Genomic DNA, 84,366 nt, shown 5'->3' with positions numbered 1-84,366 from the left:
GGAAAGATAAAGAGATTCTTCGTTATAGCTGGATGTGATGCTCCAACTAAAGGAAGAGATTACTATAGAGAATTAGCAAGTTCATTACCAAAAGAAGCAGTAATACTTACAACTTCATGTGGTAAGTTCAGATTTAATGATATAGATTTTGGAACAGTTCCAGGAACAGATATACCAAGATATATAGATTTAGGTCAATGTAACAACTCAGGATCAGCAGCTAAAATAGCTATAGCTTTAGCTGAAGCATTTGAGTGTGATATCAACGAATTACCATTAACAATAGTATTATCATGGTTTGAACAAAAAGCTGTTGCAATATTATTAGGATTATTCAGCTTAGGTGTTAAGAATATGTACGTTGGACCATCAGCTCCAAAGTTCATATCACCAGGAGTTTTAAAAGTATTACAAGATGTATTTAACCTACAATTAATAAGTGGAGATGCTAAAGCAGATCTTCCAAAAATGTTAGGTGAAGTTAAAGCTAACGCATAATTGACCCCAATTATTCAATATAACTTTATTAAAAAGAGGCTACCGTTTTCGGTAGTCTTTTTTTGAGCAAGGTTCGATCTTTTCAAGGGCGTTGGCGATATGAGCATAGCGAATTTTTGGTCACAATATTTCAGCTCAAACATATAATACATTGATATTGAAAATAGGAGGTATTATATGTTTAATATTAAAAAAGAGATAGAGTTTTGGACTAGAATAATGAGAGATCATGGAGAATTCCAATATACCAGCTTAGCACCAAATGAGTATAAATATATTCAAAAAGCTAGATATTTTATGGATTTATTTAAAAACCTACATGAAGAAGCTAGAAATTTACCAGATGATATATCAAATAAAAATGCCTTTAGTTTAATTCCAAAGAACATAGTTGCACTTCAACAATTTGTTGACTTTAAAAGAGAGATGCTAACTATGTTGGTAAAATGTAATATAGGATTAGGATTAACACCTACATTTTTAAATCATATGATAAATGAGGCAATGGAGTATTATAGAGTTTTATGTATAATGCAAGGAACTATACCATATAATGGGGCATTAGAAAATATTAGACTACATAAGGTATGGCTTCCAGATGCATCAGGCCATGCTTCAGCAATAGCTTCTGACTTAGATGCAGTTGAGTCAGAATTTGTATATATAGGTGATAAATTCTCAAAGAGATTCCGTGAACTGTTTATAAAATCTTATGAAATGTATAAGATATTTGAAAGAACAGGTGTAGAAAATGGATCTTTATTATATCTAAATAAAGAAGTTGAAAAAGAAATAGATAAATTTATTACCTATCTTGAAAGTGTAGAGGTTTTAAGGGAAAGTTGCAATCTTCTTGGATCAGGAACATTAAAGTCACTAATTCCAAATCATATGATTCGTGAAGAACAATATTATATGTATAGAATAAAGATGTTATATGAATAAATTTTAGTTTAAATTAAATTCTTAAAATAAAAAGGCTTTGGATTAACCAAAGCCTTTAATATATTAAACGTATAGTTCGTTTATTTTAGATATAAGGTAATTACCTTGGCTTAGTTTATATTGATTAGATGATAAAACATTAGATATTTCTTTAATTGTACCTTCTAAAAGAATATCTTTTTTACAACATGAACAAGCTAATGTATATCTATTATCTAATCCAAGAAAAGTAGTAACAGTTGGACAAAGTGTAACGCTCTCATGCATGCACATAATAATCACCCCTTAGCAGTTGTTTATATTTATAAGATTATTATATACTATTTTCATGAATAGATGTACACTTTTTTGTATTTAGAACATACTAATAAACTCTTAAATTAATAATATAAAGTATATTATCAAATATATGAAATAAATAAAGTCTAAGTACTGTAATTCATTTAATATATTTTGAAGTGTATCATATATTTCTTAAAAGATTTTTTTATTTAATAGATTTTAATATTTCAATTAAATAATTCCATGTTCTTTGGGTAGATGAAATACTTAAATGTTCATTTGGAGTGTGGCAATCATACATATTAGGACCAAAAGATATTATATCTATATCACCTAATTTTTCTTTTAATAATCCGCATTCAAGACCTGCGTGTATAGCAGTAACTATAGGTTCTTGTTTATAAATGTCTTTATAAACATTTACACATATATCTCTTAATTTAGAATCTTTATTATAAGCCCATCCAGGATAATCTCCTTCAAGTGAAAGATTAGCATCTAATACATTAGCTAAAGACTTAATTCTGTTAGTTATTTCAATCTTAAGACTTTCTACTGAACTTCTTACAGCATTTCTAAATATTATATTATTTTGATTACTTTGTATAACTCCTAAGTTAGTTGAGCTTTCAACTAAGTCCATATCCATACTCATTGTTTGTACACCATTTGGAGTTAAGTCAATTAGCATAATAACCTTTTGCTTAGTGGTGTTATCAAACACATTTTCAAAATTATTTTCTATTTTATCAATTGATAATTCAAAGTTAGAATCAGAAGATTTTAGTTCATTAGATATATCTAAATGCATCTTTTTTACAAATTCTTGTAAATTGCAAGTGTCATTAGTCAAAACAATAGCTTCAGCTTCCCTTGGTATTGCATTATCCTTAGAACCGCCATTTATAGAAACTAAATCAAAATCTATATTATCATTTAGTATATGTAAAACTCTTCCTAGTAGCTTATTGGCATTTCCTCTTCCTTTATCTATATCGGAGCCAGAGTGTCCACCTTGTAATCCTTTAATATTTATAGAATATGAATTTAAAGATTTATTAGAAAGTTTATATGTTATTGGCAAGTTTAAAACTGCTCTAACCCCACCAGCACAACTTACTAGCAGTACTCCTTCTTCATCAGAATCTAAATTTAACATATATTTGCCAGATAATAAGTTTCCATCTAAGTCCTTAGCTCCATTCATACCTGCTTCTTCATCTACCGTTATTAATACCTCAAGTGGTGGATGTTCTATATCATTTGATTGTAGTATTGCCATAGCATAAGCTAAAGCTATGCCGTTGTCAGCTCCAAGGGTAGTTTCTGTTGCATAAATCATATCATCTTGTATTCTAAGTTTTAGAGTGTCTTTTTCAAAGTCATGTTTAGTTTCTCTGTTTTTTTCACATACCATATCCATATGCCCTTGGAGTATAACTGTAGGTGAATTTTCATATCCCTTAGTTGCTGGTTTTTTTATTATTATATTTAAAGATCCATCTTGTATTGTTTGTAGATTTAAGTTTTTACCAAAGCTGTATAAATAATCACTTATAGCTTTTTCATTTTTGGAACATCTTGGAATTCTAGAAATTTCCTCGAAATACGAAAAAACAGACTTAGGCTCTATATTTGAAATTACTTTATTCATAAAAATTCCTCCATATGTACATATTCAAACTATATTATAACACTATGTATAATATTTCCAATTAATTAAAATTCTATATATAAATAAAATATATAGAACGTGTATAATTGACTTATACTAAATAATTATAGCTAATATTGGAGGAAATATATGTTTAATGTAGGAAACTTAAGTTTAAATTGTGATTTTGAAACTAGAATAATAAGAGAAGATGAACTTGATGCTGATATATTTATAGATCTAAAAAATAAACCTTTAGATATAAACTTAGGCAATAATGATTTTGGAATTACATCTAGAATTCAATTTAATTTAGTAAGGGGTATTCTTCTTAGAATAAGTAAACAAGATTACAATATGACAGTTCATATACTTGCAAATATAGACCTTCATTCAGCATATTCAAATTTTGAGGCAAATTATAAAGATAGTATTTTGAATATAAAAGAAATTAATGGAACAGTATGTATAACCAAAAAATAAGCCTTTAATAGGCTTATTTTTCTGAGGGTATTAATAATTCTTCTCCAGATTGGATATCGTAGGTATCTGATACTTTATTTTTATTTTTTTCTTTTATAACTTTTCTAAAGTCATCTATATCACCTGTATTATTATTATATTTTTTTATAATTTCGTCTAGATTTTCTCCATCTTCTACTATATGGTTTATAAACTCTCTGTTTTTCATTACTTTATTATAAGTTCTTTCATAGGTAAAATTCTTCAACCCACCAATAACAGGCATAGAATCATCTATTATATCAAGTCCTGCATCTAAAGACGTTATATAATTGTATATACTTTCTCTTAAAAAATCACTAGACATCTTTATAGGTTCTTCTTTATCTACTTCATATGCAAAATGACTGTTGTGTTCGTCTTCTCTATATATTCCTACAAATATAGTAAATGCTATTAAAAAACCAAAAAAAATTTTCTTCATATAAAAACCTCCTACATTTTTATTATTACTACATCAATGGTTTTTAAACGATAATAGTAAAATTTTACATAGAAGAGTTAAATAAATAAAAAATTGTTAATAATAGGTAAATATAATAGCTTTTACGGAGGTGGTGCCTATGAATAGGTTATTAAACATAGGGTTAGATGTAGGGTCCACAACAGTCAAGATAGTTATATTAAATGAAAATAAAGATATAGTATATAAAGTGTATAAAAGGCACTTGTCTGACATAAAGAGTACTTTAATCAATATATTAGATGAAGCAAAAGATATAATTAAGGAAAAAGAAATAACTATTAGTATGACTGGATCAGGAGCAATAGATATAGCTGATGATATAGGGGTACCTTTCATTCAAGAAGTTATAGCTTGTACAACTTCAGTGCAAGAATATATACCACAAACTGAGGTGGCTATAGAATTAGGTGGGGAAGATGGAAAGATAACGTACTTCGGATCTACAATAGACCAAAGAATGAACGGAGCTTGCGCTGGAGGAACTGGTTCATATATAGATCAAATGGCGTCAATACTTAGAACTGATGGAGTTGGAATAGGTCAACTTGCAAAAAAACATAAAACTATACATCCTATAGCATCCCGTTGTGGAGTATTTGCAAAAACTGATGTTCAGTCACTTCTAAATGAGGGAATATCAAAAGAAGATGTATCTGCATCTATACTTCAAGGGGTAGTAAACCAAACTATAACTGCACTTGCACAGGGAAAACCTATAAAGGGTAATGTTGCATTTTTGGGAGGCCCTCTTTATTTTATAGAAGAGCTTAGAAACAGATTTGTAGAAACATTAAATCTTAAAGAAGATGAAATAATTGTACCAAATAACTCTCAATACTTTGTTGCATTAGGAGCAGCATTAAGTTCCAAAGATAATGAACCATTTAATAGCGACATACTTTATGAAAATATAAAAAATTTGTATCCTAAGTTGTCTATGGATGAAAATTCACAAGAACCATTGTTCTTAGATGAAAATGATTATATAAAATTTAAACAAAGACATAGCTTAAACAAAGTAAAAAGAATGGATATAAATTTATATAAAGGAGAAGCTTATTTAGGGATTGATGCAGGGTCTACCACTACAAAGCTTGCACTTATAAGTGAAAAAGGTGAACTAATTTACTCTTATTATTCTAACAATAATGGAACTCCTCTAGAATCTGTTTTAAATGGGTTGAAGGATATGTACTTAAATGTTAACAAAAACATAAAAATAGCTAATTCTTGTGTAACAGGATATGGAGAAGGGCTTATAAAAAATGCATTAGGTATTGATGTTGGAGAAGTAGAAACTGTAGCACATTATAAAGCAGCAAAATTCTTTTTACCTGATGTAGATTGTATTTTAGATATTGGTGGACAAGATATGAAATATTTAAAGATAGATAATGGAGTTATAAATTCTATTATGTTAAATGAAGCTTGTTCATCTGGATGTGGATCTTTTATAGAGACATTTGCTGATTCATTAAATATTGATTTATCAGAATTTGTAGCTTCTGCAGTTAGGTCAAAATCTCCTGTTAATTTAGGAAGCAGATGCACTGTATTTATGAACTCAAGTGTAAAGCAAGCTCAAAAACAGGGTTTTGAAATAGGAGATATAGCTGCAGGAATATGTTTATCAGTAGTAAAAAATGCATTGTATAAGGTAATAAAACTAAGAGATATAACGAGTTTGGGTGAAAAAATAGTAGTTCAAGGTGGAACTTTTTATAATGACGCTGTTTTAAGATCTTTGGAATTGGAGTTAGATAAAGAAGTTGTAAAACCTGATATATCAGGAATAATGGGTGCCTTTGGATGTGCAATTATAGCAAAGGAAAAATACAACTCAAAGTATGAAAATAGAAAAATAAATACTACAACACTATTAAATGAACATAATACCGACAATTTTAAGTATAGTACAATAAATAAACGATGTGGTATATGCACAAATAATTGTTTATTGACAGTAAGCAAATTTAAAAATGGCAAAAACTTTGTAAGTGGTAATAGATGTGAAAGAGCTACTAAGGTAGATAATAAAATAGAATTGCCAAATTTATATAAATACAAGTTAGAAAGATTGTTTTCATATAAATCTTTAGATGACAATGAAGCTACAAGAGGTGTTATAGGTATACCAAGAGTTCTTAATATTTACGATGATTATCCGTTTTGGCATACATTATTTACATCACTCAAGTATAAGGTAGTATTATCATCTAAATCTTCCAATGAAATATATGAAATGGGAATGGATACTATACCATCGGAATCTATTTGTTATCCTGCAAAATTAACCCATGGCCATGTAATAGACTTAATAGATAAAGGAATAGATAAGATATTTTATCCTGCTATATATTATAATGTTAAAGAAAATAAATCTAAAAATCATGTTTATAATTGCCCTATAGTTATATCTTATACTGAAAATATAAACTTAAATATTGATAAGATAAAAGAAAACAATATAAAGTTTTATAGTCCTTATTTATCATTAGAACACAAAAGTAAATTAGCATATAGACTACTAGAAGTCTTAAAAGATGAAAATATATCATTAAAGGAAATACAACAGGGAGTAAATAAAGCTTATGATGAATTATATAAATATAAATTAGACATAAGAAATGAAGGTCTAAAGACTATTAAAGAATTAGAAGAAAAAAATATAAGGGGCATAGTTTTAGCAGGAAAACCATATCACTTAGACCCTGAAATAAATCATGGAATACCAAATCTTATAAATTCGTTAGGATTTGCTGTTCTTACTGAAGATAGCATATCTCATTTATCGCAAAATCAAAATGAATGTATATCAAATCAATGGATTTATCATTCGAGACTTTATAATGCTGCAGATGTAGTTTGTCAAAATTCAAATTTAGATATGATACAACTAACATCTTTTGGGTGTACAACAGATGCAATATCAACTGATATAGTAGAAAATATGTTAAAATCAAAAAATAAAATACATTCACTAATAAAAATTGATCAAATAAATAACTTAGGTTCAGCTAAAATAAGGATACGTTCATTGGTTTCTTCAATAAAAGAAAGAGAAGAAATAAAGACTTATAGTAATATAGTAGACTATAGACCTAAAAATAAAAATAAATATAAAATAAATAATAATGTGGACATAAAAGATTCTTATACTTTATTAATACCTCAGATAAGTGATATACACTTAAATTTTATGGAATCTGCGTTTGAAAACTCTGGATACAAGGCAGAAGTTTTGAAACATAATGATGAGTATGTAATAAAAGAAGGATTAAAATATGCAAATAATGATTTGTGTTATCCATTTATTATAGTAGTAGGTCAAATAATGAAAGCTATAAAGTCAAATAAGTATGACCTTAATAAAATTGCAATTCTTATGATAAAAACCGATGGCCCGTGTATTGCTAGCAATATGACAAATATACTAAAGGATATATTTAATGAACAAGGGTTAGGAAATATACCTGTTATACCTTTATCAGCCACAAAAGATAAGTATAATCCAAAACTTAAGCTAAGTCCAAAACTTTTATACAAGATAGGTCAATCAATAGTATATGGAGATTTATTGACCAAAGTATTGCTAAAAACAAGGCCTTATGAAAAAGAAAAAAATTCAGCAAATGAACTTTATGAAAATTGGGTAGAGAAGTGTAAAAAATCTTTGAGAAGCGACAATATAGGCCAATATAAAAAAAATATACACAATATAGTAAATGACTTTGATAAGTTGCCTATATACGAAGATATAATAAAACCTAAGGTTGGACTTACAGGTGATATATACATAAAATTTAATGATTTTTCTAATAACAATATAATATCTCTTTTAGAAAAAGAAGGAGCAGAGGTTATAGCACCGGATTTAATGAGCTTTTTATTATATTGCGGTTATGGAGGAAAATTAAAACATGAAAATATAAGCCCTAGCCTTGTAGATCTAAGTACATCGAATATATCCATAGGAATTTTGGAGTTTTTAAGAAGAGATATGCAAAAGTCTTTAAGACAAAGTAAGAGATTTTCTACGGCTCCAATGGGATATGAGTTAACGAAATGTGCAGAAAATTATATTTCATTAGGAAATCAAGTTGGAGATGGTTGGGTAGTAACTGGAGAAATAGTCGACTATGTAAAAAACGATATAACAAATATATTAAGCATGCAACCTTTTGGATGTTTGCCAGGGCATATTGTATCAAAGGGAATAATTAAGAGGCTAAAAGAAGATTACCCATATATAAATATATCTTATATAGATTATGATCCAAGTGAAGCAAAAGTAAATCAACTTAATAGAATAAGGCTTATGATGAGTATTGCACATAAAAACTTAGGCTAATACAAGAAAAGTCTTGTATATATAAGAAGTTAACATAAAGTTTAGAAAATACATTGACTTGGTAATTTTATACTGTTATAATTTTAATTAAATAAGAAATAATAACATAATGATAATAAATCAAAAGCATAGAAAAGAAGAGTAGATATGGAATGTAGTTTCAGAGAGCTAGGGATGGTGAAATCCTAGTACGATGTCTATATTGAAGAACATCTTGGAGCTTCTAACCGAAACCCTTTATGGAGAGTAGACTTAGACGGCATTGTCCCGTTATAGACAAAAAGCATGTATGTGCTTAATGAGTTGGTCGTGTATACGGCAATTTGGGTGGTACCGCGAGAGAATATAGCCTTTCGTCCCTTTTATAGGGATGAAGGGCTTTTTTTAATGTATAAAAACATAATGAGGAGGAATTACAATGCAAAAACAATTTTTAACAATAAGAGAATTATACAGAAATTCTCAAGATCATGTAGGACAAACTGTAAAATTAGCTGGGTGGATAAGAACTTCTAGAAGTTCTAAAAACTTTGGTTTCATAGAATTAAATGATGGAAGCTTTTTCAAAAACATTCAAATAGTATTTGATGAAAAGTTAGAAAACTTTAAGGAAGTAGAAAAGTTCCCTATAAGTTCATCTTTAATTATTGAAGGTGAAGTTGTTGAAACTCCAGAAGCTAAATCTCCTGTAGAAATACATGCTAAAAGTATAGTGGTAGAAGGGTTATCTGATAGTACATACCCTCTTCAAAAGAAAAGACATAGCTTTGAATATTTAAGAACTATAGCTCACTTAAGACCAAGAAGTAATGCATTTTCAGCTGTATTTAGAGTAAGATCATTAGCTGCGTATGCTATACATAGATTCTTCCAAGATAGAGGATTTGTATATGCTCATTCTCCGATAATAACTGGAAGTGACTGTGAAGGTGCAGGAGAAATGTTTAGAGTAACTACTCTTGATTTACATGATGTGCCTAAAACTGAAGGTGGAGCTATAGATTATAAAGATGACTTCTTTGGTAAAGAAGCTAACTTAACGGTTAGTGGTCAATTAGAAGGCGAAATAATGGCATTGGCATTTAGAAATATATATACATTTGGGCCAACATTTAGAGCAGAAAACTCTAACACTGCAAGACATGCATCTGAGTTCTGGATGATAGAACCTGAAATTGCATTTGCAGACCTAGAAGACAACATGGAATTAGCAGAAGACATGATAAAATATATAATAAACTATGTTATAGAAAATGCTCCAGAAGAAATGGCGTTCTTCAATGAGTTTATAGATAAAGGATTATTAGAAAGACTAGACAATATAGTAAGCTCAGATTTCGGTAGAGTAACTTATACTGAAGCTATAGAGTTATTAAAGAATTCAGGTAAGGAATTTGATTATGCAGTTGAGTGGGGATGTGACCTACAAACTGAACATGAAAGATATTTAGCAGAAGAAATATACAAAAGACCAGTGTTTGTTACAGACTATCCAAAGGATATAAAGTCATTCTATATGAGACTTAATGAAGATGGGAAAACTGTTAGAGCTATGGACTTACTAGTTCCAGGAGTAGGAGAAATAGTAGGTGGTAGCCAAAGAGAAGAAAGATTAGAAAACTTAGAGGTAAGAATAGAAGAAATGGGCCTTAAGAGAGAAGATTACTGGTGGTATTTAGAATTAAGAAAATATGGTACTGCTACACATTCAGGATTTGGTTTAGGTTTTGAAAGAATATTAATGTATATAACAGGTATGTCTAATATAAGAGATGTTATACCATTCCCAAGAACTCCAAAAAATGCAGAATTTTAATATAAAAACTCGTTGAATTTTCAACGAGTTTTTATATTGAAGAAAATTAAAATTACTATATTTTATATGTATAAATATAGATACTTTTATGTTAGAATTGTTAGGTATTAAGAATTACTTATTAAGGTAGGGGATATATTTTGGGATTTAATATAAAAAACAATGTAATAGACTCTTTAGTAGATACATCTAAGAAATTATTGGCAAAGAGACTAGATGCATTATCAACTAAATTTGGAGATAAAGATGTAGTAAGGGCAGAAATGTCAAAATATATTGATAGCTTAGTTAATCATGCAGGAAAGTATGGAGAGGAAATTAAAAAACAAATAATAGTATGGTTAGAAGAATCATTGAAAAAAGCGGTTTTTCCAACTAAGGATTATAAAAAAGAATATGAAAGCATTATTGAAGAATATAAAGATATAGCAGGTTGTATAAATGGTATACACTTAAAAACTAATGAACTAAAGGAAAATGGATTTAGTGTTGAACTATCAAGGTTTATATATTTATACTCAAGTATACAAAAGGTTAATATAGATCTTCCCACTGTCCAAAGGGAAGATATAGTAATAAGAACAAAAGACCTTGGCAAAATGAAAAGTGTAATAAGTAAACCCTATTTAGAAGTAGCATTAACACATGAAGAAGAATATTTTAAAATTAACAATTATAAAGTGGATGATAATACTGATGAAAAAAGTTTAAAAGAAATGTGTTCTGAACTAAAATCAGAGATTAAAACTTCAAGAAATATAAAGGAAAAGTATGATAGATATTATGAAGATATAAAGATTATCCATGAAGAATTTGAAAAATCACTGCAAGACTTAGAAGAAGCATTAAATATAGCAAAAGAAGAAAGAAATAAATCTATAAATATAAAAATAAGGAATTATCTAAGAAATATAATAGGCAAAAATCCTATTCCACTTTATTATAAAGATTTAGATTATAAAAATAAACAAATATTACATGAGAATATGAAAATAGCTAAAAAGGTTGTAGGTATATTAGAAGAACCTGGAATCGGAAATATAAAAAAGCTTTCTAAATAGGAAAGCTTTTTTAATTACAAGGATATTATAATTTATCCGTTCTGTGGATAAGTTATAATATCTAACTGCTAAACTTGAGCAACATACCTGTTTTTAAAGGTCGTTGGCGACATGAGCATAGCGAATTTTTTTATATTAAAGAAGGATTTTGAATAAAAATGTAGAATTTTGTATTTGATGAACATGGTGGAGGTAGCAGAAATTGACATACTTAGCAGATAGATACAAAATATTAGAATTAATAAGTGAAGGAAGAAGATCTAAGGTATATAAAGCAAAAGATAATGAGAAATTAAATGTAGTTGCACTTAAAATTATTAAAACTGGAATAATAGATAATGAAAGCTTTATAGCAAACTTAATAGATGAAGCAACAGTATTAAATAATAGTGAATGTCCATATATAACAAAAATATATGATGTGGGAACTTGTAATTTTGAAGATCAGCAACGTTATTATATAGCTATGGAATATATAGAAGGCGAAAGCTTAGATAAAGTTCTTCAATTAAAAGAAGTAGATATAAACTTGACACTAAGTATAATAAAACAAATAACTCATGGTATAGACATAGCACATAGATATAATATAATACATGGAGATCTACAACCTCATAATATATTAATCGATGAAAAAGGCCTTGTAAAAATAAACAATTTTGGAATTGTAACTTCAAACAGCAATGTATTTAAAAACAATATACAAAAAACTGTTGGTCAGATAGATTACCTTTCACCTGAACAAGTAAGCATTGGTCATACGGAAAAATCAAGTGATATATATTCCCTAGGAATATTGTTTTATGAGCTTGTATTTAAAAAGCGTCCTTATTACAGTGAAGATAATATGGAAAGTTTATTGGCGTTTATGAATAAGGGAATAAAATGGAGTGAGTTAGAAATAAGTGATATACCAGATGAGGTTATAAATATAATAAAAAAACTTACAAAAAGATCTAGAAAAGAAAGATATAAAGATAATCAAAAGCTAATAGTGGATATAGCCAAATGTATATATGAAGAAAATAAAGATAAAGAAGAAGTTAACCTAGAAGAAGATGTTATTAAAATTAGTTTAAGTAGAATGAAAAAGAGAAGAAAAATAAAAAAGTTACAAAGGAAAAGGCTTTATAAAATTTCAAGTATAGGATTTTTAGTATTAATATCTATTGGTTATTATGCATTATATAAATTAAATATATTTTAAAAAACACTTGGATTTTTCCCAAGTGTTTTTTTGAGCAACGGACCATTTTCTCAAGGTCGTTGGCGACATGAGCGCAGCGAATTTTTTATTGTATATTAAAATGAATTTCAAATATATTAACTGATAATACTAGATATATGAAGTTATGTGTTTGGAGGTTTATAAATGAGTTGTAAATGGACTTCGTCAATAGACGATAATATAAAATGCAATAGAAAATCATATAGTAATTCAGAATACTGTTTATTTCATAAGCCAGATAAAAATGAAGATGAAAGTTTAATAATGAACAGAGAAATAGATGATTTTTTAGAAACTGATATGGAAATAACTAAATTAGAAAATGAAAAATACGTTTTTGATTTTAGAGGATTTATATTTGAAGAAGATTTTATAATGAGTTTAGATACAAGTGAAATTAATAATGAAGACATAGTATATGATTTTTCTGAAGTTGTATTCAATCAAAAAGCCTATTTTGACAACTATAAATTTATTGGAGATGTGTATTTTGATAATACTGTATTTAATGATATTGTTTCATTTAAAGAAACTTTATTTGATGGAAATTGCATATACTATCAAACAAAATTTAGCGATATAAATTTAAAAACTATGCCTTTTCAAAAAGCTATATTTAAAGGTCAAAACTTAGTAGTAAAAGACATAAAAAATATGCCTAAATTAGATGGTATAGGGTTTTCTACATTTACTAAGTTTATACTTCAGTATGTAAAATATGATAATACTGAATACTTAAATGGAAGAAATGCATATAGAATAGCTAGAATTCAAGCTGATATACTTGGAGATCACGATAGAATAGGAATATATTATTACAAAGAAAGATATTATGGTGGAAAAATAATAAAGCCTAGTGATTTTGAGGACAAAGGAGAATATATAAGAACAAAGATATTTGATTTATCATCTAGATATACAATAGGGTATGGAGAAAAGCCGTTGAATGTATTTGTAATATCTTTTTTTATAATTAGCATATTTGCATTTTTATATATGTTTGCTGGAGTAGAGTCCACACAAAATGAAACAATAAATTTAGATATTAAAAAATTAAATGCCTATAGCATAGGTGAAATAATATCAAATTATGTAAAGTTATGGTATTTTAGCATAGTTACATTTGCAACTGTAGGATATGGTGATATAGTTCCTATAAATATATTTGGAAGGTTGTTAGTTATAATGGAAATATTTTTAGGTGTTACGATGGGTGCTTCTTGGGCTTCTGTGTTAATTAAAAAAATGTCAAGATAATATTAAGTAAATAATTACTAGAGTATATTAGTCATTAATAGGAAAAAATTATTATATAAAAAATTTAATGACATAGAAGGTGAAAATCATGAAAAAGAAGCTTAAAAGTATAATAACCTTAGTTCTTATTTTGACTCTAGTAACACCATTTTCCTCATATGCAAAAAACGAGGAAACAATAGATAAGTATAGTAAAGCATCTATACTAATAGATCAACAAACAGGCAGAGTATTACACTCAAAAAACCCAGATGAAAAAAGACCATTAGCCAGTATAAGTAAAATGATGACTTTTTTAGTAGCTATAGAATCTATAAAATCTGGTAAGGTAAAACCTGAGGATATTGTAAAAATAAATCAAAAAGCAGCTTCTGTTGGAGGTTCAAGTTATAAGCTAAAAGTAAATGAAGAAGTAAAACTCATAGATCTTATGAGAGGCCTTATGATAGTATCAGGAAATGACGCTGCAGTTGCAATAGCACAACATATAGCAGGAGATGTAGATTCATTTGTAAAACTGATGAACAAAAAGGCAAAAGAGATAGGAATGAAAAATACTTACTTTATAAATCCTCATGGGCTTCCAATTTATGATTTAAGTCAACCTACAAAGCCACCAAAAGAAAACATATCTACAGTTAGAGATATAGCTACACTTGGGAAATACATGATGGACAAACATGAAAAAGAAGTTGTAGCAATAACAGATATGAATACTTATTCAAATGCTGAAAGAGGATTTGTAAGAAACAATACAAATGGATTGCTTAGAATTTATCCTGATGTAGATGGCATAAAAACTGGATATACTGGGAATGCAGGATATTGCCTATGTTTTTCTATGAATGTCTCTGATGATAATAAAGATGGAAAAAGTTTTAGATTAATAGGTGTTACTTTAGGAGCTACTAACAAAAATGCAAGAATGTCTGCAGCTACCACTATGTTAAAGTATGGTAGATCAAATTTTGAAACATACAAACTTGAAGACAGAAATGAATTAGTTGGAAAAAGATATATAAAAGGTTTAAATGAACTAGAAGTTACATTAAAAACTAGAGATGAATTATGGACAGTAAAGGGCAAAGATGAACAAATAACTTCTGAAGTTAAAATAAATGAAATAAATTATCCAGTTAAAAAAGGTGATGTACTAGGATATGTAAAATACTACGGCAAAGACAAAGAATTACTTGGAATAACTGATATAATAAGTGATAATGCTGTAGATAAAGTTCCTATAAAAGTACGTCTGAAAATGCTAGTAAACAAATCTGACAAATAAGATTCGCTTTTAAAACTCATGGACTATCTAGTCCATGAGTTTTTTGTTATATACAGATATAATAATGGTATATATAATCATAGTATAATTTAATAATATAAATTGTTATAAGGAGATGATCATAATGGATGTTACGGTAGCTTTGGCCCTTGGAGCTGGATTTTTATCTTTTTTCTCGCCTTGTATACTTCCTATAATACCTGCCTATATTACATACATGACTGGAGTTAGTTTAGAAGAAGAATTAAGAAATAAAAAAGTGTTAGCAATTACTAGAACATTGTTATTCGTATTGGGATTTACCATTGTATTTATGATGCTGGGATTATCATTTAGCGCTATAGGAAGTATTTTTGTAAAATATAGAAACATACTTTATAAACTATCAGGTATTATAATAATGATATTTGGACTTAATATGTTAGGAGTTATTAAGTTAAATATAAGAGGTATAAACTTTAAAATTAATAAAGATCCATCTAAAATGACAGGAGCTCTTTTTATGGGAATGGCATTTGGAGCAGGATGGACTCCATGTGCAGGGGCTATACTTGGATCAATACTTGTGTATGTATCAACAACTGCTACTTTATATAAAGGAATTTATTTATTGTTTATATACTCTGTAGGTATGGGTATACCTTTTATTATAACTGCTGCTTTAATAAGTAAATTTAGCGAATTTTTATTAAAACATGAAAAAACTGTAGTGTATATTAATAAAATAGGAGCAGTTATACTTATATTATTTGGGGTACTAGTGTTTTTTAATAAGTTATCTATAATAAGTAGACTATTTGTATAGGAGGATAAAATGATTAGAAAAATTATATCGATAGTATTAATAATAATAACAATTACATTAGGGTATATATATTTAGCTAAAGACAATAAAGAAGTTAGTAATACTGAAAATACTATAAACAAAGAGCAAAAGGAAAGTAATAATGAAAAAGCAATGGATAAAGTAGAAATAGGAAAACCTGCACCAGATTTTACACTTACAAATTTAAAAGGTGAAGATGTGACATTATCAGATTTTAAAGGGAAAAAAGTGTTGTTAAACTTTTGGGCTACATGGTGTCCTTATTGCGTTAAAGAAATGCCTGATTTAAATAAGGTGTATAATGAGAATAAAGAAGATTTAGTAGTTATAGGAATAGATGTAGGCGAAGATATTAAAACAGTAAATAAGTTTTTAAAAGAAAATAATGTAGATTATCCTATAGTATTTGATATTAACGGTAGAGTTGCATTAAAATATAATGCTCATATATCACTACCTATATCTTATATTATAGATGAAGAAGGGGTTGTTAAAGGTAGCCAACTTGGAATGATGAACTATGAACAAATGAAATCCTTTATAAAGCAATAATCTAATAAAAGCCTCTTATGAGGCTTTTATTAGATTACATTCATTTTCTTAGTAATTCTAAATATAGAGAGATAGAATGTAGTTGATACTAGTAATGCAATTGGAATTAAAGCAAAAGAATTATAAATTCCTATACTATCGTTAAATATGCCAACTATATAATTAAAGCTCATATTAACTGCAGATACATAGGTAAGTATTACCCCCATAGTATAAGATGTGTTTTTATCAAATACCTTGGTTATCATAGTTATAGTAGTAGGAAATACTATTGAGAAAAACAAACCAGATATAGACATAAGTACAGTAAATTCAGACTTTAATAAATATCCACTTGAAAATAATACAGTGGCGCATATTAAAGAAACAGTCATTGATTTTTTTATACCGAATTTATTTACTACAAACCCACCTATAAGCCTTCCAAATGTAAACATAAAGAAGAATAAAGATAAATATGAAGTAGCAGTAGATATACTGTAGTTATAAGAGTTTGTAGCAAAATTTGCAAACCAATTACTAAAACCTACTTCTGAAAATACATAAAATCCTTGAGCAAGTATAAAAAGTATTACGAGTTTATTCTTAAATGCATCAAAGGGATTTAAGTTTGGCTTTTCACAGTTCACATCAGGAAACTTTAATTTTAAAGATACTACATAAGAAAGTAAAAATAATAAAAAAGCTCCCATATAAACATATTTAAAATGTATATTATTTTCGGCCATTTTACCTGAAAACTGTTGACCTAATGTAACTCCAAAACCAAAGAAAAAATGTGTTAAAGTTATAAGGATGGTTTGATAAGTTACAAATAATATAGGAGAAATAGAGTTTACTGATATAGCTTGAAGGCCAGAACCTATATTAGTTATAAATATAGCTAAAGTAAAAAGTAAAAAATTAGGTGCAAATGCTGTTAATATATAAGATACAGACATTATTAACATAGAAGATAAAAAAACCTTTCTTTGTCCAAACCTAGAACAAAGAATACCACCTACATAAGTTGATATTATATATCCTAATGTAGCTATAGCAAACATAAATCCAATAGAAGAATCTGTAACGCTAAATAAAGACTTAAATTGTTCTACGAAAACACCTCTCATACATTCAATAAAACCTATAATAGCCATATTAAAAAATATAAAAAATATTGTACTCTTATAATTAAGTTTTTGAGACATTGTCATTTCCTTTCAAATTAATGTTATTGTATAAAATCAAATAAGATTATAGCACAATAGTAATAAAGAGTTTACTTATTTTATTATAAATCTATTATCAAAAATGAATACCATTTATATATTAAGGAAATAATTATTTAGGGAGTAAAAAATGTAAATGATTTCTATAAAACAGGTAAAAATATGTTGTATTTTCAAAATCTCTGTGATATACTAGCATAGGTTAAAAAATTAAAATACACACGGCCTTGAGATCTTTAAAAAGGTGCCCAGAAGTGGTTTTTTAGGGAAATGAACAAGCCGGAGGTAAAAACCAGGAGGTTAAGCAAATGGCAGTAATATCAATGAAACAATTACTAGAAGCTGGTGTTCACTTTGGACATCAAACAAGAAGATGGAATCCTAAAATGGCTCAGTACATATTCACTGAGAGAAATGGAATATACATCATAGACTTACAAAAAACTGTTAAAAAAGTAGAAGAAGCTTACAGATTCACTAAAGAAATAGCTGAAACTGGAAAGCCAATACTATTCGTTGGAACTAAAAAACAAGCTCAAGATGCTATAAGAGAAGAAGCTGAAAGATGCGGAATGTACTACGTAAATGAAAGATGGTTAGGTGGAATGTTAACTAACCATACAACTATAAAAACAAGAATAAAGAAACTTAGAGACTTACAAAAAATGGAAGATGATGGAGTATTCAACGTTCTTCCAAAGAAAGAAGTTATAAAGTTAAGAGCTGAAAAAGAAAAGCTAGAAAAATACTTAGACGGTATAAAGGACATGCCTGAATTACCAGGAGCTTTATTCGTTGTAGATCCAAGAAAAGAAAATATAGCTATTCAAGAAGCTCATAGATTAGGTATACCAGTAATAGGTATAGTTGATACTAACTGTGATCCAGATGAATTAGATTATGCGATACCAGGTAATGATGATGCTATAAGAGCTGTTAAGCTAATAACTGGCGCTATGGCTACTGCAATAATAGAAGGTAGACAAGCAATTGCAGAAATGGCAGAAGAGCAAGAATTAGTACAAGAGTAATAGCTAATAATTATGGTAAGGGATAATTTCCCTTACCATTAATAATATAAGGGAGGTAATTATTAATGGCTAATATAACTGCTGCAATGGTAAAAGATTTAAGAGAAAAAACAGGCGCAGGTATGATGGATTGTAAAAAATCTCTACAAGATGCTGAAGGCGATATGGAAAGAGCTATAGATATATTAAGAGAAAAAGGATTATCTAAAGCTGCTAAAAAATCTGATAGAATAGCTGCTGAAGGTTTAGTTGATATAGTTATGAATGAAGACAATACTATAGCTGCTATAGTAGAAGTAAATTCAGAAACTGACTTCGTTGCTAAAAATGAAGATTTCAAAAAACTTGTTAAAGATACTGCTAACTTAGCTTTAAACACTAAGCATGAAAATATAGAAGGATTATTAACTGAAATACATATAGATGACAATGCTCCATTAGCTGATGTATTACAAAATAGAATAGCTACTATAGGAGAAAAATTAGACATAAGAAGATTTAGAAAAATGGAAACTATAAAAGGCCAAGTAGCTGGATATATACATGGCGCAGGAAAAATAGGAGTATTAGTTGAGTTAGAAACTGAAGCTTTAGGAAATGCTGATGTACTAGCTTTAGGAAAAGATATAGCTATGCAAGTTGCTGCTATGAATCCAAAATATGTATCAAGAGATGAAGTTGATCCAGAATACATAGCTCATGAAGCTGAAATATTAAAGCAACAAGCTTTAAATGAAGGAAAACCAGCTGAAATAGTTGAAAAGATGATAAAAGGTAGATTAGAAAAACAATTAAAAGAAGTTTGCTTATTAGAACAAACTTTTGTTAAAAATCCTGATGTAACAGTTAAGCAATTAATTGAAGAAACTGCTAAAAAAGTTGGATCTTCAATAAAAGTTGTATCTGTTGAAAGATTTGAAGTTGGCGAAGGTATAGAAAAGAAACAAGAAAACTTTGCAGAAGAAGTTGCTAAGCAACTTAAGTAATAACCAAAAAGAGAACACTTTGTGTTCTCTTTTTTAAAAATGTCTGATTGGAGGATTTTTCATGGATAAACCTATGTATAAAAGAGTACTGTTAAAGTTGAGTGGAGAAGCTTTGGCAGGAAATAAAGGATTCGGTATAAATAACGAAATAGTCGACGAAATAGCAGAAGGTATAAAAAAAGTACAAGAAATAGGTGTAGAAGTTGCTGTTGTAGTTGGTGGAGGAAACTTCTGGAGAGGAAGAACATCAGAAGGAATGGACAGAACTACTGCAGATTATATGGGTATGTTAGCTACAGTTATGAATGCATTGGCATTACAAGATGCTCTAGAAAATATGGATGTTTTAACTAGAGTTCAAACAGCTATAGAGATGAGACAAATAGCAGAACCATATATAAGAAGAAGAGCAGTAAGACATCTAGAAAAGGCAAGAGTAGTAATATTTGCTGCTGGAACTGGGAATCCATATTTCTCAACTGATACAGCTGCTGCACTTAGAGCTGCAGAAATGGAAGCTGAAGTTATACTACTTGCTAAAAATGTTGACGCGGTATATGACAAAGATCCTAAGGTGCATCCAGATGCCAAAAAGTTTGACGAGCTAAGCTATATAGAAGTATTACAAAAAGAATTAAAAGTTATGGATTCAACTGCTACATCTTTATGTATGGACAATAGTATACCTATAAGAGTATTTGAGTTGAGTACAAAAAATATATTAGATGCAGTTATGGGTAAAAATATAGGGACAGTTGTAAGATAAATTTTAAAAGGAGGGTAAACCATGAAATTAGAGGTACATAAGCATTTGGAAGAAAAAATGGAAAAAACTATAGGAGTTTTAAAAAGTGAATTTTCTACTCTTAGAACAGGTAGAGCAAACCCTGCAATATTAGATAAAGTAAGAATAGATTACTATGGAACTCCTACTCCAATAAATCAAGTAGGGGCAGTATCATCTCCTGACCCAAGATCAATAATGATACAACCTTGGGATATGGGTATTCTTAAAGATATAGAAAGAGCTATAGGAGAATCAGACTTAGGATTAAATCCAACAAATGATGGTAAAGTTATAAGAATAGCTATACCTGCATTAACTGAAGAAAGAAGAAAAGGTTTAGTAAAGCAAGCTGGTAAAATGGCTGAGCAAGCTAAAGTTGCTTTAAGAAATGAAAGAAGAGATGCTAACGATAAATTAAAGAAAATGCAAAAAGATGGAGAAATAACTGAAGACGATTTAAAGAAAGCACAAGATGAAGTTGATAAAACTATAAAAAAGTTTGAAAAAACAATTGAAGAAATGTTAGTTAGTAAGGAAAAGGATATAATGACTGTATAATGGAAAGTTATTATGAATTACTAGGTCTTAATATAGATGAAGTTAAGTCAACACTTGACTTAAAAAATATAAGATATGAAGTTAAAGAAACAATAGGTTTTAAAGATAAAGATAAATTGATAGTGCCTAGAGTAATCAATATAAAAGAATGTGGGGATAAGTTAGAGATTATTGTCACATATTTTTCTGACTCCTTAAATTAGGAGTCAGAAAAATATTTTATCGGAGGACCAAAGTATGAATAACATCAGTAAATATAACATAGATTTTAATAATATCCCAACTCATATAGCTATAATAATGGACGGAAATGGGAGATGGGCAAAGCAAAGGTTTTTACCAAGAACAATAGGGCATAAGGCGGGAGTTGAAGCTATAAGAGATGTAGTTAAAGAATGTTCTACATTGGGGGTTAAACATTTAACGCTATATGCATTTTCAACTGAAAACTGGAAAAGACCAAAAGTTGAAGTTGAAGCACTTATGGGTTTGTTAGTTACATATTTATCTAAAGAAGTAAGAGAACTCCACCAAAATAATGTGAGAATAAATACTATAGGAGATATATCGCAACTTCCACAAAAAGCTGTAGATGCATTAAATGAATCTATAGAATTAACAAAGGATAATAAAGGATTAACTTTAAATTTAGCACTAAATTATGGAAGTAGAAATGATATAAAAAATGCTATAATAGATATAGCAAAAAATTATAAAAATGGTAAAATAAGTATAGAAGATATAGGGGAAGAATTAATTGCAAATTATTTAAGTACAAAGTCCATACCAGATCCAGACTTAATAATAAGAACTAGTGGAGAACAAAGAATAAGTAACTTCTTATTGTGGGAGATGGCTTATTCTGAATTTTATTTCACAGATGTATATTGGCCTGATTTTTCAAAAGAAGAGTTAAGAAAGGCAATATATACATATCAAAACAGAGATAGGCGATTTGGAGGACTTAAGTAAGGAGATTATTTATGCTTGTAAGAACACTTGCCGCATTAGCTTTAGTACCATTATTATTAATTTTGATATACGGTGGAATGCCTCTTTATGTAATGGAATTTATAATAGTTATCATAGGATTAAATGAATTTTATAAAGCTTTTAAACTGAAAAATATTAAATGTATTGAAAATATAGGGTATGTTTTTACTATATATATGTTTTTTAAAAATGTATTTAAATTTCCAATAGAATATACATTATTATTTTCATTTGCCTTATTTTTAATAGGGGCAATATTTATGATGTACAATAAATTCAATATAATTGAATTTGCTATAACTTATTTTGGTATTATATACATAGCTGTGTTTTTAGACCACATAATACTTACAGTGGATAATTTTGAATTAGGAAAGATATATGTTTGGGTTATATTTATTCTAGCTTTTATGACAGACACTTGTGCTTATTTTTCAGGGTATTTCTTTGGTAAGCATAAGTTAATACCTCAAGTAAGTCCAAAGAAGACTATAGAAGGTAGTATAGGCGGAATTCTAGGAAGTACTATATCTTGTGTTATATTTGGATACTTATTTAATTTAGATTTAGTACATATGATAATAATTGGGAGCATAGGAAGTATAGTTGCACAAGTAGGGGATCTATTTGCTTCCTCAATAAAAAGATATATAGGAATAAAAGACTATGGAAAATTAATACCTGGCCATGGAGGTATATTAGATAGATTTGATAGCGTTATATTTACAGCGCCTTTTGTTTATTATGCATTAAAATTATTTATACAATAGTAGCTTCAGTTTAACTGAAGCTTTAATTATATATAATACATTTAAATGTGACAGTCATAAGAAGGGATGAAGTTTATGAAAAAAATATCAGTATTAGGATCAACTGGTTCAATAGGAACTCAAACTCTAGATGTAGTAAGAGAAAATCCTGAGAAATTTAAAGTAGTGGCATTAGGTGCTAATAACAATATAAATTTACTATTAGAACAGATAAAAGAATTTAGACCTAGAGTTGTTGCAGTTTATAATGAACAAAGGGCAATAGAATTAAAAAATATGATACCAAATGATATAAATATAGAAGTTTTATCTGGAATGGATGGGCTAAAAGTTATATCATCACTTGATGATATAGATGTATTACTTACTGCAATAGTTGGTATGATAGGTCTTATTCCAACTATGGAGGCAATAAAAAAAGGTATAACTATAGCACTTGCAAACAAAGAAACTTTGGTTACAGCAGGGCAAATAATTATGAGTGAAGCTAAGAAAAATAATGTATCAATACTTCCTGTAGATAGCGAACACTCAGCTATATTTCAATGCTTGAACGGAGAGAATACAAAACAAGTAGAAAAACTTATACTTACTGCTTCAGGGGGACCTTTTAGGGGTAAGAGAAAAAATGAGCTTTTGGATATAACAAAAAATCAAGCTCTAAAACATCCTAATTGGACTATGGGTAGAAAAATAACTATAGATTCATCTACTTTAATGAATAAAGGCCTTGAGGTAATAGAAGCAAAGTGGCTATTTGACGTTAATGTAAATGATATAGATGTTGTTGTTCATCCTCAAAGTATAATACATTCAGCGGTTCAGTTTATAGATAGTTCAATAATAGCGCAACTAGGTAATCCAGATATGAAATTACCAATTCAATATGCATTGACTTATCCAGGTAGAATACATAGTAATTTTGAAAGATTAGATTTTTCTACTTTATCATCATTAACTTTTGAAAAACCAGATTTAGATACTTTCCCTTGTTTGAAATTAGCCTATGATTCATTAAATGCTGGAGGTACTTATACTACTGTTTTAAATGCAGCAAATGAAGTATTGGTAAATGAATTTTTAGAGGATAAAATAGGATTCTATGACATACCATATTATATAGAGAAGGCTTTAGAAAAACACCCGACAATATCTAATCCAAATTTAGATGAAATACTATATATAGATAACTGGAGTAGAGAGTTTATTAAAGATTGTCTTAAATAGGAAGGTGAAAATATGACTATTATAGTAGCGTTATTAGTATTTGGTTTTATAGTTTTGGTACATGAGTTTGGACACTTTATAGTTGCCAAACATCATGGAGTTAGAGTACATGAATTTGCTATAGGTATGGGCCCTAAGTTATTTAGCATCAAAAGAGAAACAGAATACTCTATAAGATTACTTCCATTTGGAGGATTTATAAGAATGGAAGGAGAAGATGAAGAATCTAATGACCCTAAAAGCTTTAACAAAAAAAGTATAGGGCAAAGGGCAAGTATAATATTTGCTGGTCCATTTATGAATTTAATATTAGCTATTTTAGTATTTATCCCTATATTTATATATATAGGAAGTCCAAGTACTACAATAGATAAAGTTGTTGGAGGAAGTCCTGCACAGCAAGCTGGTATATTATCAGGAGACACTATAACGGAGATAAATGGAAATGAAATAAAAGATTGGAATCAAATAACAAATACAATAGATTCATCAAAAGGAAATACTTTAGACATAAAAGTTCAAAGAGATAATAAGGTACAAAATATTAAAGTTACTCCTAAAAATGAAAAAGGTGATTATCAGTTAGGCATAAGCCCTAAACTTGAAAAAAATATAGGTGGAGCATTTGTTAATTCAATAAAAACAACAGTAAATATATTAGGTCAAATGATTACACTTTTAGTGCAGTTAGTTTCAGGAAATCTTCCAAGTGGAGCTGCAGAAAGTATATCAGGTCCTGTTGGAATAATAAGTGTTGTTGGAGATGCTACAAGATCAGGCTTTATGGATGTATTATCCCTAACAGCTTTAATAAGTTTAAACTTAGCTTTAATGAACTTACTTCCAATACCAGCTTTAGATGGAGGAAGATTGTTATTTTTAGCTATAGAAGCTATAAGAGGTGGCAAAAAACTAAATCAAGAAAGAGAAGGAATGATAAACTTCTTAGGATTCGCAGCTCTTATGGCATTAATGTTATTTGTTACTTATAGAGATGTAATAAAACTTTTTAATAAATAGAAGGTGAATTTAATGTACGAGAGAAAAAAGACTAGGGTTGTTACTGTTGGAGATATAAAAATAGGTGGAGACAATCCAATAACTGTTCAATCTATGACTACAAGTGATACAAGAGATGTAGTATCTACAGTATCACAAATAAAAGGATTAGAGGAAGTAGGATGCGACTTAGTAAGAGTCGCTGTTCCTGATATGGAAGCTGCACAAAAACTTGGAGATATAAAAAAGCAAATAAATATACCACTTATATGTGATATACATTTTGATTATAGATTAGCACTTGAATCTATAAAACAAGGTGTAGATGGGGTTAGAATAAATCCTGGAAATATAGGTGATATAGATAGAGTTAAAATGGTAGTTGAAAAGTGTAGAGAAAGAAACCTAAAAATAAGAATAGGTGTAAACGGTGGATCTTTAGAAAAGGAATTACTTGAGAAATACGGTAATACACCACAGGCTATAGTTGAAAGTGCACTAAATCATGTTAAAATACTTGAAGATTTAGATTTTGGAAATACTGTTATATCATTAAAATCTTCAGATGTATTCAAAACTGTAGAAGCTTATGAATTAATATCTAAAAAAGTTGATTATCCTCTTCATGTAGGCATAACTGAATCTGGAAGTGTAAAAAGAGGAACTATAAAGTCATCTATAGGTATAGGTAATTTACTTATGAAGGGAATAGGAGACACAATAAGAGTGTCTTTAACTGGAGATCCTAGGGAAGAGATATTTGTAGGTAAAGAAATACTTAGAAGTTTGGATTTATTAAATGATAGAATAAAAATAGTATCTTGTCCTACTTGTGGAAGATGTAATATAAACTTAATAAATATTGTAAATGAAGTAGAACAAAAAATAGGCAAAATGGATAAAAACTTAACTGTAGCTATAATGGGATGTGCGGTAAATGGTCCTGGAGAAGCTAGAGAAGCAGATATAGGCATTGCAGGTGGAACAGGAGAAGGTCTTTTATTTAAAAAAGGTGAAATAGTGAAAAAAATAAAGGGCGATAAATTAGTAGAGCAATTAATGGAAGAAATAGAAAAGTTCTAGGTTAAATACCTAGAACTTTTTTTTGAAAAAATTTATATTTGAAAAAATTGGTTATAATACATATATAAAATTTTAAGGAGGTGTATTATGAAGTTAAAAATTTTAGTATTAATATTAATTACACTAATGATAGGGGCAGTTGGATGTACAGACCAACAAAAAACTAATGATCAAGCAAATATGACTAAAGCAGAGCAAAGTGTTAATTCATTTTTATCACAAGTAAAAGCTGGAGAGTATAAAGATGCATTACAATATTATGTAAAAGGAGATACAACAAAAGTAATAGAAGAATATGAAAATAATATTCCAAATGGATTTAAGCCTATATTAAAAGCCCAGACATCCAAACTAGAATATGAGATAATATCTAGTAAAGTAGAAGATAAAATTGCTACTGTAACAACAAGAATAAAGTCGCCTAGTATGGAGTCAGTATTTAATAGATCCACATTCGAAATAGGAAGTATAATATTAAATGGAAAAACAATAGATGAAAATGCAAGTAAAATAGCAAATGTAGTAATACCAAAGATAAATGATTCTAGGATTAAGAAATATGAAAATGAAGTAAATATAATATTAACTTATGATGAACAAGATAAAAATTGGTATATAAATAATGATGAACAAATGTTAAGAGAAATTGCAAACAGCGTATTTGGAAATGTTGAAGCAGTAATAAAAAAGATTCAAAATCTTTCCAGGTAAAATAAGTTCTAGAAATTAATCTAGAACTTATTCATTTAAAGCTTCTATTAATTTGTTTACAAAATGAATATCACCTAAATAAATAGACTTTCTAATTTTAGGAAATAAATTACTAAATGTTATATTTAGTAATAGTGAGGTTACCCCTAAAGCAAAAAAATTTACAATAATTATTCCAGAAAGGATTAAAAGTAAAGTATTAAAAAATAACATGTCAATCTCCTCGTATTTATTATATATCTATATATTATTTAGATTTTAATTTTATGTCAAAGGGGAAAATATGTTAATTAAACTAAAGTATTTTACTTTAAACCTGTTTTAACTATGAGAATATAGGTATATATTTAATATAAAATATATGAATGAAGATAAAATAATACAAATTATAGGTGGTATAAACATGACTAAAGTAGAGATATATACAAGTAATACTTGTAAATACTGCAATATGGCAAAGGACTTCTTTACCCAAAATAATATAGATTATATCGAGTACAATATATCAGAAAATTCTCAAGCAATGAAGAAATTGATGACAATGGGGTATATGTCCATTCCGTTAATAATTGTAGGAGATGAAATAATAACAGGTTTTGATAAAGATAAAATAGAAAAATTAATAAATAATTGAAAGCCATACTGAAAAATCCAGTGTGGCTTTTGATTTCTATCATAAATTGTAAAACTAATGCATAAATAACAATATAGGATTAAATGTCGGGGGGAACTGTATTGAATCTTATTTTATTTATTACATTTGGAATTTTAATAATACAACTTGCAACTGCTTTTCATGAACTAGGCCATGCAATTCCTGCTGTTATATTTAGCGATGACAAAGTTAAAATGGTATTAGGTAACAAAAGGCTGAACAAAAAATTGAAAATAAATAAGCTATCAATAAGTATAAGAAGTTTTGAACCTTTCACAGGTTTTGTTTGTTACAATGCTAAAAACATAAAAAAGTCACAAATTATGATGATTTGTATAGGAGGCCCCTTAACATCTTTATTAATAGGAATTATATCTTTTATTTTAAGCAACTTAATAGTATACGAAATAATAAGTAAATTACTTGTTTTTTCAGCTATTTATAATATATTTTTGTTTTTATTAACTATTATTCCTATTATTTATCCAAGTTGGGTTGGAAAGTTAGGAGGCCGCTTAAGCGATGGTTATAAGGCTATAAGAATATTTAGGTAATTAAAAGAGGATTTAGCAAAAACTAAATCCTAAGACAAACCTCTATATTTAATTATAATCCTTGAAGTAATTTTTTGAATTTTATAGTAGTTTCTAGATTGTTGTCACGAACTATTGTAGCTAAGTCACCGTAGTTATAAGTGGCAAGGGCATACTCTTTCATTTTATAAAATAACTTTTCTTCATTGTTATTATTGAATTTTATTATTTGTTTACCAATATCCCAAGCTTTTGTTTCTCGTTCTATTAAATTTCTTTTTAGTTGAATAATTATATTATCTACTTCAATAGGAAGTTGAGTTTTAGACTCAGTTTCGTTTTGTATATCTATATTGTGATGTATTATTTTTTCTGTAAGGTTTACTATTAGACTGCTGTGGTCTTTCCTATTTTGAGGAAGACCTTCGTCGAGTATATGCCCTATTTCATGAGACAATACACACCTAGCTACAAAGATCATTGTATCTTTAACCAAAGGCAATATCGTTCCTCTCATATGCATAAAGGCATAAAAGTTGTAATAAAATGATATAAATCCCCTCTTAGAGCTAACTATCAAATTAAATCTTGGAAGGGTGGCCACTGGGATATATCTATTTTTTGAATAGTATAGCATTATCTTTTTGTTTATATTAAATTCTTTCATAATTTCCTTGAAAAATTTCTTTTCGCCTAATTCTTCTAAATCTTTGAGCATCTTTCTTATTACAACTTTGTCATAGCTCATATATACACCGCCTTACTTGTTAGCTAAAATACTGTCTATATATACTATGACTTACTATATAAATTAGAAAGTTGTACTAATATCCATAATGCACAATATAATAAATATATTAAATATGGGAACAATATATTAAAAAATATAAATTATTATGTTTTAATGAAGGTGAATATATATGGATAAAAAATCTGAGGAGTTAAGTTTATATAAATATATGTCATTTCCTCAATTTATTTCTATGATAGAATTTAAACAGTTATATTTAACAAAGATATCTTTGTGGGAAGATACATATGAAGGATATGATGGAGTAAAAAGATTAGAGGTGCTATTAGATTCTATAGTAAAAAGCACTATGCAAAATCCAATAAAGCAAATAGCAAACCTAGTATTAAATTCAACTTATGCACAATCCTGGACTTATCAATCTCAAGAATCAGATGCGCTATGGAAAGAATATAGCGAAGATGGCCTTGGAGTTAGAATAAAAATGAAAAAATCTTATATAAAAAAAAGAATTAAAGAAACTTTAAAAACTAACGGATATAAAGAAGATTTACTAAGTCATTATTATATTGAATATACAAATGAGTTTGCAGAGGAAGGTAATAAATCAATTTCTAATATAAAAGATAGACAAAAATATATAGGAAAGAAAAAAAGAAAGGCTTTTGAACATGAAAAAGAATATAGGTTTTCATTTTATATACCAGTAGAACTAAATAAACATATAGAAAAATATCAAAGAGAAAATAAAGAAATAGAAAATGATGAAGCTTTAGTGTATGAAATAAAAAAGTTATATAAGTTTTTAAAAGACATACAAGGAGAAAATGATATATTTACATATGATATAGAATTAAGCACAATAGAAGAAATTTTATTAGACCCTAGAGCACCTAAGTGGCATAAGGATACTTTTATGAAGTACTGTGAAAATAGAAACTTCCATAATTTAAAGATAAATTATGGACAATCTAAGTTGCTAGAAAAACCAGATTTATTAATATAGTAAAAGACACTTAAGTGTCTTTTTTTAATTACAAGAAAATATAAAACTTGTATCCAAAAATTACAGTGTCATATGAATATGTAAAATCTACAATTTATGATATAATACCTTATGCCTAGAAAGGTGGTGCGATTTTGGAAAATGTTAAAGATTACTTAGAAAAGTTAGAATTATTTAATACTACATTCCAAAAACAATTTAAGGATGTAAATATACAAAAAATAGTTTATTTCAAAGAAAATAAACTTCTTCATATGTACTTATCATCTAAAAATATAGTCCAGTATGAAAATTTAAATAAGCTAAGAGCAGGGCTTAAGGAAAAATTAAATTACTTTGAAGATATAAAAATAAAAATGAGATATACAAATTTAGATAAATATTCAGCTAAAGACATAATAAAACAATACTGGAGTAATATTTTATTCGTTTTAAAATACTTATCACCTTCTATATCTTGTGTATCAAAGGATATAGAATTTTTATGCATAGAAAACAATTTAAAAATAAAAATACCAGATGAAATGTTTTATAAAAGGCTTATGGCTCAAAATGCTATATACTCATTAAAAACTATAATAAACGAAGAATTAGGTCTTGATTTAAATATATCATTTGAAATTGCAGTTAATAAAAAAGCAGATATTAAAGCTTTAATGGACAAAAGTGATGCCATGACCCAAACTATATTAGAATCAAAGTTTGCCGATAATGAGCCTAGTATAAAAACTGATGAAGAATATGTAATTAAAGAGATTGTAGAAGACAATGACATTATATATGGAAAAGATTTAAACTTCCCTATTGAAAAAATAGAAAAATTAAATTCAGACTCAGGTACTGTTTGTATAGTAGGAGAAGTATTTGAGGTAGAAGCTAAAGAGCTAAAAAATGGTAAGGTGTTACTAATTGCATCACTTACAGATTATACAAGCTCTATAAACTGTAAGTTGTTTTTAAATGATAGAAATAGAGATAATGTACTATCTCAAGTTACAAAAGGCAGCTACCTTAAAATAAAAGGTGATGTCTTACACGATAACTACTCTAAAGAACTTACTATGACAATAAGTGGTATAAAAAAAGAAACAAGAGTAGAAAAGATGGACAACTATGAAGAAAAGAGAGTAGAACTTCATGCACATACACAAATGTCATCAATGGATGCTATATGTTCTGCAAAGAAGCTTGTAGAAAGAGCAGCAAAATGGGGTCATAAAGCTGTAGCTATAACAGACCATGGAATAGTACAAGCATTTCCAGAAGCAATGGATGCAGGTAAAAAGTTTGGAATAAAGGTATTGTATGGAGTTGAAGGATATTTTGCAGATAACGAAGCTTCCATAATTAAAAATGCAAATAGCTTACCATTATCTCAAACCTTTGTAGTATTTGATATAGAAACTACTGGGTTTTCTAATAAAAATGATAGAATAACTGAAATAGGTGCGGTAAAAATAGAAAACTTTAAAATTGTAGATAGATTTAGCGAACTTATAAATCCAGAAATAGATATACCGTATAAGATACAAGAATTAACTGGAATAACAAATGATTTAGTTAAAGACAAACCTAATATAGAAGAAGTATTGCCTAAGTTCATGGAATTTGTGGGAGATTCTACTTTAGTTGCTCATAATTCAGATTTTGATACAGGATTTATTAGAGAAAAATGTTCTCAAATGGACATTGAATATACAAATGAGGCAATAGATACATTGTCTCTTGCAAGAATACTGCTTCCAAAGCTAAAGAGGTACAAACTTAATAACATAGCTAAAGAACTTGGAATACCACTACTAAATCACCATAGAGCAGTAGATGACGCTGAAGCTACTGCGCAGATATTTATTAAGTTTTTGGAAATACTTCAAAAGCAAGGAGCAATTAACTTAGATGATATAAATAAAATATATGAAGAAATAGATTATACAAAACTAAATACTAAACATATGACTATTTTAGTTAAAAACTATGTAGGACTTAAAAATTTGTACAAGCTAATATCTAATTCACATATAAATCACTTTTATAGAAATCCAAGAATATTAAAAAGTGTTTTAAAAGAACATAGAGAAGGACTTATTATAGGTTCTGCCTGTGAAGCTGGAGAAATATTTGAGGCAGTTACAAGAAATGTATCAAAAGATGAATTAGAAGAAATAGTTAATTTTTATGATTATATTGAAATAATGCCAATAGATAACAATAGATTTATGATTGAAAAAGGAGAAGTAAAAGACGAAGAAGAGCTAAGAGATATAAACAGAAAACTTGTAGAAATTGCTAAAGAATATAATAAATTGGTTGTTGCAACTGGAGATGTACACTATTTAGACCCTCATGATGATATATATAGAAAAATATTAAAAAACGGCCAAGGGTTTAATGTTAAAGATGAAGAAGGAAGACTTTATTTTAGAACTACAGATGAAATGATAAAGGAATTTAGTTATTTAGGTGAAGAATTAGCAAAAGAAGTAGTTATAACTAATCCAAACAAAATAGCTGATATGGTAGAAAATATAAAGCCTATACCTGATGAAACTTATGCACCAATTATAGAGGGGTCTGATGAAGAGTTAAGAAGTATGTGTTATGAAAAGGCAAAGCGAATATATGGAGATCCAATGCCTGAGGTTGTTCAAAAGAGATTAGATAGAGAATTAAATTCTATTATAAGTAACGGATATGCAGTTATGTATATAATAGCTCAAAAACTTGTTACAAAATCTTTAAGAGATGGGTACTTAGTTGGATCTAGAGGATCTGTTGGCTCATCATTTGCAGCTACAATGAGTGACATAACGGAGGTTAATCCACTTCCTGCACACTATGTTTGCCCTAATGAGGATTGTAAATATTCTTATTTCTATGAAGTTGGAGAATGGGGATCAGGAGCGGATCTACCTGATAAGGATTGTCCAAATTGTAATACAAAACTTATAAAAGATGGACACGATATACCATTTGAAGTTTTCTTAGGATTTGAAGGAGATAAAGAACCGGATATAGATCTAAACTTCGCTGGAGAATATCAAGCTGTTGCACATAAATATACAGAAGAACTATTTGGAGAAGGATATGTTTTTAAAGCTGGTACTATAGGAACTATCGCTGAAAAAACTGCATATGGTTATGCCAAAAAGTATGTTGAAGAAAATAATATAGTAACTACTTCAGCTGAAGTTTTAAGATTAGCAGGGGGATGTACAGGTATAAAAAGAACTTCGGGACAACATCCAGGAGGGGTTATGGTTTGCCCTCATTACAAAGATATATATGATTTTACTCCGATACAATATCCTGCTAACGACTCATCATCTGGAGTTATAACTACTCACTTTGACTACCATTCTATAAGTGGTAGAATATTAAAACTTGATATACTAGGACACGACGTTCCAACTATTATAAGAATGTTAGACGATATGACTGGAATAGATGCTACAAAAATACCTTTAGATGATAAAGAAACAATGTCATTATTTACATCTACAGAAGCTTTGGGAATTACACCTGATGAGATAAATTCTCCTATAGGAAGCCTAGCTATACCTGAGTTTGGTACGAAGTTCGTTAGACAGATGCTTATAGATACAAAACCTACAACATTTGCAGAATTAGTTCGTATATCAGGACTTTCCCATGGGACAGACGTTTGGTTAAACAACGCTCAAGATTTAGTTAGAGAAGGAATAGTTGGACTTAAGGATGTTATATCTACACGTGATGATATAATGAACTACCTTATATTCAAAGGACTTCCACCAAAAATGTCCTTTAAAATAATGGAAAATGTAAGAAAAGGTAAAGGGTTAACATCTGAACATATAGAAGAGATGAAGAAAAATGATGTCCCAGACTGGTATATTAACTCATGTCAAACTATTAAATACATGTTCCCTAAGGCCCACGCAGTTGCCTACGTTATGATGTCTTTTAGAATAGCTTATTTTAAAGTTCATTATCCAGCTGAATTTTATGCAACATATTTTACTACAAAGTCTGAGGATTTTGATGCAGATTTAGTTGTAAAAGGAATAGATACTGTAAAGAAAAAGAAAAATGAACTAGAACAATTAGGTAGTGATGCTACTGCAAAGGAAAAAAATATGCTTACAGTATTAGAAGTTGTAGTTGAAATGTTTGCGAGGAAAATAGAGGTAATGCCTGTTGATTTATTTAAGTCTGATGCTAAAAAGTTTAAAGTTGTAGATGGTAAACTACTTCCGCCTCTTGTTGCTCTACAAGGGGTTGGAGAAAACGCAGCAATAAATATAGTTAGAGAAAGAGAAAGAGGAGAATTTTTATCAAAAGAAGATTTAAGAACTAGAACTAAGGTATCAAAAACTGTTATAGAAACATTGTCAAATCACGGTGCATTAGAAAATATGTCAGAGTCTAATCAGCTGTCTTTAATATAGGTAAAATCACTATATTTACTGTATGAAGTTGTATTTTTAAACAAAATATGGTATAGTGGTATAGAAAGCAGTAAAATTTGCAAAAAATAAGAGTGGGAATATGCATTCTCACTCTTTGTTTTTGTATTTTTTACTTCGGATTACAACTGAATAGGAGGCGTTTTTTATGAAAAAAGGAATAGAGCAAGTAGTTGAAGAATTAACTTTACCTATTATAGAAAAACACAACTTTGAGTTAGTTGATGTTGAGTATGTAAAAGAAGGTGGCGATTATTTTCTAAGGGTGTATATAGATAAAGAGGGCGGAATAACTTTAGATGATTGTCATTCTGTTAGTACGGAATTAAGCGCAATTTTAGATGAAAAAGATCCAATAAAAGATAATTATTATTTAGAAGTTTCATCACCTGGTCTTGATAGACCATTAAAAAAAGAAAAAGATTTTGAAAGATATAAAGGAAGAGATGTAGAAATTAAACTTTATAAACCTTTTGAAGGTCAAAAACAATTTGAAGGAGAATTACTTGGATTGTTTGACGGGGATGTTATAAAGATAATATATAATGACAGTGAAATGTCTTTTAATAAAAAAGAAGTAGCTATAATAAGACTTGCAATTAAATTCTAGCAATTTAAAAACTAAATAGGAGGGGCCAAGATGATAAATGAATTCATACAAGCATTAGACGAACTAGAAAAAGACAGAGGAATAGATAAAGATATCTTAATCGATACAATAGAACAAGCTTTACTTACAGCTTATAAAAAGAACTTTGGTTCTGCTCAAAATGTTAGAGTAGAAATAGATAGAGAAAAAGGAAATGTTAGAGTTTTCTCTCAAAGAGTAGTTATGGATGAAGCAGAAATGTATGATACTTTCTTAGAAATATCATTAGAGGAAGCTAGAGAAATAAGTCCTAATTATGAACTAGGAGATATTATAGAATCTGAAGTTACTCCAAAAGACTTTGGAAGAATAGCTGCACAAACAGCTAAACAGGTAGTTGTTCAAAGGATAAGAGAAGCTGAAAGAGAAATAGTTTATAATGAATTTATAGACAAAGAAAATGAAATAGTTACTGGAGAAGTTGCTAGAGTAAATAAAGGTATAGTATACGTTAACTTAGGAAGAATAGAAGCTATAATGACTCAAAATGAGCAAATTCCAGGAGAACACTATAAAGCCGGACAAATGATAAAAGTATATATATTAGAAGTTAAAAAGACTAATAAAGGACCTCAAATAGGAGTTTCTAGAAGTCATCCAGGATTAGTAAAAAGATTATTTGAACTTGAAGTTCCAGAAATATATGATGGAATAGTTCAAGTAAAGAGCATTGCAAGAGAAGCAGGATCTAGAACTAAGATGGCAGTTAAATCTGTTGACCCTAATGTAGATCCAATAGGAGCATGTGTAGGTCAAAAAGGTTCAAGAGTTAAAAACATAGTAGATGAACTTGGAGATGAAAAAATAGATATAATTAAATATAGTGATAATCCAACGGAATACATATCTGCATCTCTTAGCCCATCTAAGGTTATAACTGTGGATGTTGATGAAGATAATAAAAGTGCAAAAGTAGTTGTACCTGATTTCCAATTATCACTTGCAATAGGTAAAGAAGGTCAAAATGCTAGACTTGCAGCTAAGTTAACTAACTGGAAAATAGACATAAAAAGCGAAAGCCAAGTTACTAAATAATAAGGAGGGAGATGTCTTTGAAACAACCAAAGAAAACACCTCAACGTAAGTGCATAGCGTGTCAAGATAGAGATGCCAAAAAGCAACTTATAAGAATAGTTAAAGACAAAGAAGGTAAAATATTCTTAGATCCAACAGGAAAAGCCAACGGTAGAGGTGCATATATATGTAAAGATATAGAATGTCTACAAAAGGCTATAAAAAGCAAAGCTTTAAATAGAGCATTTAAAACTGATGTATCGCAAGAAGTTTATGAAAACTTACTTGAGGAGTTAAGAAAATATGAGCAACAATAATGATAAACTATATACTTTTTTGGGATTAGCACAACGTGCTGGGAAAATAGTTTCAGGTGATGACTCTACATTACTTGAATTAAAGAAAAACAAGGTATTACTTGTTATAATAGCAAGTGATGCATCTAACAATACCAAAAAAACATTTATGGATAAAACATCATATAGAAATGTAGAAAATATTATATTTTCTACTAAAGCGGAACTAGGGCACTCAATAGGAAAGTCACCACGTGCTGTAATAGGAATAAAAGATAAGAATTTTGCAAATAAAATCAAAGAAATGATAGAAAGTAACTAAAAAATTAATATAGGGGGTGATTCTTGTGTCAAAAACAAGAGTATACCAATTAGCGGAAGAAATAGGAATGACAAGTAAAGAATTAATAGAAAAGTTAAAAGAATTAGATATAGAAGTTGCAAATCATATGAGTACATTAGAAGAAGAAGAAGCAGAACTTTTAATAGAACTTTTAGCTGATGAGAAAAAAGCTAGTGAGATAAATGATGAAGCATCTGTAACAGAAGAAGATGATAATCTTCCAAAGATAGCAATAGAATCTAGAGTAACAGTTCAAAATTTAGCTGAAAAAATGGATAAAACTGCTTCAGAGCTTATAATGAATCTTATGAAAATGGGAAAAATGTTCACTATAAATCAAGAAGTTGATTTTGATACAGCAAAAATTATAGCTTCAGAGTTTGGATACGGTGTAAGACTTGAAGAAATAGAAGATGAAAGTGAAGCGGAAATAGAAGATTTAATGGATATCCAATCTGATAAAGAAGAAGATTTAGAGTTAAGAGCTCCTATAGTTACTGTTATGGGACACGTTGATCATGGTAAAACATCTTTACTTGATGCTATAAGAGAAAGTAATGTAACAGCTGGAGAAGCTGGTGGAATAACACAACATATAGGTGCATCTGAAATAGAAATAAACGGTAATAAAATAGTATTCTTAGATACTCCAGGCCATGAAGCCTTTACATCTATGCGTGCTAGAGGTGCACAAGTTACTGACATGGCTATACTTGTTGTTGCTGCAGATGACGGTATAATGCCTCAAACAATAGAAGCTATAAACCATGCAAAGGCAGCTAATGTTCCAATGATAGTTGCTATAAATAAGGTAGACAAACCAGATGCAAACCCAGACAGAGTAAAACAAGAACTTGCCGACCAAGGATTACTTGTTGAAGACTGGGGTGGAGATGTTATTTCAGTTGAAGTTTCAGCTAAACAAAGAATTAATATAGATACATTACTTGAAATGATATTAATAGTAGCTGAAATGGAAGAACTAAGAGCAAATCCAAACAAAAGAGCTGTAGGTACGGTTATAGAAGCACAGCTTGACAAAGGAAGAGGTCCTGTTGCTACTGTACTTGTTCAAAACGGTACACTTAGAATTGGAGATCCAATGGTAGCAGGTTTTGCTTCAGGTAAAGTTAGAGCTATGATAAACGATAAAGGTAGAAGAGTTAAAGAAGCTGGTCCATCTACTGCAGTTGAAATATTAGGATTATCAGAAGTTCCTTCAGCAGGAGATAAGTTCGTAGCTGTAGCATCAGAAAAAATTGCTAGAAGTATATCTGATAAGAGACAAACAAAGGTAAGAGAAGACATGTTAAGAACTGCAAATGTTTCTCTTGAAGATTTATTTAGTCAAATCGGTGAAGGACAACTAAAAGAACTTAATATAATAGTAAAAGCTGACGTTCAAGGTTCAGTACAAGCTGTAAAACAATCATTAGAAAAATTATCTGATGATGAAGTTGCTGTAAAAGTTATACATGGTGGAGTTGGAGCTATTACTGAGTCAGATGTAATGCTTGCAAATGCATCTAATGCAATAATAATAGGATTCAACGTAAGACCTGTTGGTGGATCTGAATCACTTGCTGAAAAAGATAAAGTTGATATAAGAACATATACAATAATATATAAGGTTATAGAAGATATAAAGGCTGCAATGAAAGGTATGTTAGATCCTGAATACTTTGATGAAGAGTTAGGAAAAGCAGAAGTTAGAGCGACATTTAAAGTATCTGGTGTTGGAACAATAGCAGGTTGTTATGTTTTAACTGGAAAAATGCAGAGAAATGCTAAAATTAGACTTGTTAGAGAAGGTGTAATAGTTCATGAAGGTGAATTATCATCTCTTAAGAGATTTAAAGACGATGCAAAGGAAGTTGCAAAAGGCTATGAATGTGGTTTAACTTTAGCTAACTACAATGATTTAAAAGAAGGCGATATACTAGAAGCATATATAGTAAAAGAAAAGCCAAGAGATTAATAATAATTTTATAAATCTAAACAAAAGAGGTCGATATTATGGCATCATACAATAGAACGAAGAGAATAGGCGAAGAAATAAGAAAAGTAGTAAGTAGTATACTTATAGCTGGAATAAAAGATTATAGAATAAATTCTATGGTAAGTGTTACTGATGTAGATGTAACAACTGATTTAAAGTATGCATATATATATGTTAGCGTTCTAGGTGGAGATAGAGAAGCTACTTTAGCAGGATTAAAAAGCGCTAGTGGATATGTTAGAAGAGAAGTAGGAAAAGCTGTAAATTTAAGATATACACCAGAGATAATCTTCAAAATAGATGATTCTATAGAGAAAGGTGTTTATATGTCTACTTTAATTAGAAAAGTAAATGAAAAGCACTCTGACTCAAGTGAAGTAGAAGAAGAAATAGATGTAGATGATTTTGAAGAATCAGAGGATGATAATAATGAATAATATAGATCAAATAATAGAGTCTATAAAGGGAAGTAATGACTTTGTCATTACTTCTCATTGTAGTCCTGATGGTGACAATATAGGATCATCTTTAGGCATGTATTATTCTTTAAAAAAACTAGGTAAAAGTGTTGTATATGTACTTGATGATACTATACCTTTGAATTTAAAATTTCTAACTAAAGATATAAAAATATATAATTCAGATGATATGTTTAACAAAGATTATGTTCTTATAGCTCTAGACTGTGGAGATAGGAGCAGGCTATGTTGCAAAGACCATATAGTTAAAAATAGCACGAATCTTATATGTATAGATCACCATGCAAGTAACGATGCTTATGGAGATTTAAATTATATAGATATTGATGCATCATCTACATGTGAATTAGTTTATAATTTGCTTAATGAAATTTGTACAGAATGTGATGCTGGTATTATAGATGAAAAAATAGCCACTTGCCTTTATACTGGACTTGTAACTGATACAGGTAATTTCTCTTATTCAAATACAAATCCAAGTAGTTTTTTAATGGCTTATAACTTATCTAAATTAGGTGCTAATAGAGATGAAGTAATACAAAATATATATCAAAATAATCCAGTAAGTTACTATAAACTTTTAGGTGAAGCATTAAATACTTTAGAAATAATAGATGAAAAAGTATCTTGTATAACTTTAAGTTTAGATATGTTAGATAGAAATAATATTGAATTCAACGATGTAGACGGAATAACTACCTATACTAGAGACATTGAAGGTGTAGAAGTAGGATTACTTTTTAAACAAAAAGATACTAATGAAGTAAAGGTAAGTTTCAGGTCGAAAAATTATGTTAATGTAAGTAAAATAGCTCAGAAATTTAATGGCGGAGGTCATATAAGAGCTGCTGGATGTACAATTAAAGATAATTTAGAAAATGCCAAAAATATGGTAATAAAAGAAGTGTTAAATCATATTTAAGGATGGAAACTATGAATAAGATAGTAAATATACTAAAACCTACGGGAATGACTTCTCATGATGTAGTAAGCAAAGTAAGAAAAATTTTAAGTATTAAAAAAGTAGGGCATACAGGTACACTTGATCCAGATGCAGCAGGGGTATTACCTATATGTATTGGTAAGGCAACTAAGGTTTCGGATTTTATTTTAAATAAAGACAAAGGTTATATAGGAGAACTTACTCTAGGTATAATTACAGACACTTATGATTCCTCTGGAGAAATAATTTCTACAAAAGATACTTCCCATATAACTGAAGATGATATATATAAGGCTTTTGAGTCACAACTAGGGGTTATAATGCAAAAACCACCTGTATATTCAGCACTTAAAGTAAATGGAAAGAAAATGTATGAACTTGCAAGGGAAGGTAAGTCTGATGAAATAGAAATAAAATCTAGAGAAATTAATATAAAAGAACTGAAAGTACTTAGTATAAACGATAAAAAAATAAGATTTTATGTGAAATGTTCTAAAGGAACTTATGTAAGAAGTATATGTTATGACATAGGTGAAATTTTAGGTTGTGGAGGCCATATGTCTTTCTTAATTAGAACTTCATCTGGAAAATTCAACTTAGAAAATTCTATAACACTAGAGGAACTAGACGAATACTATAATAAGGGAACTCTAGATAACTATTTATATGACATAGATTTTGTACTCCAAAATTTTGGGCATATAAATATAAAACCTTTAGCTGTAAAATCATATATAAATGGAGCTATAGTTTATCCAAAAGGCTTTTTAGACTCAAATATAAAAGATGAAGAACTAATAAGAGTTTATTCCGAAAATAAATTTTTAGGAGTAGGTAAAATTATTAATATAGATAACACAAAATGCTTAAAAAGTGATAAACTATTTATATAATTTCTAATTGACAATATGGGGATGTTTGCTATGACTGTGGTAAATTCATTAAACCAATTAAAAGATATAAAAGATAGTGTCGTAACTATAGGAAATTTTGATGGTGTTCACGTTGGCCATCAATATCTTATAAAAACTGCTGTGGAAGAAGCTAAAAAAATCAATACAAAAAGTGTAGCTTTTACATTTTCTAATCATCCTGTAAATTACTTTAAACCCAATAGTATAAAATATATAACAACAAATGAAACTAAAGTAGAGGTAATAAAAAGCTTTGGTATTGATATGGTTGTAAATATACCTTTTAATATGGATATACTGGGGGTATCTGCAGAAGAATACATTAAAAATATTCTTGTAGACAAATTAAGAGTTAAAAAGATTGTTATAGGACATGACTTTACTTTTGCAAAGAATAAAGAAGGAACTGTTGAAGTTTTAAAAAACTTAAGTAAAAAATACAACTTTGATGTAATTGTAGTCCCTCCGATAGAAGTAGATAATATAAGAGTTAGTAGCACTTATATAAGAAACTTACTTAAAAGTGGAGAAGTATACAATATAGAAAAGTTTTTAGGAAGAACTTATAGTATATGTGGAGAAGTTGTTCCATGTAGACAATTAGGAAGAACTATAGGATTTCCTACTGCAAATACAAATATATCAAAGGACCTTATGCTTCCAAAGGAAGGTATATACCATACTAAGGTTAAGGTTGGAAATAGATATTTTGATGGCGCTACAAATGTAGGATATAATCCAACTGTAGAAAATAAAGGCTTTTCAGTTGAAACATTCATATTAGATTTTAACGAAAATATATACAATCAAACTATATGTATATACTTCATTGAAAGAATAAGAGATGAGGTAAAATTTAGTTCACTCGATGAACTAAAAAATCAACTTAAAAAAGACGTAGATTACGTATATTCAAAAAGAGGTTTACAAGAAATAGCTATTATGATAGAATAAGTAATGTCTTGAGCCTTTACTCAGCATTCGAGTCTCCAACGATAGCTTAGTAAATGGCGATTTTAAAAAATTTATGGAGGTAGACAATAATGATAAACAAAACAGAAGTAATAACTCAATATGCAAGAACTGAAGGGGATACTGGTTCTCCAGAAGTACAAGTAGCTGTACTTACAGCTAGAATAAATGACTTAAATGCTCATTTAAAAACTCACAAAAAAGATCACCACTCAAGAAGAGGTCTTTTAAAGATGGTTGGTAGAAGAAGAAACTTATTAAACTACTTAAAAGAAAAAGATTTAGACAGATACAGAGATTTAATAGCAAAATTAGGATTAAGAAAATAATCTATAAAGATATATTTACAATAAAGCAGGGTTATACCTGCTTTTTTTATATAGTTATATTAATTATTAAAATATTTGCACTACATAATACTAATTTACGAATAATAAGGAAATAATAATTACAACATTTATTAAACGTATTTACTTTATTTCCATTTTATAGTATTTTTGTAATAATAGCTTGTTTTGCGAAAGAGGAGGTACATATATACATGTTTGAACATAAAATTTACGAAATGGACTTAGCAGGAAGAAAGTTTTCTGTTGAAATAGGGAAAATATGCGAGTTGTCTAACGGAAACTGTATAGTTAGATACGGTGATAGTGTAGTAATGGTTAATGCTGTAACATCTAGCAAGCCAAGAGCTGGAATAGACTTTTTCCCTTTAAGTGTTGATTATGAAGAAAAATTATATTCTGTAGGTAAAATACCAGGGGGATTCATAAAGAGAGAAGGAAGACCATCTGAAAAAGCAATACTAACATCAAGACTTATAGATAGACCTATAAGACCACTATTTCCAAAAGGATTTAGAAATGATGTTCAGGTAGTTGCTACAGTTTTATCTGTAGATCAAGACTCAACTACAGACGTAATGGCTATGATAGGTTCATCAGTAGCTTTATCTATATCTGATATACCTTTTGATGGACCTACAGGTTCAGTTATAGTTGGATTAGTAGATGGAGAGTTTGTAGTTAATCCAACAGCTGATCAAAGAGAAAAAAGTGAAATGCACTTAGTTGTATCTGGTACAAAAGATGCAATAATGATGGTTGAAGCTGGAGCAAATGAAATTTCAGAAGAACAAATGCTAGATGCTATAATGTTTGCACATGAAGAAATAAAGAAAATAGTTGCGTTTATAGAAAATATAGTATCTGAAGTTGGAAAAGAAAAACAAGATGTTGTTTTATATAAACCTGATGAAGAAATAGAAAAATTAGTTCGTGAATTTGCAACAGATAAAATGAGAGTAGCTATACAAACAGTTGAAAAGTTAGAGAGAATGGAAAACATGGACAAGGTTAAAGAAGAAACTCTAGCAAACTTTGAAGAGGAATACTCTGAATACCTATCTGATATAGAAGAGGTACTACACAGTATAATAAAGGAACAAGTTAGAAGTCTTATAGTAAACGATAGTATAAGACCTGACAACAGAAGACCTGAAGAAATAAGAAATATTTGGAGTGAAGTTTCAATTCTTCCAAGAACTCACGGTTCTGCAATATTTACAAGAGGACAAACTCAAGTTATGACTATAGCTACATTAGGAGCTCTTGGAGATGTTCAAATATTAGATGGTCTTGATACTGAAGAAGAAAAAAGATACATGCATCACTACAATTTCCCTGCATACAGTGTAGGTGAAGCTAGACCATCAAGAGGACCAGGAAGAAGAGAAATAGGTCATGGTGCCCTTGCTGAAAGAGCATTAATTCCAGTTTTACCAACAAAAGATAGCTTCCCATATGCTATAAGATTAGTATCTGAGGTTTTAAGTTCTAATGGATCTACATCTCAAGCTAGTGTTTGTGGATCTACGTTATCTTTACTTGATGCCGGTGTACCTATAAAAGATTTGGTTGCTGGTATAGCTATGGGTCTTATAAAAGAAGAAGATAAGATTGCTGTACTTTCAGATATACAAGGTATGGAAGATCATTTAGGAGATATGGACTTTAAAGTTGCAGGTACTCCAAATGGTATAACTGCTATACAAATGGATATAAAAATAGGTGGAATAGATAAAGGAATACTTCAAACAGCATTAGCACAAGCTAAAGAAGGTAGACTTCATATATTAAATGAAATGAAGAAAACTATAGATTCTCCAAAGAAAGAATTATCTAAGTATGCACCTAAGATAATAACAATGAAAATAAATGCTGATAAAATAAGAGACGTAATAGGACCTGGTGGAAAAATTATAACTAAGATAATTGACGAAACAGGAGTTAAAATAGATATAGAACAAAATGGAGATGTATTTATAGCTGGAACTGACCAAGCTATGACTGAAAGAGCTAGGGAAATAATATTAGGAATAGTTACAGAACCAGAAGTAGGCAAAACTTATATGGGTAAGGTAACTAGGGTAGCAAACTTTGGAGCCTTTGTTGAAATACTTCCTGGAAAAGATGGATTACTTCATATATCTCATATAGCACATGAAAGAGTTAACAAAGTTGAAGATGTGCTAAAAATTGGAGATGAATTAGAAGTTAAGGTTACAGAAATAGATGCTCAAGGAAGAGTAAACTTATCTAGAAAAGCGCTTTTACCAAAGCCAGAGAAAAAAGAAGTAACTACTGAAACTCCAAAACAAGAACAATAATTTATTTAAAAAAGAGCTTATGAGATAAGCTCTTTTTTTATTTTTGGAATAATATAGAGATTATTTTAATAGATATGAAAACAAGAGGATAAATTTATACATAAGGGGGAGTAGCATATGATAATGATGGTACTGAGTAAGAAAAAATTAAAAGGTATATTAACAACCGTAATAATTTTAGCACTGGCAATTGTCGGATTAGTATTTTTTATGACATCCTCTTCTAAACCAGCTTTAAACTTTTTTGGAAGTGAAGAGATGCCATATTATACAGGCAATAAAGCCAATAGTAAACACGTTGCAATTATTTGCAACGTGGACCTAGGTTGGGGTAATGAATATGTAGATAGCATACTTAATACATTAGAAAAAGAAAAAATAAAAATAACTTTTAATGTAACGGGAAAATGGGCTGAAAAAAACCCTGAAATGCTTCTAAAAATCAAACAAGCAGGTCATGAAATAGGAAATCATGGACATAAACATCTTGATTATGCAAACCTTGACTATAATGGGAATTATGAACAAATAAAGACATCTAAAAGTATAATAGAGGGTATAATAAAAGAAGATACTAAGTTTTTTCAACCTCCATCAGGATCATATGGGAAAGATACAGTAAAGGCAGCAGTTGATTTAGGATATATTCCTATAATGTGGGATATAGATACAATAGATTGGAAATATAGAGAACAACCAGAAGTAATAGTTGAAAGAATAAAATCAAAAGAAATGAAAGATGGAAGTATAATACTTATGCATCCAACACATGCTACAACTGAATGTATAGACGATATTATAAATATAGTAAAAGATAGAGGATATAACCCAGGCAAGCTTAGCGATGTGTTTAATGTTGAATAATTTCACATTGTCAATTATAATTTATACATAATAATTATTAATAGGAGGGTTAAATGTACAAAATACATAAATTAGATAATGGTCTTACTATAGTAGGAGAAGAAATACCTCATATAAATTCTGTTACATTTGGGATATGGGTAAATGCAGGATCAAGAATAGAAGATCCAAAGGTAAACGGTGTTTCTCATTTTATAGAGCATATGCTATTTAAAGGGACAAAAAATAGGACAGCCAAAGAAATAGCAAGACAAATAGATGCATTAGGGGGACAAATAAACGCATTTACAAGTAAAGAATGTACTTGTTATTATGTAAAATTATTAGATGAACATATAGGCATTGGTGTTGATATATTAAGTGATATGATATTAAATCCATCTTTTTTAGATGCTGATATAAATAAAGAAAGAACTGTTATACTAGAAGAACTAAAAATGTATGAAGATTCTCCTGATGATTTAGTTTATGATATGTTGATGGAAAAAATTTATGAAGGTGATGGACTAGGAATGAATATAATAGGTACTAGAGAATCACTTAATAATTTATCAAAGGAAGATATGCTAGATTATTACAATACTTATTATGTTCCAAACAATTCTGTAATATCTATATGTGGGAATTTTAATTTTGATGATATGGTAAATACGATAAAAGAAAAATTCTCAGGTTGGAATGAAAAAGAAGTAACTATAAATATAACAGATCCACAGTTTAAACCTTGTTTTATAACTAAAAACAAAGATATAGAACAGGTTAACTTATGTATCAATCTAAAGGGTGTAAATTTAGAAGACAGAGATGATATATATGCACTAGCTATTGTAAATAACATATTTGGCGGAAGTATGAGTTCTAGACTATTCCAAAGTATAAGAGAAGATGCTGGAATGGTTTACTCTATATATTCTTCTCCAAGTATTCATAGAAAATCTGGAGATTTAGGTATTTTTGTAAGTATGGGTAATGAAAATCTAGAAACTGTATATAAATTAATAATAGAAGAAATACAAAACCTAAAGGCAAATTACCTTACACAAGAAGAAATAGATGAAAGTAGAGAACAGTTAAAGGGAAGTTATATATTAGGACTGGAAAGCACTAGTAGTAGAATGATGAGTATGGGTAAATCTCAACTATTAAGTGAAGAAATAGATACTCCAAAAGATATACTAGACTATATAAACAAAGTAAATATAGATCAAGTAAAAAATGTAATAGATAAAGTATTTGATTTAGATAATTTAGCTGTATCTTTAGTTGGGAAAAATGTAGAAGGTATAGTTTTATAATTTTGAGCAACGGATTTGCTTTTTAAATCGTTGGCGACATGAGCGTAGCGAATTTTATTAATTTTGTGGGGGGATATATATGAATTTATCTGAAATAGCTGGAAAGGAAATAGTAAACTTAGTTACAGGAGAAAGATTAGGGGTAGTTGGAGATTGTGACTTAATAGTTGACGAAGCAACAGGGAAAATATTAGCTTTACTAATACCAAAAGAAAAAGGTTTATTTAATTTTAGAAAAGACAAAACAATGCTAGAAGTTCCTTGGAGAAATGTGAAAAAAATTGGAAATGATATGATAATTATCGAATATGATGGAATGTATTAGGAGGCGTTAGTATGAATGTTCTTGTACAAAAATTTGGTGGTACCTCTGTTGAGTCTTATGAAAAAATGAATGAAGTATGTGCTATAGTAAAAAAATATAAAGAAGAAGGCTATGGTTTGGTTGTTGTAGTATCTGCTATGGGAAGAAAGGGAGCTCCATATGCCACTGATACCTTAATAGATTTGTGCAAGAAGGTAAACGAAGAGTCATCTCCTAGAGAATTAGATATGATAATGTCTTGTGGAGAAATAATATCAGGGACTGTACTTGTACATTTGCTTAAGAATATAGGTATAGATTCTGTGTTTTTAACTGGTCAACAAGCAGGGATATTGACGAATGGAAGATTTGGTGATTCAAGAATAGTTGATATAAAACCTGAGAAAATAAACAAAGAACTATCATCCGGAAAAGTAGTGGTTATAGCAGGGTTTCAAGGAGCAACCGAAGATGGAGAAATAACTACACTAGGACGTGGTGGAAGTGATACATCAGCTGTTGCTATAGGTAAGGCTTTAGAGTGTAAGGTTGTAGAAATATATACAGATGTTGATGGCATAATGACTGCAGATCCAAGAGTTGAACCAGAGGCTAAGGTATTAAATCATATAAATTATGACGAAATATTCCAAATGGCAGACAAAGGGGCTAAAGTTATACATCCTCGTGCTGTTGAAATAGCAAAAAGTGGAAGTATAACTCTCAAAATAAAAAATACATTAAATCCTGGATGTGAAGGAACTAGTATAAGTGGTATAAGTCCTAAGTTTGAAATATTAGGCCCTATTGGAGAAAATAATAAGTTGATGACTGCCGTTGCTCATAAAAGCGGAGTTACTCAAATAAGAATAAAAAATTGCAAAGAAGATGTATTTACTGACATACTAAATGAAATAGAAAATAAAGAAATAAGTATAGATATGATAAACTTCTTTGTACTTGAAAAAGCATTTGTTATAGATCATGATAAGTTTAAGTCTTTAGAAAAAATATTAAAAAAATATAATGTTGAGTATGAAGCATTAGAAAACTGTGCTAAGGTAACCTTAATAGGTTCTAAAATAACTGGAATACCAGGAGTTATGGTAAAAATAGTTAGAGCATTATCAAAAGGAAATGTAGCACTACTTCAAACTTCAGACTCAAGTATGACAATATCTTGTTTAGTTAAGGAAGAAGATATGATAAATTCTATTCATTTATTACACAATGAATTTGGATTATAAAAGGTGATGCCCTAGGCATCACCTTTTATATTTAAGAAAATTATAATTTCCAACATATAAACTTGAGCAAGGTCCCTGTTTTTCAAGGTCGTTGGCGACATGAGCAAAGCGAATTTTTTGTGTTATTTAAAATATCTATAAATAGATAATAAAATATAGATAAAAACAATTATAATATTATGATATGTAATTTAAATAATTGTATATTAAATGTTATATTAGATATATAAAGTTTATAGATTTGGGGGTAGATTATGTACAGTATAGGAATTGATTCAGGTTCAGTTGCAACTAAAGGTGTATTATTTGATGGGGAAAAGATAATGAAAAAAGTTATAATTCCTACTGGTTGGAGTCCTAAATCTGCATCAAAAGAAGCATATAATATGTTAATTAAAGATACAGATATAAAAAGAGAAGACATAAAAAAGATAGTAGGTACTGGATATGGAAGAGTATCTATGGATTTTGTAGATAAGGCTGTAACAGAAATAACTTGTCATGCAAAGGGAGTGCACTTCCTTAATTCAAATGTAAGAACTATATTAGATATAGGTGGACAAGATAGTAAAGTTATTAGCTTAGATGATAATGGAAATGTATCTAACTTTATAATGAATGACAAGTGTGCAGCAGGTACAGGAAGATTTCTACAAGTTATGTGTAGTTTGCTTGGATCTGATGTTGAAAATATAGACGAACTATCAGGTAATGCTGTACCTGAAACTATTTCAAGTATGTGTACAGTATTTGCAGAATCAGAAGTAGTAAGTTTATTAGCACAAGATACATCTAAAGAAGCAATAGCAGCAGGAATACTTCAATCAATAGCTAATAGAGCATCATCTATGTTACAAAAATCAGATTTATTAGATAAGGTTGCATTCACTGGAGGAGTTGCAAAAAGCAAATTATTAATAGCTATGTTACAAAAAAACATAAAAACAGAAATCTATACTGCAGATGACACACAAATAATAGGTGCATTAGGAGCAGCAGTTATAGGATATAACATGAAGAAATAATAAAGAGAGTTTAAAATACTCTCTTTTTTTGAGCAACGGACCTGATTTTTAGGTCGTTGGCGACATGAGCAAAGCGAATTTTTGAGCAAAAATATAAAATTTAAAATAATTATATTAAAATTCAACTTTATTGGAAAAACTACAAAGAGTACTATTGAGAAAAATAATAGGAGGATAAATAAATGTTACATAACAATGAAAATAAAAATAATAATAACAACATTGATGAATGTGGCAATGAGATAATAAACAGATTTGTAAATGGCGATGACAATGGAAATTCAAATAATGATTCTAACAATAATGATAAAGAAGAATATAGTGATGATAATAGAAGATTAGATAATATTAAAGAACTTGGTATGCCGCCAATGGGAATGCCAGCTATAAAAGAAATACAATGTATAACTGTAATAGGTGAAATAGAAGGCCATTTTGTAGGTAGCCCACAAAAGAAAGTTACAAAATATGAACATATAATACCACTATTATATGAAATAGAAGAAAATTCCAATGTGAAAGGTGTTATAATAATACTTAATACTGTAGGTGGAGATGTTGAGGCAGGTCTTGCTATGGCAGAACTGATAAACAGCTTATCTAAGAAAACTGTTACATTAGTACTAGGAGGAAGTCATAGTATAGGTGTTCCATTAGCTACAGCTGGAGATTACTCATTTATAGTACCAACAGCAACTATGACTATACATCCTATAAGAATGAATGGACTAGTTATAGGTACTAATGAGACATTTGCATACTTCAAAAAAATGCAAGAGAGAATAATACAATTTGTAACTAGAACATCAAAAATAGATAGAGATAAATTTGAAAAGCTTATGAACTCTAAAGAAGATTTAGTAAGTGATGTTGGTAGCATATTAATAGGAAAAGAAGCAGTAGAAAATGGCCTTATAGATGAAGTAGGTGGACTAAAAGAAGCTATAGCTTATTTAAATAAGTTAATAGAAGAAGACGATAACAAAAAAGAACAAAATAGAGAACAAAACAAAGATAATAATAAATAAATTGTTAATATATATAAGAATATGTTATAATTAGTTGGTATATTAAAGTGTTAGTGTCTTGTACATTAACACTTTTTGTGTGAAAAAATATAAAGAGGTGATTTATTTGGCTAGAGGGAGAAAGAAAAAAGACAAATATGAAGAACAACATATAGATAAAAAAGCCCGTCATCAAGATAAAACCTTTATAGATGAATATAGAAATCTAATAACAATATTTGTTGGTGTATTCTTTTTGTATAGTCTAAATTCTAAATCTATGGGGATACTTGGTACATTTATACAAACTACATTTATGGGCTTTTTTGGGAAACTTTCTATGGTTATACCTTATATAATAATACTTGTTGGAGTTTTAAACTTCTTTGATAAAAACGAGTATATATATAAGATAAAAAGTACAAAACTTTATTATGCAATACTATTTTTCATATTATTATTTTACGGATTATTTAATACAGCATATTTACCAATAGATAGCCCTTTTAAGTCTGATATGTTAAAGGGAGTATTTAATATGTCTGTAGAAGGGGAAGGCAGCGGTATATTTTCAACTATAATAACTTATTATGTTGTTAAAATGTTTGGAATAACTGGTGCTTGGTTGATGAGCATATTTGCATTAATGATAATGTTAATGTTTACATTTGATATATCTCTAAAAGATATTATAAGAGCAGTTAACTCATTAAGTACATCTAAAACATCAAAACCAAAATCTAAATCAAAGAAAAGTAAAAAAACTAATAAAGATGTATCTCTAAAAGAAAAGATATTGGGGTTAAAAGAATCTTTAGTAGATATGATAACTGTAGAAACTGATGAAAATGAAACTAAAAAGAAAGAAGGATTACTTTCTAATTTATTTAAAAAAGATGAAGAAGAAGAGGCAAAAGAGTTTGAAGGTGAAAAAACTATAAAAATAGTTGGATTTAATAAAGCAGAAGATGACTATTTAGAGATACTAGAAGGAACTAGTAGTATGCCAGAACTAGCTAGCCTTAAAGATGATGATATAAAAGAGTATAAAAAAGAAGAAAAACCAAAAGAAAAACAATTGAAAATACTAGATACAAACAATGGTTCAATTGATATTGATGTACAAACTAAATATGAAAACTATAAAAAGCCTACTATAGAATTATTAAAGAAATCAGATAGCAAATCAGATGATAAGAATAAAAAGAAGGTACTAAAAAATGCATCATTACTTGAAAAGACTTTATTAGACTTTGGGGTAGAAGCTTCTGTAAATCAAGTTACTATAGGGCCTACTATAACTAGATATGAAATACAACCAAGTCCTGGAGTTAAGGTAAGTAAAATAGTGAATTTAACAGACGATATAGCACTAAGCCTTGCCGCTAAAAGTATAAGAATAGAAGCTCCAATTCCAGGTAAGTCTGCTATAGGAATAGAAGTTCCAAATGAAGAGCCGCAAATGGTTTCGGTTAGAGATGTATTTGAAAGTGAAGAATTTAAAAAGTTTGATTCAACTTTGGCCATGGCTTTAGGTAAGGATATAGCTGGAAAGCCAATAATTGGTGATATAGGAAAGATGCCTCACTTACTTATAGCTGGATCTACAGGTTCAGGTAAAAGTGTGTGCGTAAATACACTTATAAATAGTATTTTATATAAAGCAAATCCAGATGAAGTTAAGTTTTTAATGATAGATCCTAAAGTAGTTGAACTTGCAAATTACAATGGAATACCTCATTTACTTATACCTGTAGTTACAGATCCTAAAAAGGCTTCTTATGCTCTAAATTGGGCTGTAACTGAAATGAATAGAAGATATAAGTTATTTGCTGAAAATACAGTAAAAGATATCTCAAGTTACAATGAAAAGATGGAAGAAAAACTTCCAAAAATAGTTATAATCATAGACGAGTTAGCTGACCTTATGATGGTAGGCGCAAGTGAAGTTGAAGATGCTATATGTAGACTTGCTCAAATGGCAAGGGCTGCTGGTATGCATTTAATTGTAGCTACACAAAGACCATCTGTTGACGTTATAACAGGCGTTATAAAGGCTAATATACCTTCTAGAATAGCATTTGCTGTTTCATCTCAAACTGATTCTAGAACTATACTTGATATGGGTGGAGCTGAGAAATTACTTGGTAAAGGTGATATGTTATTTTACCCTCTTGGGGCTCCAAAGCCTGTAAGACTTCAAGGAGCATTTATATCGGAAAATGAGATAGAAGAGGTTGTAGACTATGTTAAGGATCAATGCAAAGAAGAAGAGATTAGTTATCAAGAAGATATACTAGAAAGCATCACTAAGCCGATAAGCACTGAATCTGTAGAACATGATGAATTATTAAGTGAAGCAATAGAATTTATAGTTGAAAGTGGGCAAGCTTCAGCATCTATGCTTCAAAGAAAATTTAGAGTAGGATTTAACAGAGCTGCTAGACTTATAGATTCTATAGAAGAAAGAGGAATAATAGGACCTAGTGAAGGAAGTAAACCTAGAAAGGTTCTTGTAAGTAAAGAAGAATTACAAAGTCAAATTTCGGCAGGTGAGTAAGTTTGAAAACAATAAATATAAAAGATGCACTTAATTTAGAAGATACAATTTTTATAGATGCAAGAACGCCTAAGGAGTATGAAGAAGATCATATATTGAATTCTCTAAATTTACCTATACTAAACGATGAAGAACATGCTGAGATAGGTACATTATATAAACAAGTAGGAAAAGTACAAGCTATAAATAAAGGATTTGATTATGTAGGTTACAAATTAAAATATATGTACTCTACTTTAGAGGGTTTATCAAATAAATATAAGAATATAGTAATATATTGTGCTAGAGGCGGAATGAGAAGCAAAAGTTTAGTAAGTTTCTTTGAATCTCTAGGTTTAAACTTATATCAACTAGAAGGTGGGTATAAATCATATAGAAATTTTGTAATAGACTATTTAGACATAGCGATGGACACAAAAAAATTCATAGTACTGCATGGCTTAACAGGTGTCGGAAAAACAGATATGTTAAAATTATTAGAAAATAATGGACTAGATATAGTTGATTTAGAAGATATGGCAAGTAATAGCGGGTCTGTATTTGGGTATATAACATTTGATAAAAGACCTCCAACTCAAAAGAAATTTGAGACAAAGATATTTGAAAAGTTATATTATGCAAAATCAAACTATATATTTATAGAAAGTGAAAGTAAAAGAGTAGGTCACGTATCTGTTCCAGAGCCAATATATGATGCCATGACTCAAGATGGAATTCATTTGCTTTTAGAAGCTAGCATGAAATCTAGGGTAGATAGACTAGCTAGGGACTATGTATATTCTGATTGTAAAGATAAAAAAGAACTTGTAGAATGTATTAATAGGTTTAGAAAAAGGCTTGGACATGAAAGAGTAAATAAATTTATAGAAATGTTTAATAATGAAAAATATGAAGAAGTTATAGAAGAGTACCTAGTTGGTTATTATGATCCTTTATATAATCATTCAGTAAAACAATACACTTATGATATGTTTGTAAATACTGACGATATAGATGAAGGTCTACAAAACATAATTAATTTCACTAAGGACACAATGAGAGGAGACATGGTATGTTAAAAATAGCACTAGAGTCATTGGGATGTTCAAAAAACTTAGTAGATGCAGAGATAATGCTAGGTATATTAAATAAAAAAGGATATAGATTGGTTGGAGATTTTGCTGAAGCAGATATAATATTAGTAAATACTTGTGGATTTATAGAATCAGCTAAGCAAGAGTCAATACAAACAATACTTGAACTATCACAGTATAAAGAAAATGGCAACTTAAAGGTATTAGTAGTAACTGGGTGTCTTGCACAAAGATACGCAGATGAATTAAAAAATGAAATACCAGAAATAGATGCTATAGTAGGTACAGGAAGTTATCAAAATATAGATGAAATAATGGCTGAACTTTTAGAAAATAAGGAAGTTGTAACGAAGCTTGATGATATAGAATTTGCATTTAATGAAGAACTTCCAAGATATATATCAACACCAAGTCATATGGCCTATTTAAAAATAGCAGAAGGCTGTGACAACCACTGTACTTACTGTATAATACCTAAGTTAAGAGGTAGATACAGAAGTAGAAATATTGACGATATATTAAAAGAAGCAAAATCTTTAGCAGATAGTGGAGTAAAAGAATTAATAGTTATAGCACAAGATACTACTAAATATGGTCTTGATATATACAATGAAGAAAGATTACCTAAGCTATTAGAAGAATTAGCAAAAATAGATGGATTTAAGTGGATAAGAGTTATGTATTCATATCCTGAATCAATAACTGAAGAATTAGTAAAGGTTATAAAAGAAAATGACAAGGTATGTAGCTACTTTGATATTCCTATTCAACACTGTAACAACAGAATATTAAAATTAATGAACAGACAGACAACTAAGGAAACAATAATAGAAAAAATAAATTTAATAAGAAAAAATATACCTGATGCAACTCTTAGAACTTCATTAATAGTAGGGTTCCCAGGAGAAACACAAGAAGAGTTTGAAGAATTAAATGAATTTATAAAAGATGTTAAATTTGATAGACTTGGAGTATTTACTTATTCAAGAGAAGAAGATACTGGGGCTGACAAATTACCAAATCATATAGATGAAGAAATAAAAGAACAAAGAAGAGAATCGTTAATGATGGCTCAACAAAATATATCTTCTAAACTACAAGAAGAAAAAGCGGAAAATGTATATGAAGTATTAATAGAAGAGCAAGTAGAAGATAATGTATATATAGGTAGAACACAATATGATGCCTATGAAATAGATGGGGTAGTATATGTAAAAAGTAAAAAGGAATTAAATTCTGGGGATTTTGTAAATGTAAAAATAACTAGTGCCTTGGAATATGATTTGATGGGGGATGTTTTGGATGAACTTGCCAAATAAACTAACTACATTTAGAATGATTTTGGTTCCTGTTCTTATGCTAACAATGTTATGGACAGATTTACCAAATAATTTCTTAATATCTAATATAATATTTATTATAGCTTCATTAACTGATGCAATGGATGGACATATAGCTAGAAAATATAACTTAATAACTGACTTTGGTAAATTTATGGATCCACTTGCAGATAAATTATTAGTTATATCGGCTTTAATATGCTTAATTCCATTTGCAAACTTAATGCTTATTCCAAGCTGGATAGCTATAGTATCTATTGTAATAGTAGTTTCAAGAGAACTTACGGTAAGTATACTAAGAGCAATAGCAGCGGCAGATGGAAAGGTAATAGCAGCAGGTAAGGGTGGAAAACTTAAAACTATAAGTCAAATGGTAGGTATAGTAGTTTTATTATTTGGATTAGAGTTTAATATAGTATCTATTATAATATTTGGAGATATATTAGTTGGAATATCAGTTTTATTGGCATTTACTTCAGGAATAGAGTACCTAACTAAAAATAAGCAAATATTTATGAATAGTAAATAAAAATACTGGATTTAATCCAGTATTTTTTTATACATTTTTTTGATTAAAAATATTATTAAAGTTTCATAATATAAAGTGGTATTAGTCATTGACTATGTGCTTATTTATAATATATAATTATTATACAGAACAAATGTTTGTGGTAGGATTTTACAATAAATACTGTATATAGATGAAAGGTGGTAAATTAAATGGCAACGAATAATAATGAAGAAAAATTAAAAGCACTTGGCGCGGCACTAAACCAAATAGAAAAAGATTTTGGTAAAGGATCTATAATGAAACTTGGAGAAGCATCTAAAATGACAATAGATGTAGTACCAACAGGATCTATAGGACTAGATATAGCTATAGGTATAGGTGGAATGCCAAAGGGAAGAATAATAGAAGTATATGGACCTGAATCTTCTGGTAAAACAACAGTTGCACTTCACACTGTAGCTGAAGCTCAAAAGCAAGGTGGAATAGCAGCATTCATAGATGCAGAACATGCTCTAGACCCTGTATATGCTAAAGCTTTAGGTGTTGATATAGACAACCTAATAATATCTCAACCTGATACAGGGGAACAAGCTTTAGAAATTGCTGAGGCACTTATAAGAAGTGGGGCTATAGATATTATAGTTATAGACTCTGTTGCAGCATTAGTTCCAAAAGCCGAAATAGAAGGCGAAATGGGAGACTCACACATGGGACTACAAGCAAGACTTATGTCTCAAGCTTTGAGAAAATTAACAGGTTCTATAAAAAAATCAAACTGCGTTGCAATATTTATAAACCAATTAAGAGAAAAAATTGGAGTTATGTTTGGTAATCCAGAGACTACAACAGGTGGTAGAGCCCTTAAGTTCTATGCATCAGTAAGACTTGATGTTAGAAAAGTTGACACAATAAAGCAAGGTGACAAAATTCTAGGAAGTAGAACTAGAGTTAAAGTAGTTAAAAACAAAGTTGCTCCTCCATTTAAGCAATGTGAATTCGATATAATGTATGGAGAAGGTATATCTAAAATAGGTGATTTATTAGATATAGCAGCTGACATAGATGTAGTTAAGAAGTCTGGATCTTGGTATAACTATCAAGAGATAAAATTGGGACAAGGTAGAGAAAATGTAAAAAAATTCTTACAAGATAATATGGATTTAGTGAATGAAATAGAAACAAAGGTAAGAGAATATTATAAATTAGATGATTCTGTAGAGAATACTGAAGATATATTGGAAGATTTAGGCGAATAAATGACATAACACCTCCTATTACCTTGACACACTTTAGAAAAAATTATACAATTAAACAAGGAGTTTTATGCCTTCGTGTCTAATTAAATTCTATAAATAGACAAAGTCTTATATATATTAACAAATAAAGGAGGTGGAAGTCATAGGAGGATATATAATAGCTGCCATATTAGGGGCAGGAATAGGGATTTTAGTAGGATATTTTGTAAGAAAAAATATGTCTGAAGCTAAGATAGGACAAGCAGAACAAATAGCTAAAGATATAGTTGATAAAGCTAATAGAGATGCAGAGACAACAAAAAAGGAAAGATTACTAGAAGCTAAAGAAGAATCTCATAGATATAGAAATGAAGTTGAAAAAGAAAACAAAGAACGAAGAAGCGAACTTCAAAAATATGAAAAGAGATTAATTCAAAAAGAAGAAGTATTAGACAGAAAATTACAATCTTTAGAATCTAAAGAAGGTAATTTAAGCGAAAAGTTAAAAGTTGTAGAACTTAAAGAACAAGAAGTTGAAGTCATAAAAGCTCAACAAATAGAAAAACTGGAAAGCATATCGGGTATAGGCTCAGAAAGAGCAAAAGAAATCATATTATCTAATGCTGAAAGAGAAGTTAGACATGAAATGTCTATTATGATAAAAGAAACAGAAACGAAAGCTAAAGAAGAAGCTGAAAAGAAAGCAAGAGAAATCATAGGATATGCTATACAAAAATGTTCAGCTGACCACGTAGCAGAAACAACTGTTACTGTTGTCAACCTACCTAATGACGAAATGAAGGGTAGAATCATAGGTAGAGAAGGTAGAAATATAAGAACTCTAGAAACATTAACGGGTATTGACTTGATAATAGATGATACTCCAGAAGCAGTAATATTATCTGGATTTGATCCTATAAGAAGGGAAATAGCGAGAATAGCTCTTGAAAAACTTATTTCAGATGGAAGAATACATCCAGCAAGAATAGAAGAAATGGTTGAAAAGGCTAAAAAAGAAGTAGAAAATACTATAAAAGAGTACGGCGAAGAGGCTACATTTGAAACTGGAGTACATGGTTTACATCCTGAACTTGTAAAGCTTCTTGGAAGACTTAGATATAGAACTAGTTATGGACAAAATGTCCTTAAACATTCTATAGAAGTTTCTCATTTAGCTGGTATAATGGCTGCAGAAATAGGAGCAGACGTTAAATTAGCTAAGAGAGCTGGATTAGTTCATGATATAGGTAAAGCAGTGGATCATGAAATGGAAGGTACTCACGTTGAAATAGGTATGGACTTACTTAGAAGATATAAAGAATCTAAAGATGTTATACATGCAATGTCAACTCATCATGGAGATCATGAACCACAAACAGTTGAAGCTGTTTTAGTTACGGCTGCAGATGCTGTGTCAGCTGCTAGACCTGGAGCTAGAAGAGAAACTTTAGAATCTTATATTAAGAGATTAGAAAAGCTTGAAGAAATAGCTAACTCATATGAAGGTGTAGATAAATCATTTGCTATACAAGCAGGTAGAGAAATCAGAATAATGGTTAAACCTGAAAATGTAGGAGATGAAGATTTACATTTATTAGCTAGAGATATGACTAAAAAGATAGAAGATGAGTTAGAATATCCAGGCCAAATAAAAGTAAGTATAATAAGAGAAACTAGAGCAATAGAATATGCTAAATAATTAAAAGAGTGGTGATTTCACCACTCTTTTTTGTTTTTTTGAGCAAAACAAATTTTACAAAAAATTCTAAAAATCCTATTCATATAAGAACAGTGAAAAATGGCAATAATATAGTTAGCAACTTTATAAAAAAGAAAGGAGAATAACTATGTTAAAACAATTAGCTCAAAATCAATATGTTAAAATAACAAGACCTGAAAGAACAGAATATGGAGTAGTTACTAATATAAATAAAAGTGAAGATAATGAAGAATATGTTTATGATATAATGTCCATAGGTTTTGAAAATAAAAATGGAGAATTCTTAACTTATCCTCCAAATACAGAGTATATGAACCATTCATACGGAATACAAGATGCTAGTTTTGATGAAGTAAAAAGACATCAAGTAAGAAGAGAAATGAGTAACTGGATGGATAAATATTTTAAGATGTTTGCTAGTCACAACCGTATAAAATAATAAATTAAAAAAGAAGCTAATTTTTAGCTTCTTTTTTAATTTTTAGATTAATTATAAAATATTTATTATATAATAGATATAGTATAAAACTTAGATAGAGGTGAATTATGCCAAGTTTTAAAAAGTCTGCTTTTATTTTTATGGTAATAACGTTAATCTCTAAAATATTAGGATTTGCGAGGGAGCTAATTTTGGCTTCAAATTTTGGAGCAAGTAACATAACAGATGCCTACTTAACTGCTCTTAACATACCTGTTGTAATATTCGCTGGAGTTAGTGCATCACTTGCAACAACATATATTCCTATGTTTTATAGTGTTAAAGAAAAAGAAGGTAAAAGTGGAGTTTACAAATTTACAGACAATGTTTATAGTATTGTTGTTTTGTGTAGCTTACTTTTAATTGCTATAGGTCTAACATTTACACCTTATATAGTTAAATTGTTTGCTGTAGGATTTAAAGGAGATATCTTAGATTTAACAATAAATTTTTCTAGAATACTTATGCCAGCAATGTTATTTTTAGCAATAAACTCAATACAATCAGCCTATTTGCAAGCTAATGATAAATTTTATATATCTGCAGCATCTACAATACCTTTTAATATTATATGCATACTTGCTATAATAATAGGAGCTAACAGTAATGCTTATACAATGGTATATATAACCTTATTTGCATACATAGCACAAATGATTTTTCAATTTATATTTGTAAAAAATGATGGATATAAATATAAATTACATATAAATTTAGCTGATAAAAATATACATAAACTTTTATACTTAGTTATTCCAGTGTTTATTGGATCTTATGTAGATCAAATAAATACTATGATTAATAGGTCATTGGCATCTACCATTGAGGTAGGGGCAATAACTGCTCTAAATTATGCATCAAAGTTAAATGTATTTGCTACAGGAATAATAGTTATGTCATTGTCCACTGTACTATATCCTATACTATCTAGGCTATCTAGTGAAAAAAATATGGAATTATTTAAAAAATACGTTACTAAATCTGTAAACTTAGTAATAGTATTTATGATACCTATAACATTTATGACCATGGTTTTGGTAAATCCAATAGTTAAGATATTGTTTGAAAAAGGGTCTTTTAACTCTCATGACACTTATCTTACATCTACAGCATTATTTTATTATTCTTTAGGAATGGTAGCTTATGGAGTAAGAGATGTATTATCGAGGACTTTTTATTCATTACAAGATACCAAAACACCAGTAAAAAATGCTGCCATATCAGTATTGTTTAATATTGTATTTTCATTAATTTTAGTTAAGTATATGGGTATAGGAGGACTAGCATTATCTACATCTATAGCAGGTATAATAGCAGCTTTATTACTAGGAATATCACTTAGAAAAAAAATCGGTAAACTTGGAATGAAAAATACAATAAAAAACTTTGTGAAAGTAAATATGGCTTCTTTTATAATGTCAGTTTTTATTAATTTAATTTTCAATACAGGAAGTTTACTACGATTAAACACAATACTAGCATTAATAATCTCAGTTATAATAGGTATACTAGTGTACATTTTAATGGCTTTTGTATTAGATATAAGCGAGATAAAGGACATTGTAAAATCTATAAAGGAAAAAGTAGTATCGAAGTTAAATAAGTAGTATTTTTGTAACCTTTTATTACCAAATACATAGTATATAGTAAATATGCTAACGAGTATATTTGTTAAAATGTTATCATAAGTGGGGGATTATAATGACATCTGAGTTAAATACACTTCATCCGTATGTAAAATATTTAGCTAAGCTATTTATAAAGGAATGTAATAAAGAAAATATTGAAGTGAAAATCATATCTACTTATAGAACTATAGATGAACAAGACGAGCTATACAATTTAGGAAGGTCTATTCCAGGAGTAATAATAACGAATATAAAGGGAGGGCATTCTCATCATAATTACGGACTAGCATTTGATGCGCTTCCAGTAATAGATGGAAATACTACAAAAGATAGAGAAGATATATTAAATAAAATGGGTATTATTGCAAAAACCCTAGGTCTTAACTGGGGAGGCGAACTTAAAGATGGTTTCTACGAGCCTGAGCATTTTGAATGGCCTGGAGAATTTAGCATACCAAAAACAAAATCAAGTAAAAGAAGAGGTATTTTGCCTCTTCTTTTTTATTGACTCGTTAGTCAAAAATACTATATAATAAAAATGACTGATGAGTCAATTTCTATACGTGATATGAATATAATATATTAAATATAATATGGGAGATGATTTTATGTATGCTATAGAAACCAATGACCTTACAAAATACTATGGCAAAAGTAAGGGGATAGATAATTTAAGTCTTAAAGTGAAAGAAGGGGAGTTTTTTGGATTTATAGGCCCTAATGGAGCTGGCAAATCAACTACTATAAGAACACTACTTAACTTTATATATCCAACTTCAGGAAGCGGTAGTATTTTGGGCTTAGACATAGTTAAGGATAGTAAAAAGTTAAAAGAAAGTGTAAGATACGTTCCTAGTGAAATTAATTACTACAAGCACATGAAGGTTATTGATATATTAAATTATGCAGCTACTTTTAATAAAGAAAAAGATAATGAGACTTTAGATAAATTATGTGAAATATTTGAAGTAGAAAAAAACAAATTAGTTGGAGATTTATCCCTTGGAAATAAGAAAAAAATAGCTATAATACAAGCATTATTATCAAAACCTAAGTTACTTATATTAGATGAGCCTACAAATGGATTAGACCCATTAATGCAAAAGAGGTTATTTGATGTTTTACAAGAAGAAAATAAAAAGGGAACAACTATATTCTTTTCGTCTCACAACTTAGTTGAAGTTCAAAGATACTGTCATAGGGTTGCAATAATAAGAGATGGAGAAATTATAGAAGTAAAAAATGTTGAAGAGTTAGTTGGAATAAATGTTGTTAGAGTAACTATAAAAACTAATGAAGAAATTAAATCATTAGTTAATATAAATGGAATATCAAGTATAGATAGCCAAACTGATGAAATCTCCTTTTTATATAATGGTGATATAAATATATTGATAAAAGAGCTTAGTAAATATACTTTAAAAGAATTAAAAATAGAAAATCCTACCTTAGAAGATACATTTATGAGTTATTATGAGGAGGGAGATAAATAATGAGTATGTATAAAGTTGAATTAAAAGGAATGTTAAAGTCATTAGGAATATGGTCCGTTGTTATGGTAGGAATAATAGTGTTATTTATGTCCATGTTTCCATCAATGGCTGATAGTGGTATGAGTGAAATTGTTAAAACAAAAATGGATGCAATTCCAGAATCTATGAGAGCTGCATTTGGCCTTGATGAAATGGTGGATTTTTCTGACTTATTACAGTACTTTGCTTACTGTGCCCAATATATTTTAATAGGTAGTTGTATATATGCAGGGATTTTAGGAGCCAATTCTCTTATAAAAGAAGAAAGCGAAGGGACAATAGAATTTTTGTATGCACAACCTATTTCAAGAAAAAAGATAGTTACTATAAAATTATTATCAACACTAACTATATTATATATATACAACTTAATAGTTGTATTGGGAACTATAATTATATGCTCTATTGTTAGCCCTGAGGGTTATGACTATTTGTTTACATTAGGTTCAATTTTTAAGAGTATGTTCTTGCCACAACTTGTATTTTGGTCATTAGGCTTTTTAATTTCATCATTAATAAAGAAAGTAGATGTAGCAACTCCAACAGCCCTTGGATTGTTTTTTATAACATACTTATTGGGAACTTTTTCAAAAATAATAGATAAATTAGATTGGATGAAATATATATCACCAACTAACTATGCCATGCCATCTGACTTATTAAAAAATGAAGGAATAATAGAATTAAAATATGCATCTATACTATTAATTATTACAATAATATCTATACTGTTTACTTATTATAGATACAATACTAAGGATTTTGAGATATAAGAAAGGTTTATGATATATGGAAAAATTCATGAAGTTGCCTAATGAAAAAAGAGATAGAATTTTAAAGTCTGCAATTGAGGAATTTGGAAAAAATGGTTATATAAGTGCTTCAACAGACTTAATTGCTTCAAACTCACAAATTTCAAAGGGAAGTTTATTTAATTATTTTGGAAATAAGAAAAATTTATATATTTTTACTGCTGAATATATAAGTGAATATTTAAATAATGAAATTCTTAATGAGGTAGATAAAATAGAAGATAATGACTTTTTTAGTAGGATGAAGCGCTTATCTTTAATAAAACAAAATATGTTTATAAAATATCCATATGAAACTAAAATTTTAATTGAAGCATTTATTTCACCACCTCAAGAACTAAAAGATGAAATTGAAGTTATATACAAAAAGTATTATGTACAGGGATTTAAGATACTGCAGGATTATATAATAAAATATATTAATATAGATATGCTAAAGAAAAATATAAAAAGCGAAGATGTTATGTTTGTTGTAATGACATTGTTTGAAGCATTAACAAAAAAATATACACAACAGTATTCAAATAAAACAAAAGACTTGTTAAGTTATAGTGATGAGATATTTAGAGAGTTTGATAAATATATAGATATAATTAAATATGGAATATATAAAAGCTAAAGCTGCAAATTGCAGCTTTTTTTTCTGTTTTATGAATATTATGTTAACAAATATGTCAATATATAGAAAAACCCCGATAAAAATGATATAATTAAATAAAGCAAGGGGGAATGTAAAGTTGAGCCTATACAGACAAATAGATTCTGAACTAGACGCTCTTAAGATAAAAGAAAGTGAAAAAGGGTTTTATGACATATTAAAATTAGATGGAAAAATAATTCCAAAGGTTACTCCATTTAAAGGGGTAAATACAGATCTTCTGTATATAAAAGATGGATGTGTACTTTTTGTTAAATTCATGGACACCACTGAAGAGATATACTCAATAATTGATGAAGAACTACTAGAAGTTATGAATGAAGAATATGAACTATTAAAATCAAAAATGGAAGAAACTTCAAGTGAAATAAAATACAACTATGTTTTTGTAATGCCATATGTTACAGTGGAAGATAAATGTGAGTTGGACGATTTTGTAGATTATCACATAATAGATAAACCTAAATTAGAAGAATTAAAAGAGAATAATACCAATATAAATTCTTACTTAAAAGACAAAAACGAAGATGTAACTTTAAACTTATTTCTGTTACAAGTGTGTCCGGAGTACTATACTATAAAAAATAGAGAAGATATTTATTTTAATAAAGAATTTAAGAAAATATCTTTTTCTGGAGATTTTTATAACTATACAAGTATGTTTTTAAACGAAGAACAAATAAAAAATATAGACTCTATAAAATACGGCAATAGTTTGGTTATAGGGCCTTCTGGATCATCCAAAACTACTATAATGTTATCAAGAGCAATAAAGCTAGCTCGTATATATCCACATCACAAATTTATAGTGTTTACACACTGTAAACAGCTATGTAATGAGCTAAGAGAAATGTTAAGTATATTATTACCAAACAATGATAATTTAGAGATTCATACTTTTCAATCTTTCTTGTTTAAACTTGCCAAACAATATGAATTAGTAGTAGATTATTATAAACTAAAAGAAAACTATGAAAAAGCGATAAAAAATATTTTACTACAAGCTAGAAATAGTATAAAAAATAAAAATATGTTTAAAGGGATATTTATAGACGAAGCAGAAAGTTTTACTAGTGAGGAAATGGATTTCATAAGGGAATTTTTATATAAATCAAAATTTATATTCAATATATTCTCATGCAAATCTAAAAATATATCTAATTTTGTAAACATATACAAAAATCCATGGGATAACATTGAATTTAATGAAGTTTTATATTTGAAAAATAATTATAAGCAAACAAAAGAACTAGTTGCATTTTCAAATAATTTTGGCAAAAACTCCTATGATTATATAAAATCATTAAAATCAGATTTTACAGATGATTACTTTATACCGTCTACACCTCTTAGAGATATAAACAGTAATGTAAATATATTAAAAGTATCTAATTTGGAAGAGCAAATAAGCTCTATATTATGGGAAATAGAATATCTTATTAATACAAAAGGGCTAAAATATTCAGATATAGCTATAGTCTACCCATATAATAAAAAGAAACTTAAAAATGGAAAAACTATATACTTTCAATATATGTTCAGAAAAAATCTAGAAGAAAATAATATACCTTATGTATGTGCAGATGAGGACATTACAAATTTATCTTATAAAAGTGGAGTTACAATATCTAATATATACACTATAAACAACCTTCAGTATAAAGCTGTAATACTTTGCGAGTTGGAAATGCTATATAATCATATGATTGTCGATACAAAACAAGATTATCAGGTAAATGACTTTGTAGGAGATTTAAATAAGGTATACTTAGGAATAAATACAGCTACAGATTACTTGACTATAGTTACTACCTTTAATGAAGACTCAAGTGACATAATAAAATTACTTATGGACTCTATAGAGCAAAAAATTCGCTAAGCTCATGTCGCCAACAACGATATGGGACCTTGCTCAAATTTAGAAGTAGGTAATTGAAAAAAGAAGCACAATATAGTGCTTCTTTTTTAGAATAATCCACCAGTCATATAGAAATAACCAAGTAATATTATACCAAGTACTATTCTATAATAACCAAATATCTTAAAGTCATGCTTTTGTATATAACTAACAAGGAACTTTATAGCAAGTATTGATACAATAAATGCAACTAAAGACCCAAATCCTAAAATCGACCATTCATAAGAACTAAATGAAGCACCATCTTTAAATAGTTTTAGTGCACTAGCTCCAAGCATTGTAGGTATAGCTAGGAAAAATGAAAATTCAGCAGCAATAAATCTTGATGCCCCTAGATATACACCACCTATTATAGTGGCAGCTGATCTAGATGTACCTGGTATCATTGCTAAACACTGAAATAAACCTATACCTATTGCACTCATATAACTCAACTGAGAAAAATCTTTTATTCTAGGTTTTTTATTTCTTCTTTCTAAAAGGATCATTACTACACCGTATAATACAAGCATTATAGATACTGTTACTGGATTGAAGAACTTAGCTTCAATATAATCGTCAAATAATAATCCTAAAACTGCAGATGGGATAACTGCAATTACAACCTTAATCCAAAGATCTATAGTGTCCCTTTTTTGTCTGCTAGTTTTTTTAGGGTCAAAAGGATTTAACTTTTTAAAGTACATAACAACTACTGCAAGTATTGCACCAAGTTGTATAACTACGTTAAATGTATTAATAAATGTCTGAGTAAAATTAAATTTAATCCATTCACCTACTAATATAAGATGGCCTGTGCTACTTACTGGTAACCACTCAGTAATTCCTTCTACAGTACCAAGTAAAAGCGCTTTTAAAAATTCTATCAATATTGTTACCTCCAATCTTAGCAATATATAACAAATTAAAGTATACCAATATTAATATATATAATCAATAATAAACTAAAATACCATTAAAGGTAATAATATTTCGAAAAATGGCAATGATTTAAATAAATAAAAATGGGGGGATAATTATGGAAACAACAAAAGTATTAAACGACTATGAATATGAGGTTTTTAAACTTTTTTCTAGAAAACTAAGTCCAAATACAAAAAACGACTACTTAGGAAAGGTAATGCTATTTAAGGAGTTTTTAGATGGAAAAGAACTTATAGATGTAAATAGTGAAGATTGCCGTAAGTTTGTTGAAGCAATTAAGAAAACTTATGCAAAGTCCACTTGTGAAAAAATATATAGTTATTTGCATAGTTTTTATAATTTTCTAAAAAAAGAAGAATATGTAGATATGAATCCATTTAGAAATTTAGAAAAACCAGAAGTAACTAGAATAAAAACTAAGGACGATGTTTTGAGTGTTCAAGAAATAAACACATTAATAGAAACACTTCCAAGTCTAAATATTAGAGATAGGCTAATTATTGTATTTTTAGTAACTACAGGATGTTTACTAAATGAATTGGTAAAACTAAAATGGGAAAATTTAATGCTAGATGAAAATAACAATGCTTATTGTAAATTAGGAAAAGGAAGAAAAGAAAGAATAATAAAATTACATCCATACTGTTGGGAATTAATATTAAAGTATAGAAATTATTCTGGACTTCCTGAAGAAATAAAACCAACTGATGAATTTGTGTTTACAACACAAAAAAGCGACTCTATAACAGATAGAAACGTGAGAATTATAGTTAGAAAGGCCTTGGATTTAGCGGGACTTCATAATTACTCAGCTAAGGATTTTAGACATTCTTTTGCAGCAATTAGCTTAAGACTAGGAGCAGAAGAAGAAGATATCAAAAATCAATTAGGCTGGAGTGATAAGCATTATGCTATAAGGTATAAATACGTATTGAACTTTGTAGATAGTGAAGCTGTTGATTATATACTAAAAGAAGATAAAATGAACATAAATAAAAAATAGGTTGTTATAGTTCGTGATTTTGTGTATAATAAACTTATTGATAATAAGAATGTATTTAACTAGGAAGGAGTCTGACATATGGAACAATCTAGATACACTACATACAACAATCCGCTAATAGACAGATATTGTAGTAAAGATATGAGTTATATATTTTCTCCGCAATTTAAATTTTCCACTTGGAGAAAATTGTGGGTAGCACTTGCTGAAGGTGAAAAAGAACTAGGACTTAATATAACTAAGGAACAAATAGACGAATTAAAAGCAAATATTGATAATATAAATTTTGATGAAGCTAGAAAAATAGAAAAAGAAGTTAGACATGACGTTATGTCTCATGTAATGGCTTACGGAATCCAAGCTCCAAGTGCTAAAGGTATAATACATTTAGGTGCAACAAGTGCTTATGTTGGAGATAATACAGATATAATACAAATGAACGAAGGACTAAAGCTTTTAAGAATAAAACTTGCAAGTTTAATAAACAACTTAAAAGATTTTGCTCTAAAATTTAATGATACTCCAACTTTAGGGTTTACACACTTCCAGGCAGCTCAATTAACTACAGTTGGTAAAAGAGCATGTTTATGGATACAAGATTTATTATTAGATTTAGAAGATCTAAATTACAGAATAAATAATATTAAGTTAAGAGGGGTTAAGGGTACGACGGGTACTCAAGCCAGCTTTTTAAGTTTATTTGAAGGAGAACATGAAAAGGTAAGAACATTAGATAAACTTGTATGTAGCAAAATGGGATTTGAAAATAGTTTTGCTGTAACAGGACAAACATATAGTAGAAAACTTGACTATCAAATTTTATCAACTTTATCTTCTATAGCTCAAAGTATGCACAAAATAACTAATGATATAAGGTTGTTACAAAGCTTAAAAGAATTAGAAGAACCATTTGAAAAAAATCAAATAGGATCATCAGCTATGGCATACAAGAGAAATCCTATGAGAAGTGAGAGAATTTCATCTCTTTCAAAATTTGTTATTTCAGAAAGTCTAAACCCAGCCTTAGTTCATTCTACACAATGGTTAGAAAGAACATTAGATGACTCTGCTAATAAAAGATTGGCAGTTCCACAAGTTTTTATGGCTGTAGATGCAATACTTGAAATAGGTATAAACGTAACTGATGGATTAGTTGTATATAAAAATATGATAAATAAGCATATAAATGAAGAACTTCCTTTTATGGCTACAGAAACAATACTTATGGAAGCTGTAAAAAGAGGTGGAGACAGACAGGAATTACATGAAAAAATAAGAGTATATTCTATGGAAGCTGCAAAACGTGTTAAAGAAGAAGGTAAAGATAATAATTTAACAGAAATGATAAAAAATGACGATTCATTTAAGATGAGTAAAGAAGAAATTGAGTCTATAATGGATCCTATAAATTTTGTGGGTAGAGCGCCAGAGCAAGTAATAGAGTTTATAAAAGAACATGTAGACCCGTCCATAGAGTTATTTAAAAATGAAATAGATATAAAAATCGATTTAAACGTATAAAGTTATACTTGGATTAATAAAACATATTTAAAGCATAATACAAAAAAAGGAACTATTTTATAGTTCTTTTTTTATTTTAAAGAATATTTTTAAGGTTTGAAAGCATTGAAATATTCGACAAAATGAAGGAAAAATATCTGACAATTCATGTCGAAAAATAAGAGAAAAATCATTGCCAAAACAATAAAAAGGAATTATAATAATTTACATGAGTTGAGATAAAAAATAAAAAATTAACAAGATACTTAGAGGAGGAATAACGATGTCTGCAAGCACTAATAGCAGTAAGAAATTAAACATGACGGCATTGATACTTATGATATTTACATCAGTATTTGGATTTAATAACATGCCAAGATCGTTCTACTTAACAGGTTATGCTGCAATACCATGGTATATAATATCTGGATTAGCATTCTTCATACCTTATGCATTTATGATGTCAGAGTTTGGTGCAGCATTTAAAACTGAAAAGGGTGGTATATACTCTTGGATGGAAAAATCTGTTGGAGCTAAATACGCATTTATAGGAACATTCATGTGGTATGCATCTTATATAATATGGATGGTTAACGTAGGTTCTGCAATTATGATACCTTTATCAAACGCAATATTTGGATCAGATACAACAGCAACTTGGTCTTTATTCGGACTAAGCTCAACTCAAACTCTAGGATTAATAGGTGTTATTTGGATGGTACTTGTAACATATACAGCTACTAAAGGTTTAGATAAAATATCTAAAATAACATCTGCAGGTGGTACTGCAGTTGCAGCGCTTAACATAGTTTTAATAGTAGGTGCTATAGCTGTTTTAATAGCAAATGGTGGAGAATTAGCTCAACCAATAACTTCTGCTCAAGCATTTACACAAGCTCCTAACCCAGCTTATCAAACACCAATAGGTATGTTATCATTCTTAGTTTTCGCTATATTCGCTTATGGTGGTATAGAAGTTGTTGGTGGATTAGTTGACCAAACAGAAAATGCAGAAAAAACATTCCCTAAAGGGGTTACAATAGCTGCTATAATAATATCAGTAGGATATGCAATAGGTATATTCATGGTTGGTATATTTACTGACTGGACAGCTGTATTATCTTCAGAAAACGTACACATGGGTAACGTTGGATATGTTGTTATGCAAAACTTAGGTTACCAATTAGGACAAGGTTTTGGAATGAGTGAAGCTATCTCATTAACAATGGGTGCATGGGTAGCTAGATTTGTTGGTTTATCAATGTTCTTAGCGTTAAGTGGTGCATTCTTCACATTAACATATGCTCCGCTTAAGCAATTAATAGAAGGTACTCCAAAGGAATTATGGCCAGGTAAAATGGGTGAATTAAAAGATGGAATGCCTATAAACGCTATGTGGATACAATGTATAATAGTTGTAGTTATGATGTTAATGGTATCATTTGGAGGAGACGCAGCTGCTGCATTCTTCACTAAATTAGTATTAATGACTAATGTTGCTATGACTCTACCATACATGTTCTTATCAGGAGCGTTCCCTAAATTCAAGAAAAACGAGTCAATAGAAAAACCGTTTGAAGTTTACAAATCATATAAGTCTGCATTAATAGCTTCAGTAATAGTTACATTTACTGTAGGATTTGCTAACTTCTTTACAATAATAGAGCCTGCTACAAGAGGAGATATGGCTTCTACTATATGGATGGTAGCTGGACCATTATTCTTCTCAATAGTTGCTGTAGTTATGTACAACAATTATGAAAAGAAAACTAAAGGTGTAAAGAAAACTGCTTAACATATAAGAAGCTTAAGGGTTGTTGAATATTCAACAACCCTTTTTTAAATGACAAAAAATACATTAATAAATTTATTAAAAAAGTATCATAATAAGGAAGTGCTACTTAATATAATTTTAAATAGAAATATAAATTATAGGAATAATATACCAAATAATTTCATGATTTCTGTTTACTATGCACAAAAAGTGGTATAAACTAAATATGATAATAAAATATAATTAGAAATATAATCAAGGAGGTAATTATCATGGAAAAATATGTATGTGTAGTATGTGGTTATGTTTATGATCCAGAAGTAGGAGATCCAGACAATGGAGTAGCTGAAGGAACAGCTTGGGAAAGTGTACCAGAAGAATGGGTATGTCCATTATGTGGAGTAGGAAAAGATCAATTTGAAGTAGAAGCATAAAAAATACATAAAAAGGCTGCTCTATTTAGAGCAGTTTTTTTATGTATTTTTGAGCAAGGTCCCTGCTTTTCAATGCCGCTTAAGACATGAGCGTAGCGAATTTTTTATTTGTATTGTATAATAGAAATGATGTGCGGTATAAAGACATAAGGAGATGAAATATATGAAAAAATTGCTTGCTTCAGATATTGATGGAACATTAATTATAAATGGAAGTATAAAAGATGAAAGTATAGATCATATAAAGAGATTTAAAGAAAAGGGCCATGCCTTTATATTGTGTACAGGAAGAGATTTTGCAAATACTGAACATATATTTAATGAATATAATGTAGAGGTAGATGCACTTGTTTTGTGTAATGGGGCTTTAATACTTGATAAAGATCTAAAAGAGATGAAAAAAGATAGTATAGATTCAGACGTTGTAAAGGGTATATATAAAGAAATACAAAATGACGAATTATATAAATTCGCAATAGTAGATGGATATAAAACATATGTAGTTGGAGAGTTTGAGTTATTTGATGGTTTTGTATATAAAGCAGAAACCATAAATGAGGAAGAGTTTTTGAATAAAGAATATGATGTTAAATTAATAAGTATAAATGCTTCAGATAGAAGTTCTGCAAGTGCAGAAAGACTAAGAAATATCATAAATGAAAAATATAAAGACTATGTTATTGCTTATAGAAATCAATATTTCATAGATATAGCTCCTGTGGGATGTTCAAAAGCTAATGGAATATCCAAATTAACAGACATGTTTGAAGTAACAGACGATGATGTTTTTGTAATAGGAGATTCGTGGAATGATTTAAGTATGTTTGAAAGCTATAAAAATTCATACACATTTAATCATGCAGAAGATGAGCTAAAACAACATACTAAAATGGTTATATGTGAGTTTCACAATTGCTTAGAAGATATACTAAATGGAGAACAATAATAAAACCTTACAAAACTGTAATTGAATAAGTAAGTAATATCATATATAATCAATGTAAGTTATTTTATAAAATGTAGGGAGAGATAATTATGAAATTTAAAAACAAGTTTATAAGTACATTATGTGTTGCTTCTATATTGACATTTTCGTCATTGACTGCTTTTGCAGATACTTACAATGTAGTTACACTTGGGGCTAACTTAAGTGAAGATCAAAAAAGTCAGATGTTAAACTACTTTGGAGTTAAAGATGGGGATGCTCAAGTACTGACAATAACTAACAGTGAAGAAAGACAATATTTACAAGGGGTAGCTCCTGAATCACAAATAGGAACAAAGTCTATATCTAGTTCTTATGTTCAACCACTATCACAAGGAAGTGGATTGGATGTAGAAACTAATAATTTAACATGGGTTACTGAGAGTATGATAGCTAATGCACTAGCTACAGCAGGGGTTGAAGATGCAAAGGTAGTGGCATCAGCTCCATTTAAGGTATCTGGAACAGCAGCCCTTACAGGTATAGTTAAAGGATTTGAAAAATCTACTGGAGAAAAAATAGACAAAGAAGCACTTAAAACAGCAAATGAAGAGTTAGTTGTTACAGGTGAACTAGGTCAAAATATAGGTAAAGATGAAGCAGCTGCAGTAATAAATCAAATTAAAGAAGAAGTTGTAAAGCAAGGTGCTAAATCAGAAGATGAAATAAAACAAATAATAGTAAATATATCTAATGAATACAATATAAATTTAACTCAAGATCAAATAGCTCAGATCTTAGGATTGATGAAAAATATATCTAACTTAAATTTAGACTTAGGTCAACTACAAGGCCAATTGAAAGATGTAAGTGCTAAAGTAAAAGAAACATTAGGAAATGTAGATGTAGAACAAGCTCAAGGATTTTTTAATAGTCTAATTGACTTTGTACAAAATATAATGAATGCTATATTTAATGCATTTAAATAGTGAAGAAGCCTAGATTTCTAGGCTTCTTTTTGTTTTTTGTTTTTATAAAAATATACTAGTATAGGAGAACATATTATAAGTATTCCTCCGATAATACTATAAGCATCTGGAATCTCAGAATAAAATATAAAACCGAGGATACCAGAAAATACTATTGTCGAATAATCGTAAATAGCTAAATCAGATGCTTTTGAGTATTTATACGCCAAAGTTAAAAACAACTGATAAAGGGCTGCAAATATACCTGTTCCAAGGAGCCCTAATAATTGATATAAGTTAGGAGTTACAAAATCAAATAACATAAAAGGAATTACAAATATAACTGATACTAATGAAAAATAAAATACTATAGTTGAATAATCTTCTTTTTTGTTCAAAACCCTAACTAATACTCCCGCTGACCCTGCACATAATGCAGATCCAAAACCAGCAAGGGCAGGTATCATAGAAACATCGAATTGAGGTTTTATAATTAATAATGAACCTATAAATACCAAAATAAGACCTGGTATTTGAACAATAGATATTTTTTCTTTTAAAAATAAATATGCAAATAACGTTACAAAAAACGGAGAAAGTTTATTTAACATGGATGCATCAGCGAGTAGCATATTATCTATTGCATAAAAATATAAAATAACACCAGATACTCCGAGTAATGCTCTCGACATTAAAAGAAGTTGATTTTCTTTTTTGCCAAGTAAGCTTGCCTTATTTTTCAGTACTATAAATAAAACTATAAACAAACTAAATAAATTTCTGAAAAATACTTTTTCAAATACAGGAATAGCATCAGTGAATTTAACCATTAGACCCATAGTTGAAAACGCCAGTGCCGATAAAATCATAAAAAATACACCTTTATTGCTAGTTTTCATGTCAAAAACCACCTTTAATATTGTTATATCATTTATACCATGATATGTAAAAATATATAATAGGTTAATTGCATTATTTAACTATATGATTGGGAATAATATTTTTGTGAAGAAAAACCCCCTTAAAAATTCTTATATTATACGTAAATATAATATAAGAAACTTTATAATTAAGATTTAGAGGTGATATACATGAGAAATCTAGTAAATGAGACCATAACATTTGTATCTAGAACACTGCCAGAAATATATTCTTGTTTATACTTAGACTACTTAAAATTATATAGTCCTAATTACAATGTAAATAAAACACAATTAAGAGCTCTAATATTTATAAAAAATAATGGACCAAAGAGTATGACTGAATTATGTCTAAAACTGAATATAGAAAAGGGTAGTTTAACAAGTATGATTGATGACCTGAGTAATAAAGAATATGTTGTACGTGAAAGAGACTTAGATGATAGAAGAAAATATCTGATAAACTTAACGGAAAAAGGAAATGAAGTAGCTGAAGAATGTATAGATAAATTTACAAATGGATTAGATGAGAAATTAAGTAAATTATCAGAAGAAGATAGAAGTGATTATCTGAACTCTATAATTAAAATGCAAGAGATAATGGAAAAAAATAAAGAAATATTTAAATAATAAAAAAGGCAGCCTATTTGGCTGCCTTTTTTATAGCAAAGCGAATTTTATTTACCTTCAACTTCAGCTAAATATTTTTCAAGACCAGCTTTTAATACTTGCATAGATTTAGCTAAATCTTCTTTGTTTAATACGTAAGCAAGTCTTACTTCGTCTTTTCCTAAACCTTCAGTAGCATAGAATCCTTCAGCAGGAGACATCATAACAGTTTCTCCATCTAAATTAAATTCTTTTAACATCCATATAACGAATTTTTCTGCATCTTTAATTGGTAATTTTGCAACTACGTAGAATGCACCAGTTGGCTTTTCACATATAACTCCTGGTATTTCCATTAGACCTTTATATAATACATCTCTTCTTGATTTATATTCTTCATTAACTTCTTTGAAATAGCTTACTGGAGTTTTGTATAATTCTACAGCACCTACTTGCTCTAAAGTAGGAACGCATAATCTACCTTGGCATAATTTTAATATTTGAGCCATAAGATCTTTGTTTTTAGAAGCTATAGAACCTATTCTAGCTCCACAGGCACTATAACGCTTAGAAACAGAGTCTATTATTAATACTCTATCTTCGATTTCTTTAACATTACCAAAGCTTGTATATTCTAATCCGTCGTATACAAATTCTCTATATACTTCATCTGCTATTATCCATAAGTTATTTTCTTTAGCTATATCAGCTATCATTTGGATTTCTTTGTCAGTATAAACAACTCCTGTTGGGTTTCCAGGGTTAGATAAAAGTATAGCTCTAGTTTTTTCATCTATTCTAGATACTATTTCTTCTTTAGATGGTAAGTGGAATCCATCTTCTGCTTTAGTAGTTATAGGTTTTATACCAACATTTACAGCATCACCAAATCCATTGTAGTTTGTATAGAATGGCTCTGGTGCTAACATATTATCTCCAGGATCACAAGTAGCTATCATTGCAAATAATAATGCTTCACTACCACCGTTCATTATTAATATCTCATCTTTATCATAATCCATATTATAAGTTTTATAGTATTCTCTCATAGAATCTATAAGCTCTGGTATACCTTGAGATAGTGCATATTCTAAAACTTCTTCTTGATAGTTTTTAACAGCATTAAAAAATCCTTCTGGAGTTTTTATATCTGGTTGACCTATATTTAAATGGTAAACTTTAGTACCTCTTGCCTTAGCCTCAGTTGCAAATGGAACAAGCTTTCTTACAGGAGAAGCTTGCATACTAGTTATTCTACTTGAAAACTTCATCTTTATGTTACCTCCTAGCGATTAATTGTAATATGTAAATATTGATAATATTTTACATATTCATGATAACATAAAAAAAAATAAAAATCATCTACAAAAAAAAGACCTAAAACAACAAAATTTTCTGCAAAAGTTTTGAAATTTAACTCGAAATAACAAATATAATCAAAGTTAAATCTAAAATTAAATTTATAAAATTATTTTATTAACAATGATATACTAATGAATACACTTCAAAATATAATAATAAAATATACCTGTTTAAAAATTTGGTAGCATATACGCAATTTTAAACTGCAAAGAAGAATAAACTAAAATTCTTTCTTGTTGTCACGGCTTTAAAACATTTTTATTATAATATTAATATACTGTAATTTAACAAAGTGAAAAACTGTCTTGTCAAAAAATATCATTTTTTGTCTGCGAAATATTTTTAAGATATATAATATATTATAGAATTATTATGTTCATATTAATAAAATAAATATAATTTTTTATAAAGGTTTGTTAAGGGAGGTTATATAAATGAAAAATTTAGTAAATGCAAGTTGGTTAAAAGAAAATATAAATAATGAAAACTTTGTAGTTGTAGATTGTAGATTTGACTTAATGGAACACTCATATGGAAAGGAAAGTTATGAAAAAGGACATTTACCAGGTTCATTTTTTATGGATATGGAAAAAGATCTAGCATCAAAGGTTGAAGAACATGGAGGAAGACATCCTTTTCCAGATTTAAATGAATTAAAAGAAAAATTGGAAGATATAGGGATAGGAAATGATACAAAAGTAGTAGCTTATGACGATGGAGATTTAGCTGGTGCAGCTAGGTTTTGGATGGTATTAAGATATATGGGTCATAATAAAGTATATATATTAAATGGCGGTATTAAATCTTGGTGTGAAAAAGGTTATGAATTATCACAGGATAATACAGTTTCAAGCTCAAGAGGAGCTTTTGATATAAATATAAATGAAAATATGTTAGTAAAAATGGAAGAAGTAAAGCAAAAACTAAACAAAGAAAATGTAGCAATTGTAGATGCAAGGGAAGAAAAAAGATATAATGGCGAAGTTGAGCCAATAGATAAAAAAGCAGGTCATATACCAGGAGCGCTAAATTACTTCTGGATGGAAGTACTAAATGAAAACCAAGATAAAATAAAAACTTTGGAAGAACTAGAAAAACACTTTGAAGAACTAAAAAATTACGATGAAGTAATATTATATTGTGGCTCAGGACTAACTACTACAGTTAATAGCCTTGCACTTGATGAATTGGGAATAAAACATAAGGTATATGCAGGAAGCTATAGTGATTGGGTAAGTTATGAAGAAAATAAAGTAGAAGTAAGTAAATTATAAGAATATTATTAATATGATTTAGTTAAAAAATAATCAAATAAGAAAATATTTTTACTATATAAAATATGAACTTAAATATTATTAATATTTTTATATTTTATTGTATGTAATACTGAAAAATGCAGAACTCCACACAGGTTTAATAGAATTTACAATATGAATATTTTGAAATAAATATGCAAAAAATAATGTGAATTTATAATAGGCTTCTGTATATACAGAAGCCTTATTATTTATATAATAAAAAATTTTAATTGGAAAAATGTCAGATTATGTTATAATAAATATATAGGACGTTAAAATTTAAACGATTATTAAATAAAATATTACATAGAGGTGATGACAAATGGGCTTTAATTTAAGAGAGTATATTGAACCTAATTTTAATGAGGAAAGATTTCTATCGGCTCCAAATGTTACAACCATAGAAGTTATAAAAGAGGGAGTTGCTCCAGATAACTATCATGCTAATTCTATATATCCTGAATATTTCAAGATAAATGGCAAGTGGGTTTTAGCAGAAGAAAGTAGAATGGACTGTGTTCCAGTTGTTACAAAAGATGAAAAGATTGAAGTAAAAGAATTTAGAAATTTAAAACTTGGAGATAAGGTTGTTGTAGGTAGAAGTGAAGATGGTAGCGAAGGAATATATTTATATCCGCATGGATTTACAAAAGATTTAAAGGATAAGGATTTATTTGCATTTAGATCAGGTAGATCAAGGGAAACTTCATACACTAAAGATTATGAAAATCTATATGAGTTATTAAGACATGAAAAAGAACACGGTCATATAGTATGGGTATTAGGCCCAGCTGCTATATTTGCTAAAGGTTCTAGAGATGCAATGGCTGATTTAATAAAAAATGGATATGTTAGTGCATTATTCGGTGGAAATGCAGTAGCAACACATGACTTAGAAGGGGCGATGTTTAATACAGCTCTTGGACAAGATATATATACTCAAGAATCTATAAGAGATGGACATTATCACCATCTAGATTTATTAAATAAAGCAAGAAGAGCAGGGTCTATAGAAAAATTAATAGAAGATGAAAATATAGATAGTGGAATTGTTCACGCTTGTGTAACAAGCAATGTGCCTATAGTTCTAGGAGGGTCTATAAGAGATGATGGACCACTTCCTATAGTAATATCAGATGTATATGAAACTCAAGAAGAAATGAGAAAACACGTAAGAAAAGCCACAACAGTAATATGTATGGCTACTCAACTACATTCAATAGCTACAGGTAATATGACTCCTTCTTACAGAGTAGTAGATGGAAAAGTAAGACCAGTTTATTTCTATTCTATTGACGTTTCAGAATTTGCAGTGAATAAGTTAAGAGATAGAGGAAGCCTTGAGGTAACTACTATGGTTACGAATGTACAAGATTTTATAATGAAATTAAGAGACAACTTAGTATAAGAATTAGCACTTACAATTGTAAGTGCTTTTTATGTTCATATTTACTGGTATAATAATATAAAGAAGAATTTTTATTTTGGAGGATAATTACATGAAATATGTTAAATATGGAAAGACAAATAAAAATGTTTCTGTAGTTGGTTTTGGTGGTCTTAGATTTGATTTGGATAAGAGTAATGAAGAAAATGCAAAGCTAATTAAGTATGCATATTATAAAGGAATCAACTATTTTGATACAGCACCAGGCTACTGCGATGATAGAAGTGAAGATATATTTGGGGTAGCTTTTAGAGAAATGATAAAAGAAGGAAAAAATGATTTTTATGTTTCAACAAAAGGAAGACCAACAGTATACGACACTGCACAAAAGGCTATAGATGGAGTCAAGAAATCTATAGAAAGATTAGGAGTTCCTAAAATACATTTTTATCATGTATGGTGTATTAGAAAAATGGACCACTATGAGCTAGCTATGAAAAAAGGTGGTCAATACGAGGGGCTATTAAAATGCAAGGAAGAAGGATTAATTGATCATATTGTATTTTCATCACATCAACCAGGAGACGAAGTCATTAAAGTACTTGATGAAAATAAATTTGACGGTGTTACTATTGGAATAAATTTATTGAATTTCCCATATAGATGGAATGGAGTTACATATGCACATGAAAACGGATATGGAGTAGTGGCTATGAATCCATTGAGTGGTGGGTCTATTCCTTCTCATGAAAAAGAACTATCTTTTTTATCGGAAAACGGAGAAACTGCCACAGAAGTAGCGTTGCGATTTAATATATCAGCTCCTCAAATAACTGTCTCACTAATTGGGTTTAATAACTATAAAGAAATTGATGAAGCTTGCAAAATTGCTGATGAGAGCAAACCATTTACAGAAGATGATATTAATAATTTGAAAAATAAAATAGGTGAAAATATGAACGAGATTTGTACCGGATGTGGGTACTGTAAAGTATGTCCAGAAGGTATAAATATACCTGGTTATATGCTATTTTACAATGAAAAACAGATGTTTAAAAAAAGCGATGAAGAAATGATAAATGAGGTTTATGGACTTGAGTATTGGAATTACAACATGAATGCTAAAAAGTTTTCAAAGGATTGTATAGAGTGTGGTAAATGTCAACGTGAATGTACGCAACATCTTCCTATTATCCATAGATTAAAAGAAATCTCTGCATGGGAAGAAAAAGGAACTAACAATATAACTGTGTAATTCTTGAGCAATGGACCTGCTATTCAAGGTCATTGGCGACATGAGCGAAGCGAATTTTTTATATAAAGTTGCTATAGCACGAAACTAAATAATAGGGGAGGGGATTTGATATATGAACGAAATAAGAATAATAGAACGAACTAGACATCCGAACACAGTTAGTTCTATATATAATGATCTAAAAAAACTCGGCATATGTGAAGGTGATACTGTACTTGTTCATTCTTCACTATCTAGCATAGGATGGGTCTGTGGGGGTGCTCAATCTGTAATAATGGCTCTTTTGAAATCAATAGGAAATGAAGGAACTTTAGTAATGCCTGCTCAAAGCCCATCAATATCAGATCCAGAAGAATGGGAAAACCCGCCTGTGCCTCATGACTGGCTATATGATGTTTATGAAAATATGCCAGCTTTTGACCCTATGATGACTCCTACTGAAGGGATGGGTAAAATACCAGAGCTTTTTAGAACTATTCCAAATACCGTTAGATCAAATCATCCGCAAGTATCATTTACTGCAAATGGTAAGTTTGCAAAGATAATTACTGAAAATCATGAATTAACACCTGGATTTGGAATGAATTCACCCTTAGGTAGGTTGTATGAATTAAATGCAAAAATACTTTTACTTGGGGTAGGGTATAATTCTTGTACAAGTTTTCATCTTTCTGAAGCCATTAATGAAAAAATGCCTAAAAAAAGAATGGGAACGTCCATAATGGAAAATGGTATTAGAGTATGGAAGTGGTTTGAGGATTTTAACTATGACTCAGATGACTTTGGAATTATAGGTATGGAATTTGAAAAAATTTATAATGTAAGTAATGGTAATGTAGGGAATGCAAAGTGTAAAATCTTTGATATGAGAACTGGAGTAGATTTTGCAAAAGAATGGTTAGCTAAAAATAGGTTTGAAAATAGTATTTAAAAAATATAAATATATAGGGGTGTAAAAATGAAGTCAAATTTAAATTCTAATAAAGATTTAATTACTGTAATAGATAAGGTTGAAAATGAAAGATTATCTATTGAAATACTACAATACGACGATTTAACAGGTGGAAATTCTGCTACAGATTCGATGATGCTTTATTTTATGAAGAAATCTAATGTTAAGTTAAGACAAGTGAAAATGACTATGAAAAATACTGCTGTAAGATTAGAAGCAGGGGCATTATATATGCTAAAAGGTAATATAGAAATGGATAACAAAATGGGCGGACTAATAGGATTAGGTAAGAAATTCCTAAAGAGTAGTGTAACAGGGGAAACGACTTTCAAACCCACATACAAAGGAAGCGGAGAACTATACTTAGAGCCAAGTTATGGACATTACGTAATAATAGAGTTAGAAAATGAAGAAGTAATAGTAGACGACGGTGTGTTCTATGCATGTGAAGATACTGTAGATGTAGGCGTATTTATGCAAAAAAACTTATCTTCAGCCGTTCTTGGAAATGAAGGTCTATTCCAAGTAAAACTATCAGGAAGTGGTTTTGTTGTTCTAGAAGTTCCTGTTCCAAAGGAAGAAATATTAGAAGTTGAGCTAAATAATGAAACATTAAAGGTAGATGGAAACTTTGCTATACTTAGAACTGAAGGTGTAATATTTACTGTTGAAACATCTTCAAAATCACTGATAGGATCAGCTACTAGTGGAGAAGGCTTACTAAATGTATTTAAAGGTAGAGGAAAAGTATGGTTAGTACCAACTGAAATAGCTTATAGAAGACTTGGTTATGGAGTATCTTCAATGAGTAATCCAGGTGGAAGTTCAAATACTAAAATATAAATAACAAAAGCTTTAGATTATAATCTAAAGCTTTTGTTATTTGTTTACATAATAATATTATTGCAGAAAAAATTATTCAGAAAATTATAATATAAGTAATTTTACAAAATATGTAATAATGTAGTAGAATATAAACTAAGTATAGGAGGTATAAAAATGAACTTAAATACATATGAAGAAAATTTAATAAAATATATAGAAAATAACAACATACAAGCTACCCATTTAATTTTTAATGAATCTTGCCATTCAGCAGAGGAAGCCGCGAAAGCTGCAAACGTAGAAGTTGAAAATATAGTAAAGAGCATATGTTTTGTAGATAAAAACAATGACTTAATAGTAGCTATATTAAGTGGGAATGATAAACTTAGTGTGCCAAATGTAAAAAATGCACTAAATATTCCAAGACCTAGAACTGCAACAGAAAAAGAAATACTGGAAAAAACAGGGTATGTATGTGGTGGCGTTCCATCGCTTGGATATGAAGCTAAATTTTTAATAGATGAAAAGGTTATGGAAAAAGATGAAATTCTTATGGGTGGAGGTTCTCCTAGGTCTTTAGTTAAAATATCTCCAAAGGAACTTATAAGAATAAATAATGGAATAATAGCTAAAATAACTAAGGAATAAAAGGTGTTAATGAGGTGATTATATGTCAGAATTTAGAACTAGCTTATTTACAGGACAAAGTGTAATAATTGCAAAAGATAGATCAAAACGTCCGATGAAATCAGAAAAAACTATTTATGAAATTGAAATCAATGAATATGAAGAAAGTTGTCCATTTTGCATAGGGAATGAAAATCAAACTACACAAGAAACATTTAGAATAGAAGAAGATAATAAGTGGTTAGTTCGGTCATGTTACAATATGTTTCCTATAATAACTCAAGAGTATGAGTTAAGTAAAAAAGATGATTTTTTTACAAACTTAGATGGATGTGGAGTACATGAAGTTCTTGTAGATACATATAGACATAATGGACACTTTTTTAATATGAATGTTTATGAATTTGAACTTATGTTTACTATGTACAAAGATAGATATTGTGATTTAATTAATGGCAAAGATGTAAAATATATTAGTTTATTTAAAAATTTTTTAAGGAATTCAGGAGCATCAATGGCACATCCTCATTCACAAATAATTTCACTTCCTATAATACCTAAGGATGTTTTAGAGGAAGTTGATAATTGTAGAAGGTATTTTGAGGAAAATAATAAAACTCTTCATCAATCAGTTATAGATTATGAAGTAAAAGAAGATAAAAGAATAATACATGAAAGTGAAAACTTTATAGTTTTAGCTCCATATGCGTCTATATATAGCGGAGAAATATCTATTATAAACAAAAGTAATGAAAAATTTGAAAATATATCAAGTAAGAATATAAAAGAAATATCATTAATTTTTAAGAATCTATTTGATAAAATGAATATTGTCTATGGAGTTATACCTTTTAATATATATTTACATAGTCATCCAAAATACCAAAACTGCGAAGATTACTACAACTGGCATATTCATATAGTTCCTAGAAAATATAACTATGGAGGGTTTGAAATTGCAACTGGACTTTTTGTTAATTCAACAAGCCCAGAAAAACTTACAAAATTATTTAAGTATTAAGAAGCTCATTTTGTGCATTTGCACAGGGTGGGCCTTTTTAATTTTATAAAATAAATTATAAAATTAATTTTGTAAATACAAAAAATGAATAATTTATTTTAATAAATTCTTTTGTATAAATTTAAAAAACTATTTTAAAAATTGATACAATGTGATATGCTTTATAAATATAAAAGACATTATGATATTTCGACAATCAGAATAGGAGGAAAATAATGAAAAAGAAAATAGGTTTAACTACGAAAATAATGATAGGCCTTTTGATTGGTGTAATATGTGGCCTTATAATAAAGGGAATGCCTGCAGGATACGTCAAGGACACTGTACTTTTAGGCGGAATATTGAAAATACTAGGAACTGGATTTACAACAGCAATAAAGATGATGGTTGTGCCACTAGTATTTGTATCTCTAGTATGTGGAGCTTCAGCTATGGGGGATATAGGTAAACTTGGTAGAATAGGTGGAAAAACTATGACATTCTACTTACTTACTACAGCACTTGCTATAACTATAGCATTAATAGTTGGGAAAGTAGTAAATCCAGGGGTTGGACTTGATATGTCTAACTTAATAACTCAACAACCTACTATAGGAGAAAATAAAT

At 29.1% G+C, this 84,366-nt stretch carries 79 protein-coding genes and 1 other annotated feature; of the genes, 71 read left to right on the top strand and 8 right to left on the bottom strand.

The window, feature by feature from the left end; genetic code table 11:
* Both BS62_RS11515 and BS62_RS11510 read left to right on the top strand, forming a co-directional pair.
* The coding region (locus BS62_RS11515) for an anaerobic carbon-monoxide dehydrogenase catalytic subunit (RefSeq protein ID WP_496491426.1) at positions 1–498 on the top strand (498 nt) is incomplete at its 5' end.
* A 177-nt stretch (positions 499–675) separates the two neighbouring features.
* Positions 676–1,443, top strand: coding sequence for a DUF2935 domain-containing protein (locus BS62_RS11510; protein ID WP_496491425.1), 768 nt, complete (start codon positions 676–678; stop codon positions 1,441–1,443).
* Between the two features lie 63 nt (positions 1,444–1,506).
* Here the strand turns inward: BS62_RS11510 and BS62_RS11505 are convergent, their stop codons facing one another.
* Positions 1,507–1,716, bottom strand: a complete 210-nt coding sequence (locus tag BS62_RS11505; protein WP_496491424.1) for a hypothetical protein — start codon at positions 1,714–1,716, stop codon at positions 1,507–1,509.
* A gap of 214 nt (positions 1,717–1,930) precedes the next feature.
* A complete protein-coding gene (locus BS62_RS11500; protein WP_496491423.1) occupies positions 1,931–3,379 on the bottom strand; it encodes an aminoacyl-histidine dipeptidase in 1,449 nt (482 codons plus the stop codon).
* A 150-nt stretch (positions 3,380–3,529) separates the two neighbouring features.
* Between BS62_RS11500 and BS62_RS11495 the strand changes: the two genes are divergently transcribed.
* Positions 3,530–3,862 (top strand): hypothetical protein, encoded by a 333-nt coding sequence (locus BS62_RS11495; protein WP_496491422.1) that lies wholly within the window; start codon positions 3,530–3,532, stop codon positions 3,860–3,862.
* A gap of 13 nt (positions 3,863–3,875) precedes the next feature.
* On the opposite strand, the gene BS62_RS11490 is transcribed toward BS62_RS11495, so the two are convergent.
* On the bottom strand, positions 3,876–4,325 hold the full coding sequence (locus BS62_RS11490; protein ID WP_496491421.1) for a hypothetical protein: 450 nt from the start codon (positions 4,323–4,325) through the stop codon (positions 3,876–3,878).
* 139 nt (positions 4,326–4,464) lie between these two features.
* On the opposite strand from BS62_RS11490, the gene BS62_RS11485 reads away from it, so the two are divergent.
* The 8 genes from BS62_RS11485 to BS62_RS11450 all read left to right on the top strand — a co-directional run bounded on the left by BS62_RS11485 (position 4,465) and on the right by BS62_RS11450 (position 16,743).
* Complete coding sequence (locus BS62_RS11485; protein ID WP_496491420.1) at positions 4,465–8,718, top strand: acyl-CoA dehydratase activase-related protein; 4,254 nt, start codon at positions 4,465–4,467, stop codon at positions 8,716–8,718.
* A gap of 120 nt (positions 8,719–8,838) precedes the next feature.
* Positions 8,839–9,082: a binding site (T-box leader), on the top strand.
* A 54-nt stretch (positions 9,083–9,136) separates the two neighbouring features.
* Complete coding sequence (gene asnS, locus BS62_RS11480) at positions 9,137–10,534, top strand: asparagine--tRNA ligase (RefSeq protein WP_496491419.1); 1,398 nt, start codon at positions 9,137–9,139, stop codon at positions 10,532–10,534.
* A gap of 140 nt (positions 10,535–10,674) precedes the next feature.
* Positions 10,675–11,595, top strand: a complete 921-nt coding sequence (locus tag BS62_RS11475; RefSeq protein WP_496491418.1) for a hypothetical protein — start codon at positions 10,675–10,677, stop codon at positions 11,593–11,595.
* A 202-nt stretch (positions 11,596–11,797) separates the two neighbouring features.
* Positions 11,798–12,802, top strand: a complete 1,005-nt coding sequence (locus BS62_RS11470; protein ID WP_496491417.1) for a serine/threonine-protein kinase — start codon at positions 11,798–11,800, stop codon at positions 12,800–12,802.
* A gap of 165 nt (positions 12,803–12,967) precedes the next feature.
* A complete protein-coding gene (locus tag BS62_RS11465; RefSeq protein ID WP_496491416.1) occupies positions 12,968–14,080 on the top strand; it encodes a potassium channel family protein in 1,113 nt (370 codons plus the stop codon).
* A gap of 88 nt (positions 14,081–14,168) precedes the next feature.
* The gene (locus BS62_RS11460; protein ID WP_496491415.1) at positions 14,169–15,365 is read left to right on the top strand and encodes a D-alanyl-D-alanine carboxypeptidase family protein; all 1,197 of its coding nucleotides are present in this window, start codon (positions 14,169–14,171) and stop codon (positions 15,363–15,365) included.
* A 124-nt stretch (positions 15,366–15,489) separates the two neighbouring features.
* Positions 15,490–16,170: a cytochrome c biogenesis CcdA family protein gene (locus tag BS62_RS11455; RefSeq protein WP_496491414.1), complete on the top strand. Its 681-nt coding sequence runs from the start codon at positions 15,490–15,492 to the stop codon at positions 16,168–16,170.
* Between the two features lie 9 nt (positions 16,171–16,179).
* Complete coding sequence (locus tag BS62_RS11450) at positions 16,180–16,743, top strand: TlpA family protein disulfide reductase (RefSeq protein WP_496491413.1); 564 nt, start codon at positions 16,180–16,182, stop codon at positions 16,741–16,743.
* Between the two features lie 29 nt (positions 16,744–16,772).
* Here the strand turns inward: BS62_RS11450 and BS62_RS11445 are convergent, their stop codons facing one another.
* Positions 16,773–17,933: an MFS transporter gene (locus tag BS62_RS11445; RefSeq protein ID WP_496491412.1), complete on the bottom strand. Its 1,161-nt coding sequence runs from the start codon at positions 17,931–17,933 to the stop codon at positions 16,773–16,775.
* Between the two features lie 329 nt (positions 17,934–18,262).
* Here BS62_RS11445 and rpsB point away from each other — a divergent pair, with 329 nt between their 5' ends.
* From rpsB to BS62_RS11380, 13 genes are all read left to right on the top strand, one after another.
* A complete protein-coding gene (gene rpsB / locus BS62_RS11440; protein WP_496491411.1) occupies positions 18,263–18,985 on the top strand; it encodes a 30S ribosomal protein S2 in 723 nt (240 codons plus the stop codon).
* 65 nt (positions 18,986–19,050) lie between these two features.
* Complete coding sequence (gene tsf / locus BS62_RS11435; protein ID WP_496491410.1) at positions 19,051–19,971, top strand: translation elongation factor Ts; 921 nt, start codon at positions 19,051–19,053, stop codon at positions 19,969–19,971.
* Between the two features lie 61 nt (positions 19,972–20,032).
* On the top strand, positions 20,033–20,737 hold the full coding sequence (gene pyrH, locus BS62_RS11430; RefSeq protein ID WP_496491409.1) for a UMP kinase: 705 nt from the start codon (positions 20,033–20,035) through the stop codon (positions 20,735–20,737).
* A gap of 21 nt (positions 20,738–20,758) precedes the next feature.
* Complete coding sequence (gene frr, locus BS62_RS11425) at positions 20,759–21,316, top strand: ribosome recycling factor (protein WP_496491408.1); 558 nt, start codon at positions 20,759–20,761, stop codon at positions 21,314–21,316.
* On the top strand, positions 21,316–21,519 hold the full coding sequence (locus BS62_RS11420) for a hypothetical protein (RefSeq protein WP_496491407.1): 204 nt from the start codon (positions 21,316–21,318) through the stop codon (positions 21,517–21,519). Before frr ends, BS62_RS11420 begins: the two co-directional genes overlap by 1 nt.
* 34 nt (positions 21,520–21,553) lie before the next feature.
* The gene (gene uppS / locus BS62_RS11415; protein ID WP_496491406.1) at positions 21,554–22,288 is read left to right on the top strand and encodes an undecaprenyl pyrophosphate synthase; all 735 of its coding nucleotides are present in this window, start codon (positions 21,554–21,556) and stop codon (positions 22,286–22,288) included.
* Between the two features lie 11 nt (positions 22,289–22,299).
* Positions 22,300–23,079, top strand: a complete 780-nt coding sequence (locus BS62_RS11410; protein WP_496491405.1) for a phosphatidate cytidylyltransferase — start codon at positions 22,300–22,302, stop codon at positions 23,077–23,079.
* Between the two features lie 75 nt (positions 23,080–23,154).
* A complete protein-coding gene (locus BS62_RS11405; RefSeq protein WP_496491404.1) occupies positions 23,155–24,306 on the top strand; it encodes a 1-deoxy-D-xylulose-5-phosphate reductoisomerase in 1,152 nt (383 codons plus the stop codon).
* 12 nt (positions 24,307–24,318) lie between these two features.
* On the top strand, positions 24,319–25,326 hold the full coding sequence (gene rseP, locus BS62_RS11400) for an RIP metalloprotease RseP (RefSeq protein WP_496491403.1): 1,008 nt from the start codon (positions 24,319–24,321) through the stop codon (positions 25,324–25,326).
* Between the two features lie 12 nt (positions 25,327–25,338).
* On the top strand, positions 25,339–26,388 hold the full coding sequence (ispG, locus tag BS62_RS11395) for a flavodoxin-dependent (E)-4-hydroxy-3-methylbut-2-enyl-diphosphate synthase (RefSeq protein WP_496491402.1): 1,050 nt from the start codon (positions 25,339–25,341) through the stop codon (positions 26,386–26,388).
* Positions 26,389–26,475: 87 nt separating this feature from the next.
* Entirely contained in the window at positions 26,476–27,099 is a 624-nt protein-coding gene (locus BS62_RS11390) for a hypothetical protein (protein WP_496491401.1), read from the top strand.
* A gap of 403 nt (positions 27,100–27,502) precedes the next feature.
* Positions 27,503–27,733: a glutaredoxin domain-containing protein gene (locus BS62_RS11385; RefSeq protein ID WP_496491400.1), complete on the top strand. Its 231-nt coding sequence runs from the start codon at positions 27,503–27,505 to the stop codon at positions 27,731–27,733.
* Positions 27,734–27,834: 101 nt separating this feature from the next.
* Complete coding sequence (locus tag BS62_RS11380) at positions 27,835–28,308, top strand: site-2 protease family protein (RefSeq protein ID WP_496491399.1); 474 nt, start codon at positions 27,835–27,837, stop codon at positions 28,306–28,308.
* 52 nt (positions 28,309–28,360) lie between these two features.
* Here BS62_RS11380 and BS62_RS11375 read toward each other — a convergent pair whose 3' ends face one another.
* A complete protein-coding gene (locus tag BS62_RS11375; RefSeq protein ID WP_496491398.1) occupies positions 28,361–29,035 on the bottom strand; it encodes a hypothetical protein in 675 nt (224 codons plus the stop codon).
* Between the two features lie 172 nt (positions 29,036–29,207).
* On the opposite strand from BS62_RS11375, the gene BS62_RS11370 reads away from it, so the two are divergent.
* From BS62_RS11370 to BS62_RS11215, 32 genes are all read left to right on the top strand, one after another.
* A complete protein-coding gene (locus BS62_RS11370) occupies positions 29,208–30,044 on the top strand; it encodes a DUF2971 domain-containing protein (protein WP_496491397.1) in 837 nt (278 codons plus the stop codon).
* A 134-nt stretch (positions 30,045–30,178) separates the two neighbouring features.
* Complete coding sequence (locus BS62_RS11365; RefSeq protein WP_496491396.1) at positions 30,179–34,471, top strand: PolC-type DNA polymerase III; 4,293 nt, start codon at positions 30,179–30,181, stop codon at positions 34,469–34,471.
* A gap of 166 nt (positions 34,472–34,637) precedes the next feature.
* Positions 34,638–35,099, top strand: coding sequence for a ribosome maturation factor RimP (gene rimP, locus BS62_RS11360; protein ID WP_496491395.1), 462 nt, complete (start codon positions 34,638–34,640; stop codon positions 35,097–35,099).
* 30 nt (positions 35,100–35,129) lie between these two features.
* Positions 35,130–36,173 (top strand): transcription termination factor NusA, encoded by a 1,044-nt coding sequence (gene nusA, locus BS62_RS11355; RefSeq protein WP_496491394.1) that lies wholly within the window; start codon positions 35,130–35,132, stop codon positions 36,171–36,173.
* 11 nt (positions 36,174–36,184) lie between these two features.
* Entirely contained in the window at positions 36,185–36,469 is a 285-nt protein-coding gene (gene rnpM, locus BS62_RS11350) for an RNase P modulator RnpM (RefSeq protein WP_496491393.1), read from the top strand.
* Complete coding sequence (locus tag BS62_RS11345) at positions 36,456–36,770, top strand: L7Ae/L30e/S12e/Gadd45 family ribosomal protein (protein ID WP_496491392.1); 315 nt, start codon at positions 36,456–36,458, stop codon at positions 36,768–36,770. Before rnpM ends, BS62_RS11345 begins: the two co-directional genes overlap by 14 nt.
* Positions 36,771–36,795: 25 nt before the next feature.
* Complete coding sequence (infB, locus tag BS62_RS11340; protein WP_496491391.1) at positions 36,796–38,769, top strand: translation initiation factor IF-2; 1,974 nt, start codon at positions 36,796–36,798, stop codon at positions 38,767–38,769.
* A gap of 38 nt (positions 38,770–38,807) precedes the next feature.
* Positions 38,808–39,227 carry a 30S ribosome-binding factor RbfA gene (rbfA, locus tag BS62_RS11335; RefSeq protein ID WP_496491390.1) on the top strand — a complete coding sequence of 140 codons (420 nt, stop codon included), beginning with the start codon at positions 38,808–38,810 and terminating at the stop codon, positions 39,225–39,227.
* Positions 39,220–40,191, top strand: a complete 972-nt coding sequence (locus tag BS62_RS11330) for a DHH family phosphoesterase (RefSeq protein WP_496491389.1) — start codon at positions 39,220–39,222, stop codon at positions 40,189–40,191. The genes rbfA and BS62_RS11330 overlap by 8 nt, the downstream gene beginning before the upstream one ends.
* A gap of 11 nt (positions 40,192–40,202) precedes the next feature.
* Positions 40,203–41,105, top strand: coding sequence for a tRNA pseudouridine(55) synthase TruB (gene truB, locus BS62_RS11325; RefSeq protein ID WP_496491388.1), 903 nt, complete (start codon positions 40,203–40,205; stop codon positions 41,103–41,105).
* Positions 41,106–41,135: 30 nt separating this feature from the next.
* The gene (locus BS62_RS11320) at positions 41,136–42,080 is read left to right on the top strand and encodes a bifunctional riboflavin kinase/FAD synthetase (RefSeq protein ID WP_496491387.1); all 945 of its coding nucleotides are present in this window, start codon (positions 41,136–41,138) and stop codon (positions 42,078–42,080) included.
* Positions 42,081–42,169: 89 nt separating this feature from the next.
* Entirely contained in the window at positions 42,170–42,427 is a 258-nt protein-coding gene (rpsO, locus tag BS62_RS11315; RefSeq protein WP_496491386.1) for a 30S ribosomal protein S15, read from the top strand.
* Between the two features lie 212 nt (positions 42,428–42,639).
* Positions 42,640–44,769: a polyribonucleotide nucleotidyltransferase gene (gene pnp, locus BS62_RS11310; RefSeq protein ID WP_496491385.1), complete on the top strand. Its 2,130-nt coding sequence runs from the start codon at positions 42,640–42,642 to the stop codon at positions 44,767–44,769.
* A gap of 117 nt (positions 44,770–44,886) precedes the next feature.
* On the top strand, positions 44,887–45,633 hold the full coding sequence (locus tag BS62_RS11305) for a polysaccharide deacetylase family protein (RefSeq protein WP_496491384.1): 747 nt from the start codon (positions 44,887–44,889) through the stop codon (positions 45,631–45,633).
* Between the two features lie 53 nt (positions 45,634–45,686).
* Positions 45,687–46,928, top strand: coding sequence for a M16 family metallopeptidase (locus BS62_RS11300; RefSeq protein ID WP_496491383.1), 1,242 nt, complete (start codon positions 45,687–45,689; stop codon positions 46,926–46,928).
* A 79-nt stretch (positions 46,929–47,007) separates the two neighbouring features.
* Entirely contained in the window at positions 47,008–47,253 is a 246-nt protein-coding gene (locus tag BS62_RS11295; protein WP_496491382.1) for a YlmC/YmxH family sporulation protein, read from the top strand.
* Positions 47,254–47,264: 11 nt separating this feature from the next.
* Positions 47,265–48,479, top strand: a complete 1,215-nt coding sequence (gene dapG / locus BS62_RS11290) for an aspartate kinase (protein WP_496491381.1) — start codon at positions 47,265–47,267, stop codon at positions 48,477–48,479.
* A 254-nt stretch (positions 48,480–48,733) separates the two neighbouring features.
* Positions 48,734–49,504, top strand: a complete 771-nt coding sequence (locus tag BS62_RS11285) for an acyl-CoA dehydratase activase (protein WP_496491380.1) — start codon at positions 48,734–48,736, stop codon at positions 49,502–49,504.
* A gap of 182 nt (positions 49,505–49,686) precedes the next feature.
* The gene (locus BS62_RS11280) at positions 49,687–50,532 is read left to right on the top strand and encodes a ClpP family protease (RefSeq protein ID WP_496491379.1); all 846 of its coding nucleotides are present in this window, start codon (positions 49,687–49,689) and stop codon (positions 50,530–50,532) included.
* 259 nt (positions 50,533–50,791) lie between these two features.
* Complete coding sequence (locus BS62_RS11275; RefSeq protein ID WP_496491428.1) at positions 50,792–53,071, top strand: FtsK/SpoIIIE family DNA translocase; 2,280 nt, start codon at positions 50,792–50,794, stop codon at positions 53,069–53,071.
* A gap of 2 nt (positions 53,072–53,073) precedes the next feature.
* Entirely contained in the window at positions 53,074–54,129 is a 1,056-nt protein-coding gene (gene mnmH / locus BS62_RS11270) for a tRNA 2-selenouridine(34) synthase MnmH (RefSeq protein WP_496491378.1), read from the top strand.
* A complete protein-coding gene (gene rimO, locus BS62_RS11265) occupies positions 54,123–55,463 on the top strand; it encodes a 30S ribosomal protein S12 methylthiotransferase RimO (protein WP_496491377.1) in 1,341 nt (446 codons plus the stop codon). Before mnmH ends, rimO begins: the two co-directional genes overlap by 7 nt.
* A complete protein-coding gene (gene pgsA / locus BS62_RS11260; protein ID WP_496491376.1) occupies positions 55,447–56,013 on the top strand; it encodes a CDP-diacylglycerol--glycerol-3-phosphate 3-phosphatidyltransferase in 567 nt (188 codons plus the stop codon). The genes rimO and pgsA overlap by 17 nt, the downstream gene beginning before the upstream one ends.
* A 191-nt stretch (positions 56,014–56,204) precedes the next feature.
* Entirely contained in the window at positions 56,205–57,251 is a 1,047-nt protein-coding gene (recA, locus tag BS62_RS11255) for a recombinase RecA (protein ID WP_496491375.1), read from the top strand.
* Between the two features lie 142 nt (positions 57,252–57,393).
* Positions 57,394–58,929: a ribonuclease Y gene (rny, locus tag BS62_RS11250; protein ID WP_496491427.1), complete on the top strand. Its 1,536-nt coding sequence runs from the start codon at positions 57,394–57,396 to the stop codon at positions 58,927–58,929.
* Between the two features lie 148 nt (positions 58,930–59,077).
* Positions 59,078–59,389 (top strand): hypothetical protein, encoded by a 312-nt coding sequence (locus BS62_RS11245; RefSeq protein WP_496491374.1) that lies wholly within the window; start codon positions 59,078–59,080, stop codon positions 59,387–59,389.
* 107 nt (positions 59,390–59,496) lie between these two features.
* Positions 59,497–61,035, top strand: coding sequence for a murein biosynthesis integral membrane protein MurJ (gene murJ / locus BS62_RS11240; protein WP_496491373.1), 1,539 nt, complete (start codon positions 59,497–59,499; stop codon positions 61,033–61,035).
* Positions 61,036–61,129: 94 nt separating this feature from the next.
* Positions 61,130–61,564 (top strand): M15 family metallopeptidase, encoded by a 435-nt coding sequence (locus BS62_RS11235; protein WP_496491372.1) that lies wholly within the window; start codon positions 61,130–61,132, stop codon positions 61,562–61,564.
* Between the two features lie 100 nt (positions 61,565–61,664).
* The gene (locus BS62_RS11230; protein WP_496491371.1) at positions 61,665–62,549 is read left to right on the top strand and encodes an ABC transporter ATP-binding protein; all 885 of its coding nucleotides are present in this window, start codon (positions 61,665–61,667) and stop codon (positions 62,547–62,549) included.
* On the top strand, positions 62,549–63,361 hold the full coding sequence (locus BS62_RS11225; protein ID WP_496491370.1) for an ABC transporter permease subunit: 813 nt from the start codon (positions 62,549–62,551) through the stop codon (positions 63,359–63,361). Before BS62_RS11230 ends, BS62_RS11225 begins: the two co-directional genes overlap by 1 nt.
* Before the next feature lie 16 nt (positions 63,362–63,377).
* Positions 63,378–64,019, top strand: coding sequence for a TetR/AcrR family transcriptional regulator (locus BS62_RS11220; RefSeq protein WP_496491369.1), 642 nt, complete (start codon positions 63,378–63,380; stop codon positions 64,017–64,019).
* Between the two features lie 118 nt (positions 64,020–64,137).
* Positions 64,138–65,937, top strand: coding sequence for a DEAD/DEAH box helicase (locus tag BS62_RS11215; protein WP_496491368.1), 1,800 nt, complete (start codon positions 64,138–64,140; stop codon positions 65,935–65,937).
* An 86-nt stretch (positions 65,938–66,023) separates the two neighbouring features.
* Here BS62_RS11215 and BS62_RS11210 read toward each other — a convergent pair whose 3' ends face one another.
* Positions 66,024–66,845, bottom strand: coding sequence for an undecaprenyl-diphosphate phosphatase (locus BS62_RS11210; RefSeq protein ID WP_496491367.1), 822 nt, complete (start codon positions 66,843–66,845; stop codon positions 66,024–66,026).
* A gap of 149 nt (positions 66,846–66,994) precedes the next feature.
* Between BS62_RS11210 and BS62_RS11205 the strand changes: the two genes are divergently transcribed.
* The 6 genes from BS62_RS11205 to BS62_RS11180 all read left to right on the top strand — a co-directional run bounded on the left by BS62_RS11205 (position 66,995) and on the right by BS62_RS11180 (position 73,525).
* The gene (locus tag BS62_RS11205) at positions 66,995–67,903 is read left to right on the top strand and encodes a tyrosine-type recombinase/integrase (RefSeq protein WP_496491366.1); all 909 of its coding nucleotides are present in this window, start codon (positions 66,995–66,997) and stop codon (positions 67,901–67,903) included.
* Between the two features lie 78 nt (positions 67,904–67,981).
* Positions 67,982–69,424: an adenylosuccinate lyase gene (gene purB / locus BS62_RS11200; protein WP_496491365.1), complete on the top strand. Its 1,443-nt coding sequence runs from the start codon at positions 67,982–67,984 to the stop codon at positions 69,422–69,424.
* 262 nt (positions 69,425–69,686) lie between these two features.
* Positions 69,687–71,198 (top strand): glutamate/gamma-aminobutyrate family transporter YjeM, encoded by a 1,512-nt coding sequence (gene yjeM, locus BS62_RS11195; protein ID WP_496491364.1) that lies wholly within the window; start codon positions 69,687–69,689, stop codon positions 71,196–71,198.
* A gap of 251 nt (positions 71,199–71,449) precedes the next feature.
* A complete protein-coding gene (gene rd / locus BS62_RS11190; RefSeq protein WP_496491363.1) occupies positions 71,450–71,611 on the top strand; it encodes a rubredoxin in 162 nt (53 codons plus the stop codon).
* Between the two features lie 163 nt (positions 71,612–71,774).
* Positions 71,775–72,557, top strand: a complete 783-nt coding sequence (locus tag BS62_RS11185; RefSeq protein WP_496491362.1) for a Cof-type HAD-IIB family hydrolase — start codon at positions 71,775–71,777, stop codon at positions 72,555–72,557.
* 89 nt (positions 72,558–72,646) lie between these two features.
* Positions 72,647–73,525, top strand: coding sequence for a DUF1002 domain-containing protein (locus tag BS62_RS11180; protein WP_496491361.1), 879 nt, complete (start codon positions 72,647–72,649; stop codon positions 73,523–73,525).
* 17 nt (positions 73,526–73,542) lie between these two features.
* Here BS62_RS11180 and BS62_RS11175 read toward each other — a convergent pair whose 3' ends face one another.
* Positions 73,543–74,403 carry a DMT family transporter gene (locus BS62_RS11175; protein WP_496491360.1) on the bottom strand — a complete coding sequence of 287 codons (861 nt, stop codon included), beginning with the start codon at positions 74,401–74,403 and terminating at the stop codon, positions 73,543–73,545.
* Positions 74,404–74,595: 192 nt separating this feature from the next.
* On the opposite strand from BS62_RS11175, the gene BS62_RS11170 reads away from it, so the two are divergent.
* Positions 74,596–75,054 carry a MarR family winged helix-turn-helix transcriptional regulator gene (locus BS62_RS11170; protein WP_496491359.1) on the top strand — a complete coding sequence of 153 codons (459 nt, stop codon included), beginning with the start codon at positions 74,596–74,598 and terminating at the stop codon, positions 75,052–75,054.
* A 47-nt stretch (positions 75,055–75,101) separates the two neighbouring features.
* Here BS62_RS11170 and BS62_RS11165 read toward each other — a convergent pair whose 3' ends face one another.
* Positions 75,102–76,304, bottom strand: coding sequence for a pyridoxal phosphate-dependent aminotransferase (locus BS62_RS11165; RefSeq protein ID WP_496491358.1), 1,203 nt, complete (start codon positions 76,302–76,304; stop codon positions 75,102–75,104).
* 525 nt (positions 76,305–76,829) lie between these two features.
* Between BS62_RS11165 and BS62_RS11160 the strand changes: the two genes are divergently transcribed.
* The 8 genes from BS62_RS11160 to BS62_RS11125 all read left to right on the top strand — a co-directional run.
* Positions 76,830–77,669 (top strand): sulfurtransferase, encoded by an 840-nt coding sequence (locus tag BS62_RS11160; protein WP_496491357.1) that lies wholly within the window; start codon positions 76,830–76,832, stop codon positions 77,667–77,669.
* Positions 77,670–78,015: 346 nt separating this feature from the next.
* Entirely contained in the window at positions 78,016–79,101 is a 1,086-nt protein-coding gene (locus BS62_RS11155) for a putative NPN-dependent ornithine cyclodeaminase (protein ID WP_496491356.1), read from the top strand.
* A gap of 91 nt (positions 79,102–79,192) precedes the next feature.
* Complete coding sequence (locus BS62_RS11150; protein WP_496491355.1) at positions 79,193–80,335, top strand: aldo/keto reductase; 1,143 nt, start codon at positions 79,193–79,195, stop codon at positions 80,333–80,335.
* Between the two features lie 112 nt (positions 80,336–80,447).
* A complete protein-coding gene (locus BS62_RS11145; RefSeq protein WP_496491354.1) occupies positions 80,448–81,266 on the top strand; it encodes an AAC(3) family N-acetyltransferase in 819 nt (272 codons plus the stop codon).
* A 27-nt stretch (positions 81,267–81,293) separates the two neighbouring features.
* On the top strand, positions 81,294–82,130 hold the full coding sequence (locus BS62_RS11140; RefSeq protein ID WP_496491353.1) for an AIM24 family protein: 837 nt from the start codon (positions 81,294–81,296) through the stop codon (positions 82,128–82,130).
* 156 nt (positions 82,131–82,286) lie between these two features.
* Entirely contained in the window at positions 82,287–82,760 is a 474-nt protein-coding gene (locus BS62_RS11135) for an aminoacyl-tRNA deacylase (RefSeq protein WP_496491352.1), read from the top strand.
* Positions 82,761–82,782: 22 nt separating this feature from the next.
* Positions 82,783–83,760: a galactose-1-phosphate uridylyltransferase gene (locus tag BS62_RS11130; RefSeq protein WP_496491351.1), complete on the top strand. Its 978-nt coding sequence runs from the start codon at positions 82,783–82,785 to the stop codon at positions 83,758–83,760.
* A gap of 215 nt (positions 83,761–83,975) precedes the next feature.
* The coding region (locus tag BS62_RS11125) for a dicarboxylate/amino acid:cation symporter (protein WP_496491350.1) at positions 83,976–84,366 on the top strand (391 nt) is incomplete at its 3' end.

The organism is Sporacetigenium mesophilum DSM 16796 (assembly GCF_059569055.1).
The sequence above is the reverse complement of the archived record's forward strand: the minus strand, read 5'-3'. Positions and strand labels throughout refer to the sequence as shown.

Coding starts and splice junctions, on each gene's coding strand:
- BS62_RS11510 (WP_496491425.1), top strand. CDS start 676: ATGTTTAATATTAAAAAAGAGATAGAGTTTTGGACTAGAATAATGAGA.
- BS62_RS11505 (WP_496491424.1), bottom strand. CDS start 1,716: ATGTGCATGCATGAGAGCGTTACACTTTGTCCAACTGTTACTACTTTT.
- BS62_RS11500 (WP_496491423.1), bottom strand. CDS start 3,379: ATGAATAAAGTAATTTCAAATATAGAGCCTAAGTCTGTTTTTTCGTAT.
- BS62_RS11495 (WP_496491422.1), top strand. CDS start 3,530: ATGTTTAATGTAGGAAACTTAAGTTTAAATTGTGATTTTGAAACTAGA.
- BS62_RS11490 (WP_496491421.1), bottom strand. CDS start 4,325: ATGAAGAAAATTTTTTTTGGTTTTTTAATAGCATTTACTATATTTGTA.
- BS62_RS11485 (WP_496491420.1), top strand. CDS start 4,465: ATGAATAGGTTATTAAACATAGGGTTAGATGTAGGGTCCACAACAGTC.
- asnS (WP_496491419.1), top strand. CDS start 9,137: ATGCAAAAACAATTTTTAACAATAAGAGAATTATACAGAAATTCTCAA.
- BS62_RS11465 (WP_496491416.1), top strand. CDS start 12,968: ATGAGTTGTAAATGGACTTCGTCAATAGACGATAATATAAAATGCAAT.
- BS62_RS11460 (WP_496491415.1), top strand. CDS start 14,169: ATGAAAAAGAAGCTTAAAAGTATAATAACCTTAGTTCTTATTTTGACT.
- BS62_RS11455 (WP_496491414.1), top strand. CDS start 15,490: ATGGATGTTACGGTAGCTTTGGCCCTTGGAGCTGGATTTTTATCTTTT.
- BS62_RS11450 (WP_496491413.1), top strand. CDS start 16,180: ATGATTAGAAAAATTATATCGATAGTATTAATAATAATAACAATTACA.
- BS62_RS11445 (WP_496491412.1), bottom strand. CDS start 17,933: ATGTCTCAAAAACTTAATTATAAGAGTACAATATTTTTTATATTTTTT.
- rpsB (WP_496491411.1), top strand. CDS start 18,263: ATGGCAGTAATATCAATGAAACAATTACTAGAAGCTGGTGTTCACTTT.
- tsf (WP_496491410.1), top strand. CDS start 19,051: ATGGCTAATATAACTGCTGCAATGGTAAAAGATTTAAGAGAAAAAACA.
- pyrH (WP_496491409.1), top strand. CDS start 20,033: ATGGATAAACCTATGTATAAAAGAGTACTGTTAAAGTTGAGTGGAGAA.
- frr (WP_496491408.1), top strand. CDS start 20,759: ATGAAATTAGAGGTACATAAGCATTTGGAAGAAAAAATGGAAAAAACT.
- BS62_RS11420 (WP_496491407.1), top strand. CDS start 21,316: ATGGAAAGTTATTATGAATTACTAGGTCTTAATATAGATGAAGTTAAG.
- uppS (WP_496491406.1), top strand. CDS start 21,554: ATGAATAACATCAGTAAATATAACATAGATTTTAATAATATCCCAACT.
- BS62_RS11410 (WP_496491405.1), top strand. CDS start 22,300: ATGCTTGTAAGAACACTTGCCGCATTAGCTTTAGTACCATTATTATTA.
- BS62_RS11405 (WP_496491404.1), top strand. CDS start 23,155: ATGAAAAAAATATCAGTATTAGGATCAACTGGTTCAATAGGAACTCAA.
- rseP (WP_496491403.1), top strand. CDS start 24,319: ATGACTATTATAGTAGCGTTATTAGTATTTGGTTTTATAGTTTTGGTA.
- ispG (WP_496491402.1), top strand. CDS start 25,339: ATGTACGAGAGAAAAAAGACTAGGGTTGTTACTGTTGGAGATATAAAA.
- BS62_RS11390 (WP_496491401.1), top strand. CDS start 26,476: ATGAAGTTAAAAATTTTAGTATTAATATTAATTACACTAATGATAGGG.
- BS62_RS11385 (WP_496491400.1), top strand. CDS start 27,503: ATGACTAAAGTAGAGATATATACAAGTAATACTTGTAAATACTGCAAT.
- BS62_RS11375 (WP_496491398.1), bottom strand. CDS start 29,035: ATGAGCTATGACAAAGTTGTAATAAGAAAGATGCTCAAAGATTTAGAA.
- BS62_RS11370 (WP_496491397.1), top strand. CDS start 29,208: ATGGATAAAAAATCTGAGGAGTTAAGTTTATATAAATATATGTCATTT.
- rimP (WP_496491395.1), top strand. CDS start 34,638: ATGAAAAAAGGAATAGAGCAAGTAGTTGAAGAATTAACTTTACCTATT.
- nusA (WP_496491394.1), top strand. CDS start 35,130: ATGATAAATGAATTCATACAAGCATTAGACGAACTAGAAAAAGACAGA.
- rnpM (WP_496491393.1), top strand. CDS start 36,185: ATGTCTTTGAAACAACCAAAGAAAACACCTCAACGTAAGTGCATAGCG.
- BS62_RS11345 (WP_496491392.1), top strand. CDS start 36,456: ATGAGCAACAATAATGATAAACTATATACTTTTTTGGGATTAGCACAA.
- rbfA (WP_496491390.1), top strand. CDS start 38,808: ATGGCATCATACAATAGAACGAAGAGAATAGGCGAAGAAATAAGAAAA.
- BS62_RS11330 (WP_496491389.1), top strand. CDS start 39,220: ATGAATAATATAGATCAAATAATAGAGTCTATAAAGGGAAGTAATGAC.
- truB (WP_496491388.1), top strand. CDS start 40,203: ATGAATAAGATAGTAAATATACTAAAACCTACGGGAATGACTTCTCAT.
- BS62_RS11320 (WP_496491387.1), top strand. CDS start 41,136: ATGACTGTGGTAAATTCATTAAACCAATTAAAAGATATAAAAGATAGT.
- rpsO (WP_496491386.1), top strand. CDS start 42,170: ATGATAAACAAAACAGAAGTAATAACTCAATATGCAAGAACTGAAGGG.
- pnp (WP_496491385.1), top strand. CDS start 42,640: ATGTTTGAACATAAAATTTACGAAATGGACTTAGCAGGAAGAAAGTTT.
- BS62_RS11305 (WP_496491384.1), top strand. CDS start 44,887: ATGATAATGATGGTACTGAGTAAGAAAAAATTAAAAGGTATATTAACA.
- BS62_RS11300 (WP_496491383.1), top strand. CDS start 45,687: ATGTACAAAATACATAAATTAGATAATGGTCTTACTATAGTAGGAGAA.
- BS62_RS11295 (WP_496491382.1), top strand. CDS start 47,008: ATGAATTTATCTGAAATAGCTGGAAAGGAAATAGTAAACTTAGTTACA.
- dapG (WP_496491381.1), top strand. CDS start 47,265: ATGAATGTTCTTGTACAAAAATTTGGTGGTACCTCTGTTGAGTCTTAT.
- BS62_RS11285 (WP_496491380.1), top strand. CDS start 48,734: ATGTACAGTATAGGAATTGATTCAGGTTCAGTTGCAACTAAAGGTGTA.
- BS62_RS11280 (WP_496491379.1), top strand. CDS start 49,687: ATGTTACATAACAATGAAAATAAAAATAATAATAACAACATTGATGAA.
- BS62_RS11275 (WP_496491428.1), top strand. CDS start 50,792: ATGGGGATACTTGGTACATTTATACAAACTACATTTATGGGCTTTTTT.
- rimO (WP_496491377.1), top strand. CDS start 54,123: ATGTTAAAAATAGCACTAGAGTCATTGGGATGTTCAAAAAACTTAGTA.
- pgsA (WP_496491376.1), top strand. CDS start 55,447: ATGAACTTGCCAAATAAACTAACTACATTTAGAATGATTTTGGTTCCT.
- recA (WP_496491375.1), top strand. CDS start 56,205: ATGGCAACGAATAATAATGAAGAAAAATTAAAAGCACTTGGCGCGGCA.
- BS62_RS11245 (WP_496491374.1), top strand. CDS start 59,078: ATGTTAAAACAATTAGCTCAAAATCAATATGTTAAAATAACAAGACCT.
- murJ (WP_496491373.1), top strand. CDS start 59,497: ATGCCAAGTTTTAAAAAGTCTGCTTTTATTTTTATGGTAATAACGTTA.
- BS62_RS11235 (WP_496491372.1), top strand. CDS start 61,130: ATGACATCTGAGTTAAATACACTTCATCCGTATGTAAAATATTTAGCT.
- BS62_RS11230 (WP_496491371.1), top strand. CDS start 61,665: ATGTATGCTATAGAAACCAATGACCTTACAAAATACTATGGCAAAAGT.
- BS62_RS11225 (WP_496491370.1), top strand. CDS start 62,549: ATGAGTATGTATAAAGTTGAATTAAAAGGAATGTTAAAGTCATTAGGA.
- BS62_RS11220 (WP_496491369.1), top strand. CDS start 63,378: ATGGAAAAATTCATGAAGTTGCCTAATGAAAAAAGAGATAGAATTTTA.
- BS62_RS11205 (WP_496491366.1), top strand. CDS start 66,995: ATGGAAACAACAAAAGTATTAAACGACTATGAATATGAGGTTTTTAAA.
- purB (WP_496491365.1), top strand. CDS start 67,982: ATGGAACAATCTAGATACACTACATACAACAATCCGCTAATAGACAGA.
- yjeM (WP_496491364.1), top strand. CDS start 69,687: ATGTCTGCAAGCACTAATAGCAGTAAGAAATTAAACATGACGGCATTG.
- rd (WP_496491363.1), top strand. CDS start 71,450: ATGGAAAAATATGTATGTGTAGTATGTGGTTATGTTTATGATCCAGAA.
- BS62_RS11185 (WP_496491362.1), top strand. CDS start 71,775: ATGAAAAAATTGCTTGCTTCAGATATTGATGGAACATTAATTATAAAT.
- BS62_RS11180 (WP_496491361.1), top strand. CDS start 72,647: ATGAAATTTAAAAACAAGTTTATAAGTACATTATGTGTTGCTTCTATA.
- BS62_RS11175 (WP_496491360.1), bottom strand. CDS start 74,403: ATGAAAACTAGCAATAAAGGTGTATTTTTTATGATTTTATCGGCACTG.
- BS62_RS11170 (WP_496491359.1), top strand. CDS start 74,596: ATGAGAAATCTAGTAAATGAGACCATAACATTTGTATCTAGAACACTG.
- BS62_RS11165 (WP_496491358.1), bottom strand. CDS start 76,304: ATGAAGTTTTCAAGTAGAATAACTAGTATGCAAGCTTCTCCTGTAAGA.
- BS62_RS11160 (WP_496491357.1), top strand. CDS start 76,830: ATGAAAAATTTAGTAAATGCAAGTTGGTTAAAAGAAAATATAAATAAT.
- BS62_RS11155 (WP_496491356.1), top strand. CDS start 78,016: ATGGGCTTTAATTTAAGAGAGTATATTGAACCTAATTTTAATGAGGAA.
- BS62_RS11150 (WP_496491355.1), top strand. CDS start 79,193: ATGAAATATGTTAAATATGGAAAGACAAATAAAAATGTTTCTGTAGTT.
- BS62_RS11145 (WP_496491354.1), top strand. CDS start 80,448: ATGAACGAAATAAGAATAATAGAACGAACTAGACATCCGAACACAGTT.
- BS62_RS11140 (WP_496491353.1), top strand. CDS start 81,294: ATGAAGTCAAATTTAAATTCTAATAAAGATTTAATTACTGTAATAGAT.
- BS62_RS11135 (WP_496491352.1), top strand. CDS start 82,287: ATGAACTTAAATACATATGAAGAAAATTTAATAAAATATATAGAAAAT.
- BS62_RS11130 (WP_496491351.1), top strand. CDS start 82,783: ATGTCAGAATTTAGAACTAGCTTATTTACAGGACAAAGTGTAATAATT.